This window comes from Cupriavidus sp. 2TAF22 (assembly GCF_052115045.1).
GTDB lineage: Bacteria > Pseudomonadota > Gammaproteobacteria > Burkholderiales > Burkholderiaceae > Cupriavidus.
In genome coordinates this window covers 54,334-169,676 of the sequence record NZ_JBFRFX010000008.1, presented here as the reverse complement: position 1 = coordinate 169,676, position 115,343 = coordinate 54,334, and the positions used below count along the sequence as shown (strand labels likewise).

Annotated in this window: 98 protein-coding genes and 2 pseudogenes (1 of these 100 running past the window's edge); 46 read left to right on the top strand and 54 right to left on the bottom strand. The window is 63.1% G+C overall.

Annotated elements, in window-relative coordinates:
- Positions 1-372: 372 nt before the first annotated feature.
- Entirely contained in the window at positions 373-621 is a 249-nt protein-coding gene (locus AB4Z48_RS12340; protein WP_441614220.1) for a GlsB/YeaQ/YmgE family stress response membrane protein, read from the bottom strand.
- A gap of 58 nt (positions 622-679) precedes the next feature.
- On the bottom strand, positions 680-868 hold the full coding sequence (locus AB4Z48_RS12335; RefSeq protein ID WP_441614219.1) for a hypothetical protein: 189 nt from the start codon (positions 866-868) through the stop codon (positions 680-682).
- Positions 869-1,157: 289 nt separating this feature from the next.
- Here AB4Z48_RS12335 and AB4Z48_RS12330 point away from each other — a divergent pair, with 289 nt between their 5' ends.
- Entirely contained in the window at positions 1,158-2,066 is a 909-nt protein-coding gene (locus AB4Z48_RS12330; RefSeq protein ID WP_441614218.1) for a DMT family transporter, read from the top strand.
- Between the two features lie 45 nt (positions 2,067-2,111).
- Here AB4Z48_RS12330 and AB4Z48_RS12325 read toward each other — a convergent pair whose 3' ends face one another.
- Complete coding sequence (locus tag AB4Z48_RS12325) at positions 2,112-4,094, bottom strand: methyl-accepting chemotaxis protein (protein ID WP_441614217.1); 1,983 nt, start codon at positions 4,092-4,094, stop codon at positions 2,112-2,114.
- A 408-nt stretch (positions 4,095-4,502) separates the two neighbouring features.
- On the opposite strand from AB4Z48_RS12325, the gene AB4Z48_RS12320 reads away from it, so the two are divergent.
- Positions 4,503-4,736 carry a hypothetical protein gene (locus AB4Z48_RS12320; protein ID WP_441614216.1) on the top strand — a complete coding sequence of 78 codons (234 nt, stop codon included), beginning with the start codon at positions 4,503-4,505 and terminating at the stop codon, positions 4,734-4,736.
- Between the two features lie 62 nt (positions 4,737-4,798).
- Here AB4Z48_RS12320 and AB4Z48_RS12315 read toward each other — a convergent pair whose 3' ends face one another.
- The 6 genes from AB4Z48_RS12315 to purB form a co-directional block, all read right to left on the bottom strand.
- A complete protein-coding gene (locus AB4Z48_RS12315) occupies positions 4,799-8,272 on the bottom strand; it encodes an error-prone DNA polymerase (protein ID WP_441614215.1) in 3,474 nt (1,157 codons plus the stop codon).
- A 105-nt stretch (positions 8,273-8,377) separates the two neighbouring features.
- Positions 8,378-9,931: a Y-family DNA polymerase gene (locus AB4Z48_RS12310; RefSeq protein ID WP_441614214.1), complete on the bottom strand. Its 1,554-nt coding sequence runs from the start codon at positions 9,929-9,931 to the stop codon at positions 8,378-8,380.
- Positions 9,864-10,760 carry a translesion DNA synthesis-associated protein ImuA gene (gene imuA, locus AB4Z48_RS12305; protein WP_441614213.1) on the bottom strand — a complete coding sequence of 299 codons (897 nt, stop codon included), beginning with the start codon at positions 10,758-10,760 and terminating at the stop codon, positions 9,864-9,866. Before imuA ends, AB4Z48_RS12310 begins: the two co-directional genes overlap by 68 nt.
- 268 nt (positions 10,761-11,028) lie before the next feature.
- On the bottom strand, positions 11,029-12,138 hold the full coding sequence (locus AB4Z48_RS12300; RefSeq protein ID WP_441614212.1) for a mandelate racemase/muconate lactonizing enzyme family protein: 1,110 nt from the start codon (positions 12,136-12,138) through the stop codon (positions 11,029-11,031).
- A gap of 49 nt (positions 12,139-12,187) precedes the next feature.
- On the bottom strand, positions 12,188-13,165 hold the full coding sequence (locus AB4Z48_RS12295; protein ID WP_441614211.1) for a tripartite tricarboxylate transporter substrate binding protein: 978 nt from the start codon (positions 13,163-13,165) through the stop codon (positions 12,188-12,190).
- 70 nt (positions 13,166-13,235) lie between these two features.
- Entirely contained in the window at positions 13,236-14,600 is a 1,365-nt protein-coding gene (gene purB, locus AB4Z48_RS12290) for an adenylosuccinate lyase (protein ID WP_441614210.1), read from the bottom strand.
- 103 nt (positions 14,601-14,703) lie between these two features.
- On the opposite strand from purB, the gene AB4Z48_RS12285 reads away from it, so the two are divergent.
- Positions 14,704-15,591: a LysR substrate-binding domain-containing protein gene (locus tag AB4Z48_RS12285; RefSeq protein WP_441614209.1), complete on the top strand. Its 888-nt coding sequence runs from the start codon at positions 14,704-14,706 to the stop codon at positions 15,589-15,591.
- Positions 15,592-15,656: 65 nt separating this feature from the next.
- On the opposite strand, the gene AB4Z48_RS12280 is transcribed toward AB4Z48_RS12285, so the two are convergent.
- Positions 15,657-17,228: a class I adenylate-forming enzyme family protein gene (locus AB4Z48_RS12280; protein WP_441614208.1), complete on the bottom strand. Its 1,572-nt coding sequence runs from the start codon at positions 17,226-17,228 to the stop codon at positions 15,657-15,659.
- Between the two features lie 326 nt (positions 17,229-17,554).
- Positions 17,555-17,998, bottom strand: coding sequence for a PRC-barrel domain-containing protein (locus AB4Z48_RS12275; protein ID WP_441614207.1), 444 nt, complete (start codon positions 17,996-17,998; stop codon positions 17,555-17,557).
- An 835-nt stretch (positions 17,999-18,833) separates the two neighbouring features.
- Between AB4Z48_RS12275 and AB4Z48_RS12270 the strand changes: the two genes are divergently transcribed.
- Together AB4Z48_RS12270 and AB4Z48_RS12265 are read left to right on the top strand one after the other, a co-directional pair.
- On the top strand, positions 18,834-19,574 hold the full coding sequence (locus AB4Z48_RS12270) for a class I SAM-dependent methyltransferase (protein WP_441614206.1): 741 nt from the start codon (positions 18,834-18,836) through the stop codon (positions 19,572-19,574).
- Between the two features lie 362 nt (positions 19,575-19,936).
- Positions 19,937-20,161 carry a hypothetical protein gene (locus tag AB4Z48_RS12265; RefSeq protein ID WP_441614205.1) on the top strand — a complete coding sequence of 75 codons (225 nt, stop codon included), beginning with the start codon at positions 19,937-19,939 and terminating at the stop codon, positions 20,159-20,161.
- Positions 20,162-20,233: 72 nt separating this feature from the next.
- On the opposite strand, the gene AB4Z48_RS12260 is transcribed toward AB4Z48_RS12265, so the two are convergent.
- The 9 genes from AB4Z48_RS12260 to AB4Z48_RS12220 all read right to left on the bottom strand — a co-directional run bounded on the left by AB4Z48_RS12260 (position 20,234) and on the right by AB4Z48_RS12220 (position 29,246).
- Positions 20,234-20,545, bottom strand: coding sequence for a Dabb family protein (locus AB4Z48_RS12260; protein ID WP_441614204.1), 312 nt, complete (start codon positions 20,543-20,545; stop codon positions 20,234-20,236).
- Between the two features lie 54 nt (positions 20,546-20,599).
- Positions 20,600-20,902, bottom strand: a complete 303-nt coding sequence (locus tag AB4Z48_RS12255) for a YciI family protein (RefSeq protein WP_441614203.1) — start codon at positions 20,900-20,902, stop codon at positions 20,600-20,602.
- A 5-nt stretch (positions 20,903-20,907) separates the two neighbouring features.
- A complete protein-coding gene (locus AB4Z48_RS12250) occupies positions 20,908-21,807 on the bottom strand; it encodes an intradiol ring-cleavage dioxygenase (RefSeq protein ID WP_441614202.1) in 900 nt (299 codons plus the stop codon).
- A 61-nt stretch (positions 21,808-21,868) separates the two neighbouring features.
- The gene (locus tag AB4Z48_RS12245; RefSeq protein ID WP_441614201.1) at positions 21,869-22,825 is read right to left on the bottom strand and encodes a sugar ABC transporter substrate-binding protein; all 957 of its coding nucleotides are present in this window, start codon (positions 22,823-22,825) and stop codon (positions 21,869-21,871) included.
- Positions 22,826-22,989: 164 nt separating this feature from the next.
- Positions 22,990-23,958 carry an ABC transporter permease gene (locus AB4Z48_RS12240; protein WP_441614200.1) on the bottom strand — a complete coding sequence of 323 codons (969 nt, stop codon included), beginning with the start codon at positions 23,956-23,958 and terminating at the stop codon, positions 22,990-22,992.
- On the bottom strand, positions 23,955-24,929 hold the full coding sequence (locus AB4Z48_RS12235; RefSeq protein ID WP_441614199.1) for an ABC transporter permease: 975 nt from the start codon (positions 24,927-24,929) through the stop codon (positions 23,955-23,957). Before AB4Z48_RS12235 ends, AB4Z48_RS12240 begins: the two co-directional genes overlap by 4 nt.
- A complete protein-coding gene (locus AB4Z48_RS12230) occupies positions 24,922-26,430 on the bottom strand; it encodes a sugar ABC transporter ATP-binding protein (RefSeq protein ID WP_441614198.1) in 1,509 nt (502 codons plus the stop codon). The genes AB4Z48_RS12235 and AB4Z48_RS12230 overlap by 8 nt, the downstream gene beginning before the upstream one ends.
- On the bottom strand, positions 26,427-27,818 hold the full coding sequence (locus AB4Z48_RS12225; RefSeq protein WP_441614197.1) for an FAD-linked oxidase C-terminal domain-containing protein: 1,392 nt from the start codon (positions 27,816-27,818) through the stop codon (positions 26,427-26,429). Before AB4Z48_RS12225 ends, AB4Z48_RS12230 begins: the two co-directional genes overlap by 4 nt.
- 81 nt (positions 27,819-27,899) lie before the next feature.
- Positions 27,900-29,246 (bottom strand): amidohydrolase family protein, encoded by a 1,347-nt coding sequence (locus AB4Z48_RS12220; protein WP_441614196.1) that lies wholly within the window; start codon positions 29,244-29,246, stop codon positions 27,900-27,902.
- Positions 29,247-29,582: 336 nt separating this feature from the next.
- On the opposite strand from AB4Z48_RS12220, the gene AB4Z48_RS12215 reads away from it, so the two are divergent.
- Positions 29,583-30,497: a LysR substrate-binding domain-containing protein gene (locus tag AB4Z48_RS12215; RefSeq protein WP_441614195.1), complete on the top strand. Its 915-nt coding sequence runs from the start codon at positions 29,583-29,585 to the stop codon at positions 30,495-30,497.
- A 1,037-nt stretch (positions 30,498-31,534) separates the two neighbouring features.
- Here AB4Z48_RS12215 and AB4Z48_RS12210 read toward each other — a convergent pair.
- The 5 genes from AB4Z48_RS12210 to AB4Z48_RS12190 form a co-directional block, all read right to left on the bottom strand.
- A complete protein-coding gene (locus tag AB4Z48_RS12210; RefSeq protein WP_441614194.1) occupies positions 31,535-32,410 on the bottom strand; it encodes an NAD(P)-dependent oxidoreductase in 876 nt (291 codons plus the stop codon).
- A gap of 71 nt (positions 32,411-32,481) precedes the next feature.
- A complete protein-coding gene (locus AB4Z48_RS12205) occupies positions 32,482-33,549 on the bottom strand; it encodes a maleylacetate reductase (RefSeq protein ID WP_441614193.1) in 1,068 nt (355 codons plus the stop codon).
- 311 nt (positions 33,550-33,860) lie between these two features.
- Positions 33,861-34,739 carry an alpha/beta fold hydrolase gene (locus AB4Z48_RS12200; protein ID WP_441614192.1) on the bottom strand — a complete coding sequence of 293 codons (879 nt, stop codon included), beginning with the start codon at positions 34,737-34,739 and terminating at the stop codon, positions 33,861-33,863.
- Positions 34,740-34,846: 107 nt separating this feature from the next.
- Entirely contained in the window at positions 34,847-35,965 is a 1,119-nt protein-coding gene (locus tag AB4Z48_RS12195) for a succinylglutamate desuccinylase/aspartoacylase family protein (protein ID WP_441614191.1), read from the bottom strand.
- A 44-nt stretch (positions 35,966-36,009) separates the two neighbouring features.
- Complete coding sequence (locus AB4Z48_RS12190; RefSeq protein WP_441614190.1) at positions 36,010-37,080, bottom strand: ornithine cyclodeaminase; 1,071 nt, start codon at positions 37,078-37,080, stop codon at positions 36,010-36,012.
- 201 nt (positions 37,081-37,281) lie between these two features.
- Here AB4Z48_RS12190 and AB4Z48_RS12185 point away from each other — a divergent pair, with 201 nt between their 5' ends.
- Entirely contained in the window at positions 37,282-37,707 is a 426-nt protein-coding gene (locus AB4Z48_RS12185) for an Lrp/AsnC family transcriptional regulator (RefSeq protein ID WP_441614189.1), read from the top strand.
- 5 nt (positions 37,708-37,712) lie between these two features.
- On the opposite strand, the gene AB4Z48_RS12180 is transcribed toward AB4Z48_RS12185, so the two are convergent.
- Positions 37,713-38,621, bottom strand: a complete 909-nt coding sequence (locus tag AB4Z48_RS12180) for a GntR family transcriptional regulator (RefSeq protein WP_441614188.1) — start codon at positions 38,619-38,621, stop codon at positions 37,713-37,715.
- Between the two features lie 178 nt (positions 38,622-38,799).
- Here AB4Z48_RS12180 and AB4Z48_RS12175 point away from each other — a divergent pair, with 178 nt between their 5' ends.
- The 5 genes from AB4Z48_RS12175 to AB4Z48_RS12155 all read left to right on the top strand — a co-directional run bounded on the left by AB4Z48_RS12175 (position 38,800) and on the right by AB4Z48_RS12155 (position 45,197).
- Positions 38,800-40,005, top strand: coding sequence for a C45 family autoproteolytic acyltransferase/hydolase (locus tag AB4Z48_RS12175; RefSeq protein WP_441614187.1), 1,206 nt, complete (start codon positions 38,800-38,802; stop codon positions 40,003-40,005).
- 17 nt (positions 40,006-40,022) lie between these two features.
- A complete protein-coding gene (locus AB4Z48_RS12170) occupies positions 40,023-41,624 on the top strand; it encodes an ABC transporter substrate-binding protein (protein ID WP_441614186.1) in 1,602 nt (533 codons plus the stop codon).
- Positions 41,625-41,686: 62 nt separating this feature from the next.
- Positions 41,687-42,643, top strand: a complete 957-nt coding sequence (locus AB4Z48_RS12165; RefSeq protein ID WP_441614185.1) for an ABC transporter permease — start codon at positions 41,687-41,689, stop codon at positions 42,641-42,643.
- Positions 42,640-43,452 carry an ABC transporter permease gene (locus AB4Z48_RS12160; protein ID WP_441614184.1) on the top strand — a complete coding sequence of 271 codons (813 nt, stop codon included), beginning with the start codon at positions 42,640-42,642 and terminating at the stop codon, positions 43,450-43,452. Before AB4Z48_RS12165 ends, AB4Z48_RS12160 begins: the two co-directional genes overlap by 4 nt.
- On the top strand, positions 43,449-45,197 hold the full coding sequence (locus AB4Z48_RS12155; protein ID WP_441614183.1) for a dipeptide ABC transporter ATP-binding protein: 1,749 nt from the start codon (positions 43,449-43,451) through the stop codon (positions 45,195-45,197). Before AB4Z48_RS12160 ends, AB4Z48_RS12155 begins: the two co-directional genes overlap by 4 nt.
- A 72-nt stretch (positions 45,198-45,269) precedes the next feature.
- Here the strand turns inward: AB4Z48_RS12155 and AB4Z48_RS12150 are convergent, their stop codons facing one another.
- From AB4Z48_RS12150 to AB4Z48_RS12130, 5 genes are all read right to left on the bottom strand, one after another.
- Positions 45,270-45,845 carry a nitrogen fixation protein NifQ gene (locus AB4Z48_RS12150; protein WP_441614182.1) on the bottom strand — a complete coding sequence of 192 codons (576 nt, stop codon included), beginning with the start codon at positions 45,843-45,845 and terminating at the stop codon, positions 45,270-45,272.
- Between the two features lie 291 nt (positions 45,846-46,136).
- Positions 46,137-47,096 carry an EAL domain-containing protein gene (locus tag AB4Z48_RS12145; protein WP_441614181.1) on the bottom strand — a complete coding sequence of 320 codons (960 nt, stop codon included), beginning with the start codon at positions 47,094-47,096 and terminating at the stop codon, positions 46,137-46,139.
- Positions 47,097-47,496: 400 nt separating this feature from the next.
- A complete protein-coding gene (locus tag AB4Z48_RS12140) occupies positions 47,497-48,615 on the bottom strand; it encodes a hypothetical protein (protein WP_441614180.1) in 1,119 nt (372 codons plus the stop codon).
- A 171-nt stretch (positions 48,616-48,786) separates the two neighbouring features.
- Positions 48,787-50,493, bottom strand: coding sequence for a hypothetical protein (locus tag AB4Z48_RS12135; protein WP_441614179.1), 1,707 nt, complete (start codon positions 50,491-50,493; stop codon positions 48,787-48,789).
- 446 nt (positions 50,494-50,939) lie between these two features.
- A complete protein-coding gene (locus AB4Z48_RS12130; protein WP_441614362.1) occupies positions 50,940-51,731 on the bottom strand; it encodes an XpsR family transcriptional regulator in 792 nt (263 codons plus the stop codon).
- A 136-nt stretch (positions 51,732-51,867) separates the two neighbouring features.
- Here AB4Z48_RS12130 and AB4Z48_RS12125 point away from each other — a divergent pair, with 136 nt between their 5' ends.
- Positions 51,868-52,086 (top strand): hypothetical protein, encoded by a 219-nt coding sequence (locus tag AB4Z48_RS12125; RefSeq protein WP_441614178.1) that lies wholly within the window; start codon positions 51,868-51,870, stop codon positions 52,084-52,086.
- A gap of 238 nt (positions 52,087-52,324) precedes the next feature.
- Positions 52,325-53,431 carry a helix-turn-helix domain-containing protein gene (locus AB4Z48_RS12120; RefSeq protein ID WP_441614177.1) on the top strand — a complete coding sequence of 369 codons (1,107 nt, stop codon included), beginning with the start codon at positions 52,325-52,327 and terminating at the stop codon, positions 53,429-53,431.
- 27 nt (positions 53,432-53,458) lie between these two features.
- Here AB4Z48_RS12120 and AB4Z48_RS12115 read toward each other — a convergent pair whose 3' ends face one another.
- Positions 53,459-54,277 carry a transcriptional regulator gene (locus AB4Z48_RS12115; protein WP_441614176.1) on the bottom strand — a complete coding sequence of 273 codons (819 nt, stop codon included), beginning with the start codon at positions 54,275-54,277 and terminating at the stop codon, positions 53,459-53,461.
- Between the two features lie 771 nt (positions 54,278-55,048).
- Between AB4Z48_RS12115 and AB4Z48_RS12110 the strand changes: the two genes are divergently transcribed.
- From AB4Z48_RS12110 to AB4Z48_RS12080, 7 genes are all read left to right on the top strand, one after another.
- Positions 55,049-56,455, top strand: a complete 1,407-nt coding sequence (locus AB4Z48_RS12110) for an undecaprenyl-phosphate glucose phosphotransferase (protein WP_441614175.1) — start codon at positions 55,049-55,051, stop codon at positions 56,453-56,455.
- A 45-nt stretch (positions 56,456-56,500) separates the two neighbouring features.
- Complete coding sequence (locus AB4Z48_RS12105) at positions 56,501-57,742, top strand: lipopolysaccharide biosynthesis protein (RefSeq protein ID WP_441614174.1); 1,242 nt, start codon at positions 56,501-56,503, stop codon at positions 57,740-57,742.
- Positions 57,743-57,872: 130 nt separating this feature from the next.
- Positions 57,873-58,973 carry a glycosyltransferase gene (locus tag AB4Z48_RS12100; RefSeq protein WP_441614173.1) on the top strand — a complete coding sequence of 367 codons (1,101 nt, stop codon included), beginning with the start codon at positions 57,873-57,875 and terminating at the stop codon, positions 58,971-58,973.
- Positions 58,974-58,985: 12 nt separating this feature from the next.
- Positions 58,986-60,020 (top strand): NAD-dependent epimerase/dehydratase family protein, encoded by a 1,035-nt coding sequence (locus AB4Z48_RS12095; RefSeq protein ID WP_441614172.1) that lies wholly within the window; start codon positions 58,986-58,988, stop codon positions 60,018-60,020.
- 9 nt (positions 60,021-60,029) lie between these two features.
- On the top strand, positions 60,030-60,875 hold the full coding sequence (gene kdsA, locus AB4Z48_RS12090; protein WP_441614171.1) for a 3-deoxy-8-phosphooctulonate synthase: 846 nt from the start codon (positions 60,030-60,032) through the stop codon (positions 60,873-60,875).
- Positions 60,876-60,921: 46 nt separating this feature from the next.
- Entirely contained in the window at positions 60,922-61,854 is a 933-nt protein-coding gene (locus tag AB4Z48_RS12085; protein WP_441614360.1) for a KpsF/GutQ family sugar-phosphate isomerase, read from the top strand.
- A gap of 20 nt (positions 61,855-61,874) precedes the next feature.
- Complete coding sequence (locus AB4Z48_RS12080) at positions 61,875-63,035, top strand: exo-alpha-sialidase (RefSeq protein WP_441614170.1); 1,161 nt, start codon at positions 61,875-61,877, stop codon at positions 63,033-63,035.
- 69 nt (positions 63,036-63,104) lie between these two features.
- Here AB4Z48_RS12080 and AB4Z48_RS12075 read toward each other — a convergent pair whose 3' ends face one another.
- The 7 genes from AB4Z48_RS12075 to AB4Z48_RS12045 form a co-directional block, all read right to left on the bottom strand.
- Positions 63,105-64,295 (bottom strand): capsular polysaccharide export protein, LipB/KpsS family, encoded by a 1,191-nt coding sequence (locus AB4Z48_RS12075; RefSeq protein WP_441614169.1) that lies wholly within the window; start codon positions 64,293-64,295, stop codon positions 63,105-63,107.
- 98 nt (positions 64,296-64,393) lie between these two features.
- The gene (locus AB4Z48_RS12070; protein WP_441614358.1) at positions 64,394-65,203 is read right to left on the bottom strand and encodes a glycosyltransferase; all 810 of its coding nucleotides are present in this window, start codon (positions 65,201-65,203) and stop codon (positions 64,394-64,396) included.
- Positions 65,204-65,328: 125 nt separating this feature from the next.
- On the bottom strand, positions 65,329-66,513 hold the full coding sequence (locus AB4Z48_RS12065) for a hypothetical protein (protein ID WP_441614168.1): 1,185 nt from the start codon (positions 66,511-66,513) through the stop codon (positions 65,329-65,331).
- 90 nt (positions 66,514-66,603) lie between these two features.
- Entirely contained in the window at positions 66,604-68,826 is a 2,223-nt protein-coding gene (locus AB4Z48_RS12060; protein WP_441614167.1) for a polysaccharide biosynthesis tyrosine autokinase, read from the bottom strand.
- 20 nt (positions 68,827-68,846) lie between these two features.
- Complete coding sequence (locus AB4Z48_RS12055; RefSeq protein ID WP_441614166.1) at positions 68,847-69,284, bottom strand: low molecular weight protein-tyrosine-phosphatase; 438 nt, start codon at positions 69,282-69,284, stop codon at positions 68,847-68,849.
- Positions 69,281-70,327, bottom strand: coding sequence for a polysaccharide biosynthesis/export family protein (locus AB4Z48_RS12050; RefSeq protein WP_441614356.1), 1,047 nt, complete (start codon positions 70,325-70,327; stop codon positions 69,281-69,283). Before AB4Z48_RS12050 ends, AB4Z48_RS12055 begins: the two co-directional genes overlap by 4 nt.
- Positions 70,328-71,019: 692 nt before the next feature.
- Complete coding sequence (locus tag AB4Z48_RS12045; RefSeq protein WP_441614165.1) at positions 71,020-71,304, bottom strand: hypothetical protein; 285 nt, start codon at positions 71,302-71,304, stop codon at positions 71,020-71,022.
- Between the two features lie 672 nt (positions 71,305-71,976).
- Here AB4Z48_RS12045 and AB4Z48_RS12040 point away from each other — a divergent pair.
- A complete protein-coding gene (locus AB4Z48_RS12040) occupies positions 71,977-72,180 on the top strand; it encodes a hypothetical protein (protein ID WP_441614164.1) in 204 nt (67 codons plus the stop codon).
- A 216-nt stretch (positions 72,181-72,396) separates the two neighbouring features.
- Here AB4Z48_RS12040 and AB4Z48_RS12035 read toward each other — a convergent pair whose 3' ends face one another.
- On the bottom strand, positions 72,397-73,146 hold the full coding sequence (locus tag AB4Z48_RS12035) for a carbonic anhydrase (protein ID WP_441614163.1): 750 nt from the start codon (positions 73,144-73,146) through the stop codon (positions 72,397-72,399).
- Positions 73,147-73,919: 773 nt separating this feature from the next.
- Positions 73,920-74,849: a viperin family antiviral radical SAM protein gene (locus AB4Z48_RS12030; RefSeq protein ID WP_441614162.1), complete on the bottom strand. Its 930-nt coding sequence runs from the start codon at positions 74,847-74,849 to the stop codon at positions 73,920-73,922.
- 178 nt (positions 74,850-75,027) lie between these two features.
- Between AB4Z48_RS12030 and AB4Z48_RS12025 the strand changes: the two genes are divergently transcribed.
- From AB4Z48_RS12025 to AB4Z48_RS12015, 3 genes are all read left to right on the top strand, one after another.
- Positions 75,028-77,748, top strand: a complete 2,721-nt coding sequence (locus AB4Z48_RS12025) for an ankyrin repeat domain-containing protein (RefSeq protein ID WP_441614161.1) — start codon at positions 75,028-75,030, stop codon at positions 77,746-77,748.
- Positions 77,749-78,200: 452 nt separating this feature from the next.
- The gene (locus AB4Z48_RS12020; RefSeq protein WP_441614160.1) at positions 78,201-78,470 is read left to right on the top strand and encodes a hypothetical protein; all 270 of its coding nucleotides are present in this window, start codon (positions 78,201-78,203) and stop codon (positions 78,468-78,470) included.
- 5 nt (positions 78,471-78,475) lie between these two features.
- Positions 78,476-79,117: a GIY-YIG nuclease family protein gene (locus tag AB4Z48_RS12015; protein WP_441614159.1), complete on the top strand. Its 642-nt coding sequence runs from the start codon at positions 78,476-78,478 to the stop codon at positions 79,115-79,117.
- Between the two features lie 115 nt (positions 79,118-79,232).
- Here AB4Z48_RS12015 and AB4Z48_RS12010 read toward each other — a convergent pair whose 3' ends face one another.
- Positions 79,233-79,913: a PIN domain-containing protein gene (locus tag AB4Z48_RS12010; RefSeq protein WP_441614158.1), complete on the bottom strand. Its 681-nt coding sequence runs from the start codon at positions 79,911-79,913 to the stop codon at positions 79,233-79,235.
- A 206-nt stretch (positions 79,914-80,119) separates the two neighbouring features.
- On the opposite strand from AB4Z48_RS12010, the gene AB4Z48_RS12005 reads away from it, so the two are divergent.
- From AB4Z48_RS12005 to AB4Z48_RS11990, 4 genes are all read left to right on the top strand, one after another.
- Entirely contained in the window at positions 80,120-80,803 is a 684-nt protein-coding gene (locus AB4Z48_RS12005; protein WP_441614157.1) for a hypothetical protein, read from the top strand.
- Positions 80,804-81,311: 508 nt separating this feature from the next.
- Complete coding sequence (locus AB4Z48_RS12000) at positions 81,312-82,415, top strand: BamA/TamA family outer membrane protein (RefSeq protein ID WP_441614354.1); 1,104 nt, start codon at positions 81,312-81,314, stop codon at positions 82,413-82,415.
- A 1,254-nt stretch (positions 82,416-83,669) separates the two neighbouring features.
- Positions 83,670-83,960 carry a hypothetical protein gene (locus AB4Z48_RS11995; protein WP_441614156.1) on the top strand — a complete coding sequence of 97 codons (291 nt, stop codon included), beginning with the start codon at positions 83,670-83,672 and terminating at the stop codon, positions 83,958-83,960.
- Between the two features lie 1,037 nt (positions 83,961-84,997).
- Positions 84,998-85,600, top strand: a complete 603-nt coding sequence (locus AB4Z48_RS11990; RefSeq protein ID WP_441614155.1) for an isochorismatase family cysteine hydrolase — start codon at positions 84,998-85,000, stop codon at positions 85,598-85,600.
- Between the two features lie 274 nt (positions 85,601-85,874).
- On the opposite strand, the gene AB4Z48_RS11985 is transcribed toward AB4Z48_RS11990, so the two are convergent.
- The 5 genes from AB4Z48_RS11985 to mdlC form a co-directional block, all read right to left on the bottom strand.
- Positions 85,875-86,819, bottom strand: a complete 945-nt coding sequence (locus AB4Z48_RS11985; RefSeq protein WP_441614154.1) for a ketopantoate reductase family protein — start codon at positions 86,817-86,819, stop codon at positions 85,875-85,877.
- Positions 86,820-86,835: 16 nt separating this feature from the next.
- A complete protein-coding gene (locus AB4Z48_RS11980) occupies positions 86,836-88,218 on the bottom strand; it encodes an MFS transporter (protein ID WP_441614153.1) in 1,383 nt (460 codons plus the stop codon).
- A gap of 271 nt (positions 88,219-88,489) precedes the next feature.
- Entirely contained in the window at positions 88,490-89,680 is a 1,191-nt protein-coding gene (pobA, locus tag AB4Z48_RS11975; protein ID WP_441614152.1) for a 4-hydroxybenzoate 3-monooxygenase, read from the bottom strand.
- 13 nt (positions 89,681-89,693) lie between these two features.
- A complete protein-coding gene (locus AB4Z48_RS11970; RefSeq protein WP_441614151.1) occupies positions 89,694-91,142 on the bottom strand; it encodes an aldehyde dehydrogenase in 1,449 nt (482 codons plus the stop codon).
- A 49-nt stretch (positions 91,143-91,191) separates the two neighbouring features.
- The gene (gene mdlC, locus AB4Z48_RS11965) at positions 91,192-92,811 is read right to left on the bottom strand and encodes a benzoylformate decarboxylase (RefSeq protein WP_441614150.1); all 1,620 of its coding nucleotides are present in this window, start codon (positions 92,809-92,811) and stop codon (positions 91,192-91,194) included.
- Positions 92,812-92,932: 121 nt separating this feature from the next.
- On the opposite strand from mdlC, the gene AB4Z48_RS11960 reads away from it, so the two are divergent.
- Positions 92,933-93,841, top strand: a complete 909-nt coding sequence (locus AB4Z48_RS11960) for a LysR family transcriptional regulator (protein WP_441614149.1) — start codon at positions 92,933-92,935, stop codon at positions 93,839-93,841.
- Between the two features lie 370 nt (positions 93,842-94,211).
- Positions 94,212-94,586, top strand: a complete 375-nt coding sequence (locus AB4Z48_RS11955; RefSeq protein WP_441614148.1) for a hypothetical protein — start codon at positions 94,212-94,214, stop codon at positions 94,584-94,586.
- Between the two features lie 117 nt (positions 94,587-94,703).
- Here the strand turns inward: AB4Z48_RS11955 and AB4Z48_RS11950 are convergent, their stop codons facing one another.
- The 3 genes and pseudogenes from AB4Z48_RS11950 to AB4Z48_RS11940 all read right to left on the bottom strand — a co-directional run.
- The gene (locus AB4Z48_RS11950) at positions 94,704-95,243 is read right to left on the bottom strand and encodes a carboxymuconolactone decarboxylase family protein (protein WP_441614147.1); all 540 of its coding nucleotides are present in this window, start codon (positions 95,241-95,243) and stop codon (positions 94,704-94,706) included.
- A 19-nt stretch (positions 95,244-95,262) separates the two neighbouring features.
- On the bottom strand, positions 95,263-95,466 hold the full coding sequence (locus AB4Z48_RS11945) for a hypothetical protein (protein ID WP_441614146.1): 204 nt from the start codon (positions 95,464-95,466) through the stop codon (positions 95,263-95,265).
- Between the two features lie 280 nt (positions 95,467-95,746).
- Positions 95,747-95,968: pseudogene (locus AB4Z48_RS11940) on the bottom strand (transposase); the annotation flags it as partial.
- A gap of 234 nt (positions 95,969-96,202) precedes the next feature.
- Here AB4Z48_RS11940 and AB4Z48_RS11935 point away from each other — a divergent pair.
- The gene (locus AB4Z48_RS11935) at positions 96,203-97,441 is read left to right on the top strand and encodes an IS110 family transposase (RefSeq protein ID WP_441614145.1); all 1,239 of its coding nucleotides are present in this window, start codon (positions 96,203-96,205) and stop codon (positions 97,439-97,441) included.
- 25 nt (positions 97,442-97,466) lie between these two features.
- Here the strand turns inward: AB4Z48_RS11935 and AB4Z48_RS11930 are convergent.
- Both AB4Z48_RS11930 and AB4Z48_RS11925 read right to left on the bottom strand, forming a co-directional pair.
- Positions 97,467-98,530 (bottom strand): annotated as a pseudogene (locus AB4Z48_RS11930) (IS256 family transposase); the annotation flags it as partial.
- A 137-nt stretch (positions 98,531-98,667) separates the two neighbouring features.
- On the bottom strand, positions 98,668-99,474 hold the full coding sequence (locus AB4Z48_RS11925) for an alpha/beta fold hydrolase (protein WP_441614144.1): 807 nt from the start codon (positions 99,472-99,474) through the stop codon (positions 98,668-98,670).
- Between the two features lie 274 nt (positions 99,475-99,748).
- Between AB4Z48_RS11925 and AB4Z48_RS11920 the strand changes: the two genes are divergently transcribed.
- Genes AB4Z48_RS11920 through AB4Z48_RS11905 form a run of 4 tightly spaced genes read left to right on the top strand, consistent with a single transcriptional unit; the run spans position 99,749 to position 103,632 of the window.
- Positions 99,749-100,558 (top strand): SDR family NAD(P)-dependent oxidoreductase, encoded by an 810-nt coding sequence (locus tag AB4Z48_RS11920; RefSeq protein WP_441614143.1) that lies wholly within the window; start codon positions 99,749-99,751, stop codon positions 100,556-100,558.
- A gap of 20 nt (positions 100,559-100,578) precedes the next feature.
- Positions 100,579-100,896: a c-type cytochrome gene (locus AB4Z48_RS11915; protein WP_441614142.1), complete on the top strand. Its 318-nt coding sequence runs from the start codon at positions 100,579-100,581 to the stop codon at positions 100,894-100,896.
- 11 nt (positions 100,897-100,907) lie between these two features.
- On the top strand, positions 100,908-101,366 hold the full coding sequence (locus tag AB4Z48_RS11910; protein ID WP_441614141.1) for a (2Fe-2S)-binding protein: 459 nt from the start codon (positions 100,908-100,910) through the stop codon (positions 101,364-101,366).
- Between the two features lie 10 nt (positions 101,367-101,376).
- Positions 101,377-103,632 (top strand): molybdopterin cofactor-binding domain-containing protein, encoded by a 2,256-nt coding sequence (locus AB4Z48_RS11905; protein WP_441614140.1) that lies wholly within the window; start codon positions 101,377-101,379, stop codon positions 103,630-103,632.
- Positions 103,633-104,124: 492 nt separating this feature from the next.
- On the opposite strand, the gene AB4Z48_RS11900 is transcribed toward AB4Z48_RS11905, so the two are convergent.
- Entirely contained in the window at positions 104,125-105,075 is a 951-nt protein-coding gene (locus AB4Z48_RS11900) for a GlxA family transcriptional regulator (RefSeq protein ID WP_441614139.1), read from the bottom strand.
- Between the two features lie 251 nt (positions 105,076-105,326).
- Here AB4Z48_RS11900 and AB4Z48_RS11895 point away from each other — a divergent pair, with 251 nt between their 5' ends.
- The 5 genes from AB4Z48_RS11895 (at position 105,327) to AB4Z48_RS11875 (ending at position 109,941) form a co-directional block, all read left to right on the top strand.
- Positions 105,327-105,857: a response regulator transcription factor gene (locus tag AB4Z48_RS11895; RefSeq protein WP_441614352.1), complete on the top strand. Its 531-nt coding sequence runs from the start codon at positions 105,327-105,329 to the stop codon at positions 105,855-105,857.
- A 94-nt stretch (positions 105,858-105,951) separates the two neighbouring features.
- Positions 105,952-106,710, top strand: a complete 759-nt coding sequence (locus AB4Z48_RS11890) for an SDR family oxidoreductase (RefSeq protein WP_441614138.1) — start codon at positions 105,952-105,954, stop codon at positions 106,708-106,710.
- 140 nt (positions 106,711-106,850) lie between these two features.
- Positions 106,851-107,999, top strand: coding sequence for an MFS transporter (locus tag AB4Z48_RS11885; RefSeq protein ID WP_441614137.1), 1,149 nt, complete (start codon positions 106,851-106,853; stop codon positions 107,997-107,999).
- Positions 108,000-108,016: 17 nt separating this feature from the next.
- A complete protein-coding gene (locus tag AB4Z48_RS11880; protein WP_441614136.1) occupies positions 108,017-108,736 on the top strand; it encodes a hypothetical protein in 720 nt (239 codons plus the stop codon).
- Positions 108,737-109,524: 788 nt separating this feature from the next.
- Complete coding sequence (locus AB4Z48_RS11875) at positions 109,525-109,941, top strand: HNH endonuclease (RefSeq protein ID WP_441614135.1); 417 nt, start codon at positions 109,525-109,527, stop codon at positions 109,939-109,941.
- 218 nt (positions 109,942-110,159) lie between these two features.
- On the opposite strand, the gene AB4Z48_RS11870 is transcribed toward AB4Z48_RS11875, so the two are convergent.
- A complete protein-coding gene (locus tag AB4Z48_RS11870) occupies positions 110,160-111,065 on the bottom strand; it encodes a LysR family transcriptional regulator (RefSeq protein WP_441614134.1) in 906 nt (301 codons plus the stop codon).
- A gap of 126 nt (positions 111,066-111,191) precedes the next feature.
- On the opposite strand from AB4Z48_RS11870, the gene AB4Z48_RS11865 reads away from it, so the two are divergent.
- The 5 genes in view from AB4Z48_RS11865 to AB4Z48_RS11845 are tightly spaced (at most 3 nt apart) and all read left to right on the top strand, a layout consistent with a single transcriptional unit that may run on beyond the window.
- Positions 111,192-112,229 carry a tripartite tricarboxylate transporter substrate binding protein gene (locus AB4Z48_RS11865; RefSeq protein ID WP_441614133.1) on the top strand — a complete coding sequence of 346 codons (1,038 nt, stop codon included), beginning with the start codon at positions 111,192-111,194 and terminating at the stop codon, positions 112,227-112,229.
- 3 nt (positions 112,230-112,232) lie between these two features.
- Entirely contained in the window at positions 112,233-113,363 is a 1,131-nt protein-coding gene (locus AB4Z48_RS11860) for an NAD(P)/FAD-dependent oxidoreductase (RefSeq protein ID WP_441614132.1), read from the top strand.
- Positions 113,332-113,643, top strand: a complete 312-nt coding sequence (locus tag AB4Z48_RS11855) for a (2Fe-2S)-binding protein (protein WP_441614131.1) — start codon at positions 113,332-113,334, stop codon at positions 113,641-113,643. The genes AB4Z48_RS11860 and AB4Z48_RS11855 overlap by 32 nt, the downstream gene beginning before the upstream one ends.
- Positions 113,640-115,115, top strand: coding sequence for an FAD-dependent oxidoreductase (locus AB4Z48_RS11850; RefSeq protein WP_441614130.1), 1,476 nt, complete (start codon positions 113,640-113,642; stop codon positions 115,113-115,115). Before AB4Z48_RS11855 ends, AB4Z48_RS11850 begins: the two co-directional genes overlap by 4 nt.
- Positions 115,115-115,343 carry the 5' portion of a RidA family protein gene (locus AB4Z48_RS11845; protein WP_441614350.1) on the top strand. Its footprint extends 149 nt past the window's final position, so the window shows 229 of its 378 coding nt (coding positions 1-229); its start codon is at positions 115,115-115,117; its stop codon lies off the right edge, out of view. Before AB4Z48_RS11850 ends, AB4Z48_RS11845 begins: the two co-directional genes overlap by 1 nt.

Genomic DNA, 115,343 nt, shown 5'->3' with positions numbered 1-115,343 from the left:
GTTCGATACCGCGCGGGCGGCGGCCGGAAGGCCACGGGCGTTCGAGACTGCTGCATCTGCGCCTCCCCAACGACCCGCCGGTTTTTAGTTTTTCCCCATACTAGGCGGCGCCTTGGCGCCAGGCAAATTGAATTTACTTAATCCTGTCATCGCGCTTCTGGCAATTCTTGCCACGGTGATGTGACCGCGAGGCGCCATTCGCCATTGGCCGTTGATGGCACGCGATCGCAGGCCCCGCGCGACGCATCGGCGCCGCGTGCCGGCATAGGCCGGCGCAAATGCCGGGGCGCGCCGCGGCGCGCATCACGCACCATGTCGAGGCGCTTCGCGCGCCCGGCGCCGCGGCGGAATGCAGGCGCCCGCGCCACGGCCTCAGCGCTTGCCGGCGACCAGGTGATAGCCAAGCAACAGGATCACCGCGCCGACCACGGCGCCGATGAAACCGGCCGACTGGCCCGGTCGATACCAGTGCAGGAACTGGCCGAGAAGGGTCGCGGCCAGCGCGCCGGCGATGCCGAGCGCAGCGGTGAGGATGAAGCCGCTGGGGCCACTGCCAGGCGTGATGGCGCGCGCCACGAGGCCGGCAATGAAGCCGATGAGAATGGTCCAGATCAGGTGCATGGGTCAGCAGGCAGGGAAAGGAATGCGCCCCGGGCGGAGCGCATTCCGGAACACCGCATTATTGCGCGGCGGGCTTGGCCGGCGAAGCGGTCTTGCTATGTTTGGTGGCGTGAGTCTTGTTGCTCTTGTGCGCGCTCTTTTCGACCTTGGCCGGCTCCTTGCTTGGTTCGGCGGCCGGAGCGGGGGTCTGGGCGTAAGCGCCCGCTGCGAAGAGTCCAAGGGTCAGGATGGCGAGGACTTTTTTCATTGCGATCTCCAGGTGAGGCGCGCAGCTTGCGCGTTGCCTGTAAAAACGGCCCGCCGCTTTGCCGTGTTGACAGCCTGCCCGCATCCACGTGTAACAGTTCGTATCCGGACCTCGCCGGGCATGCCGGACATCGCTCGCAAGCCGCGCGAGGCGCTCGCGCACCGGCATGGTCCCGATTGCACGTTTCCGACCGCGGGTTCCGGGACGATTGCATTCGACGCTGCGGCATAATGCCCGCCAGACGCGGAACCAAGAAAAACAGCAACACCGACAGGACCATAACCCTCTGATGCGCGCTACCGCCGCCGGCAAGGCCGGCCTCGACTGGACCACGCTTGGCCTGCTGACATTTCCGCCGTTGAGCTGGGCCGGCAACGCCATCGTCGGCCACTACGCCGCCGGCGCCATCCCGCCCATCACGCTGAACTTTGCCCGCTGGGCGCTGGCCGGGCTGCTGCTGGCGCCCGCCGTGTGGCGGGGCTTGCGCGAGCACGCCGCGACCCTGAGGCAGCACGCCGGGGTGATCGCCGCCATGGGCATGCTGTCGGTGTCGGTCTACAACGCCTTGCAGTACCTGGCGCTGACCACGTCGTCGCCGATCAACGTCACCCTGATCGGGGCTTCCGCGCCGATCTTCCTGCTGATCATCGGCGCGCTGTTCTTCCACGAGCGCGTGCGCGGCTGGCATGTGGCGGGCGCCCTGCTCTGCCTGGCCGGCGTGGGCGTGGTGCTGCTGCGCGGAGATCCCGCGCGGCTGGCGCAGCTCGATTTCGTGCCGGGGGACCTGTTCATGCTGGCGGCCACCATCATGTGGAGCGCCTATACCTGGCTGCTGCGCAAGCGGCGCCCCGACCTGCCGCTGGCCGTGCTGCTGTTCGCGCAGATCGTGGCGGGCGTGCTGGCCAGCGCGCCGTTCGCAGCGTGGGAGATGATGGCCGCGCACGCGCCGCTGCAGCTGGACGGCAAGGTGGTCGCCATCCTGCTGTACGTGGCCACGGTGCCGTCGCTGCTCGGCTACTTTGCCTGGGACCGCGCCATCGCGCGCGCCGGCGCGCAATTGCCGGTGTTCTTCTTCACGCTCACACCGGTGTTTGCCGCGCTGATGTCGAGCGCGCTGCTGGGCGACTGGCCGCGCTGGTTCCATGCGGCCGGCCTGGCGGCCATCGTCGGCGGCATCTGGCTCGCCAACCGGCGCTGAGTCGACGGCCGGGCGCCTGCGCCTGGCTTGCCATGCCCGGGCGCGCTACGCGGCCAGCGCCTGCTCCAGCCGGAACACCCCGACCGCCTGCTCCATGCGGTGTGCCTGCTCCTTGAGCGCATCGGCCGCCGCCGCGGCCTGCTCCACCAGCGCGGCGTTCTGCTGCGTGACCTGGTCCATCTGCGTGACGGCCTGGTTGACCTGGGCAATGCCGTTGCTCTGCTCGCGCGAGGCGCTGCTGATCTCGTCCATCATGGTGGTGACGCGCCTGACCGCGTCCACGATGCTGGCCATGGTCGCGGTGGCATCGCCGGCCAGCGCGGAACCCGATTGCACGCGCTGCACGGATTGCGAGATCAGCGCGCGGATCTCCTTTGCCGAGCTGCCCGCGCGCTGGGCCAGGCCGCGCACTTCGGTGGCCACCACGGCGAAGCCGCGGCCGTATTCGCCCGCGCGCGCCGCCTCCACCGCGGCATTGAGCGCGAGGATATTGGTCTGGAAGGCAATCGCGTCGATCACCGCGATGATCTCGACGATGCGCCTCGAATCGGCCTCGATCTCGCCCATGGTCTGCAGCACCCGCCCCACCGAGGCGCCGCCCGTCACGGCGATATCGCGGGCCTCGCCGGCCAGCGCGCTGGCCTGGTCCGCGCTGCTGGCGTTCTGCTGCACGGCGGCCGTGAGCTGCTCCATGCTGGCGGCGGTCTGCTCCAGCGAGGACGCCTGCGCCTCGGTGCGCCGGGACAGGTCCAGGTTGCCCTGGGCGATTTCACCGGCGGCGGCCAGCACGTTCTGCGCACCGGCCTTGGTATCGCCGATCAGCGCGCGCCAGTTTTGCACCAGCGAGAGCAGGTGCCGCTTCACCTCGCTCAGCTCATCGCGGCCATGCACAGCCATGCGCAGCGCCAGGTCGCCCGCGTTGATGCGCTCCACCATCGCGCCCACCTCGCGCACATCCGCGCGCATGCCGCTGCTGAAGCCCGCGAACAGGTAGAACGCCGCGCCCACCGCCAGCAGCGCCACCCCGCCCAGCGCTGCTAGCTCCCGCGTATCGGCGGCGATGCGCTCCTCCAGCATGGCGTGCCCGATCACCGAGAATTCCTTGTTGACCGCCGACACGGCGTTGATGGCGGCGCTGGCCTCGTCGAAGTAGGCCTTGGCATCGATCGCGATGCCGCTGGCACCCAGCATCTTGTCCTTGAGCGTGCGGTAGAACGCGTCCACGGCGGCCAGTTGCGCCTGCGACGCTTCCACGCGCTGGCGATATGCCGGGGCGCCGCGCATGACGCGGCCCATGTCGCGCCGCACGGATTCCAGGCCGTCCTGGATCTGCTCGCCCAGCGCGGCCAGTTCTGCTTGCTGCGCCGCATCGGAGTAACCGCCCTGGCTGATGATGGCAGCCCCCCGGCCGCGCGCCAGCGCGCTCAGCTCCGCCAGCTTGGGCATGGGCCCGACCATCAGGTTGACCAGGTAGTACGAGCCGCTGTCGGGATCGAGCGCGAGCGACGAGCGGTCGGCCACGTCGCCGATAAACAGGCGGATCTGCTTGACCAGCGCGCTGTGCTGCGCGAACAAGGGGCCCGCGGTCCCGTTCAGGCCCGATTCATGCATGGCCTGCCACGCCTGAACGAGCTTTTCCGCATCGGGCGTCACATCGAACCTGCCGCCCGCGCCGGCCTGCTGCCTGAGCGCCGCCAGGTGTGCCGCAGCCTTGGCATCGGCATCGTCGAAGGTGGCGCGAAATGCGGCGTTGCCGGCCAGCACGGCGTTGGCCGCGCCGCGCCTGACCTGCGTCTCGCGCATGAAATCGAGCGCGCGGTCGACGATGGCGAGGCCGCGCAGTTCGTCCTGCGCGGCGCGAATGGACTGTACGGACATGCCCAGCACCGCATAGAGCGTGCCGCACAGCGGGATCAGAAACAGGATGGCAAGCAAGGCAAGCTTGCGGGTGATGTTCAGGCGCGCCATCAGGCGCACTGCGGGAGAGAGAAAAGACGCCACGGAGGTCCCCAGGAATGACACATGCATGCGCCTTGTATCGGCCGCTCCGCAATGTACTGAAGGGCCCTTTTATGGCTTATTTTCGCGCGCACAAGGGTGGGGCCGAAACAGCACGATGACGGTGCAGGATGCCCGCAAAACGGGCGCGAAACAGACATGCGAAGGACGAGACAGGCGGCGCGGACGCGCTGGCCGGCGGCAGGCACGATGCGCTGCGACGGAATCGGAAAACAGGAGAACGAAATAATGCGGACACAAAACGGACGCACGCAGGACGCAATCCGCTCGTAGAAAGGGAGGGGACACGAAATCCGGCGCGCCGCGCCGGCCACGCGGCGCGAAACGCATGAACCAATCCGCGGCAGCGCTGTCTTTCCGTCAGTCACCGCGCACCGCGGTCCTGCGAAAGCAGGCATCCCTAACCTGGAGTCACCGATGTTGAGCCCCCACGAATTTGCCACCTTGCTATTGGTCCGCGATGCGCAGGACTGCCTGCAACTTGACCCCGTGGACCTTGAGACGCTGGTCGAGCACGGACTGGTATCGCTCGAGGAATGTACTTCCGGCCATCGCTGTCCGCGCGTGACGGTGCATGGTTTTGCGGTGCTGAAGGCGGTGGGGTGGCGCGACAGGGTGGGGGGCGCTTCGGAGCGGGTAGGGGCGGCCTGAGGCCCGCCTGCACCGGGCTTGCCGCCCGGCCCGCGGATGCCCGGGCAGCCGCACCCTCCCCCTCAATGAAAGTCCCGGCTGCTCACCATCAGCCGCCCCAGCATCGGACTCAGATCCACCAGCTCCGTCGCCACCAGGTGCCTGACCTCGCCCTGGCGCTGCCAGACCCCGATCACGCCCAGCATGGTCGCGCCCAGCACCTCCTTGCGCTGACGCTCGACCAGGTCTGGCCACAGGATCACATTGACCGAGCCGGTCTCGTCCTCGATCGACGCAAAGATGGTGCCGCTGGCGGTGGATGGCCGCTGGCGCACGGTGACGATGCCGCAGGCGCGCACGCGCCGGCCGTTGCCGTACTGCGCGAGCTGCTGCGCGGTGGCGTATTTCATGGCGTCCAGGCGCGGCCGCAGCAGCGCGAGCGGATGCGACTTCAGTGACAAACCCAGGCTGGCGTAATCGGCGGCCACGTCTTCGCCCAGCCGCGGCGCGGGCAGGACCAGTTCGCTCTCGGGCGGCGGTGCTTCGTAGAGCAGGTCGCGGTGGGCTGCCTGCAGCGCGGCGGCGCGGGCCTGCCAGCGGGCCTGGCGGCGATGCCCGGCCAGGCCGCGGAGCGCATCGGCGGCGGCCAGCACGTCGATGTCGTGGCGGTCCAGGCGGGCGCGCAGCACCAGGTCTTCCACGCTGGCGAAGGGCCGCGCGGCGCGCGCGGTTTCGATGCGCCGCGCGGCCGCCTCGCGCATGCCGCTCACGCGGCCGAGGCCGAGCCGCACCGCCGGCTGCGCGTGGGTTGCCGCCTCATGCTCGAGCGTGCTCTCCCAGCCGCTCACCGTCACGTCCACCGGGTGCGTGCGCACATCGTGGCGGCGCGCGTCCTGCACCAGTTGCGAGGGCGAGTAGAAGCCCATCGGCTGGCTGTTGAGCAGCGCGCACAGGAAGGCGGCCGGATGATGGCACTTGATCCACGCGCTGATATACACCAGCTTGGCAAAGCTGGCGGCATGGCTTTCCGGGAAGCCGTACTCGCCGAAGCCTTCGATCTGCTTGCAGATGGCCAGCGCGAAGGCTTCGGGATACCCGTTGGCGGTCAGCGCCCTGACCAGCTTGTCCTGGTGCTTGCGCAGGTCGCCCTTGCGCCGCCACGCCGCCATCGAGCGGCGCAGCTGGTCGGCCTCGCCGGGCGAGAAGCCGGCCGCGTCGATGGCCAGCTGCATCACCTGCTCCTGGAAGATCGGCACGCCCAGGGTGCGGCCCAGCACGTTCTCGATGACTTTGTCGTGGTACACCGGCGGCTGGCCGGTGCGCCGCACCAGCTCGCGCCGCTTCAGGTAGGGATGCACCATGCCGCCCTGGATCGGGCCGGGCCGCACGATGGCCACTTCCACCACCAGGTCATAGAAGGTGCGCGGCTGCAGGCGCGGCAGCATCGACTGCTGCGCGCGCGACTCCACCTGGAACACGCCGATGGTGTCGGCCGCGCAGATCATGTCGTAGGTCTTCCCATCATCGCGAGGAATGTCCGCCATGCTGCGAGGCGCGCCGGGGAAACCGCCGATCATCTCCAGCGCGCGCCGGATCGCCGACAGCATGCCCAGCGCCAGCACGTCCATCTTGAGCAGGCCGAGCGACTCGAGATCGTCCTTGTCCCACTGGATCACGCTGCGGTCCGCCATGGCCGCGTTCTCGATCGGCACCAGCCGCGACAGCTTGTGCCGCGCGATCACGAAGCCGCCCACGTGCTGCGACAGGTGGCGCGGAAAACCGCGCAGCTGCGTGGTCAGGCTGGCCCACTGCCGCACCGCCAGGGACTCGGGATCCAGCCCGTACTGGGCGATGCGCTCGAGAAATCCCCTGCCGCCGTCCCACCACGCCTGGCCCTTGACCACCTGCTCGACCACGCTGGCATCGATGCCCAGCGCGCGGCCCACGTCGCGCAGCGCGCTGCGCGAGCGGTAGGTGATCAGCGATGCCGCCAGCGCGGCGCGGTCCCGGCTGTATTTCTCGTAGATGTACTGGATGACTTCTTCGCGCCGCTGGTGCTCGAAGTCGACATCGATATCGGGCGGCTCGTCACGCTCGCGCGAGAGGAAGCGGCCGAACAGCATATTGGCGTCGGCCGGATGGACCTCGGTGATGAACAGGCAATAGCAGACCAGCGAATTGGCCGCCGAGCCGCGCCCCTGGCACAGGATGCCTTCGCCGCGCGCGAAACGCACGATGTCGTGCACGGTGAGGAAGAACGACTCGTACTGCTTCTCGCGGATCAGGGCGAACTCTTGCGTCAACTGCGTTTCCCACCTGGGTTCGAGTCCGCCGGGAAAGCGCAGCTTCACGCCTTTCATGGTCTCGCTGTACAGGTAGCCAAACGGCGTCAGGGCAGCGGGCACCAGTTCTTCCGGATATTCGTAGCGCAGCGTATCCAGCGAGAAATCGCACAGGCCGGCGATGCGCAGCGTCTGCGCCAGCGCATCGCGCGGGTACAGCCGCGACAGCCGCTGGCGCATGCGCAGGTGCTGCTCGGCATTGGGCGCCAGCGCCATGCCGCATCCGGCCAGCGTCTGCCCGGTGCGGATCGCGCTCAGCACGTCCGACAGCGGCTTGCGCGAGCGCACATGCATGGTCACCGCGCCCGCCGCCGCCAGCGGCACGCCGGCCTGCGCGGCGGCATCCTCCAGCCGCAGCCGGTGCAGGGCATCGGCATGGCCCTGCAATTGCTCGAGCGCGATCCAGGCGCGCGCGCCGAAGACCTGCCGCATCCACTGCGCCTGCCGCAGCAGCGCCTGCGGCTCGGGGCAATACGCGGGCAGCAGCAGCGCCACGCAATCGGGCATGCCGCGCAGGTGGGCCTGCTCCGCCTGCGGCGCGGCGATGTCTTCCGGGTGCAGGCAATAGGCGCCCTTCCCCGCGCGCCGGCGGCCCAGCGTGATGAACTCGCAGAGATTGCCGAAGCCTTCGCGGTCCTGCGCCAGCAGCACCAGCCGCAGCGCCGGCTCGCCATCGTGGCCGGTGAGCGTGAAGCGGCTGCCGATCAGCAGGCGGAACTCCTGCGCGGCGGCGGCCACGGCGGATAGCTTTTCATGGCGGAGCAGGCGCGCTTCGGCGGCCTCGCCGGGGCCCGCGGCGACCGCGGCATCCAGCCAGGCGCCCTGCGCGCCTGGCTCGCTGCTTTCGCCCTCCTGCGCTTCTTCCGCGGCCAGGGCCTCCAGGTCATCTTCGCCTTCCTCGTCCTCGCCCGCATCCAGGCCGGCGGCCAGCCGCGCCGCGCTGCGCGCGAGCGCGTCGCTGGTGCGCTCGCGCAGATCCTTGAGCGCCTGGTGCGCGCGCGCCGTGCCGGCCACCGAGCATTCGTCGGTCAGCGCCAGGCCGCCATAGCCCAGCGCGAACGCGCGCTCGATCAGCTCCACCGGGTGCGAGGCCCCTTCGAGGAAGGTGAAGTTCGAGATGCAGTGCAGCTCCACATAGTCGGGCAAGGCCGGCAGCAGCGCCGAGAGCGCGGCCGGCAAGGCGGAAAACGAAGGAGCGGCAGGCTGGCTGGACATGATGGAGGCGGACGGGAAGCAACGATGCGAAACTGGAATGCGAACAGGGAATGCAAATAGGGAACGCGAAATAGGAAATGCGGGGGCCTGGGGGCCGTTCCGGTTTCAGAACAACCCGTGGAGGAACCAGCGGTACTCGCCGCCCTCCTCCCGCCCCGGGCGCTGGCGATAGACCCAGCAGCGCAGGCCGTCGGCGCGCTCGGCGACGAAGTAATCGCGCGTGGCCAGCGCGTCGTCCCACCAGCCGGACTCGATGCGCTCGGGCCGCGACAGCAGCGCCAGCGGCCCGCCGTGGCAAGGCCGGTGGCGCTGCACGGTCAGTGGCAGCGGCTGCGCCAGCAGCCAGGGCGGGCGCTCGGGCCAGGCCTGCGTGCCCGCCCCCTGCGCGCGCGCGGGCATCTCGTCCACGGGGCACCAGCGGCTGGCGCGCTCGGGCCGGTGGTCCGCCAGCGGCTGCGGCTGCAGTACGTTCTCGCGGCCCAGGCGCGCCATCAGCGTATCGAGCAGGCGGCCCAGCTCGGCCGGCGTGCCGCCCGGCTCGGGAAACAGCGACTCGCTCTGCGGCAGGTACGCCTGCATGGCCTCCACCACCAGCATCAGTCCCACCGCCGGCACGGTGAACTGCACCCTGTCCAGCCGCTCCTGCAGCAGCCGGGACAAATGCGCCGGATCGCGGCTGGGCTCGGCCAGGCTCACCGTCACCGGCGTGGCCGGGGTCTCGCAGCCCAGGCGGTAACGCTCATGCTCGAGCCGCAGCACCACGCGCGTCACGCCGGCCTGTTGCACCGCCAGCCAGCCGCCCAGCGCCAGCAGCAGGCGCTGCGCGCCCGCCATCACGCCCTGGACGGATTCGGTGCGGCCCGGCAGCTCCATGCGCTGCGCGAAGGCGGGCGGCGCGCCGAACCAGGCAAAGCGCACCGGCACCTCGCCGTAGGCCTGGTCCAGCCGTACCAGCAAGTCCGCGCCGAGGCGGCGCCGCAGGCCGGCGCGCGGCAGGCGGCGCACCTCGCCCACGGTGCGGCAGCCGATGCCGTCCAGCCAGCCCTCGTCGGCCACGCCATGCAGCATCCCCACCGGCAGCCGGTCCAGCAGCCGTGCCATGCGCGCCGGCTGCAGCGCGCGCCGCGCCGGGCGCACCATGGCGCCGCGCCGGTCGCGCCTGAACGGCTGCGCCGCCAGCCACGCCGCGCCGAAGGCGCTCGGCGCGCAGCCAAGCTGCAGGAACGCCCCCAGCCGGCGCACCCGCGCATACACGGCGCGGCACAGCGTGCGATGCCCGCCGAACAGCCGCACGCTGGCGCCGGCATCGATCATCACCGTGGCCGCGTCGGGGTCCGGGTGCAAGGCCACATGCGGCGAGAAATGCAACAGCGCCAGCGCCAGCGCCGTCATCAGCTGCGCCTCCGCCGCCGGCTCGCGCTCGAGCTGCACCACCTGCGCCGACAAGGCCTGCACCCCGCCGCGCCGCATGCCGGCCTGCACGCCCAGCGCCGCCGCCGGCCCGTTGGCCAGCACCACGCGCTCGCGCTCCACCACCGCCACCGGCACGCTGTGATGCAGCAGGCCGGGAACGGCAGCGGCCGCGGCAGGCTCAGGCCAGTTCGGCTGCAGCGCGTCCAGCGACAGGCGCGGCAGATGCACCGCGATCCAGTACGACATGGGCTTGCTCTCCCGCAATAGCCTGGGAAACCGGCGATGGCGCAACCTCCGCAGGCAAGGTCCGCGGCGCGCACGGACGGCCCGGCACCGCCATCATCTCGTCGAGCGGCAGCACCAGCGGCTGCTCGCGCACCGGCCCGCGCCGCTTGTGAAAGGTGATCGACATCGCATTGCCCGGCGCCGGCGCCAGCAGCAGCCGCAGCACCGCCGGCGACGACTCGTGCAGCACGCCGGCCGGCCGGCACGCCCATACCGCCGCGTCGCCGGCCTGCGCCAGCACCTGCAGGCGGCGCAGCGCCTCGGGACGCGCCGCGGGCAGCCATACCACCACCGCGCCGAAGGCCTGGCTGCGCAGCACCTGCTCCGCCGCCCACAACACATCGGCCTGCGCCGCGGCCTTGCCCGCGCCGGCCGGCGCGCGCATCCAGAACACCTGCCGGGCCGGCAAACCCCAGCTGGCCAGGCACGTTGCATTGGGCAGGTGCGGCGGCCCCACCAGCGCCAGGCGGCGCTGCCCCGCCGCCAGCGCCACCAGGGCCGGCCGCAGCAGGCGCAGCTCGCCCACGCCGGGCTCGGCCAGCAGCAGCTCCGTCAGCGCCCCCAGCGGCCAGCCGCCGCCCGGCAACTCAGCCGACAGCGCGGCATGTCCAGTCTCCACCGCCGGCACGCTACCCGCCTGCCCCGCCCGGCCGAGCTGCCCCGCGCGCCACAGGCCGGGATAGCGCCGCTCGAGCGCATCCAGCGCCTCCTGGCGGCCCCCCGCGGGTGCCGGCGCCAAGGAAGAAACGCCCGGCAAGCCGGGCGAGTCGGTCTGAAGATGGGGTGTCATGTGACGCTTGCGGCCTTACCCCGAGGGACAAGGCGAGATTTCCGATTACTGTATATTTATACAGTATCACGGTTGGGCGCAAGGGTGAAGCGGGAGGGTCGGGGACGGTGCGCGGGAACGACGCCGGAAGGGGCAGAGAAGGCGCAAGGAAAGAGCACGGAAAGCCTGCCCCGAGGCGCGCGCGGGCCGGCCGGCAAGACATATCGGGACGCCCCGGCACGCCGTGCCCTGCAGTTGCAGTTGCAGTTGCAGTTGCAACTGCAGTCGCTCAGTTCACCCGGTATCGCTTCACCATGTCCCAGTCCAGCTCGATGCCGAAGCCCGGGCCTTGCGGGATCGCCATGATGCCGTCCTTGATGCGCGGCGGGTTGGCCCACATGCCGGGGAAGATCGGATCGCGGTCCGGGTCGGGGAAGCACTCGACGCAGATCCCGTGCGGCATGGCGCCCAGCATGTGCGAGGCGATCTGCGGCTCTTCGTGGTGCGCCATGCGCACGCCGGCCAGCGCGCAGGCCGCGGCGGCGCGGCGCCATTCGGTGATGCCGCCGCCTTCCGAGGCGTCGAAATTGACGATGTCCACCGCGCCGGCGTCCAGCAGGCGGCGCACGCCGGCCGCGCTGACTTCGCTCTGGCCTGCGTTGATGGGGATCGAGGTGGCCTGGCGCACCGCCGCCATGCCGCGCACATCGTCATGCCAGTGGCAGGGTTCCTCGAACCATGCGATGTCGTACGGCTCGACCAGGCGGGCGAAGCGCGTTGCCTCCGCCACGCTCCAGCCGCGGTTGGCATCCACCGCGAGCAGGAAGTCCGGGCCGCCGCCTTCGCGTGCGTACTTCACCCGCTCGGCGTCTTCCTCGGGCGTTGCCCCGCCCACTTTCACCTTGCAGCCGGCCATGCCGACCGACCTCAGCCACGCCATCTCGCCGGCCAGGTCGGCAGGCGTCTTGCCCGGCAGGTAGTAGCCGGCGATGGCGATGATGGGGATTTCCTGGCGGTAGCCGCCCATCAGGCGGCACACATTGACGCCGAGCGCCTTGCCGGCCAGATCCCAGACGGCCGAATCCACGCAGGCGATCGCGTTCATGACCAGCGGCCGGTCCGGCGCCTTGATGGTCAGGCGGAACAGCTTCTCCCAGATGCGTTCGCAGGCATGCACGGACTCGCCGACCAGCAGCGGCGCCATGTCCTGCTCGATCATGCGGGCGATCTCGGGGCCGTGTTCGCGGGGGTCGCCGTTGTACACCTCGCTGACCAGCCCCGAGCTGGTATGGATGCGGGTGATCACGGTGGCGCGGCTGTCGACCTTGTACGAGCTGCCGGAGAACACCTTGTTGAGCGGGATGCGGACGGCAATGGCCTCTACGCGTTCGATCTTCATGGTTGCGGATTCCTGTGGTCTTGCGGTTGGATGGGCGTGCGGGCCAGGCTCAGTCGATGGTGGCGCCCGAGCGCTTGACGATGGCAGACCACTTGACGCTCTCTGACTGGATGTAGGCGCCCAGGGCCTCGGGGGTGGAGCCCACCGGCACGATGCCGTCGAACATGAAGCGCTTGCGCAGGTCGGAGTTCTTGATCAGGGCCGCGATCTCGCCGCTGAGCTTGTCGACGATGGGGCGCGGCGCCAGCAGCGCGTACCAGACGTTGGATTCGTAGCCGGGCACGCCCGCCTCGGCGATGGTGGGCACGTTGGGCATCGAAGCCGCGCGCTGCGCCGTCGACACCGCGAGCACGCGCAGCTTGCCGGCCTTGATCTGCTGCGACGCGACGCCGTAGCTGGCGAACATCGCGCTGACCTGCCCGGCCAGCAGCGCCGGCATGGCGGGCCCCGTGCCCTTGAACGGCACATGGACCATGTCGAGCCCGGCCATGGATTTCAGGAGCTCCATCGACAGGTGCGGGCCGCTGCCGTTGCCGGACGAGCCGTAGGTGTACTTGCCGGGATTCGCCTTGACCAGCTTGATGAATTCCGCCAGGTTCTTCGCCGGCACGGAGGGATGCACGACCAGGAAGTACGGCGCGGAGGCCAGCAGCGAGACCGGCTCGAAATCCTTGATCGGGTCGTAGGGCAGTTTGCGGTACAGGCTCTGGTTGACGGCGAGCTGCGAGGTCAGCGCAAGCGCCAGCGTATAGCCGTCGGCAGGCGCCTTGGCGACCATGTCCATGCCGATATTGCCGTTGGCGCCGCCATGGTTGTCCACGATGATGCGCTGGCCCATGCGCTCGGACATGTACAAGGTCAGCGGCCGCGCGACGGTATCGCCGCCCCCGCCCACCGGATAGGGCACCACCACGCGCACGGGGCGGTTCGGATAGGTGTCGGCCTGCGCTGGCGCCGCCGCGGCGGCGCCCATGCAGAGCAGCGCCAGCGCGCCTGCGCGCCCCAGTAACCTGGCAATTCGGTTCATGACTGTGTCTCCTGTCTGTTTTCTGTTATCTGTTATCTGTTGACTGCTGTCTTTGCAGGCATGGTCGCCTTCAGTCCAGCCAGCCGCTTGCCCGGGTCTCGCCAAGGAAGCGCTCCACGATCTGCGGGGCAAGCCCGACATAGGTGGCGGGATCGAGCAGCGCATTGAGCGCCGCCGGTTCGAGCGCCGCCCGGATGGCCGGATCGCGCGACAGTGCCTGCTCGAAGGTGATGCCGCTTTCCATGCCCAGCATGGCGGCGGCGTAGACCAGTTCGTGCGCGCTCTGCTTGCCGACCTTGTCGGCCAGCGCGAACATCACGCGCTCGGACATCAGGAAGCCGCCGAGCAGGTCGAGGTTGGCGCGCATACGCGCGGCGTTCACGGTGAGGCCGGACAGCGCGTAGTGCATCATCTGCAGCATGGCCGCCGCCATCATGCAGCCCTCGGGCACGGCCTTCCATTCCATGCGCACGGCCGCCACGTCGCGCTCATGCTCGGCCATCTGGGCGTCGTGCATCATCGCCACGCTGTAGCGGATAGCGCGGCTGAGCGTCACCACGGTCTCCACCACGGCGGGATTGCGCTTGTGCGGCATGGTGGACGAGCCGACCTTGCCTTCGCTGAACGGCTCGGCCAGCTCGCCGATCTCGTCGCCCTCGAGGTTCATGATCTCGTTGGCGATCTTGCCCAGCGTGGCGCCGATCAGGCCGAGCACGCTCACGTACTCGCCCAGGCGGTCGCGCGCGGGCTGCCAACTGATCGGCGCCACGCCCAGTCCGAGGCGCGCCATCAGCCGCGTCTCCAGCTCGCCGGCCTGCTCGCCGAACGAGGCCTGCGTGCCGACCGCGCCCACCATCTGGCCCACGAAGGTGCGCTGCTCCAGGCCGCGCATGCGCTCGTGGTGGCGGCCGAGTTCCGACAGCCAGATCGCGCATTTGTGGCCGAAGGTGATCGGCAAGGCCTGCACGGCATGCGTGCGCCCGGCCATCGGCGTGTGCTTGTGCTCGTCGGCAAGGCGGTACAGCTCGCGCGACACGGCGCCCAGGTCGCGCATCAGGATGCCGTGGGCCTGCCGCACCTGAAGCATCATGCCGGTGTCGTAGACGTCCTGGGAAGTCGGCCCGAAATGCACGAACTCGCCCAGCCCGCCGGCGCATTGCCGCTGCAGGGCGCGCACCGCCGGCACCAGCGGGTGCTTTACGCGGCGGGTTTCGGCAGCGAGCGCGGGCAGGTCGATGTCCGCCACCCGCGCCCGGGCGCCGATCTCGGCGGCCGCCGCGGCGGGGATGATGCCGAGTTCCGCCTGCGCGGCCGCCAGCGCGGCTTCGAAATCGAACCACTTCTGCACGCGGTTCTCCTCCGAGAACACGGCCCGCATCTCATCGGTGCTCCACATGTGCTGCTGGAGGGACTGGTCGAACACACTGCTGGTCATCGCGGAAGCCTTTTTCGCCTGAGGGGTTACAGCCATTCTCGGCCGCCGGCTTCTTTCTGTAAAATGACATGTTCGTAGACAATCATTGCCAAAATGGCATGATATGACCCTCCAACAACTACGTTGCCTGCAGGCAGTCATTGCCAGCCAGCTCAGCGTCTCCCGCGCCGCGGACGCCCTGCACACCACCCAGCCGGCAGTCAGCAAGCTGATCCGCTCACTGGAGAGCGAGATTGGCGTGGAGCTGTTCGTGCGCCGTGGCAACCGGCTGGTGAGCCTGACCGATGCGGGACAGGAAGCGGCGGCGCTGTCGCGGCGCGTGCTCAACGACACCCGCGCGCTGAACGGGCTGGCCGGCGCCGGGCAGGCGGGCGGCGGCAGCGGCACGCTGCGCGTGGGCACCACGCACATCCATGCGCGCTATGGCCTGCTCGACGCCATCCGCCGCTTCAGCACCGCGTACCCGGCGGTCAACCTGGAACTGCTGCAGGGCCACCCCGCGCAGATCCTGCAGTGGGTCAGCGAGAACGCGGTGGACCTGGGCATCTCCACGCTGCCGGACGTCACGCCGGAGGGCATCATCTCGGTCGAGGCCTACCCCATCCCGCGCTGCCTGATCGTGCCGCGCCGCCATGCGCTGCTGAAGCTGGCGCGCGTGACCATCGAAGACATCGCGCGCTACCCGCTGGTGACCTACGACGAGCACTTCAATTCGGGATGGGTGGTGATGCGCGAGTTCCAGCGCCGGGGGCTGTCGCCGCGCGTGGTGGTGCGCGCGACCGACGCCAATGTGATCAAGGCCTATGTCGCCGCCGGCCTGGGCGTGGCCGTGGTCCAGCAGATGGCGGTGGAGCCGCGGCGCGACACCGATCTCGCGGTAATCGATACCGCGGACCTGTTCCCGCCGTCGATGGCGGCAGTCAGCCTGCGGGCCGACCAGTACGTGCGCGGCTATATGCAGGATTTCATCGACATGATCGCGCCGCGATAGCGGTTGGCGGCAGACGGCAGACGGCAGGGGGCGAGCGGTGCGCCCGCCGCCTGCCCCGGGCCGCCTCAGTCCAGCGCCTGCCCCGGCCGGAACCCGTCGCGCAGTTCACGCTTGAGCACCTTGCCGATCGCGCTGCGCGGCAGCACGTCCACCAGTTCCACCACGGCCAGGCGCTGGGTCTTGCCGACCTGATCGTTGGTCCAGTCCATCAGCGCCCCGGCCGATGCCGCGGGGGCTGCCGCGCCGTCGCGCAGCACCACGAAGGCCACCGGTGTCTCGCCCCAGCGTTGCGAGGGCACGCCCACGACCGCGCAGTCGGCCACGGCGGGGTGCTTCTGCAGGATGCCTTCGAGATCGCTGGGATAGATGTTGAAGCCGCCGCTGATGATCATGTCCTTCTTGCGGTCCATCAGCGTGAGGAAGCCGTCCTGGTCGAAACGGCCGACGTCCCCCGTGCGGATGAACAGCTTGCCCGCGGCGTCGTGCCAGTGGGCGGCGGCGGTCTTCTCGGGCTGCTTGTGGTAACCGGCCATGATGGCGTTGGAACTGCCGACCACTTCGCCGATCTCGCCCACCGCGACTTCCTTGCCGTCGTCGTCGATCAGGCGGATATCGTGGCCTTCCATGGGGCGGCCCACGGTATGGAGCTTGTCCGGGAATTCGTGCGCGGCCAGCACGCAGCTGCCGCCGCCCTCGGTCATGCCGTAGTACTCGACCAGGCCGCCCGGCCAGCGCTTGAGCACATCGGCCTTGAGCGCCGCGCTCAGCGGCGCGCTGGTGGAGAACTTCATGCGGTACGAGGACAGGTCGTAGCTGTCGAAGTCGGGGCGCGCCATCAAGCGCTGGTATTGCACCGGCACCAGCATGCTGTGCGTGACGCGGTGCCGCGCGGCCAGCTCCAGGTAGCGCTGCGCATCGAACTTCGGCATCAGCACCGCGGTGCCGCCCAGCGCCAGCGTGGGAATGAAGCTCACCAGGGTGGTGTTGGAATAGAGCGGCGTGGAGATCAGCGTGACGGCGTCGGGGCCGTAGCCACCGCTTTCCTGCACGCGGCGAATCTGGTTCCAGCGCAGCGCGTGGGCATGCACGATGCCCTTGGGCGTGCCGGTGGTGCCGGACGAGTAGATGATGTTGAACACCTGCTCCGGGTCCAGCGGGTGCTCCTGCGGCCGGCTGCCCTCGGGCGCGAGCCAGGCCTCGAACGACTGGCCGGCCGGCGCACCGGCCAGGCCCACCAGCGGCACCCCGATGCCGTCCTTCACCGGCGCGAGCTCGCGCAGGACATCCGCGTCCACGAACAGCACCCGGGCATCGGAGTCAGCCACCATGCCGGCCAGGCTGGCCGGCGTGGACGACGGCGCCAGCGGCACCAGCGCCACGCCCGCGCGCAGGCCGCCGATCAGCAGCGCCGCGTACTCCGCCGACGCCGCCGCGCAGATGGCCAGCGCCGCGCCGGGCCGCAAGCCGTCACGCTGCAGGGCGGCGGCGACCCGGTCGGCCAGCGCATCGAATTCCGCGTAGGTGAGCGAGCGGCGGTTGTCGATCACCGCCGTGTGGCCGGGCCGCTCGGCGGCGTGCAGCCGCACGCAGTCCGCCAGGTTGCCAATCGGCTGCGCAAGAAGTTCTGTGATGCCCATGGGAAATTCCTGTCTCCATCTGGTGCCGCGATCGGTTCCGCCGGATGCGGCGGCCGTCGCGAACGGATTGTGATCGGGAACGGCAATACGCCGCACCGTCCGGCAAATCCCGCCGCCGAGCTGCGGCCGGACCGGAGGATTCTCGCACGGACGCGACGTTCGGGTGCGGTGGGCCCGACGGGGCCGTCCGCGGGATACACAAGCGAAGGCCCCGGGGGCACCCCCGGGGCCTTCTCTCCCCTGCAACGCGGCAGGCGGAAACGCGAAGGACCGGCTACCGGCTTGCGCCAGAGGCTTGCCTTAAAGCCATGCCTTAACGGCTTGCCTCAGAGCGGCCCACTGCCGCCGATCCAGTAAGGCGAGCGCCCGTAGTATTCATGCAGCGTGGTGCCCCACTGCGGATCCGCCATCGCAGGCCAGCTGTCCTTGTCGAAGCCGGGCGCATCCTTGATGCGTTCCGCGGTGACGCCGATACGGAAACACTTCTCGTCGGTGTCGAGCGTAAGGGCGCCCCACGGGATGGCGTGCAGCGTGTCGCCCATGCCGAGGAAGCCGCCGCTGGTCAGCACGGCGTAGGCAATGCGCCCGCCGCGCACGTCGAGCATGATGTCCGAGATCTTGCCGACATGCTCGCCATCGGACGAATAGACCTTGTTGCCGTCCAGCGTCGCGGCCGCCATGACCTCGGGCCCGGGTCCATCACCGATACCGTTGCCGACAATGGCCGCGCCGGCGCCACCGGCGAGGCCGCCGGGATTGAGTTGGTTCATCTTGGTCTCCTGGATGGGATTCGTTCCGAAACCGGGCGCAACGAACATGCCAGCACGCATCCGCGCACTGCCCGCGGCGTGCCGCGCTCCAGGGGACGTGCCAAGGGGCGCGCCGCGGGAAGAATTACAAAGGCGGGTAATTTTCGGTGGCGGGTGGGGTCCGCCATGCCGGCCAGTCTGTGCGCCGGCGCACATGGCTTCGTGAAGCGGCCGCTCCGGCATCTGGGCAAAAGCTGCTAGATTTCCATGGCGGAATGAAAGGCGCACTTCCGCACCGTCGTGCCGGTGATGCCGTTGCTGCATTCATCCGCACCATCACCTGCCCGCCGCCGGACCATTGGAGCATTCGGCCACTGGACCCCTGGACGTGGCAGGACTTCAGCCTTGATTCCGGTTGCCAGAAGCGGGCGCGGCATGCGCGCCGGCTTCGCGCGGCAACGTTCCCGAATTTCCAAGTGGGCAAGGGGTTATCCGGCGCCCGCGAGCGGTTGAATCCGCGGCCCTGCCGTTGCCCGCAGCGGGCAGCGCTGCCGCACAGCTTGCCACCTTCACCCGGAGCCCCGATGCGCGTCCTGCCCTCTCTGTCCTCAGCACCTTTCTCCAGCCTGTTGCGGCGTGCGCCGCCGGAGCCGTCCCGCCAGCGGGAGCCGCACGGCATGCAGCCCGGCCCTCGCCGCGGCGGCCCCACCACCGAAGAAACCGCGGCCTATCACGCGCGCCTGCAGCCCTATCTCCAGGCCGGCACGGTCTTGCGCGGCGCGCGCTTGCCGAAGGCAGCCATCGCGCGCTATACCACCGGCATGCGCGCCAACGCGCACTATTTCAGCCACCCGCTGTGGATGAGTGGCTGCAGAACGTACACCGCTACCCTGAACTGCGCGAACGCTGGCATGCGGCCATCGGCACGCTCGACGACAAGATCCTGGTCGACATCGGCTGCGGCCCCGGCAACCTGCTTGCCACGCTGGGCGGCCAGCCGCGCGAGGCCATCGGCGTGGATATCGCGCCGGGCAGCCTGGCAATGGCCGCGCGCGTGGGTTATGCGCCGCTGCTGGCCGATGCGCACGGCCTGCCGCTCAGGACAGCGATCGCGGACATCGTGGCCATCAACGGCTCGCTGCACCACTGCGACGACATGGAAGGCGTGCTGGCGGAATCCGCGCGCCTGGTCCGTCCCGGCGGGGTACTGGTGCTGGACCACGACCCGCAGCAATCGGCCTGGGATTTCAACGGCGCCGCCTTGCTGATGTGGCGCCTGCGCTTGCCGCTGTACCGCTGGCTCGGGCGCGGTGGCCACCGCGCAGCCGATGACGAGCAGCGCCGGGCGCTGGCCACGGAGCTGCACCACCGGCCCGGCGACGGCGTCAGCGAGCGCCTGCTGCGTGGCACGCTCGAGCCACGTGGCTTCAAGGTGGAGATCTACCCGCACAGTTACCGGGTGGGCAAGGACGTGCTCGACGGCAACATCGGCCGGCCGCCGCTCAAGCTACGCGTGGCACAGCGCTTGTCCGGCATCGACCCGGCCTCGCGCGAGGCGGCGCTGAGCCTGTTCTGCGTGGCCACGCGAGCGGCCTGAGCGCCGGCGCGCCCGTGGGCCCTGCCCCATGCGCATGACGCGAGACATGCGCCTTGCCTGTCCGGATCCGCCCCGGCGGGCCGGCGCATGCCGGAAGACGAACCAACGCTCGCCGGGACCACGCGCCCGGGCCGCGATCCCGCGGCCCAGTCGCCTTTGTAAGCCGTTTCCCTACGCCAGATTCATCCACCGCCGATACGTGTTTTCCACCGCGCCGACGCCGTCGCGCCGCCCCCGCGCCTAGCATGGAATCAAGGAATTACCGCGATGCCCCCGGCAGCAAGCCCGGGCTCCCGGCAGCCGGCAAGCACGCCGCCAAGCGAAGAAGCGAAACGGCGAAGAGCAACGAAGCGGAGAACAAAATGCGCCCGGACATCACTACCCTGCATTCGATCGTGGCCAAGTGGATCGCCCCCGCCGAGGGCCTTCCCCTGCGCGTGGCACGCTTCGGCAGGACGCACGCCGGGCACGTGCCTTATGTCTGCGTGCAGCGCGCCGCCGACATGCTGTTCTTCTTCCGCCACGGTGATGGTTCGTGGTGCGTGTTTCCGCCGGTGGCCGCGCGCGCCTGGGGGGCGCAGGGCTGAAACCCGACCCCGGGGCGCAGACTCGCGCGCCCGGGGCGGGAGCCGTCTTGTTGCTCAGGTTGCTCAGGCAGCTCAGGCGGCTGCCTCGTAATCCACCTGGTGCCGCGCGATGCGCAGGTCGCCGAGTTCTTCCTTCACCCGCAGGTGCTCCGGGTGCGTGGCATAGCCTTCCAGCGCGCTCTGCGACTCGAACTCCGAGTAGAGCACTACGTCGCAGGCATAGTTGACCCCGCTCGAATCCACTCCCACTTCCAGATGCCGCAGGCCCGGAATGCGGCCGCGCAGCCCTTCAAAGGCGAGCTTGAGCCGGGCCACGGCGTCGCGCTTGTCCCGCTCGGTCTCGCCGCGCAGGTTCCACATCACGATGTGTTTGACGATGGACACGTTTCCCCCTTGTCTTGGTTCAGCTTTGGCTCAGCTTGCTTCCCGACGCGCCGCTCAGGCCGGCGGGAAGCCGGCCTTCTGCGGCCACAGGTTGGCGAACGCGTGCACCGCCGACTGCCCGTACACGCCGGCGCGCGTGAACGGCTCCGCCGCCAGCCAGGCCTTTGCATCGGCGTGCGAGGGGAAATCGATCACCAGCAGGCTGCCGACCATGGTTTCGCCATCGTCGCCGAGCAGCGGGCCGGCAAAGGCAATGCTGTCGGCCTTGGCGCCCAGGTAGACCTTGTGATCGGGACGGACCTTGGCGCGCAGCTCGCCGGTGCCCGGCTTGTCGAGAAGATGGAATACAAACAGCATGTGGCTTACCTCCGGTTGGATGCGGATTGCGCCGGCGCGGCAGGCGCGGACGGGTTGAGGATGAAATCGAAATCAAGCGTATAGAACGGCGCGGCCGACACCTTGCCATCCGGCGTGGTGCCGGACTCGTGCCGCACCCAGTCGGCGATCAGCGAACTGCGCACGCCGAATACGGCATCGGAATCCAGGTACGCGTCGCCGTCGCGGAACACATGCGTGATCAGCGTCTCGTAGCCCGGCGCCGAGATCATGAAGTGCAGGTGCGCGGGACGCCAGGGATGGCGCCCCATGGCGTCGAGCATGTGGCCCACGGGACCGTCGTGCGGGATCGGGTAGCACTCCGCCAGGATCGACTTGAAGCGGTAGCCGCCTTCGGCGTCGGCCATCAGTGCGCCGCGGCCCTGGTGCTGCTCGAGCCCCGGCTGTTGCACATCGTAGAAGCCCTCGGAATCCGCCTGCCACACCTCCATGCGGGCGCCCGGCACGGCTTCGCCGCCAATGCCCTTGACGTGCCCGCTGACGTAGCAGGGGTCGCCGGCCATGCCGTTGCCGACATCGCCGCCGAGTTCGTATTCGGGCGCGCCGTCCACGTAGAACGGGCCGAACACGGTGGCCTCGGTGCACCCGCGCGGCTTCTTGTGGTTCTGCGCGGTCACCAGGGTGGACAGGCCCAGCGTATCGGACAGCAGGATGAATTCCTGGCGGGTGCCGGTGCAGGTCTGCCCCACCTCGGTCAGGAACTGGATGCCCTGCGCCCACTCCTCTTCGGTGAGCTGCACTTCGCGGGCAAAGGCATGCAGATGCTGGACCAGGCTGGTCATGATCTGCTTGAGGCGGCCGTTGGGCATGTCGGCGTGCCGCGCCAGTACCGCCTGGGTGATGGTCTCTTCGTCGAGATTACGCATGATGTCGGTTCAGTGATTGAAGATGATCGGGTCGCCGCGCTCAGGTCTTGGCGGCGTCTTCTCAGCGCGGGCAGGTCCGTTTTTCCACGGGCACGTCGAGCGCCTGGTAGTTGGTCTTGTCGATCACGGTGGCCGGCAGCACGATGCTCGGCGTCACCGGCATGCCGCGCAGCTTGCGGATGGCGGCCATGGTGCCCAGGCAGCCCTGGGCAAAACCATTGTAGTCACCGGTGGCCAGCAGGGTGCCGGCCTTGATCGCGTCCACGGCCTCCTTGGTGCCGTTGATGCCGGACACCAGCGCCTTGCGGTTGGCGCCCTGCAGCGCCTCGATGGCGCCGATGGCCATGGCGTCGTTGGCGGCAAAGATGCCGTCGATCTGCGGGTAGGACTGCATCAGGTTCTCCATCACCTGCAGGGCCTGCAGGCGCTGGTAGTTGGCCGGCTGCGACGCCACCAGCTTCACGCCGGGGAACGCCTTGAGCGCGTCGTGCAGGCCGCGCACGCGGTCGATATTGGTGAGCGAGCCCTTGATGCCTTCGAGCAGCACCACGTTGCCCTTGCCGCCCATGGCCTTGAACAGGTGGGTGGCGGTCTTCAGGCCGAGGTCATAGTCGCTGGCGCCGACGAAGGACACGAAGTTGCCCACGTCGCTCTTGTCGGTGACGTTGACCACCGGGATATTGGCTGCGTTCATCTTCTTCACGCCCGGGCCCATCGCCTTGTAGTCCACCGGCACGAAGACGATGGCGTCGGTCTTCTTGACGATCACGTCCTCGATCTGGCTCATCTGCTCCGGAATGCTGTCCGGCTTGGTGGGGATGTAGTGGGTCAGGCGCGCGTTCATGCTCTTGGCCGCGGCGTCGGCCCCCTGGCGCAGCACCTGGAAGAAGGGGTTGGTCTGGTTCTTGGTGAATACCGCGATGCGCTCGCCGTCGGCGTGGGCCGGCAGGGCCAGCGTGGCGGTGGCGGCCAGGGCCAGCATGCCGGCGAGTTGCTTGAGCTTGGGTGCGTTCATCATGTCTCCTGTCGTCTGTTATCTAGCTGTTGTCTGGCTGTTGTCTGTTGCGAATCGTCTTGTGTGAACCGTCTTGTGTGAACCGTCTTGCCTGCGTCTTGCCTGCGTCGTCCTGCCTGGCGTACCGCGCCTGCACCGCCGTGAACCGGAAGACCCGCGGGCCGGCCTTATGACCTGACGCCGATGCGCTTGCGCGACAGCGTGTCCAGGAACACCGCCAGCACCACGATCACGCCCGTCACCAGCGGCTGCCAGTTGGCGCTGACGGTGAGCAGGTTCATGCCGTTGAGCACCAGCGTGAGGATGATGGCGCCGACCAGCGTGCCCGATACCCGCCCCACCCCGCCGAACAGCGAGGTGCCGCCGATCAGCACCGCGGCGATGGCCGGCAGCGTGAGCGATTCGCCGATGTCGCCTTCGGCCGAGTTCAGCCGCGCCAGGAACACCAGGCTGGCAATGCCGGCCATGGCGCCGCTGACCAGGTAGACCAGCACCAGGCGCTTGATCACCGGCACGCCCGACAGGCGCGCGGCCACGGGGTTGGCGCCGATGGCATAGATCTCCTGCCCGTAGGTGGTCTTTTGCGACATGGCGGTGCCCGCCAGCAGGAACAGCAGCATCAGGTAGACCGGCACCGGCACGCCGAGCAGGTAGCCGCTGCCGATGGCGCGGAACTCCGGCGGGAAGCCGTGGATGGTCTCGCCGGCCATGAACCAGTAGGTCACGCCGTGCAGCACCCACAACATGCCGTAGGTGGCGATGAAGGGCGGAATGCGCAGCAGCGCCACCAGCAGGCCGTTGGCCAGGCCGATCAGCGCGCCGGTGCCCAGGCCCGCGCCCACGCCCAGCATGGTGGAGCCGGTCGCCTTCATCACCGTGGCCGCCACGCAGGCCGACATGGCCACGTTGGCCCCCACCGACAAGTCCAGCCCGCCGGTCAGGATCACCAGCGTCAGGCCCGAGGCCAGCAGGAACAGCAGGCTGGCCTGGCGCAGCACGTTGAGGATATTGCCCAGCGTCAGGAACGCATCGGACGCCAGCGCCAGCGCCAGGCACAGCAGCCCGAGCGCGAACAGCCGGTAGGCGAACGAGCGGGCGTCCGCCGACAGCGGCGGAATCAGAGTGGCCGTGTTCATGCTTTCCCCCTTCCCTTGAACGATTCGATCAGCAGCACCACCAGCACCAGCAGGCCGATGGCCGCCACCTGCACCGACGACTGCACGCCGACCAGGTTCAGGCCGTTGCGCAGCACGCCCACCGCCAGCACGCCCAGCACCGTGCCCGGCAGCCAGCCGTTGCCGCGGTCGAAGGTGGTGCCGCCCACCGCCACCGCGGCGATGGCGTCGAACTCCATGCCGATGGCCGCGGTGGGATGCCCTGCGTTCATGCGCGCGGTCAGCAGCAGCGCCGCCACGCCGGCCATCAGGCCACCCAGCACGTAGACGGCGATCAGGTACACGTTGATGCGCACGCCGGAGAACTTGAGCGCCTCGCGGTTGCCGCCGAGGGCGAACACATAGGCGCCGAAGCGCGTGCGGTACAGCAGCCAGTGGAACAGGCCGTAGAACGCCACGCCGATCCACAGCGGGAACGGAATGCCCAGCCACTCGCCGGAGTAGATCAGCGGGATGGTGTCGCCGATGCCGACCACGCTCTGGCCGTCGGTGGCCACCAGCGCCAGCCCCTGCGCGGCGCCCAGCGTGCCGAGCGTGGCCACGAAGGGCGGGATCTCCAGCCAGGACACCAGCGCGCCGTTGAGCAGCCCGAACGCCAGCCCGGTCAGCAGCGCGGCGCCCAGCGCCAGCGGCAGGGATTGCGTTGCCACCATCACCATCGCCAGCACCACGCCGCACAGCGTGAGCACGGCGCCCATCGACAGGTCCAGCCCCTCGGTCATGATGATCAGCGTCATCGGCAGCGCGATCAGCAGCAAGATGGTGGACTGCGTGCCGATATTGAGCAGGTTCTCCACGCTCAGGAAGCCCGAGCCCGTCAGGCTGAAGGCCAGCGCGAGCAGCCCCAGCACCCATACCGAGCCGGGCATCCTGCCCAGCGGATTGCTGCGCGGCTGGCCCAGCGGCCTTGTCAGTGCATGTGTATCAGGCATCGTTCATCCCCAATTGCAGAATCCGTTCTTCGGTCATCTCGCCATGGGCGACTTCGCCGGCGATGCGGCCGCCGCGCATCACATAGGCGCGGTCGCAGACATTGATGATTTCCGGCAGCTCCGAGCTGATCAGCAGGACGCCGGCGCCCTGCTTGACCAGGCTGTCGATCAGGGCAAAGATCTCCGCCTTCGCCCCCACGTCGATCCCGCGCGTGGGTTCGTCGAAGATAAACAGCTTCGCCTCGGCCACCAGCCATTTGCCGATCACGATCTTCTGCTGGTTGCCGCCGGAGAGAAACTGCGCGAGCTGGTCGCCGTTGGGCGTGGCGATGCGCAGCCGCGCGATCTCGCGCTCGGCCAGTTCGCGCGCGCGCTCGGCGCGGTACCAGCGCGAGGGAAACGCCCGGCGCAGCCCGGCCAGCAGCATGTTGTCGCGCACCGTGCGGATCAGCGCCAGTCCTTCGGTCTTGCGGCTCTCGGGGATCAGCGCGGCGCCCAGTTCGCGCGCGCGGTCCGGCCCGCCATTCATGCGCCGGCCGAAGATGCTGACCTCGCCAGCCTGGATGGGATCGGCGCCGAACACGGCGCGCGCGACCTCGCTGCGGCCCGAGCCAACCAGCCCCGCCAGCCCCACGATTTCTCCGGCCCGCACCTGCAGGTTGATATCGGCAATGCCGGTCGCGGCGCTGACGTTGCGTACGTCGAGCGCCACCTCGCCCAGCTGCGCGCTGCGCTCGCGGCTGTAGCTCATGTCCACCTTGCGGCCCACCATGCGTGCCACCAGTTCGTCCGGGGTGGCGTCGCCCGGCAGGCAGGCACCGACCTTGCGGCCGTCGCGCAGGATGGTGATGCGGTCGCCCAGCGCAAAGACTTCAGCCATGCGATGCGAGATATAGATCATCGACACGCCGTCCGCCTTGAGCCGTTCGATCACCGCGAACAGCTTCTCGGTCTCGCGGTCCGACAGCGCGGCGGTGGGTTCGTCCAGCACCAGGATGCGCGCGTTCTGCGACAGCGCCTTGGCGATCTCCACCATCTGCTGCTGCGCCACGCCCAGCTTGTGCACCGGCGTATGCGTGCTGACCTCCATGCCCAGGATGTCGAGGATGCGGCGCGCTTCGGCGTGCATCTTCGCGTGGTCGACCGAGCCCGGGAAGCGCCCGCGCGGCTCGCGCCCCAGGAAGATGTTCTGCGCGATGTCCAGGTAAGGCACCAGCGAGAACTCCTGGAAGATCACCGCGATGCCCATGCGCATGGTGTCGGCCGGGCCGCCGACGGCGACCGGCTTGCCTTCATGGTGGAACTCGCCGGCGTCGGCCAGGTAAACGCCGCACAGGACCTTCATCAGCGACGACTTGCCGGCGCCGTTCTCGCCCAGCAGCATGTGCACCTCGCCGGGGTAGATGGCGAAGGACACGTCATCGAGCGCCTTGACAYCGGGGAAGCTCTTGCAGATGCCGCGCATCTCCAGCAGCGGCGTGACTTCTGTGATGGCGTTCATGATTCGGTCCTGAAGATCTTGCCGGGGTTCATGATGTTGTGCGGGTCGATGGCCTGCTTCACGCTTCGCATGACATCCACCGCGCCGCCCAGTTCGGCTTCCAGGAAATGCATCTTGCCGGTGCCGATGCCGTGCTCGCCGGTGCAGGTGCCGTCCAGGCGCAGCGCGCGCTCCACCATGGCGTCCTGCAGCCGCATCGCGCGCGCGATCTCGGCGGGGTCGTCGGGGTTGACCAGGATCAGCAGGTGGAAGTTGCCGTCGCCCACGTGGCCGACGATGGGCACCGTCAGGCCGGAGGCGTCGATATCCTGCCGGGTCTCCAGCAGGCAGCGCGCCAGCTCCGAGATCGGCACGCACACATCGGTGATCATGGCGCGCGCGCCGGGGCGCAGCGCCATGCCCGCGTAGAGCGTGTTCTCGCGTGCGTGCCACAGGCGGCTGCGGTCCTCGGGCCGCGTGGCCCACTGGAAGGCATCCGCGCCGTGGCCCGCGGCGATGGCCTGCACCTGCTCCGCCTGCTCGCGCACCGCGGACTCGCTGCCGTGGAACTCGAAGAACAGCGTGGGCTTTTCCGGGTAGTCGAGGTGGGAGTGCAGGTTGACGCCATGCATCATCACGCTGTCGAGCAGCTCGATGCGCGCCACCGGCACGCCCGCCTGCATGGTCTCGATCACGCAATCGACGGCGTCTTCCAGCGTGCCGAACGGGCACACCGCGGCGGACACGGCCTCCGGCAGCGGATGCAGCCGCAGCGTGATCTCGGTGAGCACGGCCAGCGTGCCCTCGCTGCCCACCAGCAGGTGCGTGAGGTCATAGCCGGCGGCGGACTTGCGCGCGCGGCGGCGCGTGCGCACCACGCTGGCGTCCGGCATCACGGCCTCGAGCGACAGCACGCTCTCGCGCATGGTGCCGTAGCGCACCGCCATGGTCCCCGAGGCCCGCGTCGACGACATGCCGCCGATGGATGCATCCGCGCCAGGATCGATGGGAAAGAACAGGCCGCTGCCGTGCAGCTCCGCGTTGAGCTGCTTGCGCGTGACGCCGGGCTGCACGCGGCAGTCCATGTCGCCCTGGTTGACGGCCAGCACACGGTTCATGCGCATCATGTCGATGCAGATGCCGCCCTGCGGCGCCGAGGCATTGCCTTCGAGCGACGTGCCCGCGCCAAACGGCACCAGCGGCACGCGCGCGCGGCCGGCCACGGCAACGATGCGCCGGACTTCCTCGGTGGTTTCCGGAAACACCACGGCGTCCGGCAGCTTCACCGCGTGGTACGCCTCGCTGCGGCCGTGATGCTCGCGCGCGGCCAGCGCGGTCGAGCAGCGCTCGCCCAGCATCTGCCGCAGTTCGGCGAGCGCGCGGTCGCGCTCGTCTGGTGTTGCATGCATGGTCTCCTCCTTTTGATTATTTCGAATCCCTGCGGGGAGAAGGCCTGCGCCGGTTGATGCGCCGCCTCTCCTCCGGCCCCTCTACCCGGCCATCGTCGCCACCAGCCGCTCGCCCGACTCGCGCAGCGCGTCGAGCTTGCCGGGCAGCCCGTCCACCAGCAGGCGCCCGTGGCGCTTGCGCGCGCGGCCGGCCACGAACACGCTGTCGATATTGGCCAGGCTGGCCTGCATGACGATGGCGCTGACGGGATCGTGCAGCGGCATCATGTTGAGCCGGCGCGCATCGATCAGCACCAGGTCGGCCTGCTTGCCGACGGCCAGCGAGCCGATCCGGTCCTCCATGCCCAGCATGCGTGCCCCGGCCACGGTGACCCATGCCAGCGCGTCGCGGCAACTCACCGCGTGCGCAGGGGCGATCTCGCCGTGCGCCTGCCGGTAGGCGGCATGGTCCAGCGCGCGCTGCACGCCCAGCGCGATGCGCGCGGCGACGAACATCTCGCCCGACAGTCCCGACTCCAGGTCCACGCCCAGCGACGGCATCACGCCCAGCCGGGTGAGCCTGCCGGTGATCGGGAAGCCGTGGCCCTGCGTCAGCTCGTTCTCCGGTGTGAGCGAGAAGCTCATGCCCAGGCCCGCGAAGCGCGCAAGCTGGTCGTCGGTCAGGTTGTTGCCGTGCACGATATTGATATGGGAGCCCAGCAGGCCGGCCTGCTCCAGCCGCTCCCAGCCATCCGGCGTGCGCGCGCTGCCGCCGCCCTGGTGCATGCTGGCCAGCAGGCCGAACTCGCGCGCCAGCGCGAAATCGTGCAGCGCCACTTCCAGCGTCGAGTAATGCGGGCCCAGGATCGCCAGCCCGAGGCTGAGCAGGTGCGAGCCCTGCAGGCGCTTCGCCAGGCGCTCCACCTCGCCGCGCGGATGCGGCATCTCCCAGAACGGCAGCGCGCCGGGCTTGGGATCGGGCTTGGGCGAGCCGTGCAGGAAGGCCGCGCGGATGCCCGACTGTTCCAGCGCATCCACGGCGGCATCGCTGTGCGCCGGCGTGGGATTGTTGTGGCACCAGTCCACCAGCGTGGTGGTACCGCAGTCGAGCTGGTTCCAGGCGCCCACCAGCGTGGCGATGCCGATGTCGGCCGGCGTGAAGCGCGTGGCCAGCCCCGCATGCATCTGGCGGAAGTATCCGGTGAGCGTCCAGCCCGCGGCCACGCCGCGCAGGGCGGTCTGCCACGTATGCATGTGTGCGTTGACAAAGCCGGGCGCGACGATAAAGCCGCGGGCGTCGATGATCTCGGCGTTGTCCGCGCTCACGGCGTCGATGCGCGGCGCGATGGCGGCGATGCGATCGCCTTCGACCAGCAGGTCGCCGGCAAGCTCGCCGAGCGCGGGTTCCATGGTGACCAGGGTGGCGCCGCGGAACAGGATGCGTGACATGGCTGCGTCCTCCTCAGCGCGAACGGCGGGCAATGCTGGCGGTGCCGGACAGGCAGGCAGGAAGAGGCTGGATGGCGGGCATGGGTCGGTCTCCGTAAGCGGCGGCACTGCCGGCAACCAGGGTCGCCAGCGTGCCGCTCTGTGTATGGCGGGCTACGTGTCAGCGGGTGGCCTTTGCAGGGACCGCGCGGGCTGACATGCGCTGGAACAAACTCTATACTCCCGGCAAACGGAAAAAAACGACGGATAAGGAAATCTTCTTTCCGCCAGGCGAGAGAATCATGCGGCGCCTGGCCGCAGCGTCCGCACCGGGTCAAAGACAAAGGGGAGACGAAGATGGACCGCTGGACCGAACTCGAACTGTTCGTGCAGACCGCCGAACTGGGCAGCATCACCAAGGCTGCCGACAGCCTGGATATCTCCAATGCGGCGGCCAGCCGCTACCTGGCCTCGCTGGAGCAGCGCCTGTCGGCGCGCCTGATCGAGCGCAATACGCGGCGCCTCTACCTGACCGACGTGGGGCACGAATTCTTCCGCCGCTGCAAGGGCGTGCTGGCGGAAATCAAGGAAGCGGAGGCGGCCGTCAACGCCAATGTGCTGGAGCCGGGCGGCACGCTGACGATCACGGCCTCGATGTCGTTCTCGATGAAGCACCTGGCGCCGCTGCTGCCGGAATTCACCCGGCTCTACCCGAAGGTGGACGTCAATATCCTCACCGCCAACCGCTACTACGACATCATGGACAGCGGCATCGACCTCGCCATCCGCACGCGCGAGTTCGAGCCCGATTCCGGCCTGACGGTGCGCCGGCTGGCCGAGACCAGGCGCGTGCTGGCGGCCTCACCGCGTTACCTGGACCGCATGGGCGCGCCGCGCGAGGTAGAAGACCTGCTGCGCCACCAGATGCTGATCTATTCGTACGCCAACCGTCCGCACGAGCTGAACTTCACGCGCGGCGGCGAGGAAAGGGGCGTGACGGTGCGCAGCAAGCTCGAATCCAACGACGGGCAGGTGATTCGCGCCGCGGCGATGGAAGGCCTGGGCATCCTGGTGCAGCCCAAGTACATCATCTACGACGATATCGTGGCGGGGAGGCTGATTCCGGTGCTGGATGACTGGGATTTGCCTCGTCTTACCATTAATATTGCGTTTCAGAGCCGGCGCTATCTGGCTGCGAAGGTGCGGTTGTTTATTGATTTTTTGGTGGCGCACTTCGAGCGGATGGATTATGAGAGGAAGTGGACTTCTTGAGGATTTTTTGTTTTTCCGGCGGTCTGTAGAACCTCCCTATAAAACGTACACATCAAGATCTTAAAGTCAACTTCAACTTCAACTTCAATTTCAACTTCAAAGTCAAATTCAACGTCAAAGGCTTTCGCTCCCCCGGAGCGACCTACTTTCTTTTCCCCGAAAAGAAAGTAGGCAAAGAAAGCGGGCTGCCTGGCCGGCAGGGGCAGAAACGTTGGGATTTCTCGTGTTGCTGGTTTCGTCGTGGGGTTTTTGGTTCTGCTTGCATCCTGCCGTTACCGGGGCGGGCGGCCGCGATCTTGCTGGCTGCAGTGGTTTCGGGGTCAGACCTATGATGGCGAGCACACTGCCAGTTCTGCCATCTGCCGTTACCGGCTTGAGCGGCCACGACATAGCACTCTCGTGGTTTCGTGGTGGGCGCGGTGGACCGGGGCGCGGGTGTGCCGGGTTACTTCAAGCCGGCCACCGCTTATTTCTGAAGCTGACGCTATTAGGCACGGAGCTATGAGGCACCGAACTCAAACAGGGGCCACCGCGCCCACCGCTTATTTCTGAAGCTGGCGCTATTAGGCACGGGAGCTATGAGGCACCGAGCTCAAACAGGGGCCACCGCGCCCACCACGAAACCAGTGCCGCTCCTATGACGTCCCCATCCGCCCCGGTCGCGGCAGCAGATTGAACCACCTGGGCTGCCGCCATCATGTAGCGCCACCACGAATCGAACGCCACCCGCAGGATAGCGACCGCCAAAACCGGTAACGGCAGGATGCAAGCAGAACCAAGAACCCCACGACGAAACCAGAAACACCAGAAATCCCAATGTTTCTGCCCCTGCCGGCCAGGCAGTCCGCTTTCTTTGCCTACTTTCTTTTCGGAAAAAAGAAAGTAGGTCGCTCCGGGGGAGCGAAAGCCGTTGACTTTGAAGTTGACTTTTAATTTGAAGCTTTGAAGATTTTAATCCTTGAAGTTGACTTTGAATCCAAATCCCTTGAATCAAATCACATCATATCAAACACCTAAAGACCAAAATCCACCCCCCCTTATCCCTCCACCGTCAACCCCGCCCCCAACCGCGCAGCCTTGATCACCGCCGCGTAGTCATCACCAGCCATGCCCTGCGCCGCAGCGCCCTGCAGCATCTGGCCGAGCAGCGCGGTCAGCGACAAGGGCACGCGCAGATCCGCACCGGCATCCAGGATCAGCCCTACGTCCTTGAGCATCTGGTCCACCGTGAAGGTGGGCGTGTAGTCATGCTCCACCAACTGCGCTGACTTGGCCTTGACGATGGGCGCGGCCACCGCACTGGCGGTGATCACCGACCACATGTCCTGCCACTTCAGGCCGCCCTTGGCGCCCAGCGTCAGCGCTTCGGCCAGCATGCCGGAGGTCAGGCCGATCATCAGGTTCACCACCAGCTTCATCAGGCGCGCCTGTTCCGCCTCGCCCAGGTAGAACTGGGCCGGCCCGAGCGCCGCCAGCAGGGGCCTGGCCTGTTCATAGGCGGCCTCTGGACCGGACACCAGCGCGGTGAGCTGGGCGGCTTCGGCCATCTTGTTGTTGCCGGACACTGTCACGCGCAGGTACCGGACATCGCGTTGCGCAAGCAGCGCCGCCACGCGCGCGGACGCCTGCGGCGACACCGTGCTGGTATCGATGTACAGCGTGCCCGGCGCCGCCAGTTCCGCCACCTGCGCGCCGACCGCCTCGAACGCCGCGTCGTGCGGCAGCGAGCTGAACAGGATGTCCTTGCCGCCGCATGCCTGCGCCAGCGACGCGGCCGTCTTCAGGCCGGCCTGGCGCGCTGCGTCCAGCACGGCGGGCGCCAGGTCGAAGCCGGTGACCTCATGTCCGGCCGCGGCCAGGTGGCGCGCCATGGGCAAACCCATCTTGCCGGTTCCGATAAAGCCGATTTGCATTGCTGTCTCCAGTGTGTGTCGTGCTGTGTTGTATGGCGCTGTGTTGCGCCGTGCTGGTTCGCCTGCGCGCCTCAGTCGGGGCGTGCGCCCTCGAAGGCCGCCTGCAGCAATTCGCGGATCGGCGCGCGCTCGATCGGGCGCGGATTCCAGTAAGGGTTGGCCAGCGCGATATCGGCGGCGCGGTCCAGGTCTTCGGCGCGCATGCCGATGTCGCGCAGCGCGGTCGGCGCACCGTGCCGCGCTGCGAGGTCGTACAGGGCGCGTGCCGCCGAAGTGTTGCCGCTGCCCAAGGCGCGGCGGATGCGCGCCATGGCTTCGGGCGCCGCACTGGCGTTATAGGCAATGGCGTGTGGCAGCACCACGGTATGGGTCTCGGCATGCGGCAGGTTGAAGCTGCCGCCGAGCGTGTGGCACAGCTTGTGATGCAGCGCCATGCCCACGCTGCCCAGCACCGTGCCGCACAGCCAGGCGCCGTAGAGGCAGTCGGCGCGCGCATCGAGATCGGCCGGGGCTTCGAAGATACGCGCAATGCCGCTGGCCAGCGCGCGGATGCCCTCCTCGGCCATCAGGGACGTGACCGGATTGGCATCCTCCGCATAAAGGCCTTCGGCGGCATGGGCGATCGCGTTCAGGCCGCTGGTCACGCTCAGCGCCACCGGCAGGCCGGTCGTCAGCACGGGATCGTAGATCACGGTGCGCGGCAGCACGCGCGCATCGCGTCCGGTCTTCTTCAGGCCGGCGTCGGTGATGCCGTAGATCGACGTCATCTCCGAGCCGGCATAGGTGGTGGGGATCGCCACGATGGGCAGGCCGGAGGTCAGCGCCACCGCCTTGCCCAGGCCGGTGGTGGACCCACCGCCCAGCGCGACCATGCAATCGGCGCCGACCGCCTGCGCGTGCGCAATGGCGGCGCGGGCCGATTCCAGCGGCACATGCATGACCGCGCCGTCGTAGACGCCGGCCGACAAGGGCCCGAGCTGTTCCGACACGCGCGTGGCCTCCGCCACCTGGTTCGGCGTGCACAGGACCAGCGCGCGGGTGGCGCCTAGCCGCCCGAGTTCGGCGGCGAGCTGGTCCAGCTTGCCGGCTCCGAACAGCACGCGCGTGGGCTGGCTTGCATAGACAAACGATATGGACATGATCTTGTCTTCCTCCGCATGGGTCGGGACCGCGCCCGCACCAATGTGTTTTATTTCGCACTTTGCGCTGCGCCTGCAGACAGGCCTGCGTCCGCGCAACATCTTTGTGCACGTTAGCCTTCCGCCTGCCGGAAAGAAATGCCCGAACGGGAAAACACTCTTGATGCCAGCGGAAGAATCGCCGGTCCGGCCGGATTGCCGGCCGCTCAGCCTCGATGCCGGGCGCTACGGGCGCCCGTCGTGTGCGTCCAGCCAGGCAGGCCGCGCCGGCGGGCACCGAGGCGTGTCGGACGATATGAGGATAGGCCGGCTTATGCCAGCCAGCCGTCCAGCAGCGCATTGACTTGCTCGTGCGCTTCGTACTGGACCCAGTGGCCGGCGCCGGGCACGATGCGCACCTGCCGCCGCGCGTCGCCCTGCGCCATGGCCTGCGCCGCCGCCATCGGTTCGGCGGTCACGTCGTGCTCGCCCCAGGCGAGCAGCACGTCGCCGCCAAAGCGGTCGAGCGCCTCGCGCAAGCCGCCCGCGCGCGAGATCGGCTTGCTGCGAAAGCGCGTATGCCTGCAAGACTCGGTATGCGCATGCAGCGCCATGGCGTCGATACGCGCGGGGTCGGCAATCATGAAGGCGGCGAGATTGTGGCACATGGCTTGCGCCAGCGCGCGCTCGTCCGGCGCCTTGCGCCAGTCCACCAGCGCCTGCTGCTGGCGCCGCACGCCAGCGTGCCCGGCCGAACCCAGCAAGGCCAGCCGGCCCACCGCGCCGGCCGAGGCCGTGACGTTGGCAGCGACGTTGGCGGCGACCAGCCCGCCAAAGGAAAAGCCGGCAAGGTCGAAGCCGTCCGCGCAGCCGGGCAATTGCGCGGCGGCGGCGGCCAGCGTGCCGGCAATGAGGGGCAGCTCGCTGGCAATGTCCCCCGATTCGCCGAAGCCCGGCATGTCGGGGGCCCATACGGTGCGCCGCGCGGCCAGTGCCTCGATATTGCGCACCCAGTGCAGCCAGCTGCCGTGCCCGCCATGCAGCAGGATCAGCGGACGCCCCTGGCCGAAGCGGCGCCACACCACGCGGCAGCCGCCGGCATCGGTGACCGTGCGGCCGGCCTGGCGTTCTAGAGCCGCGACCGCGGCCAGCGCGGCCGCGGTATCGGGTTGTGCCAAATGATCGAAATGATCGGGAACAGTGCCTTGCATCCGGATACCTGCGCGTGCGCGCGAGAAGTCGGCCGGCACCAGCTGCCGGCGAGCCAGGCAGCAGTGTAGCGCCACCCCCGCCGGTAGCCCGGCAGACAGGCACGCCCTCACGGCCCCAGCAGGTTCCCCACGCGGAATGCCCGCGCGCCGGAGACCCGGCCGATCTGGTCGCCCGGCTTCACGTAGCGCACCTCGCGGCCCATGTAGAAGACACCGTCGGTATGGCTGACGATGGTCTCGCGCGTGCCCTCCACCGGATCGACGATATCGAACAGGGGCTGCCCCGCCTTCACCTGCGCGCCCATCGGCGCGCGATAGACCAGCAGGCCCGCCGCGGGCGCCACGAACTGCTCGCTGCCGGCCAGCGGCGTTGCCGGCTGGAGCAGCGGCGGCAAGGGCGGCGCGTCGCCGTCGATCGCGCCGATATGGGTCAGGTAGTCGAGCAGCGCCTGCGTGTCCTGCTGCGCCAGGGCATCGGTCACGTCGCGCTGGCCGCGGTGCTCCACGGTCACGGCGATGCTGCCGTGGGGAATGGGAAAGCGCTTGCCGAATTCCTGCTGCAACTGCCACCAGGTGTAGCTGTGCGCTTCGTCGAAGGAGTGCGCGCCGGAATCGAGCGCCAGCAGGCTGGCGGTGGCGCCGAGATAGCGCGCCAGCGGCTCGACCTCCGGCCAGATCGCATCGCCGGTGTAGACATGCATGGCGGCCTCGCGCGAGCAGTGCAGGTCGAGCACGACGTCCGCATCGTGCGCCAGCAGCATCAGCGCGTGTTGCAAAGACTTGAAGGCATTGACGGCGGGGCGCGCCAGCAGCGCTTCGCGCCAGGCCGCGCGGATGGTACGCAGATTGTGCGCGCTGTCCTGCGTGAGCTTGCCCTCCACCGCCGCCGCAATGTCCTTGAACAGCATCGGGAAGCCGCGGTTGAAGTTATTGCCACTGGCCAGGTCGAAGCGGCCGATGAAACTGCCCAGCACCGCCTGGCCAAGCCCGAGCGGATTGGCGGCGCTGACCAGCACCACCTGCGCGCGCAGCCGGCCCTGCGCCTCCAGCTCGCGCAGGCGCGCCTTGAGCGTGACGGCCACCAGCATGGCGGGGATCTCGTCGGCGTGCAGGCCGGCCTGCAGGTAGATCTTGCGCCCGGCGGCAGCGTCGCCGAAATGGTGGCTGGTGAGCTGCAGGGCAAGCCCGGGCGCAGGGGAGATCAGGGGATGGATCTGGCTTTGCATGGTGTGTGTCTTCGCTAGTGGGTCTTGCCCTCGGGGGGCCTGGCTTAGTTGACGGGCTGCGCGAGCGGCGCGGCCCGCGGCGGTGCGGGCGGCACGCACGGGCTGGCGAGCTGCGCGAACAGGTCCTTGGGATCGGGCAGGCGCGGGATCAGCGCCGCGTCCTCGCCCAGCCCCAGCGCGATGGCCTGGTCGCGCAGGTAGCGCAGCGCCGAGTAATCTTCCAGCGCGAAACCGACCGAATCGAACACGGTGACCTCGCCCGCATCGCGCCGGCCCGGCACGCGGCCGGCCAGCACCGACCACAGCTCGGTGACGGGGAAATCGGCCGGCATCTGCTGCACGTCGCCCTCGATGCGGCTCTGCGGCTCGAACTCGACGAACACGCTGGCGCCACGCAGGATGTCCGGATGCAGCTCGGTCTTGCCGGGGCAATCGCCGCCCACGGCGTTCAGGTGCATGCCCGGCTCGATCATGCCGGGCGTGAGGATGGTGGCGAGCGCCTTGTCGGCGGTGACCGTGGTGACGATGTCGGCGCCGCGCACGGCTTCGGCCGTGCTGGCGCAGGCGCGCACTTCCAGCCCGGGCACATCGGCCAGGTTGCGGCGCAGCTTGGCGGTGGCGGCGGGATCGACGTCAAAGGCCTGGATGCGCCGGATGCCCAGCAGGTGATAGAAGGCCAGCGCCTGGAACTCGCTCTGCGCACCGTTGCCGACCAGCGCCATGGTGGTGGCGCCGGCCCGCGCGAGCTGGCTGGCGGCCACCGCGGACGTGGCCGCAGTGCGCAGCGCGGTGGTCAGGGTCAGCTCGCTGAGCAGGACCGGCTCACCGGTGTCCACGTCGGCCAGCACGCCGAAGGCCATCACGGTGGGCAGGCCGGCGCGGGTGTTGGCCGGGTGGCCGTTGACGTACTTGAAGCTGTAGAGGCGGGCATCGGCGATCGGCATCAGTTCGATCACGCCGAGCGCCGAATGCGTGGCCACACGGGCGGATTTGTCGAAGTCCTGCCAGCGCAGGAAATCCTCGCGGATATAGGCGGCCATGCCGCGCAGGGCGTGGCCGAGGCCGCGCTCGGCGACGATGCGCGATACGTGGCTGGGTGAAAGGAACAAGGTCATGTGGGTCTCCGGTGGAATTGGTGGGTGCATGTCGGCGCGCATGGGTGCGCCTTGGTGCGTATTGGCGCCTATGCGGAACACACCCATTCTTCCAGCCGGCAAAGCCAAAATGAAGTGGTTATTGTGTCAACAAAATACTATCATCGCATCAGAATGACCACAACGACTTTCGTTTCGACACATCGACCCATATGGACCCACATGGACGCCTTCGACCACCAACTGCTGGCGCTGCTGCGCGCCGACGCCCGCGCCAGCGTGGCCCTGCTCGCGCACCGGCTCGGCGTGGCGCGCACGACCATCACCAACCGCATGGCGCGGCTGGAAAAATCCGGGGTGATCGTGGGCTATACGGTGCAGCTGCGCCCCGAGGCGCGGCCGGATGCGATTGCCGCATGGATGAGCGTTGCCGTGGACGGCAACCAGACGCGCGAGGTGATCGCCACGCTGCTGGGGGAGCCCGGCATCGCGGCGCTGCATGACACCAATGGCAGGTGGGACCTGCTGGCCGAGGTGCGCGCCTCGACCCTGGAAGGACTGGCCAACGTGCTGGAACGCGTGCGGCTGATCAAGGGCATCAGCGCCACGGAAACCAGCATCCACCTGCAGAGCTACAAGCTCTCCTGACGCGCTCAGTCTTCGCCGGAGCGCACGCCCGACGTCAGCCTGCTGGCGACGTCCAGGTGCTTGCGCATCAGTTCGGCCGCGCCTTCGCGGTTGCCCGATTCGAGCGCGGCAAGAATGCCCAGGTGCTCGTGGCAGCTCACTTCCACGCGGCCGTGGCCGTGCTTCCAGTCGTAGTTGGACAGGCGCCGCAGCCGGTTCATGCGCCGGACTGCATCGGCGTAGAAACGGTTGCCGGAGGCCAGCGCCAGCCCTTCGTGGAAGGCCGCGTTGGTCTCGAAGAAGGCCACGCTGGAGGCCTCGGTCCACGGCTGCGTGAGAAAGGCGGAATGCTCGATGCGCATGCGCGCGGCCCATTCGGGCGACAGCGCAAACCCGGGCTCCAGGATGGCCGCCGGCTCGATCGCCATGCGGAAGCGGTAGCTCTCCAGCCGCGCCTCGTTGTACCAGGCCGAGTCCTGGAATTTCCAGCGGTAGCCCAGGCGGCGCTCGGCCAGGCCCAGGTCGGCCAGGCGCACCAGCGCCTGCTTGATGGTGGCGCGCGTCTCGCCGTAGCGCTCCATCAGGTCGCGCTCGGAAACCTCGTCGGGCAGGATCTCCCGCCGGCGGTCGTGCGCGATGCGCACCAGCAATTCATCCCCGCCTTCGCCGGCCGCCTCTGTCGGCGCCTCCAGCGGCGGATGCGCCAGCAGTTCCACCCCCTTGTTGCGGCGCCGCTGCACGAAACCCTGCGCCTCCAGGTGATCCAGCGCGGCGCGGATCGGTGTGCGCGACACGCCCAGGTGCTCGGCCAGGCGCTGCTCGTTGAGGCGGTCGCCGGCCTGCAGCGACTCGTCGCGAATCCACTGCGCAATGCGGTAGCCCAGCGCCAGGCGCACGCGTCCAGTCGACTCGGGGATCTCCGGTGAAGTATCCATTGATTTTTTTGTACTCACAAAATACACTATTTATAGCACACCTGACGGCACACTGCCGTGACGCCATCAAGACAGCGCGCCGTTACCGCCTTTATGCAGGCCTTTACGCAGACTTTCCGCAGACCCTTACGCAGACTTTCCGCAAGTTACGCAATTATTTGACGCCGAAAACGCTCCCATGACCAGCCATCCCGCTTCCCCGGACCAAACCGCCATCCATGACACCGTTCCCCACTGCCCGCTGATCGAAGTCAGCGGCGCGCCGCGCGAGCGTGGCCGGCAATACGGCGAACAGGCCGTCGTGCGCATCAAGCGCGGCATCGAGCACTATGCGCGACAACTCGAGAGCAACCAGCTGGGCTGGCCGGAGCTGCGCAAGATCGTGGCCACCTTCGAGCCCACCATTGCCGCGTTCGACCCGAACTATATCGAGGAAATGAAAGGCATCGCCGAAGGCGCGCAGGTGGAGTACGCCGCCGTGGTGATGCTCAACGCGCGCACCGAAGTGCTCAAGCTGGCCGACCGCATGCGCAACCAGCAGCCGGTGCCGCTGGACCCGGACGGCTGCACCGGCGTGCTGGCGCTGCCCGGCGCCACCGCCAGCGGCCGCGTGATCCACGCGCAGAACTGGGACTGGAAGGCGGAGTGCGCGGAATCGTCCGTGGTGCTGAAGGTCAGGCGCGACGACGGCCCCGATTTCCTGACCTTCACCGAAGCCGGCGCGCTGGCGCGCTCGGGCATGAACGCGGCCGGCATCTCGATCACGGCCAACTACCTGGAGTGCGAGCGGGATTACCGCACGCTGGGCGTGCCGCTGGCGCTGATCCGCCGCAAGGTGCTGGAGCAGCGGCGCCTGGCCTTTGCCATGCAGTCGGTGTACGTGACCGCCAAGTCCGCCGCCAACAATATGATGGTGGCGCACGCCGACGGCGTGGCCATCAACTTCGAATGCGCGCCCGATGAAACCTTCCAGGTGCTGCCCGAGCGCGGCGTGCTCGTGCATGCCAACCACTGGCTGAGCCCGGTGGCGCTGACCAAGCTGCGCGACCTGGGCATCCAGAAGATGCCGGATTCGCTGTACCGCGACGAGCGCRTGCGCCAGCTGGTGCAGCCGCATATCGGCAACATCACCGTGGACACCATCAAGCGCGCGCTGTTCGACGACTTCGAGACGCCGTATTCGGTTTGCCGCCCGCCGCGCCCGAACTCGAGCAACAACCTGTCGGCCACCGTGGCGATGATCGTGATGGAGCCGGAACTGGGCGTGATGGAAGTCTCGATGCTGCCGGCGCTGCACCCCACCTTCGCCACCTTCCGCCTGGATATGGAGATCCAGCGGAGCGGCGCCGCCGCCCCGGCCCACGCACGGGCAGTGGCGGCCTGACGCGGCGCGGAGGAGCCATGGAGACGAGACGAACCACCGCCGCGCGGCCGCTGACCCGGCTGCTGACGGCCATATCCACCCTGGCGGCATGCCTGGCGCTGGCCGCGCCGGGCCTGCACGCCCAGCCCGCGCAGGACACCCTGCGCATCCGCCTGAACGCCGACGTGCGCTCGACCGACCCGGGCGTGAACCGCGACGCCAACAGCGATGCGGTGGTCGCGCACATGCTCGAAGGCCTGGTCGCGTTCCGCGAAGACACCACCGTGGGGCCGCTGCTGGCGCAGAGCGTGACACCCTCGGCCGACGGCACCACCTACACCTTCGTGCTGCGCCCCGGGCTGAAATTCCACAACGGCGCGCCGGTCACGGCCGACGACGTGGTGTATTCGTGGAACCGCTACATGACGCCGGGCAACAACTGGCGCTGCCTGTCGGAGTTCGACGGGCGCGGCCAGGCCAAGGTGCTGAAGGTCGAAGCGAAGGACGCGTCTACCGTGGTCTACACGCTGGACCGCCCTTCCGCGCTGTTCCTCCAGACGCTCGCGCGTCCCGACTGCGGCGGCACCGGCATCTACCACCGCAGCTCCGTCGGCCCCGACGGCAAGTGGCGCGAGCCGGTCGGCACCGGGCCGTTCAGGTTCTCGGAGTGGAAGCGCGGCCAGTACATGGAACTGGTGCGCAACCCGTCCTACGCGGCGCTGCCCGGCAAGCGCGACGGCGCCACCGGCAACAAGACCGCCGAGGTGGGCAAGGTACGCTTCATCGTCATCCCCGACGTGGCGGCGGCCAAGGCCGCGCTTCTGTCGGGCGGCGTCGACATGATCTTCGACGTGGAAGACAACGACCTGCCCGAATACCGCAAGCGCCGCGACCTGGTGCTGGAGAGCGTGCCCACCATGGGCCTCAACGGCCTGCTGTTCCAGACCCGCGACCCGCTGCTCAAGGACGTGCGCATCCGCCGCGCGCTGGCGCTGTCGATGGATGTGCCCGAGATGGTCGGTGCCATCACCGAAGGCGGCTCGCAGCCCAGCCGCTCCGCCATCCCGCGCCCCAGCCCTTACTACGGCCGCGCGCAGGCCGGCATGCCGGGGCGCGACATCGAAGCCGCGCGCAAGCTGCTGGCCGAAGCGGGCTACCGTGGCCAGCCCATCAAGATCCTGACCACCAAGCGCTACAACTCGCTGTTCGACATGGCGGTGCTGACCCAGGCCATGGCCAGCGAGGCCGGCCTGCGCGTGGACGTGGAAGTGCTGGACTGGGCCACCCTGCTCGACCGCTATAACCGCGGCGACTACCAGGCCATGGCCTTCAGCTATTCCGCGCGGCTGGACGCGTCGCTGTCCTACGACATGATCATCGGCCCGAAGGACAAGCAGCCGCGCAAGGTGTGGGACACCGCCGACGCCATCCGCCTGCTCAACAACAGCATGAGCCTGTCGGACCGCACGCAGCGCCAGGCCATGTTCGACGGCCTCGACGCCCGCCTGCGCGAAGACGTGCCGGCAGTGTTCTTCTACTCGGAAATGCGCACCAGCGCCGCGCGCGATTACGTGAAGGGCTACAAGGGCTGGCCTCTGGGCCAGCCGCGTGCCTGGGGCGTGTCGATGGCGGGCCGCTGAGCGCCTGGCGGCGCGCTTGATGGCCCGCCTCACTGCACACTGTCAATAACCGGAGCCACCCCTTGTCTTCGTCCTTCCTGCTCTACCTGCTCAGGCGCGTGCTGTGGACGCTGCCCACGCTGCTGCTGGTGGCGGCGCTGGTATTCGTCCTGATGCGGCTGATCCCGGGCGACCCGGCCCAGCTCATCCTGGGCGATGCCGGCACGCCCGAGCAACTTGCCGACCTGCGCACCCAGTTCGGCCTCGACAAACCCATCCTGCTGCAGTTCGGCCTGTGGCTCTCGCATATGGCCAGCGGCGACCTGGGCCACTCGCTGAGCAGCGGCGAGGCCGTGCTGCCGCTGTTGCTCGAACGCTTCCAGGTCAGCGCCGCCATCGTGCTGGTGGCGGTGGGCGCGGCCACCGCGCTGGCCGTGCCGGCCGGGCTGATCGCCGCGTGGAAGCAGAACTCGCTGACCGATACGGTGATCGTGGCCGGCGCCACCTTCTTCCTGTCGATCCCCAGCTTCTGGCTGGGCCTGCTGTTGCTGCTGTTCGTCGGCCTCAAGCTGGGCTGGGTGCCGGTGGTGGGCTACGTCACCTTCAGCCAGGACTGGCGAGCCGCCGCAAGCTTCCTGGTGCTGCCCGTGGTGACCCTGACCCTGATCGAGATGGGCGTGCTCACCCGCATGGCGCGCTCCAGCGCGATCGAGACGCTGCGCCTGGAGTACGTGACCCACGCCCGCGCCAAGGGCCTGTCGGAGCTGCGCGTGCTGCTGCGCCACGTGCTGCCCAACGCCTTCGCCCCCACCTGGACCTTGATCGGGCTGGTGCTGGGCAACCTGCTGGGCGGCATCGCGGTGCTCGAAACCGTGTTCACGCTGCCCGGCCTGGGGCGGTTGCTGGTGGACGCGATCTTCGCGCGCGACTACCCCGTGGTGCAGGGCTGCCTGCTGTTTACCGCGGCTATCTACGTGCTGGTCAACCTGGTGGTGGACCTCTTCTATCCTCTGTTCGATCCGCGGGTCGCGACATCATGAAACTACGCACCAATGCACTGGTGGGCGGCCTGCTGGTGGCCTCGGTGACGGCGATGGCGCTGCTCTCCGTGGTCTGGACGCCCTACAACCCCCTGCGCCTGAACCTGCGCATGCGGCTCAAGCCGCCTTCCGGCCTGCACTGGCTGGGCACCGACGAGTTCGGGCGCGACATCCTCTCGCGCCTGCTGGCTGGCGCCGGCGCCAGCCTGATGGTGGCCGCGCTGACCGTGCTGGTGGCGCTGCTGCTGGGCACGCTGCTGGGGCTGGTGGCCGGCTATTTCCGCGGCAAGACCGACCGCCTGATGATGGTGATGAACGATGCGCTGCTCGCCTTCCCGGGCATCCTGCTGGCGCTCGGCATCATGGTCATCACCGGCGCCAACAAATACGGCATCGTGCTGGCGCTGGGGCTGGCCTACACGCCCACGGCGGTGCGGCTGGTGCGCGGCACCGTGCTGTCGCTGCGCGAGAAGGAATACGTGGAGGCCTCGCGCGTGATCGGCAACAGCGAGCTGACCACCATGCTGCGCCACATCCTGCCCAACTGCGCCGCGCCGCTGATGGTGCTGGGCACGTCGATGTTCGGCTGGGTCGTGCTGGCCGAAAGCGCGCTCAGCTTCCTCGGCCTGGGCGTGCCGCCGCCGGCGCCCACCTGGGGCAACATGCTGTCCTCCGGGCGCCCCTATATCGAATCCGCCGCATGGCTGGGCATTGCCCCGGGCGTGTGCATCGCGCTGACSCTGCTCGGCATCAACCTGCTSGGCGACGCMSTGCGCGACWRGCTCGACCCCCGCATGGAGCAAGGATGAACTCCAGGATGAATCCCCCCACGCCTGACGAACGTCCGGCGCCCGGCCCCACGGCCGCCGCCGGCGACCAGGGCGCCCCGCTGCTGAGCGTGCGCGGCCTGACGCTGCGCAGCGCCGCCGGCGCGCGCATCCTCAACGGCATCTCCTTCGATATCGCCCAGGGCGAGGTGCTTGCGCTGGTGGGCGAATCCGGCAGCGGCAAGACCATGGCCGGGCGCGCCGTGATGCGGCTGCTGCCTTCGCAGGTGCGCCACACCGGCGGCACCATCACGCTTGCCGGCAACGATATCGCCGCCGTGCCGGACCGGACCATGCGCTCGCTGCGCGGGCAGGTGGCGGGCATGGTGTTCCAGGAGCCGATGGTCTCGCTCAACCCCGCCATGACGGTCGGCGCGCAATTGTGCGAAGGCCTGATGCTGCATGAGAAGATCCCGGCGCAGGCCGCGCGCGAGCGCGCCGTGGACATGCTGGCGCGCGTGCAGATCGCCGACCCGGAAGGCTGCATGGCGGCCTATCCGCATGTGTTCTCGGGCGGCATGCGCCAGCGCATCATGCTGGCCTCGGTGATGCTGCTCAAGCCGCGCCTGCTGATCGCCGACGAGCCCACCACCGCGCTGGACGCGCTCAGCCAGCGCGAAGTCATGCAGATCATGGCGGACCTCACCCGCACCAGCGGCACCGCCGTGCTTCTGGTCACGCACGACCTGCAACTGGTGGCGCACTACGCGGATTCGGTGCTGGTGCTCAAGCGCGGCGACCAGGTCGAGTCCGGCGCCGCCTGCGACGTGCTGCGCAATCCGCGCGAGGCCTATACGCGCAGCCTGATCGCCGCGCTGCCGCAGCGCGACGACAACCGCCCCGCCGTGGCCGACGCCCCGCCCGTGATCGAGGCGCGCAACGTCTCGATCGGCTATCCCGGCACCCAGCGCCTGTTCTCGCGCACCGCCGCCAAGCTGGCGGTGGACCAGGTCTCGCTGGCGATCCGGCCGGGCGAGGTGGTGGCGGTGGTGGGCGGCTCGGGCTCGGGCAAGACCACGCTGGGGCGCGCCATGATCGGCCTGCTGCCGCTCGAGGGCGGCGAGATCCGGTTCCGCGGGCAGCCGGTCGGCGCGGGCGACAGGCACGCCCGGCGCGAATTCCGCCTGGCCTGCCAGATGGTGTTCCAGGATCCGTACTCCTCGCTCGATCCGCGCCAGCGCATCGGCGAGATCGTGGCCGAGCCGCTCAACCACGGCGAGCCGCTGACCCGCGCGCAGCGCCGCGAGCGGGTCGACGCCATGCTGGCCGAAGTGGGCCTGGATGGATTGGGCGAGCGCTTTCCGCATGCGCTCTCGGGCGGCCAGCGCCAGCGCGTGGCGATTGCCCGCGCGTTGATCCGGCGGCCCGCGCTTGTGGTGGCGGACGAACCGGTCTCGGCGCTGGACATGACGATCCAGAAGCAAGTGCTGACGCTGTTCCGGCAACTGCAGGCGCAGCACGGCTTTGCCTGCTTCTTCGTCTCGCACAACCTGGCCGCGGTGTCCGAGGTGGCGGACCGCATCGTCGTCATGCACCAGGGGCGTATCGTCGAGCAGGGCAGCGTGGCCGATATCTTCGACCGGCCGCAGCACGCCTATACGCGGGCGCTGCTGGAGGCGGCTTATGTGGCGCCGGGGCAGCAGGCGCCGCTGTCGATGCAGGCCGGTGCGGCGGGCGCTGGCGCCGCTGGCCTGGCTGAGCGCCCGGCGAGCGTCAGCGCTTCGTAGCGGCGCCGGTCCTCTCCGCGCGCCTTCGCTCCCGCATACGGGAGCGGGGCCGGGGAGCGGAAAACCGCCGGACTAACGCCAGACCACCGCCACCGTCTGCGCCCCATGACACGCCGCATAGTTCTCGCAGCCGGCGCAAGCCGGTTCGGGACAGGGATGCAGGTCAAGCCGCAGGCATAGCGCATGGTAGAAGAACTTCTTCCACTTCATGTCCATGGTGTTGGCAGCGTATAGAGAGGGAAAGTACTCCTGCAGCAGGCGCGACACGTCGTGCCTGCCGGACAGCCCCATGTCATGCCACAGATGCGAGCCGCCGAAGCAGCCGCTGGCCAGCGCGTGCGCAGCCCAGCGCATCTCGGGGCGGGCGGCCTCGCCGCAGGAAATGAGCATCTCCACCAGGTCGGGAAACTCGCAGGGCAGCGCCGCGGCATCCACGGGCGCGGACTCGGGTGCCCATCCCGCCTCCCGGGCGCCGGGAAAGCAGTGCCCGAGCATCTCCCAGAATTCGGCTTCCGCCAGGCCAAGCCATTGCGCGAAGCGGGGCAGCTTGCCGGCGTTGGCGCTTTCCAGCACCCCGGCCAGCGCGCGCGCCGCCGGCTCACCCGGGGAGAGTGAAAACGCATCGAGGATCAGTAAGGACTGGTTCACGGCACGGCCTTGTGAAGACGGACCCCGCACGCCAGGCAATCTGCGCGATCAGAGCGATCAGCAACCTGCGGCCACAGGCTGCCGGATGCGGTAGATGCAGTCGATGCGGAAGATGCGGTAGTCCAGTGACCGAAATATAGCGGCGTATATAACGACAGTCAAACCTGCCGCCACGGGTCTGGCGCTGCGCACTCCGCACGCGTTTCGCGGCTCAGTCCTGCCTTATCACCGCCGATCCACACCCATCACCGCCCATCCGCACGTATTACCGGAGCCAGCCGGAATCCAGGATCAGAGCGTCAGCTGGTCCAGGCCCTCGAACGGCACCGGCGCCGAGATGGCATAGCCCTGCAACAGGTCCGCGCCAAGCGACCTGGCCAGCGCCATATCCTCGTCGTTCTCCACCCCTTCGGCCACGGTCTGCAGTTCCAGCGCGCGTGCCAGCTCCATCGACAGCGACAGCAGCCGCCGCGCGCGTTCGGCATGGCGCGCCCGGTGCAGCATGGTCTTGTCGATCTTGACCTGCTTGAAGGGCAGCAGGCCCAGTGCCTGCAGCGAAGCGTAGCCGGCACCGAAATCGTCCTGCGAGATCACCATGCCGCGCGCCGACAATGCGCTGAGGTTTTCCAGCAGGCGCATCTCGCCCTCGCGGGACAACCGCGTCTGCTCCGTGAGCTCGAGCACCACGCGCGCGATATCCAGGCCGTGCGACATGCTCATGCGTAACATGGCCGGGATAAAGCCGGCGGCGGCCGCCGTGCACGGGTTGACGTTGAGCGAGAAGCGGCCGCAGTAGCATGGGAAGCGCGCCTGCACGCGCGCGCAGGCACGCAGGAAATGATCCAGCAGCAGGTTCTCCACGCCATGTCCGGCGAGGTTTTCCACGAACTTGTCCGGCGCGTGCACGCGGCCCTTGTCCGACCAGCGCGCCAGCACCTCGAGCCCGACGATGCCACCGTGCAGCGCACTGATCTGCGGCTGGAACACCGGATAGATATGCCCCAGCTCGATCGCGCCGACCAGATCGGCCCTGGAGAGCGCGAGCAGCTCGTCGCTCTGCAGGCTGCGCCCTTGCGCGTCCGTGTCCGCGTCCGGCTGCGCAAGCGTGGGCTGGGCCATCCTTTGCCGCAGCCGCGCCATGCGCTGGACCATGGCATCGTAGCGGCTGCCCTCCGTTGCCGCTGCGGGTGCGGATTGCGGCGGTGCTGCCGGCCAGGCGCCCGCCTCGCTACTGATTAACGCGATATGCAATTCAAGCTCCCGGAAGCCAATCCTTACTGCCATTCCCTGACCACGCCAATCTCGCCTTGGTTTTTGGTTTTTATTGTTCTTGTGGTTTTTTCTTGTTTTTATCGTTTTTATCGTTTTTCTTGTTCTTCGCGTTCACCTTCCGAACTGCAATACCACCGACCCCATTCTTTCAGTCCGCGGCCGGCTACGGGCGATTTCAGTTCCCCTCGTTAGCAGGACCACCCTCTAACGCAGGGTACTGCTGCAATGCAGCGAGGACCACAATGTATCTCAGCAAGACTGACCCCTTGCTAAACACTCAAGGGGTGCAGGGGCGCCCTGCACCTGCACCCCTCTTTTTCGCCGGCGGCAACGCCCGCGCGATACCACGCCGGCCTCACGGCGCGCTCCCCCCTCGGCATCAGAATCCCACACGCAAGCCAATCGAGCCGTAGCCGTAGTAACGGTCGAGCTTTCCTGCCGTTGCGGCGTTATAGAGGAACGGGATGGTGCCCACAAAGTTGTGCAGCGACGCCTGCCCGCGCAGGAACACTTCCACGTTCTTCACCACCGCGTACGACAGCTCCAGCCCCAGCGTGTGGTTCGAGCGGATCGGCGAATAGCCATAAGTGCTCGCGCGGTTGTCGACGTTGCTGCGCAGCAAATACTGGAACTGGTAGCCCAGCCGCGCGCTGAAGTTCTGGTACTTCCAGCGCCATGCGCCACCCAGGTTCAGGTAGCCCGCCACGTAGTTGAAATCGTCATTGAAATTCAGACCGTACTGCCCGGCGTCCGTGGAGAAGGAGGCCGACTGCAGGTTGGTATTGCCCACGCGGCATGGCGCGGCCAGCGCGCCGTTGGCAATATTGTCCGAGCCGATGGAGACATTGAACGTGCAGCCGCCCTGCTGCAGGCGCGTATTGATGCCGCCGATGGTGACGCGGCTGGCGCCCAGGCCAAAGAAGCCGGTCAGCTGGTTGCGCTCGGTGAGTTCGCCGGAAAAGATCACGTCTGCCTGGGCCTGGATATYGTTGGCGTCCTGGACCGTGATGCTGCTGAAGGTGGCGTTCCTGACCTTGAGCGCGGAAGAGCGGTCCAGGCTGCCGGCGCGGTCGCCCCACAGCGAGAAGCGCATCATGATGCGGTCACGCGCGCCGGGTTCGGCCAGCGGATCGTAATGCAAGGCCAGCATCCAGCTATCGATCTGGTTGTTGTCCGGACCGTAATCGATACCGCGCCGCCAGTAGGTCGCCGAGGCCGACCACTTCGGCGAGAACTTGTAGCCCAGCATGAGCCGCCCGCCGCGATAATCGCCGGCGTTGTCCGGCACGCTGCCCTGGCTCTCGCGCAGGTTGAAGACATCGACCGTGTGGTTGACCATGTCATAGCTGGCCTCCACACGCACGGTATTGAATTCGCCGGTGGCAGGCTCTGCCAGCATGAACACATCGTCTGGCGCCGCGCTGGCCGCGCCCGCGCATGACAAGCCCAGCAACAGGGCGCCGGCCTTGCCGAGCCGGCGCGTGGGATACAACACCATAGAGAGACTCCGAGGCCCGGGGAGCGTGCCTCATGCACGGCGCGCACCGGGTCGTGGCCCGGCGCGCTGCACGCAAAAAAAAGCCAGTCATCCGCCGCGGCGCCTGCCGGCGCGCGACGGATGACCGGGCATGCCCTCCCCGTGCGGGCGGAGGGCCTGGCTACGCACCGGTCAGGGGTTCAGCGTGACCGAGGTCTTGATGCCGTTGCCGCTGACGACTGCCGAGCCGGTCTGCACCGACTGGACCGAGGTCTTCTGCGGGCTGCCGCCGACCAGCGCACCCACGCTCACCGACTTGCCGCCCTGGCCCGCCACGGCAAACGTCACCGGGAAGGTGGTGGTTGCCTTCGGCGTGAGCGCATCGATCTGCGTCTGGCTCAGCGCCCCGGCGTTCTTGAGCTTGCCGAGGAAGGTGGTGAACGGCAGGTTCAGCGAGCCGCCGCTGGCGCTGTCGAACAGGTTGTCGGCCACGGCATTGGTCAGGCTGACATTGGCCGAGGTGGCACCCGAGATGCTGAACGAGTACGTCGTGTTGGCAGGCACCTGCACATTGGTCAGCGCCGAACCGCTGAAGGTCAGCGACACCTTCTCGATGATCACGTTCACGGTGCTGCCGTTGTAGGTGTAGCTCAGGCCGGCACGCACGTCAGCCGCACCACCGGCGAAGGCATCGCCGCTCTGCGACACCGCCACCTTGATCGAGCTGAGCGCGCCACCGCCGGTGACCGTGACCGCATCGCCGACCGGGAACGTCTGGCCGTTGATGGTCATGGTCGCCAGCTGGATGAAGTTGGTCGGCTTGACGGCATCGGTCACGGTGGTGATGACGGTGGAGACCACCGAGCCACCGAGGGCGGTCGCGGCGCTCTGGATCGCGCCGGCATTGCCCGTGGCCACGGCGTTGCCGAGCGTCTTCAGGTTGGCCGTGATGGATGCATCGACCAGCGCCGCGGGCGTGACCGCCGACATCAGGGTGCTCGTCGTGGTGGACTTGGCGCTATCGATCACCGCGTTGAGCGAGCCGCCCGACTGCAGTGCCGCCACCGTCGCGGCCGGATCGGTGCCCAGCACGATGGTGCCCAGTGCGGCGCTCACGTTGGCGACCTGGTTTGCGACGACGGGGCCGGCCAGCGCGCCCACGTTTGCCGCCACCGTATCGATGTTCGCCTGCAGGTTTGCCGGCAGGCCTGCCTTGGCGTTCTGCACTGCGGACGTCACCACCGACGTCACCAGCGTGGCGCTGCCCAGGTCAGCCGTGCCCGAGGCGGCGTTCACCGCGGTGGCCACCGCCTTGGCAGCTGCCGCAGCGGCATCGGCCGCGCTCAGCGTGCCGCCGCCCTTGGCCAGGCCCGTCAGCGTCTTGGCAACCTGGTCAATCAGTTGCTGCACCACCACGGCTGCCTTGAGCACCGCTGCGTCCTGCATCGGGTCCAGCGTGGCCAGGTCCTTGCCGGACAGGCCAAGCTTGGTAGCCAGCGCGGCGGCCTGGGTAGGCCCGAGCTGCGCCACCAGCGTGGTCAGCGGCGTGACCACCGGCGTCACGCCAGCCTTGTAGGTGACAGCGGGCGCCTGCAGCACGCCGGTGAACGGCTGCTTGGTACCGATGTCGGTACCGCCGGAGACTTTCAGCGCGCTCGTGCTGCAGCCAGCCGGGAAGGTGAAGTCGCCGGTTGCGCTGGTCGTTGCCGTCTGGTTTGCGCAATCGACAAAGGTCACGGTGGCGCCCGACAGGTAGAAGTCGACCGCCTTGCCGCTCACGGTAACCGCTGCCGGCGTGGATGGCGACGAAGAATCCGACCCGCCCCCGCACGCTACCAGCGCAACCGCGGCAGACGCCATGATGCCGAGGGTAAAGATATTCCTGAAATTGGTTTGCACGCTTCTCGCTCCTGAAATCAACACTTCAATACTTCGATGATGGTCTGTGGCCCAGCGCGCCGGACGACAGCAGCACGCCGTTGCCGGCGCCCTTCGCTGCCCTCTCCTGCTGCGCATCACGGATACCCTTGCTGGCTCTCGCAAGCGGATTCAGCAGCAACGGTCCGATGCTGCGTCTTGCCAGCACACTAGATAAACAATCCCAACTACCGTGTCACCCCTACTAGGCGGGGGAAAGCATTGGCTTGCACGCAAGGCGTTATCCGGGAGCCCGCGTGGCGTGATGGCGCGACCCTGCCGCAGCGGCCGCGCCACCTGCATCCATGCACCCGGGCCGGGCCATTGCGCTCGCTTCTGGCGCAACACGCAGGCGCGCGCAGGCAAGCACCAGCACATGCCGGTGCCCATGCACACGCCCGAGCCCCGCTACAGTGCAGATGCGGCAGCTACACCGGCTGCAGTACCTGCAGCGCCGGGAAATCATCCGGGTTGAGCCATCCCGCCACGTAGCGCCCCATGGCCTCGAGCAACACATCCGAGGTCAGTCCCGACGCGCCGGCCAGTGCCGGGCAGATGATCCAGGTGGTACCGTCGCGCTCCAGCACGCGCAGTGTCTTGGCCAGGTCGGCGGGCTGCAGGATGTAGTCGGCAGCGCGCGCATCCTCCAGCGCAAACGCCTGCACGTAGTCCGCGAGATGACGCTCACCAAGGCAGACCACCACCTTCGGCTTCCAGTGCCGGCGGATGCCATCGATGAAGCCGAAGCGCTGGCCGCTGCGGCACAGGTCAAGGTAGCGCTGCTTGGGCACCAGCGCAGGCTGCCCGCGGAACGCCTTCGACCACGGCGTCTGCCCGATCAGATGGGCCGGCAGCGGGAACAGGCTGAGCTTGAACTCCGCGCCACGCGGCGCGTAGAGAAGATGGTCGAAGTAATGCTTCCAGTCGCACTCGCTCGGCGCGCTCCCAAACGTGTGTGCGCGCGCGGCCGCCATGATCCTTGCGATCTTCTGGTGGGATTGCCAGCGTTCCATGCTGGCGCGGTGCTTGTCGCGGTATCCGGCATCCCAGGCGCCCGGCTGCTCGCGCGGCACCAGCGGCGCTACCAGCGACTCGACCCACGGGTGCGGCGTGCTGTCGCAAAACCACACCGCTGCCCCCGGATTTCCCCCTTCCATACCAACGTACGACGCGAAATACGCGTCCAACTGCTCACGCGAAAATACTGTCTTCTGCTCTATTTCCATGCCTCTACCGCTTGGTGGAGTTAAAGATGCCACACGCAGAGGCAATACACACCTGTACGAAAGGCAACGAGACGCCCCGAATGCATCGGCAAATCTCTAATAGAACCTGGAGACAACCCGCTGAATGGGGATGGACAACGCGCTGGAAATCCCGCGCCTCTCATCCCGCTTCGTATCGGAGACCTGCCAGCCCGACGCCACACCGGCCCCGACGGATTTGACCTTCCTGCAACCAATCTGGATCAGTCTTTCCCTTTGGAAGATGCTGTCCGGCGTCTTTGTCATGATGACCCGCGTGCCGCCGAACCCCGCCTTAAGGAAACCTGATCGCGTTTGCGCGAAACACTAACTAGGCGGACCGAGATTTTGCGCGAGAATCGAGCGATGCGCGCCCCCCTTTCGAGGGATTCGTTGCACTCTTGTTTCCCTTCTTGAGCGGGGTAACGCCCGATGCCGGCACAGGGCAAATTCGCGCGCGAAAAGCAATCCCATAAAAGCGGTAGGGTACGGCCACGGCGCGCACGGCCATTCTTCTATACAGTAGGGCAGGCGCACCGCTCCTCTTCTCTCAGGACGGCGCGGCAACCGTGTCCCCCCTGCCCCTCGCCCTTTCCTCCGCTAACGCATCGCCGCAGGCCAGCCGCCTGCAGCACAGCCGTTTCGAAGTCGGCGGGCCGGCGCACGCCAGCGCGAACCCCAATGTAAGCGGCCAGATACTCACTTGGCGGCAGCGCGTGGGTCATGTCATGGACCTGCATGTGAGCCGCGACAGCCTGATCGCCCCCTTTCACGGCGCCATCGACCGCTATCTGGTCGGCGACATGCTCTTCACCGACAGCCGTTGCGACGGCGTGACGCTGCAGCGCAGCCTCGCACGTATCTCAACCGATACGATGCGACACCATGTGCTACAGGTATTTGTGGAAGGCAGCGCCGGCGAGGTGGAGGGAATGCAACGCAACCCGGTGCCGCGCCACGGCGGGATCCTGCTCACCGATCTCGGCCAGCCTATCCAGATGCAGCGTGGCACCACGCGCGCGCTCTCGATCTTCGTGCCCCGCGCCATGATGGACACCGTCTTTGCTGAAGCCGAAGCCGCGCACGGGCGCATTGTCGAGACCGATACCCCGCTGACCCGCCTGGCGGTGGACCATGCCAGGATGCTCGAACGCGAGCTTCCCCGCATGGCGCCCGAAGCCGCCGCGGATGCCATGCAAATCGGTGTGGAACTGCTGGTCGCGGCGTTTCGCCGTGGCGCGAAGCTCGAAGGCAGCGCCAGGTCCGCGGCCCGCAGCGCCATGCTGGCGCGCGCACGCCGCCTGATCGACGCCGATCCCGGCGAGGCCGGCCTGTCCCCGGCAAACCTGCTGGCAAAGATGGAAATCTCGCGCCCGACCCTGTACCGGCTGTTCGAGGACGAGGGTGGTGTGCAGGCGTATATCCGCAAGAGCCGGCTGCGCGCCGCCGCCCTGGAGCTGGTGCGGTATCCGCGGCTTGCCGTCAACGACATCGCCTACGGCCTGGGCTTCAACAGCGCGTCTGATTTCACCCGCGCCTTTCGCCGCACGCTAGGCATGTCGCCCAGCGACCTGCGTGCCTACGCCACCGACGCCGGCAACACCGGGCTCAGGCAGGCCGCCCTGGCCCTCCAGGGCGAAGAATTCCGCCGGTGGCTGCACCGGCAGCAAGCCTGAGCCACACAGCGCACCCGCAGGGCCGCATCACGCCGCGAGGCGCAGAGCCGCCGGATCCGGCTGGCCAGGCGCGTCTGGCCGCGTCTGGAAGTCGGCCAGCGTCAGCCACTGGCTGATGAACCCGCCCATCGCATTCAGAAGGACATCCGAAGCCAGCCCGGCGGCACCCGCCACGGCCGGGCAGATCACCAGGTGCGTGCCCTGGTCTGCGTAGATCCGCAGGACCCTTGCCTGGTCGGCCGGCTGCAGCGTGTGCTCCGTATAGGGCAGGCCGCGCATGCCGAAGGCGTGGAGATAGTCACTTTCGTGGCGCTCGCCAAGGCATACCACCACCTTGGGCCGCGCGCGCCGGCGCATTGCCGCGATAAAGCGGAAGCGCGTGCCGGTGCGGCAAAGCGCCAGGTACTTGCCCTTGGGGTTCAGTTCCGCCTGTGCGCCGTGCAGCCGCTTCCAGGGCAGCCCGTTCTCGGCCCGCACCGACAAGGGAAACAAGCTCAGCTTGAAATCCCAACCGCGCGGCCGGTAAAGGTACTCCGCCAGGTAACGCTGCCAGTCGCCGCTATCGTCCCGCCCGAACAACACCATCTCCCGGGCCGCGGCCATGATGCGGGCAATGCGCTGGTGCGTCTGCCACTTAGCTATCTGCCGCGCGTGGCGCAGACGGAAATCCGCGTCCCAGGCCGGCACCGTGCGGCGCGGTGACAACGTCACCGGCAATGATTCCGCATCTGTCATCGGCATGTAATCGCAGAACCAGACTGCGCCCGCCAGATTGCCCCCCTCCATGCCCACATAAGACGCAAAGTAACTATCGAGCTGCTCACGCGTGAAGCCATTCCCATCCATTTCCATCTTTCCAACGGTTGGTCGCCTTGCAACGGGTACGAGGCGTGGATCAGTTCAGACCCACAGCATAGGCCGGCGCACGCGCATCGCTTGACCGTCTGTCTCACTTTTCCCCTCGTCGGATGGGAAAATTTTCAGCCTCGCAAGAGCCGCCGGCCGGCAATGACCGCGCCCGCGCAATCCCGCAGAGCCGGTGTAAGCAGCCGAATCACGCGCCACGCCACCTCTCCCCGGCTCCATCAATCCAAGCACCCCCTACCAAAGCAGGGATAAAAGATAAGGCGCAACGGATGACGCAGGTTATTTAAAAAAATCATATGACCCACTGTCAATGCAGACCGTGGCGAACCTTGCCGCGCGATACGGCAGCCCGCAAGCGCCGCGCGCAATAAGCGCCGACGATCCCCACTCTATCCCTTCTCACGCAGGGTACCCGGGATTCTCGCTGCACCGCATTATCCGCACCATCGTAAAGACGAAGTACACCGCGCGGCTTATGCCGGCGGGCAGAAACCAAGCGTTGCAATTCCAATGGGCAGTCCGCAAAGGACGCCGCAGGTGGCAAGGTCAGCCACCATCGCGCAGCCATGCCATGGGACCCGACTGCCGCGGAAGCAGTCCGCACGACTTTGCTTTGTCTTGCCGTGGCCAGCGCCGCGGCACTGTGCATGGCGCCGGCAACACCGGCCGCCCGCATAGCCAATTAACCGGCGGGGAGGAACAGTACGGTGCACAAGGTGCACCTGCTACGCGAACGCTTCGGGAGAAGTCATGGGAGTCTATCGCGACATGTTCGCCAGGCATCACGATCAGCTAGCGCTGATGGTGCGCCTGTTCGACATCGGGGCCATCTTGATCGCCGGCTACCTGGCGGCCGCACTACGCTTCGCGCCTGACCTCGGGCCAGCCGCGCCCGTTCACCAGTTCATCCAGTACTTTGCCTGCGCGGTGGCCTTCATCGTCATGCCGGCGTTCGACCTCTACGCCTCCTGGCGCGGCCGCAGCCTTGCCGCGATGGCCACGCGCGTGATCTCCGCCTGGACGCTGGTCTGGCTGATCAGCCTGCTGATGTGCTACTTCATTCATCAGGCAGACGCACTCTCGCGCCTGTGGATGGCCTACTGGTACGGCCTCTCCCTGGCTGGCCTGTTCATCGTCCACCTGGCCAGCCGCTCCGTGCTGGGCATCGTGCGCAGTGCCGGCGCCAACCACAAGCGCGTGCTGATCGTGGGCTACGGCCGCACCGGCCAGGAGATGTACCGCCGCGCCACCGTCAGCCACCGCACCGGCTACAAGGTCAGCGGCATCTACGCCCCCGAAGGCGAAGCCACGCCCGAAGGCCGCCCGCGCATCACCGACACCGCCGACATTGCCGAATTCTCACGCTCGCACGGCATTGACGAAGTCTGGCTCACCCTGCCCCTGAGCGAATCCCTGCAGATGCAGGAAATCGCCTTCTCCCTGCGCAACGACTTCATCGACATCAAGTGGATGCCCAGCGTGCTGGACTTCGACCTGCTCAACCACAAGCTCGGCAACTTCCTGGGCATGCCCGCGGTGGAAATGAACCGCCCGCCATCGCTAGGCGTGCGCGGCACCGTCAAGGCCATCTTCGACCGCGCCTTTGCCGCGCTGGTCCTCATCGCCCTTTCGCCGCTGTTCCTGCTGATCGGCATCCTGATCAAGCGCAGCTCGCCCGGCCCGGTCTTTTTCAAGCAAGAACGCCTGGGCCTGGACGGCCGCGAGATCCACGTCTACAAGTTCCGCAGCATGCAGGTACACGCCGAGCACGGCGTGGTCACCCAGGCCACCAAGGGCGACAACCGCATCACACCCATCGGCGCCTTCCTGCGCCGCACCAGCCTGGACGAGCTGCCCCAGTTCATCAACGTGCTGCGCGGCGAAATGAGCGTGGTAGGCCCCCGCCCGCACGCCATGGCGCACAACAACCTCTACAAAGAGCAGCTGGACTTCTACATGCTGCGTCACCGGGTCAAGCCCGGCATTACCGGCTGGGCCCAGATCAACGGCTACCGCGGCGAGACCGACACGCTGGACAAGATGGCCAAGCGCGTGGAGCACGACATCTTCTATATCCGAAACTGGTCATTCTGGATGGACCTGCGGATAATCTTCTTCACTGCTTTCAAAGGCTGGACGGGAAAAAATGCGTATTAGTCGATTCCGGTTCGCAGCCCTTCCTGGCACGTTGTGAGCAGTAGGATGTTCCGCATCAAGGACTCAGCCGTCGCACTGGGCTCGACGGTCACCGCGCAGCTACTCTTCTTCGCATGCGTTGCGGTGATCGCGCGCTCCTACGGCCCAGAGGCGCTTGGCGTCTTCAACGGCGACGTGGCGCTCGGAATGTTTCTCGGCACCATATTGGCATTCCGATACGAGTTGGCCTGCGTCAGCGACTCCCGTGCAATCTCGCTCACCTCGCTTCGACATGCTCTGACACTCGCCAGCGCGAGCACAATCGCATTAGGGATATTACTGTACTTTCTTTTCAGCAAGTACACGGTGGTCGTATTCGCAATGTCTTTCTTTGCGCAACAAGCCGTCGCCCACTATCTAAATTCCCTACGTCATTACGTAGCCATCGCTTTTCTCCGCGTCCTTGTTAACGCGCTCCTTCTAGCTTCGCTGATCACCGCGCCGAAAATATTTGGCTCTGTCGAGATCAACCCTTTTTATGAATTTGCGTTTGTCACGTTGACTCTTTCGACGGCCTCAGTATTTCTCATCCTATTTTTCAATAGGAAGTGTCGAAACACGATTTCTTTCTACCGTTTCATCCACGAAAATCTTCGTTTCGCCAGCTACACACTCCCCGCCACCCTGTTGGCTTCAGTCTCTCTCTATGCACTCTCGATCCTGGTGCCACGCTGGTTTGACGCCATAGCTGCTGGTTATTTCGCCGCCGCCTATCGCTTCGGCGCCTTCCCAGTATCACTCATCGCACAAAGCATTGGCGGCGTACTCCGCCGCGACGCGGTTTCTGCCGTGGCAAAGGGGGCGCCGCTGCTCACTGTCCTACGCCCATATGCGGCTATGCTCTCGATTCTGGCAGCCGCCTACGTCATTGCCGGAATTACACTCTATACGACGTTAGTCTCCCTCTTTCTCGGCGAGAAATGGCAGCACTCGGCAATCTACTTTCACGCCTTGATGCCGTTCTTCGCCCTTCAATTGATATACATACCGCTGTCGCAGGTCTTCCTGGCAACAAAATCTCAGCGCATCGACCTACTAATCCAGCTGGTTAGTGCAATAAGCCTCGCCAGCGCATTGATAATTTCAAAGATAAGTAAGTTCACGTTGCTGGGTACGTCGCTTGCATTCTCCATCGGTGGCTCGCTGGTTCTTCTTTTTGGACTTTTCGTTATCTTTAGAGTCTCAGCTGACTCACATCAAAAGAATCATTCAGAAATCACCGATGAATTGCAAGCAACGCTACGATAGTGAATTCTATTAATAATCTGACAAAACACACTGTGATTGCAAGTTACATTACATCCATAAGAATCCTGAACAATTAACCTCGAATTATCTAGCGATAGCCGAAGCTTACAGTCGAGTTAAAAGCAAGTCTATGAAGATCACGCACCTCATCGAGTCCACTGCGACAGGTACTTTGTCGATGGTTTGCCTWGCCGCCAACTACTTCGCCGCGAACGGACACCAAGTAAGCGTCGTCTACTCCCCCCGACCGGAAACGCCAACTGATCTCGAATCACTGTTTCACCGCGATGTCGTCCTGCATGCCCTTCCGATGGGCCCACGGGATCTTCCTGGCGGCATCCTCGAAGCTCGCAGGAAACTGAAGGAACTCAATCCAGATGTGCTGCACATGCATTCGTCCTTCGCAGGGTTCGTGGGTCGCCTAGCGACAATTGGGTGGAAATCAGATCTAAAATCATTTTACAGCCCGCACTGTATCTCCTTTATGAGAACCGATATTTCGGATCTCAAGAAGCGAATCTTTACGCTGCTAGAAGCCATTGCTGCTAAACGCCATGGAACCTATATCGCCTGCTCGCGCAGCGAAGCGCTAGCCATTGAAGATTCGTTGGGACTTCCCGCGCTCATACTTGAAAATGCTGTTGACGTCGGCTTCTTTACCAGGCCAAACACCGACACCCCGCTTCGAGCGCACCGACCAGACAAGCGCCTCACAGTTGTCACCGTAGGTGGGATTCGCCGTCAGAAGGGTTTCGACCTCTTCTCAGACATTTCGAGACTTCTTTCTCACCGAGGCTTCGAATTTGTTTGGATCGGAGACGGCGACCTCACCAGCAAAGCAGCCCTCACAGATGCAGGTGTTCGCGTAACTGGATGGCGTACTCGCCAAGAAGTACGCGACATGCTTCATTCCGCAGACGTGTACCTCTCAACCGCGGCTTGGGAAGGCATGCCTGTCTCAGTCATCGAGGCAATGGCATCCGGGTTGCCCGTTCTTGCAAATCGATGCCCGGGGAACGTGGACGTCGTTGACGATGAAGTCAATGGGGTTCTGTTCTCTGGCGCAAGTGAGGCCGTTGGCCAACTCGAACGTCTATATCTGAATACTGACCTGCGTACCCAGATCGCGCACCAAGGGGAGCAGGCCGCTCGCGGGCGCTTTGCCCAAAGCAGGTTCCTTCACCAACTCGAACAAATTTACATCCAGCCTTCCCGGGTTGGTGCTCACTAGGAGAAACTCATTATGGAGGAAATCGGGGACGGCAACTGCGCGGTTATCTTCGGCGGAAATGGTTTTATTGGTGCATTTCTGGCATACAGCCTCGCATCCAGCAAAAAATATCGCAAGGTATACCTTTTTGACCGAGAAAGTATCGAGGAAAAGCAAAATCAGTTTCGACTTGAAATGGTGCGATCCAGCGGTGCCATTGAGCTACTTGGGGACGTGCGGCATCCAATCACATGGGCACCGGATGAGAGAGTCGACTTCGTCGCGAATCTAGCTGCAGTGCATCGCGAACCCGGCCACCTCCCGCATGAGTACTACGAGACCAATATCCTCGGTGCGGAGAACGTGTGCGATTGGGCTAGACGAGTCAATGCGACGAATATTATTTTCACAAGTTCGATTGCACCTTACGGCGTAAGCGATGAACGACGTGACGAGAATTCATTGCCGGTCCCGGCTTCTGCCTACGGCGGATCTAAGCTAGTCGCCGAAAAAATTCATCTTTCGTGGCTCAACGAAGATCGCTCACAAAGAGTACTAACAATCGTTCGCCCCGGTGTAGTTTTCGGGCCTGGCGAAAGCGGGAACGTATCTCGGCTCATCCATGCCGTCATGCGGCGTTATTTCTTTTATATGGGGAATAAGGAAACGCGGAAGGCCGGCGTCTATGTAAAAGAATTGGTTGACGCAATGCAGTGGGTACATCAGCAACAGATCGACAGCAAAGACGCATATGCGCTATTTAATATGTCGATGGAACCCGCGCCTGCAATTCGTGACTATGTGAATGCTGTGTGCCTGACTGCCGGAATTAAACGTCATGTACCGGAGGTGCCATTTTCTCTTCTACTTTTGGCATCTCACAGCATCAGCTTGCTCGCCGGCTTGATCGGCCTGAAACAGCCATTTAGTCCTGTTCGGGTACGCAAACTCGTCCGCCCTAACTATATAACGCCTGGATACTTGCTTGCCTCGGGCTACTCATTCAAGTATGACCTGGCCGGTGCGTTTCAAGATTGGCAAACGCTATGCCCGGACGACTGGAAATAGGAACTTAACATGCAGATTGATATTTCGCCCGATATTCGCCTATCAAACCAACTTCCCCTTGTCCTTATTGGTGGCTTGAACGTTCTGGAGGATCTCGACAGCACGCTTTTTGCGTGCGAGCGATTCATGAAGGTCACGACTGCCATCGGAATCCCATTTGTCTTCAAGGCGTCATTCGACAAGGCCAACCGCTCCTCCATACACTCTTATCGCGGACCGGGATTGTTGGAGGGCATGCGCATATTTGACAGGGTAAAAGATGAATTCGCCGTTCCCATAATTACGGATATCCATGAACCTGCGCAAGCCGAGGTCGTCGCAAAGCACGTCGATATCCTACAGATTCCGGCATTCCTGGCACGACAAACCGATCTTATAGTGGCGGCCTCACATACCGGAAAACCGCTAAATATCAAAAAGCCACAATTCATGAGCCCTACGCAAGTCAGGAATATCGTGATGAAGTGCAAAGAGAGCGGGAATCCGAATGTTCTCCTCTGCGAACGAGGCGCGTCCTTCGGCTACGACAATCTTGTCGTCGACATGCTCGGCTTCCGCGAAATGATCAACGCCACCGGTGGTCACCCGCTGATTTTCGATGTCACTCACAGTCTACAGCGACGAGATGCAGGAGCGGAGGCGTCCGGTGGCCGTCGCGGTCAGGTCCTCGAACTGGCGAAAGCCGCTGTCTCGCTTGGTATCGCTGGCCTCTTCCTCGAGGCTCACCCAGACCCCGACAACGCGCTTTGCGATGGCCCGAGTGCACTTCCGCTTGATCTGCTCGAGCCAGTTTTGAAGCAAATCAAGGCGCTTGACGACCTTATAAAGTCTTTTGACACGATAACCGTAAATTGATTTATCGAATAGCAATTTTCGCACGCAACAAATGAATAATAGTCACATCAGCAGCAACGAATTAATTAAGTGGGGAAAGGCGACTCTCCAATCCGAGGCAGACGCAATCTCCGCCCTCCTCCAAGGGATCGACGAATCATTTGCACAAGCTGTGCAACACATCCTTCGCTCGCGCGGGCGGGTCGTTGTCTGTGGCATGGGAAAATCTGGCATAGTCGGAAAGAAAATTGCGGCCACTTTAGCCAGTACTGGAACTCCGAGTTTCTTCATGCACCCCGGCGAGGCTTACCACGGCGATCTCGGCATGGTGACAGCAGAAGATACGTTTCTCGCAATCTCGAACTCCGGCGAAACCGACGAGGTCGTAAAGATAATTCCGTACCTTCGCGATAACGGAAATCATCTGATCTCGATCACTGGGAATCCTGCGTCTACGCTAGCAATGGCAGCACATTGCCATCTGAGTATCGGCGCCGTCGTTGAAGCCTGTCCGTTCCAGTTGGCACCCACATCATCCACCACCGCAACCCTCGCTCTCGGGGATGCACTGGCTGTTGCCGCGATGCGCGCGAAGGATTTTTCCCCCGAGGCCTTCGCTAGGTTTCACCCTGGTGGATCGCTGGGGAGAAGGCTGCTACGGAAGGTGGAGGATGAAATGGTGAGAGACCTACCATTTGTAGAACTCGACACCGGGATTCTGCAAGTGTTGAGCACAATGACAGATGCGAGGTTAGGAATCGCCTTAGTCAGATCCGGCGACGCAGTTGGCGTCATAACCGACGGCGACATTCGTCGGGCGATTGAGCGCCATCGCAGTGCGGTTTTCGAACGAACAGCACGTGACATGATGTCGACCGATCCATTCGCCGTGCCGGTCGGAACGCGCGTGGAGGACGCGTTGGCTCTTATGGACCGTAAAGGTGTCTCGTCGTTGCTCGTAACTCAGAATGACCGCATCGTCGGTGTTTTTAAAAAGTAGCATCCGCACTGCAGAGAAGAATGAACTCTCTTCGCACTCTCGGCATAACATTTATTCTCGGCGCACACATTTTCCTATTGAGTTGCACTGCTCAAGTAGTCAACGGAGGACCACCTGGCACAGTCGTCTCACATCGATTCGCGTCCGACTCGCTATATTTGGGATCACCTTCAATCGCGAAACTGCGTGACGGTACGATAGTGATCTCTCACGACGAGTTCGGACCAGCTGCTAGTGGCGAAAGAACTTTCGTTTACAAGTCGGTCGACCAAGGGGAACACTGGTCTCAAGCGGCCGTCATCGATGGCCAGTACTGGTCATCTATCTTCACTTTCCGGAATAACCTCTATCTACTCGGCACCACAAGTGATCGTGGAGCGCCAATTATCCGCAAGTCCGAAAATGGAGGTATTACCTGGACATCTCCAGACTCGGCCCGCAACGGCTTGTTTCCACTTAGCGGGCGTTATCTTTCCGCCCCTGTCCCAGTTCTCGTTCACGAGGGCAGGCTCTGGCGCTCAATGGAGCGAGTGCAGAAAGCAGGCCTCGAAAGTATCGTATTGTCCATTCCGGAAGATACGCTTGACCTGTTGAACACATCAAATTGGACAATCAGCGCGGGGGCGACTCCCAGTCGACGTTGGCTTGACGGCAGATTTCTCGGATGGATGGAAGGGAATCTCGTCGCAAGCGCAAGTGGCCACGTGACAAATATTCTTCGAGTCAACTACAACGACCGTGAGGAGAAAGCAGCCCTAGTCACTGTCGATTCATCTGGTTCCCGCGCTGAATTCAACCCAGAAACTGGATTCATCAACCTCCCAGGCGGCGGAAAGAAATTCACTATACGCTTCGATGCGAGCAGTGGCTACTACCTCGCTCTATCGAACGCGGTGAAAAATGACTACGCGGGGGGCAACTACGAGCGAGCAAGAAATCGATTATCTCTCATCTACTCTCTCGATTTGCATGATTGGAAGGTCGCCGACGATATAATATTCAATCCAGATTGGAATAGACATGGCTATCAATATGCCGACTGGATCTTCGACGGTGACGATATTTTAACTGCGGTTCGAGTCGCGGCGGACGACTCTCGAGGTGGCGCAAAAAATCAGCACGATTCAAATTACATCACATTCTTGAAAATTAAAAATTTCCGAAAATTACTGCCAAAATGATTCATACCGACTGGCCGCGGGTCCGTCCAAGCGATTGCGCGGCCAGTTCGGAAGCATAGCACCCCACCTTCAATCGGCAGAAATCTGCAACGCCCGTGCTGCGGCCGTTCGGGAGATCGGCATACGCGAAAAGTAGTCGATACCGTCAACCAGGTACCGGTGCACAAATTTCCGCACCTGCACCTCATCGAAATCTCTGTAATAGCTTCGACCAAGACATATTACGGACTTTCCGTACAGATGTGCCTCGAGGCCAATTGTCGAGTTAATCGTCATAACGCAACGCGCGTACTTAATCAAAATCGTCGTGTTGCCCCCAACAATACGAAATCCAAGTTGGTGAGCCATCACCTTAATAGTCTCTATTTCGTTTAAATTGAATTCGGCCGGGTGCGGCTTGACAAGCAGGATGCACCCCAACTCCCGTGCTTTCTCGACAGCAATCCGTATCGCTTCCACATTACCCACTTCGGAATGGAGCTTTAGCTGAGTATCCCCACTCACTTGCAACGGAAGAAAAATGTACTCCGTTTCTTTTAACCTTTCCACATCCATATTCTCGTTGGCTGCCGTGACGGATGCGGCGCTACGAAGCCTTAACCCTTTTACCTTCCTTTGAAGAACGCCATTTGTCCCCAATTTAGCCAGATAATTCAAGCCAGAAGCTATTTTTGCCGCGACCCTCACATTAGATTGAGGTGGGGGGAGGCGCTTATATTCCTCGTATTTTTTGAACCATCGACGATGATCCTCAAGGTCAGCATCGGGCAAAACGTCGAGTAGTGACGGGTCTCGGCTGATGCTTGAAAGCGCATTTACACCCTCTGAGTCTGAAAACAGCTTGTCTGGTAGATTTGATATCTCCAGAAATACTGTATCGATATCCATCTCCTGACAGACCCGCGTCGCCGCTCTGCCAAGCATCTGCTGCCCATTCCACATCGCACACTTCACCACACCGAGTTTCTCGAATAGCTCTCGCGTCTTGCCGTATATGATGCTGTAGTCCTGCATCAGTTGCTGGAACGGCAAATCATCGTTTAAATGCTCGATCGACGTCAGTACGTCGTCCTCCCGCAGGTAGCGAGCCTCGCCACAACTTCTGCGAAAGTAGAATGACCTCTGCTTCGCGGCACGGATCCGAAGATGAGCGATTGGCTCAGAAGTCAGAAAAATGAAGCCGTACCGGTCCGACAGAGGGAGAACCAATCTCTTGAAGAATTGGACGCGCTCCAGAGAGTCAACGATAATTGCGATCATGGCATCGTTCCAGTTGCAACTTCACCGCTCAATATATGTCAAGGCTCGAAAATTCGAGCCGGAGCGAATCGTTGAAATAATATTCCTTCGCTGCCTAGTCACTGTAACTTCCGCATCGCGCGGCGCAGGGTTACTGTGAATCCTCTCGGCGTGCAGAAAAGCAAAATTGACCTAATCAGGCCATAAAATGCGTACGGATTAACTTCGAAATTTTCCAATATAATTTTTATTCTGCTCTTGATCTGAATTCTCCGCCGCATATTGGATATCCCCGCCGGACTAATTAGGCAGTCTACCAAGCTTTCGTTCAGATTTGACGCTTTATGGTTTTGGATAATCTTGAAGAAAAATGCGTAATCTTCCGCTGCTGGCTTATCAACCGGATACAAGCCAGACGTGGCAAGTAAAGAACTCCTAAACATTACTGCCGGATGCGTAAAGGTCGGATTTAGAAACATCATCTTTTTGATCGACGCAAAATCCGATGGGTGCTTGAGGGTGTATAACAGTTTCCCTTCCAAATCGACGAAATCAACCCAACTTCCGACAAGATGGTAATCCATATGTGAGTCCAAGAACTCAACTTGCTTTCTGAGTCGATCGTTCTTGCAACGGTCACCACAGTCCAGCCTGGCAACATACTTGTAAGATGTACCGAGATCAATGAGACCGCGATTCAAGGCATGTTCGATCCCCTGATTCTCATCCAACTCAATCAATCTTATTTTCAGCGCGCCTGAATATTTCTCCAAGATATTGACCGCTTTCCGTTCGACTCTACTGCCGTCATCCACGACGATGACGTCCGGCGCCAGCGAACCGGCCTCGACAGAGTGGATGGTCTCCAACAACGAATCGCCCGCGTTATAGTAAGGTATTAGGACGCAGCACTTACCGGCATTCCCCATCATAACCACCCTCAGGTCACCATTTATTAAGCTAATTACTCGCCTAGATCAGAACTGGATCTGATCACGAACTACACGTGTTCATTTGCCAACCTACGGATTGCAACGCGCTCGCAAGCAAGTTTCTATTTCTTATGCCTTCCTGCAACCCGCATCATTTCCGGTGCATGCTCCCTTTCGGCAACTCTTCGCCATAGGCAAATTTGGTAAAAGGAGGCTAGGGTAAACCAAAGCAGACCAAAAAGAATATGAAACTTAAAAAGAAGCAAAGGAAGAAAGAAGAGCAACTCGACAAAACAACCGCGAAATATTCGCGCAAGGATAGTTGCAAATAATCCGCACCCCAATACTCCCGAAGCAAAATACAAGTAGACCAGGAAAGATGAGTCGCGAACATGGTAACCCCAAAGTCCGGTTACACCGACCCGGGATGTCTCATCCCAAAAAAATCCCGCTCCAAATACATCAGCATTCCACTCGCGCTGCTTGAATTCCTCGAATACAGATTGCCTGCTGGAAATTGCATCGTAATCTACAGACTCTGTGACCCGTAGATTATAAAACTCAAACAAAAATGGAGAGGCAGCGAGAGCTGCCGCAAGGATGGCCACTTTTACCCAGCGAGATCCCTTGCACGCAACAAGAAAGACTGTTCCCAGCAAAGCAACCACAAAAATCGCGGCGATTGAGAGGCTTAGTGTTGCGGTCCCAAGTGCGATAATAATCGGGACCGTAATGCGCCGGTCAATGGCCAAAAGAACGGCGGCAGCAGGAAGTACGGCCATGGCGTAGAATGACGGCTCAGAAAACAAACCTACTCCCCTAATCCCGATGGCTCTTCCTTCCAGCGCCTTAGTCATATAGAGGGATTCCGATTCAACCTCTCTAACATAGTTATTCAAATCGATGAAATCACCGGTCGCCAAGAAATATCCAACCTGGAATAGAAAGAATGCTGCATGAATAAATATAAGAACCTGACAAGCCTTACGCAGCTCACTACACCCAACCACAGCAGACTTAAAGCATATATAAACGGCAGCAATATAAATCTGGACGAAAAAAAACTTAATAAAAAAATTTAAATAAAAATCGTGAAGTATTGAGATCGACCAAACAATCGCCGTGGATGCGAGCACCCCAAGCACTGCGACGCCTAATCCATTTTTTATACTCAACAACTTGCTTCCGTTCACAAGCAAGAGAAGGCACATTAAGATGTACCCGATCGCCGTAGCTCTGACACTAAATGCGTTCAAGGAGAAGAAAAACAAGCTTCCCGAGAAAAGCAAAAATGAAAAACGATTCATCGATGTTGTTCCCTCCGTCGGATTCCCCTTCGCAGGAATCGGTGATTCTGCAAAAGGCGGTGAGCAACCGGCCAGCCGGAGGGTAATACCCTATGCCCCATAGTTGTAGTAGGCGTAACGATACCGACCATATTTCGAGCCATAGCTATATCGAAACGCTTTTGGATCTAGGCCATTAAATATCACACCCTTCACATCGGCGTTGGCATGTCCCAATTGCTTGGCGCTCTCTCGCACCTCTCCGATGGTGCTTCTTTCGAACCTCGTCACCAAGAAAACAGCACCGCAATGTGCGGCGAGAATCGCTGTGTCCGATACAGCCAAAACCGGAGGGGTATCAATTATCACCAAGTCATAACGCCCACTAAACTCATCTAGCAAGTGGACCATTTTCTCATTCAACAGTAACTCAGCTGGATTTGGAGGAATTGTTCCTGTCGAGATAAAATCCAACCCCTCCGCCACGTCACCGTGAGTAACATCTTCAATACTCGCTTTTCCAGCAAGTACATCCGACAAACCAAGGTTTCGATCTTTTCCGAAATATTGATTCAGATAACCTCTTCTCATGTCCGCATCGACTAGAAGCACTCGCTTTCCACCGGAAGCCATAACTGCAGCCAGATTCGCTGAGACAAATGACTTTCCCACTCCCGGCGTGGGTCCCGTTAAAAGGACGCGATTATTGTCAGCGTCAAGCATCGCGAACTGGAGAGCGGTCCGCAAGCTGCGTAAGCTTTCAATGGACGTCTCGTTTGGATAGCGATTCGCGAGTAAGTATTGACCTTTTTTTCGCGAGTGAAGTTCGTTGCTTAAGCTGACCTGTCCCTGCGAGAGCGGAACTGTTGCATAAACGCTAAGCCCGGTGTGTTGCTCGATATCTTGAGGATCGGTAATTCCTCCGAATAACCAATTCCTGATAAATGCGACAATAACACCGAACATAAGTCCGAGAACAGCCGAAAGCGCGATGACCAAGGGCTTCTTGGGTCTAATGGCTTCCTCTGGAACGGGAGAATTATCCAGCAGACGAACATTCCCGACCTTGCCTGCCTTCACCAATTTGAGTTGCTGCATGTTGTTCAGCAACCCTACGTATAGGTCGTTGTTCACTTGAACATCGCGCATCAGACGCAAAGCGTCTTGCTCGATGTTGGGTAGGGATTTCACTCGAATTGCTACGCTTCCAACTTTCTCGTTTAGGCCAGCGATTTGCTGGTCGAGCGCTATCACGGAGGGATGACCAGGTGCGAAGCGAGTTATCAACTCAGCGCGCTTTTGCTTCAGTTCGAGAAGAGTAGTGTCGGCGGTAACGCTTTCTTGGAGAAATGCTTTACCTTCCTCACTCAAATTGAATGTGCCGCGTTTGTTACGCATGTCATTGTATTTGACTTCTGCACGCTCCAATTCGACTTTCAGTTGTGGAAGAAGATCGCCAAGGAATACCAGAGATTTTTCTGCTTCTGCAGCCTTCCTTTTGATATTTTGGGCAACGTATTCCTCACCAATCTCATTCAGGATAGCGGCCGTCAGAATCGGATCTTTTCCATCTAGCGACGCACCGATTATGCCGCTTTGTTTTCCTTTTTCCGCAATCTTTAGATCGTCCTGCAGATCCTCAAGCGTTTTCAATCTTGAATTTCGCACCAGGTTGAATTTTACGCCTGCCTTCGCTTTCAACGAGGTCACCAACACGCTGACAGTCCCGACACTCTGTTCGGATCGAATATCCTCGCCGATAACGCCCGCTATAGGATGATCGAGGCTAGGCTGCTCCAGGGAATAGCGACCGTCTCCCAAGCTTACAATCTGGAAGTTTTCGCCCTCGAGCTCTTCTGGAATATCAAAATGATCGACCTTGATTGCTTCCGCTGCCCAAGCGTAGCCGCCCAACCCGAAGAACCCGGGCTCTGAAAGGCCTTTCGCCTTGCGCGCGATCCCTGCTCCAACCAGCGGGAAGTACTTTGGCTTGGCATCGATATAGAGCTTCAGATTGTCTACTGCTTTTCCGACCACCATTCTTGATCGAAGAATCTCGATTTCCGCGGCAGCCTCTGCCTTCACATCGAAGAGGCTCGATACATCCCCAAGAAGGCTCTTCGCACTGTTGGGGCTGTCCTCAACCTGGACAAGGATATCCGCCTGGTATACGGGTCGCGCAAGGAAGGCGTATGCAATTCCAAGCATCAGAACGACGCACGCAATTGCCGCAATCAGCCAACGGCTTGCAAGCAGCACGTCCAAATACCGGACTAGGTCAATTTCTTCTTCCGGCGGCGCGGCTACAACGACTGGGGGAGGGGTCTGGTTCATTGCCTTTGCTACCAATACTGTTAACGGAGCGCCTGGATGCGCGGCACCCAGGCTTCCACGCCTCGTTGGATCAACTGCAGAGCGTTTTCGAACGCAGTGCGGCTTTCGCGGTACGGATCTGGCACGTCGAACTTGGCGAACTCTCCCATGCGAAATACCCGCCCGGTGGTGGCGGGATAGTGCCGCTGGATATCTTGGCGCTGCTCGTTGTCCATTACAAGGATTAGGTCTGCCCGCGTCGCTAAGACCCGGCTGAGTTGCTGAGCGCGGTGGGCGGTGATATCGATACCGCGTTCCTTCATCAGTGCGACTGCGATAGGGTCGGCAGGATCGCCAATAAGCGCCCCGAGGCCGGCGGACGCGACATTTGTCTCAGGCAAAGCCTGTTTCAGAATCCCCTCTGCCATCGGACTCCGGCAAATATTGCCGATACATACCACCAGAACAGTCTTGATCATTTGGCTACGTTCGCGGCGCCCGTTACGAAGTTGCCGCTGGGCAGCAGCTGGTTGATCACGCGGCTCCAGCGGACCACACCGGCGGCATCGACGTAGACGACGTCCCTGGGCTTGAGCTCGAAGGCTTCGGCCAGCGCGTAGGAGACGGGTGATTTGCCGTCGAGGTGGAACACCTCGGCGTCGCCGTCACCACTCTTGCGAATGACATAGAGTTCTTTGGCATTGGCGGATATGGGATTAAGTCCGCCGGCTTCGCCGATGGCCTCACTGAGCGTGAGGCGACCGTTGCGCGGCAGCACGGTGATGGGCCGCACCACTTCCCCAGCAACAAACACCTTGCTGTCTTCACGCTGCTCCACGCGCACAATGTCGCCGCTGCGCAGCAGGATGCGCGCGGGGTCCACGCCTTGTTGCAGGAGCGCCGGCATATTGACGATGTAGTTCTTGCCATCGCGCGAGATGCGGATGCGACTGTTGTCGCCGGTCAGAACGTTGATGCCGCCTGCGCGGTTGAGTGCCTCGACCAGCGTCATTGGCACATCGTCGATGTTCTGCGGGCCCGGGGTTTTGACTTCGCCGTCCAGGTACACGCGCTTGCTGCGGAATGCCAGCACGCGCACGGTCACCTGCGGCATGGTGACGTACGGCACCAGTGATTTGCTGAGCTGGCCGCGAATATCATCCGGTGTCTTACCCAGGACCTGGATCACCCCTGCATACGGGAACTGAATGGTGCCCGCCGGGCTGACCACATAGCCCGGTACGTTAGCGGCACCACTGTAATTGGGAATGTCGTAGGCCTGACCGATCGAGTACGTCTGCGTGGGGAACACCAACTCAGGGTGATCCCAGACGACGATGGAAAGAATATCGCCCACACCAATGGTGTACGGCTTCGGCTCAGCGTACAGTGCCTCGATGCCGGCGTTGGCCGGTACAGTGGACGCCTTCAGCGCCCGAACCAGTGCGGGGGTGATCAGCGTGACCTTGGGCACGGATTCCGGGTCTTCCGGATCGAGCGGTCGTYGGGGATCGAAACGCATCCCGGGCGCGAGTGCGCAAGAGGCCAGCAACGGGACAATGCCCAGGCTGATTAACGCTCTGATAAACGACTGCTTGCTTGCATACTTGAACACGACTAGTAATTCCCTTGATACCCGAATGCCCGCGCTGCTGTCATTCTCTGACACGCATTGCTGAGACGAATCCGCTGGTCCGACATTGGCACACGCTGGTGCCTTCCCGCTCTACTGTGTGCAGCGCGCGGAGATGAACCTGGCGGTGATGGCCTCGTGTTGTCTGCCCGGCATGCTCTCTTGCACTGCATCACCGCGCGAAGGACCGGCGAAGTGTATGGCTCCAGGGGGGCAATCTTCAAGGCAATACAGGCGTTTTTCCTGTCTTTTCGATCCCCCCTTAAGTGTGGACCCGACAAAGGTAGGGATGCGCCGACAAGGGGTTACGAGCAACAATCGCCCCCTTGATGACGGTGGGAAATTGCGCCGGTACCCTGCATGCTTCACCCGAAAGGGTTAGTAATTCGTTCGAAATTTCCAGCGATATTTCTGGCAGATTTATTTGATGTTTTATTGTGCTCTGCCAAGGGAAATGACTTTTGATTCTCTGCCCACCCTACGATGGGAGGGAAAACTCGATCGCACAAGGGCACCGTACGCACGAACGCGACAACCCGGCAGTCCTGCTCGCCGGGTTACCGCGTAATGTTGACGCTGCATTATGCCCCGCCCTGTCCCTCTTGTTCATGCTGGGCAGCGAGTTCGCTCAGCACCAGAGTCTCGTGCGCCAGCCCGGCGGCAAGCGAGAGCAGATGCCCCTGAGGATCGTCCGCAAGGTCCTGGCCAACGGTGGCGCCGTCTTGCGTGACAGTGAGCAGCGCGTGGAGCTGCGCGGCCTTCTCACCCGCCAGGCTCAGCGGGTCTTCACATGGGAAATGGGCCGTAATGAACATGTCGGCGCCGGTGTGTTCAGCAGTGATGCCGTAGCGGGTGTGCTTAACCATGGAACACGCTCCTTTGCATCGCGTTGATGCATCCAGAGGCGGGGGCGAACTGCGGATGTGTCGATTGCAAGCAATGGGTGACGGGAATGAAGGACATGGAGTGACCTCCTGTGCGAACAGGTTTGACAAGGAGCCGCGCGGAGCGGCTCGACGTCCTTTGTGAACGGGCTGTCAAACCCAATCGCCGTGGATGCGACACGCGAAGTCTAGATGCCAGCAAAAATCCAAGCCAGCTAAAGTGCTTCGAGCGTCGCCCACAGTGGACAGGGAGATGAGTAAGCATGGGTGCCTCGTACGTTAGCGGTAAGAATGCCGCCTTGCGGCGGTCGTCCGTCTACGTATTGCGGGCTGCTATCCCCGGCCACCGCGGTTGCGGCGACTGCAGAATCTTAGCGAATCAAGTCTTGAAGGGAACGTCCCGTTGTCTCATGCGGGCCCGCGAAGTGCCCGGCACTCAACCCCCACCGCCGAACTCGTGCCTCCGCTGTTGTCGCGGACTGAGCCATGGCTGCTGACTACGTTTCCCTGATGTTCGCAATTCGAAGTTGAGTGGAGTGAAGCGGTCGCCCGGACGGCGGCGCATCCACCCCCTGCTATCCCCCTCGCCTTAGGGGAAAAGAAATACACCGGCGAGCCGTACACTTCCCGGATGAATTTTTGCGGCGCTGCACCATGAGCATCTACCTGCTTGGCTTTCTCGCCTTTGAGGCGCTGTGGTTCTTTCCGTTCCGGAAGGTCTTCCGCACCGCCCGTTTCGAATCGGGCTACGAATACCTGGCGCTGATTCCGCTGGTTGGGCCCTTGGTCTGCCTTTGGATTCTCGCCTTTAGACCCTGGCCGCTGAAAACGCGACTGGTGCGCTCCTTGTCGTCCTGAATAAAGAAAGGTTCATCGCCGATCTGCAGGCGACTGAAGGCCGGAGAACGACCCCTGTCAGCCGTTCAATCCAGCGTCGCCCCGACGGCAGCTTCCAGGGTGCTGCAGCCGGCCGGTGGCTAACCTTGGCTAGCGGATGTACCGCGCTTGCGGCACCGACGCGTTATGTAGTCTGCGGCAACATCCCTCCAGATATTGAGGGACCTTGGGCTCGCTCTAGCTCCCGGCCTGTATCTCGCGCCCGTTCAGCGGTTGCGTCGGCCGCGCATTCATCTTGTACAACTTGCGGAACGCCGCGAGCTGCGCCGATGACAGGCTCACTGGCGTCTTCATCACCACCCACCGCACATCTTCGCTGCACGGCGGCGTCGTCAGCGATCCCATGAAGGTGTAGTTGCTGCGATCCGCCGGCAGCAGGTCGCCAGCATTGATGTTGCCATCCAGCCGCCGTTTCTCGCCTTCCTTCGCCGGCAGGTTTGCAAAGACTGGCCGCAGCGTGGCATTTGACTTCCCGGTGCGGAACAGCACGGCGATCGCCGCCAGCTTGCCGTCCGCGCTCTTGTGTACCAGATGGGCGACCAGTGGATAGGCCTTTGCGTTGATTTTCTCTTCGCTCGGGGTGTGGAAGTGGAACTGCACGAGCTTGTAGGCCACCCCGTCGAGGGTAAGGGTGCCCCCGTTCTCGGGCTCGATCTGGATGGTATGGCCGTTGTTGATGACCTCTGCGCTGGCAGGCATATGGGAGAGGCCAACGGGTTGGGCCGTCTTGCCGGTCACCTTGCGTGTCTCGATATTGATCGGTGACTGCCGGTGGCCGATTCCACACACCGCGTAATCCGCTTCCAGACCCGCCCAGTGCCTTGGGTCGGTCTTGCCCTGGTAGGACCAGTGCACCTGCTCCGAGGCATGGGCCAAGGGGGTGAGAAACAAGGTTCCCAATGCTGCGATCACGATCCGTGCTTTCATCTGATTACCTCACGTTCTGAAAATCGCTTAACTCAGGCGCGGAGGCCGGCTCCGGCGCGGCCAGCGCACCATGGCACCAGAGGTGCCGGAATCGTGCAGACGCCGGCTTGCGGGCCCGGTCGGGCTACCTCCATGTGCGCAGGAAAGTGTATAGGAAATGAAGATGACATCGGGCACCGTGAATTCCCATGTTGCCCAACGGCAAGGTACTGGTTGGGGTGGTGGTGTGGGAGTCCTGTCCTCGTCAGAACTGTTCCACCGAGATCGATGCGCACATGTCCGCGGCGCGCGCTGGCAGGTCTGCCAGAGCATCGTCTCCACGAAGCTGACGTTTGAATGTCTCGGGGGCGCCGTGCGCGAACGGCCGTAGGGCGCTAAGACAGCTCTCGGCAAGCCTTCGTCTGCGGCAAGGGCGCCGTGTGCCCCCGACGAGGTGCGGAAAACACTCCCCCAACTCCCTGCGTAACGCACTTTTGAGCACCTTCCCCGCCGCCGACAGCGGTAGGCTGTTGCGGAACGCGAAGCTCTTGGGGCATTTGTACCCTCTATCCTGCGTTTGCGGACGGCACACTCTCGTTAACGACTCGACGCGCGTTTTTCACGTCTCGCTTGAAGTTCAACCAGGCCCTTCGATCGCCGGGGGCACAGGGGACGATCAACGCTCTTGCCCAGAAGGAGGCAGCAGGCCGCCGTGTCTGCCTCCCCGCGTAAATCTCCAACCCTCCCTAACGAGCCGGCGAACAAGGACGTCATCTCCTTTCCGGGGGAATACTTCATCGCACGGTGCCCGTCGAGGAGTATCGAGCCAGATATCTCGTCGACGACAAAGCGATCTTCGCAAATGCGGCGATTGCACCGATGCGAGGGATTGGCGGACTGTAGTGATACCCGCTGCGAGATCCCGCGTTCTGGAAGAAGCGTCCAAGCGGATCGATCATGATGTATGACTCGACCATGTCGACATTGTTCTCGGCGCGCAGTGGCAAGCCGTATCCGGAATGACGTTTCACGAAGGCGGCGAACTGAGCGTCGGAGACGCCGAGCTCGGATGAAATGATCGGGAGCATCTTGAGCACCTTCCACTTTTCCGGTGCCAGTTTGCGTATCAGCGGTGTCATGTCTTCATCGCAGTTTAGTGCGTTGACAACCGTATTGATTTTCAGGCGGAGTTCTGGATTGATGCGTCGCGCGGCCGCAATGCTTCCTTCCAGCGTGTCGGGCGTAATCTGCCGTCCTTGTCTGTCACGACGACCGATTTCTCGGTTGCTCGCACTACACGCCGAATCCAGACTGACGCCAAGCAACGACAGGTATTCGGCCAGCGCTTCCGCCAGTGCAGGAGTCAGCAAGCTGGCATTGGTGATGATCGAAACGCCAAATCCCAGTTCGCGCGCAAGCGCTGCAATGTTCAGGATCTGCCTGCTATACAGGAGCGGCTCGCCGCCGGCCAGGTTCAGCCGGACGGACGTCCATTTGAATGCAGGCGTAAGCGGATTGGTCGCGTTCCCGGGAACAAAGAACGTCTGCAGTTCTTGGAGCAGGCGCGTCGTGCCAGCCCAGTCATGAATCAGTTCTCGACGGGACTCGGCGTTGTCCCATTTGGCATAGCAATAACGGCAACTGTAGTTGCACGCTTCGGTCACATGCCAGTTGATGACCAACTCGCGCGAGATGGGCTGATGCTCTTTCTTGGCTTGCAGCAAGGACACTCTCCGGTGGATGCGGGTTCCCCCAGATTGCCCGTAGTGCGGCCACCGCGAAATGAATCTACCCGTCCCCTCGATCGCGCCGGATCGAAAGGCGGGGGACGCCAAAGTTCATTGGATTCTTTCCCTCCATCGCAGAGAATGAGGATCACTATCCACTTCTTAGGATGCTTCCATGGCCGTCCTGCCGACCTTCGAATCCGTTCTGCTCGAAATCAGCCAGTGCATCGGCCTTGAGCGTCTGTCGTCAAAAGATCAAGGGAAGTTCGTCAAACTCGAAAAGAAGCTCAAGAGTCACCTAGCCATACTGAAAAGCGAGCTCGAAGGGATTTTCGATGCGCTCGAATTGAGCGAAGCCGCACGCCGCGATGCCTCTATCAATCTGGACGATTGGACGGGCTTCCATCGTTCCCTCTCTCAGAATGTCTGGACATTTGATGCAAGCGCTCAGCAGGTTGTCTGGCATATGTGCGCCTTCACCTACGCTCCAGCGGCAGGACGCCTGATCGCAAATTGGAATCTCGTCGAGCCCTTTGACCACGGCATGCCCGGCGGTGAATTCTGGTTCCTTCCCAACGTCGACCAGACGACGAAACAGATATCCCTTCCCGTGCAGCACGTCGTCGATTGGCTTATGGATCTTCTCGGCCTGCCGATGGATCAGGTCGTACTCAGTCTGGGCGGCGCCAAGGCTAGAGACGACGCCGATGCGCCCGATTCGATGGAGCGGACACTCTACAAATGGCGGAATGGGACGATCCCCAGGATCCAGTCGATCAAGGACTATTTTCCGAATGACGCCACCATGGAATTCAAAGGCACCCTCGACTTGTCCGGTGAGCTGCCGCACGAGGAACGGATCGCCGCCGCGCTGACCTTTGTTCATCGCAAGAAGCTGGACCCGGAAGCGCTGCGTTCGCAGATCCCGATGACGCAGCCCGGCCGCATTGAAGCTGTCATGAACGACGAGGCATCGACCGAAGAGCAAGCGGAATTCGTGCGGCTGCTCGAGGTTCGCTATGCCAGGCCGTCGATGCGCACCATTCGCCAGCGCCTCCGCATCGCGCGTGCGGTGCAGGACGGCTACAAACGTCTCGTGGAATTTCTGTGTCCGGGCGTTGCCTTCACCTGTCCTAACGCCAATGAGAACAAAGTGCTGCAGCTCTTCGCCCTCTTTCGGATCAGCTACAACATAACCGTCGAAGCCTATAAGTGCGCCGAAAGCGAAGTGGAACAGGACGCCTGGTTCGAGCATCGTCTTCCGCCTCTGGAGCGAGCGACGGTTTTTCTGTCGATCGCGCCTTCGCAAAGGTTGTCCGCCAAAACCGAAGTCGCCGATCTGCTGACCCACCGCTTCACGACCCTAGACTCGCAGGCCCCACTTGACGACTTTTTCGCGATGGATAGCGCGGATGCGCTACGCGTGGCCCAGACGAAGGGCTTGTTGCTGAGCGACTTTATCGAGAGCAGGAAACTGGAGATCGATCTGAAGGACCGGGCCCGCAGGTCCTCGCCCTGGCGAGCATTGCAGGCGGAAACTGACTACATGGCGGTTAGCCAGTTGGCGTTGTCCTCCGACGCCTCGCCAAGGGCGCGCCAGGCGGCTATTGAGCGCATGAGACAACTCGCGCAGTCCCCCCAACAGGTGGTCGGCGCACTCGTGTGCGCACTTGGGAACCTTCTCAACTGCGGCTCCTCGGACCGGCCCCACGACGTCGAACAGCGCGTCGAGGCGCTGCTGCAAGAAGCGGAGCGCAGTCCTGCGCGCGCTACCTGGGCGTTGCCGCTTCTGCAATATCGGGCGAAGCACTGCCTCGCACGCAATCAATTCGAGGAGGCGACAGAGCTTTTCAAGCAGGCTATCGACTCCGGCTATCAGCGCAACTTCGGATCGATGTTCGGCGAGGCGGCGCGCGACCTCTTAGCGACACTCGTCGCGGACCGGCGACTCGATCCCGATAAGCACGAGCGACCGTATCGCATCATGCTGGCGAATAACATGATAGAAGGCGATCCTATAAACATCGACATAAAGGACGTAGCGAAGGTCGTCGCCGAATACTTCTGGGACACGCTCTACAAGCCCTATCCGGGCTACCCGAGGGAACGGCCAATCGCCGAGGCGCAAGTGAAGCAAATCATGGGCGAAACATTCCGGATGATCGAAGAAGGAGATTGGGACAGTCTGCAGCGCTGGTTCGACGATAACGCCAAATCGTTCGGCAACAAGAAGTTGGACAGCGTGCGAGGCGATTCCGTCCTGCTGTGTTGGTTGAAATTTCTCAACGGGCTCGAAGCGAGTATGCCGCGCTTGCACACCATGATTCCGAAGGGGCTGTCCGACGATGTCAGTAGGCTTGCCACGCACCTCGAAAGGCGCCGCCACGCGATCTGCCTTCTACTGAGAGCGTGGCCTGAACAGGCGAACCTGACGGATTTCAAGCGGCAGAGCCCGCTTATGCTCTCGGCTGATCGCGGCGACGTCCCGATTGTTCGCGCCGTGCTCGATGCCGGCGCTGTTGTTGACCAGCAGGACCATCTAGGCAGAACGTCAATTCACGCCGCAGTGAAAGGCGGGGGGGCCGAGTGTCTCGCCGTCATTCTCGCGTACCACCCAAATCTGCAAATAGTCGAGGATGGCGAGAAAAGCAGCGCGTTGCATACTGCCGTCAAGCTCGGACGTGCCAAGATCGTGCACATGCTGGTAGATTATGATCCCGGCTTACTCCACCTTGACAACGCGAGTGGGTTTACGCCGCTTGAACTTGGTGAGCAGATACTGCGTGATTGGTCAGTCTTCGAGCGCGCAATGAACTACAACCACGTGAAGATCGCAGACCGGAGCGACTATGTCTCTTGCGTGGAGTACCTACGTTGCATGACTAGCGGTAAATAGGAGGAGTCACACCCAGTCGCCCTGCTCCACCGGATCGATATTCGGCCTTCGGCGAGCCGTTTTCGCGACTTTTGTATCCGTGAGTGATGGTGATCGGCCGATTACCAACGGGAAGCAGTCGGCTGAAAGTTTTCCGAATGGCAATGGCGGACGGCAGTGACCGGTCGAACGCGGACTCGCCTGCACCGGCGGAAACGCTCAGGAACGCCGGTGTTTGGGGGCGGACTTGGTCGGCTAGTCAGGTCGCGGGCGGATAGCTGGCCCTTGCCAACCCGCTTCTGTCATTCGTCATTAAAATGGGGTAACGTCAGGTTTGTGAGGACTCTGGTCAACTCAAACCATAAGCAAGTGCGCGCATAGAAGAATGGACAATCAATCAGGGGCGGCGACAGTGCAAATTTTTATGCTGACGGCTAGAATGACCTTCCATCTGTTTCGCCATGAATTCCGCTATGACGCGTCATTGGTCTGAAGACCCCTACTGGACGGAGGCTGCCCACCGCTTCTATGAGCTTCGCGAAGAAGGAACGAAGCAACTCGTCATTGACCTCGATGCCATCGACGAGACCCTATACGACGGGGATGGTCCTGCATACCGGGCCCTTGAGGCCATGCTCTCGGTGCACGAGCATGAAAGCATGGATGGATTCCGCGGGGCTCCTCGAATTGTCCTGGCGCTGCTGCAGATACTCAGCGAACAAGACCGCAACTCCAAGAAATAACGCCCATGCCCAGAGTTATCTACGTGCTGAAAAACGAGGCCATGCCCGGTCTTGTGAAAATCGGGCTCACCACCGATAGCGTCGAATCCCGCATTTCCAATCTAAGCTGCGGCACCGGAGTGCCGCTGCCGTTCGAGTGCCACTTTGCCGCCGAGATACCGGAGGAGATCAATCTGAACAAGCTGGAGAAAACTCTCCACCAGCTATTCTCCGAACACCGCATTAACCCAAAGCGAGAGTTCTTCAAAGTCGAGCCAGAGAAGGTCGTGCTGGCACTGAGCATCGGCAACTTCAAGGAAATTACCCCAGGCAAAGCCGACATCGACCCCGTCGAAGTGCAAGCCATGGAAAAGGCGAAGGAACAGCGCCGATCGCGTATCAATCTTGCTGCGCTCGGTATCAAGGCTTGCGACATCCTGGTGCTGGCTCGGGATGAGAGCATCACGGCAACAGTCCTCGATGGCGGTAAGGTCAGCTTCAAGGGCGAAACCATGAGCCTGTCCGGCGCCGCCCTGAAAGCCCTCCAGGACATGGGATACAAATCGAGTTCGGTCAGCGGTTCCGACTATTGGATGTTCGATGGCGAGCTGCTGGACGAGCGCAGAGTCCGGCTCGAAGCGAAGCAATTCGAAGAACAACCGGCCTAACCAAAAGGGACCCCCCCACCCATTGGTGGGGCGAGGGCGCGCACGCGACGGCGCTACCGACGCATCTCTGCCATTCGGAACAGCTCGCGTCGAGCGACTGTTGGACTGCCGCTCGTCACCGGGCGTATCGGCCTACGCAACCGGCACACATCCATTCCCCATCGTCGTAGATACCCCCGGTCATGTCGCCGCGGCAGTTGCACCACCCGCAGACTGCGAGAATGCCTTGCTGGCGGTCTGTGAGGTGCCTGCCGCCACGCTGACCTTCACGCTCTGCGAAGCCGGCTTGAGAGGAAGGCAGTTGCTTGCGGTCCGGGGGGCTCGCGAAGCAGCCGCAATTCGTACACCAGCGGCCGCCGTAGTGCGCGATTGTACTCACCTTGTGACATCTCCTGCAGGCGGTCGTTTCGTCATTCTCGCCCTGACACACGGGCTCGCACACGAGTTCGTCCATGCTCTCCAGACGTCGACATTTCAACCCGATCTTGTTGAGGTAGGCCAGCAAGGGGTCGAAGCCCTTGTCTCTCGACAAGACAAAGCACTCTGTCTGTGGTGCGGTCTCGATCATTCGGCCGAGTTGGAATGCGATGTGGAAGTCCAGTGCATTCTTGCCACTGCCTTCGATTTTCAGGAAGTCAACGCGCTGGAACCTGTGCGCGGTGGCGGGCTTGGTGACTGCCTTTGGTGGATTCTGATTCGCGCCGACGAAGATCATCGCGCTATAGCTTTTGTCCAACGGCGAAAGGTCAATCTTGTGGACGTTCTCGTAGTCCACCAGCAGGAGCTTCCTAGTCATGTCTTTGCAGCCAAAATGTACGTAAGCTGGAATTGTGGCTCGTTCAGGGCGGCTATGTACTCCCGCCGCCCCATACTTTAGTGGGGGGGTTGCCATCAGGTCGTCGCCGCTAAGATGTTAGGTCGTGCATACACGGGGGAAACGGCACAGTGGGCGTCCAGGATCGAGACTACACGCGGGACCGCGAGAGATTTCGCGACGGACACATGAAATTGCCACCGCGCCGACGCGGGTCAGGACTGACGGTGGGCCATGTGGTCATCGCGGTTATCTTCGGGTGCATCGGCTTACTTGCTGTTCCGATGTGGAAGCTATTTGGGCCTCGCGACTACAGCCTACCCACGCCGCCGTGGGCCGAGGTGCACGGCAGCGACGGCATAGGGCAAACCACAACGGCCGGATCGTCGTCCGACCCCGAGCGGCGCATCCTTGGCCAGATTCCGAACTCAATGCCTGCCCAGCCTGCAACGCCGCCGACTCCGTCTGCCCCCGCCCAGCCGTTTCCCGACAATGGCACCGTGCTGACATTCCAGCAACTGCCGGAAGGTCAGGCCGCAGGATTTACCGTCGACGCAATGGCCAGCAGCAGCCTGAACATCGTTAAGCTTGAGGAATGGAACACCCAGCGGCCGGTTCTGGTGACATTTGTACGCGGAGGGACGGTGTCCAGTATCAAGGTTCCCTTCGGTGTATATCGGGTCAAGATGGCGGGGGGTGAAGCCTGGTACGGGCTTGACGATCTCTTCGGCCCTTCCACGCAGGTGCAGGTCGGAGACAAGCCGCTTCAGTTCTACTCAACCGGGGACACCATTACTGGCCATACCCTGTATCTCCAGCGCACGCCGGCGGGCAACTTCCCTACCAGCAGGGAAGGCAGGCGCGCCTTCTGACCATCTGGAATCCCGTTGCGTTCCGATCAATTTCCTTGGTGCTCTGGGGGCTAGGCTGGATCGTCGAAGGGTTCGCAGCTACGCTGTTGGTGACCCGGTGCTGCGCTCCGGCGCAGGCTACTGTGAATGCTGAGTGCCTGCTTTCGCAAGCGAACACCGCCCGCTTCTGGCAGGCAAGCGATCTCCACCAGTCGTGAGCCGGTCGGCTCTTACCGATCCCATACCTGTCGGTCGTCACGGGGGCACATCAATGGCCGTTTCCAAGGTACAACGTCCCTTGATGTCGGCATGGAAAGCGTCGCCAATTCGGCCGACGCAGACCTGGACGGTCGAATGATCGACCAAGATGCCACGCTCGGCCATCCTCTGTTCGAGATGACGCAGACCCAGTGCTGGCGCTGGCGGGCCGCTTGGGCTACTCTGCCGCATAGGCTTAAAGATCAACTACGGGCCGATCGCTCATGGCCCCGGCACACATCCGCCCGTGTATCGTCGAACTGCCTTTCGCCTGCGCGGCCTGTGCACCGTGGCCGCATTGTGCGCCGCCACCGGCGCGGCATCCGCGCCGCTGTCGTTCATCGATCCGGAGGATGGCCAGTTCGACGCCAGCGACTACCTGCTCAACCACAAGGGCGCGCTGCCCGTGCCGATCGTCATTACGGAGCCGGCCGTCGGCTACGGGGCCGGATTCGGGCTGCTGTTTTTCTCGGAGTCGGTTGCGCAGGCGCGATCCGGCGAGAGCGGGCCGGCGCCGCCCAACATCACCTTTGCCGGGGGCCTCTATACCGAGAATGGCACGTGGGGCGCCTTCCTCGGGCATTTCCATACCTGGGATGGCGACCGCTACCGCTACCTCGGCGGCCTCGCCAAGGTCGACGCGCGACTGGACTATTTCGGCGTGCTCAATCAGCCGCGCGCCTACGAACTGAGCGGCGCGGGAACCGTCCAGCAGTTCCTGGCCCGTCTCGGCAACAGCCGCTGGTATGTCGGCCCGCGCTACGCCTACTTCGATGCCACCACCACGTTCAGGCACGGCAGCAGCGCGCCCGAACTGGGCGACATTTCGCGGGGCCAGCGCATCGGCATGGGCGCGCTGGTGGTGGATTACGACTCGCGCGACAACATCTTCTACCCGCGTCGCGGCACCTACGCCGAACTTGAGCTCCAGTTCGCCCGGCCCGGCCTGGGCAGCTCGAACAGCTTCGACCTGTACAACCTGCGCGGCTACCACTGGATGCCCATTGGCAACACGTTCGTGCTTGGCCTGAGGGGTGACGGCCGTATGTCGAGCGGCCAGACGCCGTTCTACGCACAGCCCTATGTCGATCTGCGCGGCGTGCAGAAGGGCCGCTACCAGGACCGCAACGCGCTGGTGGCGGAGGCCGAACTGCGCTGGAACGTCACCCCGCGCTGGAGCGTGCTGGGCTTCAGCGGGGTGGGCAAGGCATACGGCCACTGGCACAGCTTCGACGAGGCGCAGAACGTGGTCAGCGTCGGCGCCGGCTTCCGGTACCTGGTCGCCCGCAAGCTGGGCGTGGCGGTCGGGATCGACGTGGCCCACAGCAGGGACCAGAACGCCTTCTACATTCAGGTTGGCAGCGCCTGGCGTTAGCCAGGCTCAGGCCGTCCCGGCGAGCGCGCCATCGCGGGCTCAACCGACCCACCCGCGCGCAGACTTCGAACATTCCCTGGCGGAAGTAAGTAAGCCCTGACGAGATGGCTCTGGCCGGTCGAAGTTCTGCTATCTCCCATCTCCGGCCACATGACTGGTGTGAACTTGCTGCATGACGGCGGGTTCACAAGAGCCTATTGAGAGCTACACCAGCGAAGCAACGATTGCCGGCTCCGCATTGGAAGACCGCGTTGGCCGATCAAGTGACGTCGGCAGCCGGCGATTGAATGACTGTTTGCTTGAGTGGAACTGCCGCATAAATGTCCATGCGGAGCGTCAGACGAAAGTCTCTTCCTGGCCGATCTCGGAACTCGAAGGTCGCTCACCTGGGGCCCGCCGGCCGCCCGCGCAGTGAGCTTCCATACCCGACTGCGGACTCAACCGTTCATTCGACACCGCGCTGTCGTAAGGCCGGAAGCTTCGTGACGAAGCCACCTTCGACACCATCACCCAATGGTCGAGAATTGATTGGTCCCCGTTTGTTGTACGGCTCTGACATCCCACTTCGGCGTAAGCGGACTGAGGATGGTTCGTTGGTAGATTGCACGTTTCAGCGCTTTCGGACCGATGACACATGGCGATCTTCGGATGGGCTAGACAGGCATGCGCGAGTCTGGTGATCCTCCTGGAATGTAGCAATGCCGTCGGTGCGAGCGATACCTGTGCCCATTTCCTTGGAGAAGCGGTTCGGATCGACGCCCATGACACTGTTCCCACGCGTGGTAGGGAGGGCGCTGTGTTTCCCCGACCTCGGGCCATGCTCGCCAGGTAGTATCGCTGCGGGACGATTCTGGAGAGCGAATCCCCCACACACGGATACGACGGCGCTGAAAGAGGAGGTGCTGGCCTACTCAGCAGGCTCCCCGGCATTCGTTTCCCGGATCGCCGGCTATCGATGTGCGGATGGCCGGCTGCTCTATGCCACGATCCTTACCGATGCGCCAAGCAGACGAGGCTCTAGCTGCCCGTATCACCTAGACGGAGCCGAAGTGCGTTCACCAAGGCGTTGCAGATGCGCAGCAGCCCCCCCTTTGGTGAATTCTCGGGTCGAGGCAGACATAACGGCGATGGGTTCTGCAGAAACATCGCTTACGGTTTGTCACAACCTCATCGTCAACGCCAAATCAACGTGGATCGTTTTCACGGGTAAGCACGGCAACTTGCTGTGCCTCTAACCTCAAAGAAGGATTCATCATGAAGAAGCTGTTCGCCGCTGTCGCCTCCCTCGCCATCACCGGCGCCGCTTTCGCCCAAGGCGTTGCCCCGGCTCCCGCTGCTGCCCCGGCACCGGCCGCTGCGGTTGCGCAAGCCACTCCGGCTCCCGCTGCGAAGGCTTCCGCCAAGACCGCTACCCATAAGCACGCCACCGCGCACGCCAAGGCCACCAAGGTGAGCACGGCGAAGGCTGCTGCTCCGGCCGAAGCGAAGGCCACCCCCGTCGCGGCTGAGAAGGTCGTGACGACCCCCACCGCCACGAAGCAGTAAGGCGGCGTCAGCGAGGCGGGCGGAAGGGTAGTCGTTCGAGCCAAACCTTCCGCAAGCCTTCAGCGGCTTCTCAAGAAAGCAGCCGACCGATAGGTCGGCTGCTTTGTTCTTGGCTATCGCGATCGGTGACTTCTGTCCTGAACGTGATCGTGACGCCGGCTGCCAGGCGCGGCCGTTTGGGCTCTTACCCGGCGAGCGCCATCAAATCGCTCGCGTGGCAGACCAATTCATCCCAGTTCAGTGCGCCGTGTAATTGGGCCGCAAGATCGAGGCCACTCGCGAGGTGGGATGCGTAACTCTATGGCCAGGTTCTGGCCATGCAGATGGCCACAGCGACCGGCCCTGCCCGACCCCTAAGCGGTCCTTCAGTCTCGCCCAAGGTAAAGCCCATTAATAAACCTATTAGACACTTTTAGCCGCTCAAATCTTGCATCGCGTGTGGTTTTTGTGCAGACACGCAGGGGTGACCAGGATTTTTTAGTTATCGCCCGGTTTCTTCCGTTGAGATCGGGCCGCTGGCCGCCAATCCTGCCGGCGCCGAGCGCGGACCCAGCGCGCCGAGAACGCGAGACGAAAAATCCCCCGCTAGCATGCCTGGGGGGATTCGGACGTTGCTGTCTCAAGACACCGAGGGGCGTAGGTCACGCGTCCTCGGGCGTTGCTGTGACAAGTCCGGCGTCGCATCGCCGCCCGGGAGTGATTCCCGCACGCCTGAGGCTATGCGTAGGTTTGCGTAGTTTCAGGGAAGCGGAGCGTGCCCTGGGCAGGGCCGAGATAGACGAACCGCAGGTGGCCTTGAGTCGTGCAGCCTTGTTGGACGCGGCAGCAATCTTCAAGTCCCTGGCTTGATGGCTGCTTATGGCCGAACTCCGCCGTCGGCTCACCGTTCGAGGACCGACGGCGGTCATCGGTGGCTGCCGACCCAGAACGGACAACCCATTGGTCGTGGTAGAGTCGATCATCATTTTTTATCGCGTAGCCTTATGTCGTCACCCGTTGAACGTGGTCCGGTCGATTCAGCAGACCATCAACAGGGCATGGAAAGCGCCGCTGATGCGCGCAGTGTGACCATGCAGATTCCGGCAATTGTTCCAGCGCAAACCGCTCTGGTGGTCATGCATTATCAGACCGACATCCTGGCGTTATTTCCATCGGTCGCGCCCACTTTGCTTTCCAATACACGCAAGCTGTGTGACGCTGCGAGGGCCAAGGGCGTCAGCGTCTATTTCGCCAAGATCCACTTTCGTCCAGGCTATCCGGAAGTCAGTCCGTTGAACAGGAACGGGCAGGGAATCAAGCAACTTGGTCTTTTCGTCGACGACCAGATCTCGCCGGAACTCGGCCAACAGGCCACCGAACCGCTCATCATCGCGCATCGTGCCAGCGTGTTCTTTGGTACCGACCTGCAGGTGCGGCTTTCCGCGCAGGGTATCGATACCCTGCTCATGGTGGGCATTGCGTCGACCGGTGTGGTGCTGTCGTCGGTCGCGTACGCGAGCGATGCAGACTTCCGTTTGTTCACGGTCAAGGATTGCTGCTACGACCCAGATCAGGTCGTGCACGATCATCTTTTTTCAACGGCGTTCGATTCGCGCACAACGGTGCTCTCGCTCGTTGATGCCTTGCTGTTGCTTGCCTAGCATTTGCTGGCATTTCGTGTCGCCGGCGTACTGGCAGCTCACGATGGCCGTGAAGTCGACTGCTGACAAGGGCTATAAAGTCTCGGTCAAATATCCGTTCGACACGAGCTGGAGGGACCGGGAAATGCGGCTGCCCGCTTATCGGGCGATCTGTATCTGACCGCTGATGTCCGCCATCGACGGCGACAGGCCTCGTTCTATCAAGACGCAGGCTATTGTGTCTTTATACGGGGCCTCCCATTCAAACGCTTGATGGGGTTACATCCTGATGTGTTTATGAGAGAGACGGCTGATGACAGGCAATTGCCCGCGCCTCGACGAGGCGCACGAGCGACAGCAGCGTTTCGGTTGTGGGCAGCTTCATGTTTAAGCTATCGGCCGTGGCGACCGCTGCTCCATTAATCGCTTCGATCTCGGTGCGGCGCCCGGCCTGAACGTCCTGCAACATCGATGGCTTGTGCCCCTTGTGCTGAGCAATGGCGCCTGCGACATTGGCTTTGCACTTGGCTGGATTCACTTCGATACCGAGCCTCTGTGCGACCGACAGCACTTCAACGACGACTAGCTCTGCGAGGCGGCTACCTTCAGGCGTAGTACCGAGCTGATCGACTGTGCACCCAGTTACGGCGCAGATGCTGTTGAGCGCGGCGTTGAACGCGACCTTCTCCCAAATCGCAGCCCATACGGTGGCTTCCGAACTGCACTGGAGACCGGCGGCCGAGAGCGTCTCGGAGACCACGGAGACGATCGATCGGACGTTGCCGTCAGCGGCCATGAGTCTAACGATACCCTTGCCATGTGAGTGCACGTGGCCAGGCGCAACCATGTCGGCCGGCCAGGTGGTCACGCCGATGAGGATGCGCTCTGGCGAGACGAACTCGCTGATCTTCTCAACGTTGCCTAACCCGTTCTGCAGGGACAGCACATGGACATCCGGACCAATCAGGTGCTTGACGCCTTGGAGCGCGGCGCCAGTGTGCAGGGTCTTGGTAAAGATCACCAGCAACTCGGGTAGTTCCTGAGCTTCCCCAGGTCGGCAAATCTTGAGCGTCTTCACACGCCGATCGCTGTTGTCCGTGACCAATCGCAAGCCATCCGATTGGATTGCGCTGATGTGTGCATCGTTGATATCGATCAGAGTGACGTCATTGCCGCACTCAGCGAGCAAGCCGCCAAACATTGAGCCCATGGCGCCAGCGCCGACTATGGTAATTTTCATGATTTCCCTCAGAATTTCAGCTAGTGATTGCCACCGCGGAACTCGGCTTTAACAGCCCCTCACGCTTCGGGATGTGACGCGTGACGACAAGGAGCGCGAGCATCGCGAAGACCATCGCGGAGCCAAGTAGTGCGAGATAAGCCATGGCACCACCGGCCGTAATGACCGCTGCCCCTGCGAATGCACTGAGGATCGCACCCAGTCGTCCGAAGGCCAGCGCGGACGCGGTGCCGGTCGCTCTGACGCTGGTGGGGTACATGAACGCGCACAGCGCATACATGGTGGACTGCACTGCATTGACGAACATGCCATGCACACCGAAACCGAAGATCAACAGGTGCGTGTCGCGCCCGACATTCAGGGTCTGCATCGCGAATGCACTTGCGGCTGCACCGGCGCAGCACAGCACCAAGGGCCAACGTGACCCGAATCGCGTTATCGCAACAGCACAGACCAACGCGCCAATAACGCCTCCGAGATTGTAGGCGGTCAACCCCGAGCCAGCGACGGCCATCGACAATCCTTCTGATGCCAACATCGTCGGCAGCCAGCTAAAGGCGCCGTAGACGGCGGTAAGACACAGGAAGAACGCAGCCCAGGTTGCCAGAGTGTCGCGCGCCAGACCATCTGAGAACAGCGCGCCAAACCCGGCCCGCTCTTCTACGCCCTGTTCCGCGGCGTCGGTGTACGTTGCATTGGCGGCCATCGGATGGCCCATACGCCCTAGCAGCTTGCCCAACTCATCCCAGCGTGCCGGATGGCGTGCCAGGAATCGAGGCGTCTCTGGCAAGGTGAACAGAAGAATGATAGCCAGCGCAATTGGAAAAGTTCCACCGATAAAGAACAGTCCGCGCCAGCCGAATGCCGGCAGGATTTCACCGGCAAAGAGGCCCGCCAGCATGCCGCCGAGCGGCACGCACACAATCGTGGCCGTGACTGCGAGCGTCCTGCGGCGCGCCGGCGTGAACTCGGCCGTGACCGTGGTCGAACTCGGCAGTGCGCCACCAATGCCCAGGCCGGCGACAAACCTAAGTGCGGCCACGGTCAGGACATCGGGCGCGAGGCCAATGGCGCAGGTCGCTGCGCCGAAGACAAAGACGCTGGAGATGACCGCCATCCGACGTCCGAATCGGTCCGCGAACAGGCCTGCGCAGGCGCTGCCGATCCCCATGCCAATGAGGCCAGCGGCAACCGCTGGGGCGAAGGCGCTTCGCGTGATGTTCCACTCCTTGATCATCAACGGAATCGCGAAGCCGATGAGTTGACCATCAAAGCCGTCCATCACAATGGACATGGCTGCCAGGAAGACCACAATCTTTTGCATGGTCGTATAGGCGCCATCGTCGAGCAGACGACCGATATCGGCATTGCCCTTGAAGGGAACCGCTTGGGGGCTCATGCGCGTACTCCCAAGTTGCAGGTCGTGGGCAGCATGCGCTGGCATTGGCCGCGCGATGGAAAAGCTTGCGAGCCAACGGCTGACGGGGTTCGATCGATCATGTCTTGTCTCCTGATTGAGCGCTCTGGCGTCCGCGCGCCCTGGTAGTAGCAGTAGAGGTGTCCAACCTGTACGCCTGCCGGAAAACTGCTTTATCGAGAAAACGGCATTCCTCACCACATAGCTTTCGAACAGCCTCCGCCTCTTCCCGGGCGGTCTGACGGACTGAATCTCAGTCGTCGAGCGCGTCGAATGGCAAGCCGACATAGTTCTCGGCCAGCGCTGTCAAAGCAGCACGCGAGCCGGTTACGTAGTCGAGTTCGGCGACCTGCACCTTGTGCTGGAACTCGTCCGCGTTGGGGAAGCGATGCAGCATCGAGGTCATCCACCACGAGAAGCGTTGCGCTTTCCAGATGCGCCGCAGTGCGGTTTCGCTGTAGCGCTCGAGCAGATCCTGACGGCCGTTCTTGTAGAACTTGCCGATGGCCCTTGCGAGCACTCGTACGTCGGCCGCCGCGAGGTTCAGACCCTTGGCACCCGTGGGCGGCACTACGTGCGCCGCGTCTCCCGCCAGGAACAGGCGGCCGTACTGCATCGGCTCAGTCACGGAACTGCGCATGCCGACCACGGTCTTGCTGAATATCTGGCCCTCTTTGGGGGCCCAGCCGTCACGCGTTGCCAGGCGTTCGCGAAATTCACTCCAGATACGGTCGTCGGACCAGTTTTCAATTTTGTCGGTCGGCTCGCACTGCAAGTACATGCGTTGCACATCCGGCGAACGCGTACTGACGAGAGCAAAGCCCCTATCGCTTAAGGCGTAGATCAGTTCGTCTGATGACGGCGGTGCCTTGCACAGGATCCCGAGCCATCCGAAAGGATAGAGCCGCTCAAACCCGCTAAGCATGCCTTTCGGAATCGATGGGCGACTAACCCCTTGCGTGCCATCGCAGCCGGCGATGAAGTCGGCTTCAATTGTCTGCAGATTGCCGCCCCATTGACGAAATCGCACGCTCGGTGCCGTCGAGTCGAGGTCGTGGATGCTGACATCGGTCACTTCGAACCGAATGTCGCCACCCGTCGCCAGGCGCGCTTCCACCAAGTCCTTGATCACCTCGTGCTGTGCATAGACCATCACAGCCTTGCCACCAGTGAGTTCTGGAAAATCGATGCGGCGGTCAATGCCGTTGAAGCGCAGGATGGTTCCTTCGTGCCGAAAGCCCTCGCGCTCCATACGCGCGCCAACGCCAATCTCTTTCATGAGATCAATCGTGCCCTGCTCAAGCACGCCGGCGCGGATCGTGGCCTCGATGGCTTCGCGGCTGCGGGTTTCGAGGACAATCGACTCGATGCCTTGCAGGTGCAGGATGTGGGACAGCAGAAGCCCGGCCGGGCCGGCACCGATGATGGCAACTTGTGTTTTCATTCCGGTGTTTCGCTCAGAAGGGGTAGTGACGCGGGGTCGTTTGAACGGTCACCCATCGCAGATCGGTGAAGGCCTCGACACCGGCTTTCCCGCCGAAATGTCCAATGCCACTGCCCTTGACGCCGCCAAATGGCATCTGCGCTTCGTCGTGCACCGTGGGCCCGTTCACGTGGCAAATGCCGGACTCGATGCGTCCCGCTACCTGGATGGCGCGCGCCACATCACGGCCGAAGACCGCGGCTGCGAGGCCGTATTCGTTATCGTTGGCGCAAGCGACCGCCTCTTCCACGCCACTGACACGCACGATGCCTTTCACGGGGCCGAAAGCCTCCTCGCGGAAGATGCGCATGTCCGGCGTTACGTGGTCGAGCAGGGTCGCGGGCATCAGCGTGTCGTTCGCCTTGCCACCCGCCACGAGCTTCGCGCCTTTCATAAGCGCATCATCGATCAGTTCGTTGCAGCGTTTTGCCGTGCTCATGTCCACGACTGAGCCGAGAACCGCCGGGCCAAGACGCGGATCACCGAGCGGAAGACTCGATGCACGTGCGCTCAACCTGGCAACGAAATCATCGGCGATGGCCGAATCGACGACGATCCGCTCGGTCGACATGCAGATCTGTCCCGAATTGGCGAACGCACCGAACACGGCCGCGTTGACGGCAGCATCGACGTCGGCGTCGTCGAGGACGACCAGCGGCGCCTTGCCACCGAGTTCGAGAACCACGGGCTTCAGGTACTTCGCGCAGGTTGCGGCAATGAGCTTGCCCACGTGGGTTGATCCCGTGAAGTTCACTCGTCGCACAGCCGGGTGCGAAATCATGGCCTCCACTACAGCAGCCGCGTCGGCCGGCGCATTGGTGACAAAGTTCACCACGCCCTTGGGTAGCCCGGCCTCTTGCAGCGCCTCGATGATGAGGCCGTGTGTCGCCGGACAGATCTCGCTGCCTTTGAGCACCACCGTATTGCCACAAGCCAGTGGCGTCGCGATGGCCCGTACAGCCAGGATCACGGGCGCGTTCCAGGGAGCGATGCCCAAAACGACTCCCGCAGGCTGTCGTACACCCATGGCGAGGTTGCCCGGCACGTCGGAAGGAATGATCTCGCCGCCGATCTGCGTGGTCAGCGATGCGGCCTCGAGAAGCATACCGGCCGCAAGGTGAACGTTGAAGCCTGCCCAGATCGCCGACGCGCCGGTCTCGGACGCTATTGCAGCCGCGAATGCCTCGGCTTTCGCTTCGAGCGCTTGTGCGGCCCTCGTCAGCATCGTTCTACGCTCGGTTGGGCCCGTGTGCGACCAGGTCTTGAAGGCCGCGGCGGCAGCGTCGACGGCCGCGACCGCGTCTTCCTCGGTGGCCGCGGGCGCGACCGTCGCAACGCTGCCGTCAAGCGGATTGCGCCGCTCGAAGGTGGCGCCATTGCGGGCCTGGACTTGCTCACCGTTGATCAGCATCGAAATCTTCATTGGTTTGTCTCCGGAAGGTCTTGTATGGAAGCGGGAGTGGGCGGTGTGTTCAGGCGACCTGAACCTCCACGACGTTTGGCGCCTTGCCGGCCAGGGCAAGGTCGAGCACCGTCCGCAAATCGCCGGAATCGCTGACGAGTGTGGCGGCGCATCCCATGCCCTTTGCCAGCGACAGGAAATCGATGTCGGGCAGTTCCGTTCCCTGAACGACATCGGTTGCGGAGAACCCGAACACGGGCGCGAAATCTTGTAGCGCAGCGTACCGACGGTTGTTCAGGATCACGAAAGTGATCGGCAGCTTGAGTTGCGCTGCGGTCCACAGCGCCTGTATCGAGTACATGCTGGAACCGTCGCCCATCAGGCAGATGACGCGGCTGCCCGGTTTGCCGAGCGCTACGCCCACTGCTGCCGGCATGCCGTAGCCGAGACCGCCGCTGTCCATCGTGAAGAAAGTTTCGCTGCGGGTGATTGGCAGATAGGCTTGCATCACCGGGCGGGCGCTCGGTGCTTCCTCGACCACGATGTCCTCGGGCGCTTTTACTTCCGCCAACGTCTGAAGGACATAGGCAACCGACATCAACGGCGAAGGCTCTGCCTTTGGCGCGCTGATCTTGGCCGGCGGCGAGGCTCGAATCTGGGGCGCCGGGCGGGCGAGCAGATCAAGAACTCCAAGGCGGATGCTGCCGACAGCCGACATTCCAACCGGCGTCCAAGCCGCGGTATCCGGGTCCTCAGTTAGCTGGCACAACGTAGCTCCGCTTGGGATGTGTGGTCCCGCGCCTTCGACGTGATACGCGAACGCGGGCGCACCAATGGCCAGGATCAGGTCATGGTCACCGAGCAGTTCGACGATCCGCTCGCGCATTGCGGGCAGGAAGCCAGCGAACAACCGATGATCTTCGGGGAAACTACACCGGCCCGACATCGGCGCTGCCCACACGCGGGCGTTGTGCGCCTCAGCAAGAGCAACGACCTCGTTCCACGCGTTGTCCCGATCGATTGCGGCACCTACGACGATCGCCGGTCGATGACTTGCATCTAGCGCGTCGCCGATTTGTGCCAGAACGGCAGGCTGCGGGCGAAGTTCCGTACTCACAACCCTTGCCGGCACGAACTCTGCTGGTTGGTCCCAGTCGTCTACCGGCACCGACACGAGCACGGGGCCACGCGGCGGCATCATCGCGATGTAGTACGCCCGCGCGATGGCCTTTGGCACGTCTTGAGCGCGCGCAGGCTCGATGCTCCATTTCACATAGGGCTTGGGGAGTTCAGTGGCTTGGGCGGAAGACAGGAATGGGTCGAAAGGGAGGATCGAACGCGCTTGCTGGCCTGCCGTGATGACCATCGGCGTGCGATTTCTATGAGCCGTAAAGATGTTGCCCATCGCATTGCCCACGCCTGCTGCCGAATGCAAGTTCACGAAGGAAGCATTTCGCGTTGCCTGGGCGTAGCCATCCGCGATGCCGACCACGGTAGCCTCCTGCAAACCCAGCACGTAGCGGAAGTCGCTTGGGAAATCGCGAAACATCGGGAGCTCAGTCGAACCGGGGTTCGCGAACACGGATGTCATGCCGAAACGACGCATGAGGTCGATGACGGCGTCGCGAACGGTGACGGTGCTGGGTTGCTTGGCTGCTTCGACGACGGCGAGTGGTACGGGTCCGGTCATTTCGCGCTTTCCTTCTGTTGTGCGCTGGACGGGTCGCAGCGCTTGTCTCGATGGCGCAAGTGTGAAAGCTCATCACTCTCATGAAAATTGCTTTTTTGAGAGAAAGTCATTACCGTTAGGCATGACTTTCGATCTCCAATATCTTGTCGCCTTCAACGCCATCGTTTCGTCCGGAAGCCTTGGTCGCGCGGCTGACGCCTTGAATGTGACGCAGCCGGCTCTTAGTCGCACGATTCGCCGGCTCGAGGAGCAGGTTGGCGCACCTCTGTTCGAGCGTCACTCAAAGGGGATGCAGTTGACGGATGTGGGCAGGGCGTTGCAGCCCCACGCGCTCCTTTTGCAGCGCGAGTCTGAGCATGCGAGTGAGGACATCAAGGCGATGCTGGGCTTGGCAAAAGGAACGATTCGCGTCGGCGCAGTCGGCAGCATCGCCTGCCTGGTGCTTCCATTGGCAATCGGCAGCACATGCAAGAAGTGGCCAAATCTTCAAGTCCAGATCATCGAAGGAGTCTGGGATCGCCTTGCTGATGCGCTTGTCTCGCACGAAATCGATCTGGCGCTGGGGGCCGACATTGAGGACACTGACGAAATCGTCGCTGTCAAGGATTGCCGTTGGGAGGACACCAGCTACGTGGTTGCTGGTCGGCGCCATCCTTTGCGAAAAAAACCAAATCTCAAGCTCGTTGATACGCTGCAAGAGCGTTGGGTCATGCTTCCGAAGGGAACCGCGCCTTTCGAGCATATGAAGAAGGTGTTTTCGCGACAGAACCTGGCCTTGCCCAACGTCGTCGTCGAGACACGCTCCGTCACTGCGCTCAAGAGCTTGATTGGCCGTTCAGGTTTCCTCGGCTGGATGCCCGAGCCCATGTACGACGCCGAGCGCAAGGCGGGACTCATCGACGCTCTGGAGATACCGGGCGCCAGCGACAAGAGAGTTCTGACTGCATTCCGTCGAAGGGCCGGCATGCTGCCCGGTCCTTCGATCAAGCTTCTCGAGGAACTGCGCGCTCTAACGGCGCAACTATCATGATTGTCGTGGCGCTGGGTCAGGCCGGTCTCTGTCGGATGCCCTGCGCGAAGCCGCGGCCGTCTCTGACCGACCCTTTACCGACATACTGGATCCGATTTCGATGTGTCTGTTCACTGGCAGAGAGCGGGCGTTCATCACCTTCAGCAGATCGTCATCGAAAGTATGGTTATCTCGCAGCCTGGAACAAGGCGAGGATGCTCCTGCATCGCTTCTCGGCATCCTGAGAAGCTGCTCATTATTTCCATGACGCTGAAGAAGGACACGTAGGTGTGCGGGTCGTCTAGCCGAGCGGTTCCTTGCACGGCAATGCCCCTTCTGGCAAGGTTACGATTGCCAGCCGATTGCCGATCGCCCACCGATTGACCAATCGGTGTCTCACATCAAAAGGAAACCTGACCTGTCGCTGCTGCAACCATCCGCCCGACGCGATCTGCTGATCTTGTGGCTATCTATCACTGTGGCCGCTTTTGTGCTGGGGTGGCTGCTGCTGCTATTGAGTCGCCAAGGCGCCGGCCCCCAGATTGCGCGTGCGCGCCAACTTACCTCGATCAGTTGCCAGACCCTGCAGGCCGGCGCAGCACGCGTTCGCCAGCAACTTCCATCAGAGGACGATCGACGCGAATCCATGGACCTGGCTGCGGCGCAGGCGGTGCTCGATCTGGCGCTGCACGACCAGCCGGGCATGGAAGGCGGTTACTGGCGCGCGAATGCAGGGGTGGTGGCCTACGCCTTCCCGACCTACTAGCTGCTGCAATTCAGGGTTTTCAGTGCGATCCGCATATATGAAGCTAGCCTAGATCTTGACCTCCCGAAAAAAATGAAGGGAAGTCAAGATATGCGTGATTACACGGCTGTCGAATGGTTACTTGACCGCCGGAAAGTCCAGAGTCGTATCGTTGACGCGATTGAAGATGTTGGTCGTCAGAATCGCAGTGACTGCGAGAATCGATTCAGTGACTTGCGAATCGGTATAGCCAGCCCGGCGTACGTTATCCAGGCTGCTCTGCGGAACGGTACCGGTTGTGCGAACGAGGGTCAGTACGAACTTTACGAGCGCGTCGAGTTTTGCATCAGAGCTCAATCCGCCGGCGCGCAGTTCAAGCATCTGTTCAGCAGTAAAACCCGCCATTTTGCCGGTCAAAGTATGTGCTGCGAGGCAATAGTCGCAACCGCTGTTTTCGCTAATAGCAAGGTTGATTGCTTCCAGCTCTTTCGCAGAAAGCTCGCCGCTGGATTTCAAGGCTGCGTTTGTCGCCAACAACGATTGGAGCACGACGGGAGATTGCGAACCAATGCTCGCGTACGCGTTCGGAACCTTCCCTAGGCCGCGTTTGATGTTGGCGAACAGTTCCGCAGTCAGGCCGGTGGCGGACGTGATATCGATCGTGGACATACGAGTCATTTGGATTCCTTTAGTAAGGTTAAGCTACGGGGATGGGGTTCTCGGCGAGGGACTGGTTGAACTGGTCGACCAACGCGTGTTCCTGGGAACCAGGGTTGTTGCGCAGCGGCATCGCGACATCCACCACCACCTCGGTGGTGGCGGTCTCGAGCTTCCACATCGTTTCACCGATAAATGCAGGCAGCGGCATGGCGCGTGGGACGGGAGGCAGTCGATTTTTCACAACTAGCTCTACCCTAACGACGACAAGGCCGTGTTCGAAGATAATTCGCCAAACATTGCTTTCGCCTCAGCGTAACAATCGTTCGCTAGCGCAATAGTGTTTCGTTGGTAGACTTTTTCGGACGTGAGGCCGAGGGTTGGCGAAAGCGAGGAAACGGAAAGTAGGGGTAGAAGCGTGAACCGATGGATGAGATTCTTTGTCGCTGCGGGACCTGTCAGTTTTTTTGTGTGCAGGGCAGTTAAAGGCTCACTATCATTTCGACCGGTGAGCCGGCATTATCTCAACGATGTGGATGGGTGAACCGTTCCTCATAGTGGATCGCAAACTGGTTCATGGCAGCCTTCCAGTCATGCGTTGAACTGCCCCACTTCCCCGTGATGTTGCGCAGGGCCAGCCACAGTAGCTTGGTCGCCGCCTCGTCGCTGGGGAAGTGGCCCCGCGTCTTGATGATCTTGCGCAACTGCGCATTGATGCTCTCAATGGCGTTGGTAACCGGCATGATAGGAGCCGGTGCCCCTCCTCCTCACCGAGTAACTTGGTGTATGGTTAGACCATCCGGGACAGGGGCACCGGGGAGCACTTCGGGTGGGCAGGCCGTTCATATACGTTGAGCCGCGAGCTCGTGTTAGTAGTTGGCCGCCCCTGCGACCCGCCCGGTTGCGCTGCGAGCGCGAATCCGTAGTTGTCGTGCTGTCCCACCGGCTCCCATTTGCGATGTTTCCCATGGGAGACGCCAATGCGAGTGATAGGACTGGATGTATCGCGATCGGTAGCTGAGATCGCCTATCTGGAGAATGGCCTGCTGCGCGCCGGTGGGCGCGTCGGACTGCGACGCGATGAGCTGGAGCGCTTTGCCGCCAAGCTAAAGCCCGACGACCACGTGGTACTCGAGGCGACCGGCAATACGATCGCTATTGCGAATGTGTTGAGAGGCCATGTCGGCAGGGTGATCGTCGCCAACCCGCTGCAAGTCCGTCTGATTGCGGAAGCCCGCGTGAAGACGGATAAGATCGATGCGACGATCCTCGCGCAACTCTATGCGAGTGGCTTCCTGCCCGAGGTTTGGATTCCAGACGAGACCACGCAAGCGATGCGGCGGCAGGTGTCGCGTCGAGCCCAGATCGTGCGGCAGCGGACGCGGCTCAAGAATGAGATTCACGCCGTCCTTGCCGCACATCTCATCGAGCGGTGTCCGGCGACAGACCTGTTTGGCAAGAAAGGGCGGGCCTGGCTGAGCTGGCAGCAGCTACCCACGGATGAGCGCATCGGGATCGACCAGCGGTTGCATGAGCTGGACCGGCTGGCAGAGAATCTGCAGGAGGTCGAGCGCATCCTGGCCCAATCCGCTATTCAGGACGACAGGCTGCGCAAGCTCCTGACCATCACCGGCGTCAACACCACCGTTGCGATCGGCTTGCTCTCCGCCATCGGCGATATTGCTCGCTTTCGCTCGCCGGAGAAATTGGTCAGCTACTTTGGCCTCAATCCTTCGGTCTACCAATCCGGCTCGCACCCAGCAAAGCACGGACACATCAGCAAGCGCGGACGCTCCTACGCGCGTGCCATGCTAGTTGAGGCTGCCTGGGCCGCAGCGCAAACGGCCGGCCCCATTCGTGCCTTCTTCTTGCGCATCCGGGATCATCGCGGTCAGCAGATCGCGGCTGTTGCCACCGCGCGCAAGCTGGCAATAATCGTCTGGCACGTCCTCACGCGTAACGAATCCTTCGCGTGGGATCGCCCAGCGCTGACAGCGCGAAAGACCCGTGAGTTGGAATTGCAGGCAGGCCTGCCTCCTGCGCGCCGCGGTAGCCGCAAGGGGTCTGCCGCCGCCTACAATCTGAAGTCCGTCCGGGATCTGGAGCGTGCAGTTGGAGAGCAAGCCGAGCAGGCTTACCAACGCCTGTTCTCGCGCTGGAAGCAAGCGCGACCGCAGGGTGCGGTTCGCGCTCCCTGGCCACCGATACGGACGCCATGAACGGCGGAGATTGCCGCGGGGGCTTGTCAACTTCATCCGTCGTGTAGATGATCTTGCGGATCGCCGGCGGGAACATAAAGAATGGGATCACCTGGTCCCAGGCGCGACGCCAGGACGCGGCGATCGGGCGTACCGCTTGCCCCATTCCCCTTGCTCGAAGGCCGCCAATTCGGCCAGCGCAACCTCCACGGTGGGCGCGGTGTACACGGGCTTGAGAGCCGCTGCGACGGCCCGGCGCTCCTTCCAACTGGCGTACTCCAGGCTGTTTCGGATCAGATGCACGATGCAGGTCTGCAGCGTCGTGTCCGGGAACACCGCATTCAGGGCCTGCTCCATGCCCTTGAGCCCGTCAGTCACCGCAATCAGGATGTCCTGCGTGCCACGGGTCTTCAGGTCATTAAACACCTTCATCCAGAACTTGGCGCCTTCGGTGGTTTCGATCCACAGGCCCAGGATGTCGCGCGTGCCGTCTGGCAGTACGCCCAAGGCCAGGTAGACGGCCTTGTTGCGCACCACGCCGTCCTCGCGCATCTTGACCCGCAGCGCATCGAAGAACACCACCGGGTACATCACCTCCAGCGGGCGGCCCTGCCAGGCGGTGACCTCGTCCATGACCGCGTCGGTTACCGAGCTGATGAACTCCGGTGAGACCTCGGTCCCGTATTGTTCGGCCAGAAACGCCTGGATCTCGCGCACGGTCATGCCACGGGCATACATGGCGATGATCTTGTCATCGAACCCGGTGAAGCGCCGCTCGTGCTTGGGAATCAGGATCGGATCGAAGCTGCCGTCGCGATCGCGTGGGATGTCTACGCGCAACGGGCCGTCTTCGGTCAGCACGGTCTTGGCACTCCTGCCGTTGCGCTGGTTGGCCGTGCCGGCCGGACGCTCGGCGCCCGGCGAGTAGCCCAGATGATGGCCTAGCTCGGCGCCCAAAGCTCGTTCGATCAAGGCCTTCTTGAACGCCATCGAAGCGTCCTGGACCGCCTCGGCAGTCATCGGGCCCTTCACGAAATGGGCGATCAAGTCCTCGGGGATGGTGGGCAGCTCACGGTCAGCGGCCCGGCTCGTCTTGGTTTTGCGTGGCATGACATGCTCCTTGGCGACATGTTATGCCCCAAACACAAAATTTCTGACAGGTCCTCGCTGCGGGGTGGATACTAATGACCCTCATGCTCGCTGCTATGGCTGCGGCCGCATCGCCATGGGTTCGCGACGGCCATCACTTATGCTAGGAAGCGGTCTACCTGCATCACGAAATCTTCAACCTCCTGGAACAGGAACGCGTGGCCAGCATCGGGATAAAGGATTAGCTTTGCATCGGGTGCCTGCTGTGACAATACGAAAGAGCGATAGGCCGGTAGCATGACATCACACGCGCCGTTGGCAACGAGCATCGGCAGACGTAGTTCGCTGGCCCGGTGCAGCACGCCCTGCCACGTCGAAATGGCCTTGATTTGTGCCATGAATGCCTCGGCCGTGACGGCGGGGCCGCGGTCCAGTTGGTCAGCGATTCTCTTCAACGAGGCGCGGCCCGCATCGACTCCGAATTCGCTTTTCGAGAAGAATAGAAACAGGAAATCTTCGATGTCATTGACGGGACGTGTCATGACCTGCGGAACTCTCGGATGAGGTTGCGGCCCATCTGTGATTCCACCGGGACTGGATCCAGCGACGATCAGGCGTCGCACCAGATGCGGGGCCTCAAGTGCCAACTGCTGCGCGACCACCCCGCCTAGCGACCAACCCAACACGTCCACCTGCTTTTGACCCAGTGCTGCGATGACCGCGCATGCTACCGCCGCCATGCCCGCAATCGTGTCCGGCACGATGCCGCCCGACCGCCCGATTCCCGTACTGTCGAACCAGATGATGCGCCGATCCGCCGACAGTTCTTTGATAAACGCCGGATCCCAATCATCCATCGTGCCGCGGAACCGCTGCAGCAGCAGTAGCGGGAGACCTCCCTCGGGGCCCGTTTCGCGCGCGCAGATTCGGCCATATGGAGTGTCGATGTCGAAAGAACGTGTCATGGTGGGTAGATATATTGTGGATCGTTCTCGATGAGTACCCCGCCAAGCGTATTGCCGAATCCGTCCCGATGCAGGACATAAACGCGGCGCTTTCGGTCATGCCTTTGGTTCGCGCCCACGCACCGCCGAGTATGACGACACGTGCATGCAAGATTGTTGTCCGAAAATTGTGCGTATATGTCAGTCCGTGGAACATCACTATCCCTATGCTTGGGCGTATCTGCTTGCCACTCCATGCGCACCAGGCAACTCGCTCTCACCCAAAGGGATACACATGCCATCACAACTCGGAACCGCTCTCGTCACTGGATCGTCCTCCGGCATCGGCGCCGTCTACGCCGATCGCCTCGCGGCACGCGGCTATGACCTTATTCTCGTTGCACGCAATGAAGAACGGCTGCGCGCGCATGCGGCGAGGCTCGCGAGCACGCATGGTGCCCACGTAGACGTGCTCGTGGCGGATCTTACCGACGCTGCCGACCTTCGGCGTGTCGAGACCACCCTCGCTAGCAACGATCGCATCTCCATGCTGGTCAACAACGCTGGCTTCGGCGGTGCGGGTACCCTCTCGCAATCGCGAGTGGACGACATGGAACGCATGATTGGTGTCAACGTCACCGCCGTCATGCGCTTGTCCTATGCGGCCGCGCCAGCGTTTGCCGCGCGCGGCGCCGGTGTGATCATCAACATCGCATCTATCGTCGCGATCGCTCCCGAGATCCTCAATGGGGTCTACGGCGGCGCAAAGGCATTCGTACTCGCATTCAGCCGCTCGTTGAAGAAAGAGTTGAGCGAAAGCGGCGTGACCGTTCAGGTCGTACTGCCGGGGGCTACCGGCACTGACTTCTGGGAAGTCGCGGGTCTCCCTACGTCGAATCTCCCGGAAAGCTGGGTCATGACACCCGAAACGCTGGTGGACGCAGCACTGAGCGACCTCGACGCCGACGTGTTTGCCTCGATTCCGTCGTTACAGGACGACTCGCAATGGCATGCATGGGAGACCGCGCGCGAAGCCATGGCGTCAAATTTGTCCTCCCGCGTCGCCGCGCCGCGCTACGCGGCGCGTGCCGGGAAGCAAGACTAAAACCCTGAACCTCACTCCCCATGAACAAAACAATCGCCCCTCTGGCCTTGGTTGCTATGGCCACCCTCTTCTCTCACCAACCGGCCCGAGCCAGTGAAGCCCTCGCACAGAAGTACGCGTGCGTGGGCTGCCATCAGGCAAATGCCCGCCTGGTAGGTCCGTCGTGGAAAGAAATCGCCACCAAATATAAGGGCGGCAGCAAGGCAACGGAGCAACTCGCAACCAGCATCAAGGCCGGTGGCAGCGGTAAGTGGGGCGCTGTACCGATGCCGCCGCAGCCGCAAGTGCCCGATGCCGATCTCACCGCCCTGGCGCAGTGGGTCCTTTCGCAGAAGTAGAGGAGGCCAGAATGACCACCCTGAACATCAATGGCAAGACGGTCGATGTCGACGCCGATCCGTCCACGCCGCTGCTGTGGGCGCTCCGCGATAATCTCGGCATGACTGGCACGAAGTTCGGCTGTGGCATGGCCGCGTGCGGCGCGTGCACGATCCATATCAACGGCACAGCGACGCGGAGCTGCGTTATGCCGATCTCGTCGGTGACCGGCACTAAGGTCAATACCATCGAGAGCATGGGCGACGACAGAATCGGCCGCGCGGTTCTGGACGCCTGGATCCGGCACGATGTGGCGCAATGCGGCTACTGCCAGAACGGTCAGGTGATGAGCGCCGTGAGCTTGCTGCGCACCAAGCCGCGGCCGAACGATGCCGATATCGATCAAGCGATGGCGGGCAACATTTGCCGCTGTGGCACTTATCAACGTATCCGCGCGGCTATCAAGGATGCCGCGCGCGCGATCGCCTGAGGAGCGCCACATGCGTATTCGTGGACTGGAAGCGCTGGCGGGCGGTGGTAGCACGGCCGCGCCCGAAAACAGCGTCGCGCCGCTCTCGCGCCGCACCTTTCTCAAACTGACCGGCGTTGCCGGCGGCGGACTCGCGCTGGGCCTGGTCGGCGGTGTCGAACTCGCCCAGGCAGCGGAAGACGGCGCGAAGCAAAAATCGCCGTCGCCTCCGCAGGCATTCGTGATCATCGCCCCCGACAACACGGTGACGATTGCGGTCAATCGGCTCGAGTTCGGACAGGGTGTGCATACCGCGCTGCCAATGGTGCTGGCCGACGAGCTCGACGTGGACTGGAAGAACGTGCGGTCAATGCTGGCCCCGGCCGGCGATGCTTACCGCGATCCGGGCTTCGGTATTCAGATGACGGGCGGCTCCACCGCGCTGATGCATTCGTTTACGCAGTATCGCGAGCTCGGCGCACGCGCCCGGGCGATGCTCGTGACTGCGGCGGCCAAACAATGGAATGTGGACCCCGCCAGCTGCGCCGCCGTGCAGGGGGTGGTCACATCGGGCACGCGTCGCGCCACCTATGGTGAGCTCGCCAATGCGGCCATGAGTCTGCCGGTGCCGACGACCGTGGTATTGAAGGACCCATCGCAGTTCCGCCTCATCGGCAAGCCAATGCCGCGCCTGGATGCCGCCTCGAAGCTGCGAGGCGACCCCGTGTTCGGCATCGATACCCGGCTCAAGGACATGGTTGTCGCCGTAGTCGCGCACCCGCCCCGCTTTGGAGGCAAGGTGAAGTCGTTCAACGCGGACAAGGCGCGCGCGATCAAGGGCGTCGTCGACGTCATGCAGGTGCCCGCGGATCGCGGCGGCTCCGGCCTGGCGGTGGTCGCCAACGGATACTGGGCGGCCAAGCAGGGGCGCGACGCGCTGCAGATCGAATGGGAGGACACGGGCTCGAAGGTCAGCACGCAGGCGCTTTACGAGGAATACAGCAAGCTTGCGATGCAGCCGGGCAAGATGGCGCTCCCGCTGGAGAGTGGCGACGTGCAGGCGGTCCTCGCGGGCGCTGCGCGCGTGATCGACGCCGAATATCGGCTGCCGTATCTCGCGCACGCGCCGATGGAACCGCTCAACTGTACCATGCAGGCCGAGATTAGCGGCAATAAGGCGACCAGCGTCAAGGTCTGGGTCGGCTCGCAATTTCAGACCGTCGATCAGGCGGCGATCGCCCAAACGTTGTCGCTGCCGGTCGAGAAGGTGACGCTGAACACGATGATGGCCGGGGGTGGCTTCGGCCGGCGTGCCGTGCCGACGTCGGACTACCTGGTCGAATCGGCAGGCGTACTTCGCGAGTGGATTGCCAGAGGGCATGCCGAACCGCTCAAGGTCATGTGGAGTCGCGAAGACGATATCAAGGGCGGCTACTACCGCCCGCTGCACGTCCACCGCGCGCGCATCGGCTTCGACGAAAAGGGGCAGGTCGTAGGTTGGCAGCACGCGATCGTCGGCCAGTCGATCGTCATGGGAACCCCATTTGAGCCTGTTCTCGTGAAGAACGGCGTGGACTCGACCATGACCGAAGGCATCGTCGAGAACGAATACGCTCTGCCGATGCAGGTGACGGCCCATCACCCGAAGGTCGATGTCGCGGTGCTCTGGTGGCGCTCGGTGGGCAACACCCACACGAGTTTCGTCAAGGAGACGCTGATCGACGAGATCGCCACGGCCGCGAAGCAGGATCCCGTCGCTTGGCGCATGGCACGACTCGACACCACCAAGCATGCCCGACACCGCGCCGCCTTGCAGCTGGCCACGGATAAGGCCGGCTACGGCAAGCGCAAATTGCCGAAGGGGCATGCGTGGGGCGTGGCCGTGCACGAATCGTTCGGGACCGTAATTGCGTATGTCGTCGAAGTGTCCGTCGCCAAGGGCGAGGCGCGCGTGCACAACGTCACGGCCGGTGTCCACTGCAATCGCGTCGTCAATCCGCTGACTGCAGAAGCCCAGGTCCAGGGCGCATGCATCTTCGGCTTGTCGATGATTCGGCCCGGCTTCGCCATCGAGATGGAGAACGGAGTGGTTCGGAACAGCAATTTTCCGGACTATCCGCCACCGCGGATGCCCGATGCACCGCGCATCGACGTGTTCTTTGTGCCGTCCGAAGACGCACCGTCGGGACTGGGCGAGCCTGGCGTGCCGCCGATCGCACCGGCGGTCGCCAATGCACTGTTCCGGCTGACGGGCAAGCGCCAGCGGCAGATGCCCTTCGTCGTTTGATCGTTTGATCGTTTGATCGTTTGATCGTTTGATCGTTTGATCGTTTAGAGGCAGAGAGGCAGAGAGGCATCACGTCCTCTCTGCCTCACAATCTACTGTTAGCAGCAACCGTTTGGTTACTGTGCACCCTGTATGCCGCGCCCGCACTTGGTAGTGTTCCCTCAAAGGGCTTTGTCGTCCTCGATGACGATGGATTTGTAAGGTCGAGAACTTAGTTCATTCGATGTAACCGGGAATTAGCACCAGGATCAGTGTCGAGCTACAGAAAGAAACCTATAATGCACTTTTAATGTGAGACACCGACCGCTCATGGGTACTGACCACCCACGCGCCAGGATGCCCTATGCGCCTTGTCTGGTGTCGGCATCCGTCTGGGTGAGGTCGTATTCGAGCCGCGAGGCACGTCGTTTCGCAAGCCGGTGGTGCGACGCTGCGCATCCTAGCGTCGAAGACATGCTCGTAACGCGACCACATCGGTCGCTGGCCGTCAGTTCATTCCGTCACTTCTTGCTCGACTAGTGCATCATTTCGCCGGATGCTGCTTGGCGACACGCCGTAGGCGCGTACAAAGGCCCGGCGCATACGATCGCGGTCCGCGAACCCTGTGTCTCGAGCCACGGTTTCCATCGGGTGACGACCTGACTCGAGCATGGTTCTGGCCATTTCCAGCCGGAGCATCTCGACGGCCTTAGCCGGCGACTGCCCAGTCTCCTCGCGGAAGACACGGCTGAACTGCCGCGGCGACAGGCGCGCGGCATCCGCTAGCTCCTCCACCGTCAGCGCATTGCGCAGATTTTCCTTCGCGTAGATCAGTGCGCGTTTGACGCGATCGCTGCGCGGCTCGAGTTCCAGCAATGCAGAAAACTGGGATTGCCCACCGGGGCGGCGGTAATAGACGACCAGACGTCGGGCCACGTTACGAGCCAGCGCCGCGCCGTGGTCGTGCTCGATGAGCGCCAGGGCGAGGTCCATTGCCGCAGACATGCCGGCCGAGGTCCAAATGTTTCCGTCCTGAACAAAAATGCGATCCTCGTCGACACGAACCTGAGGAAAGGTTTCCTGCAATCGTCTGGCATGCAACCAGTGGGTGGTAGCAGTCTTTCCGTCCAGCACGCCGGCTTCTGCAAGTGCGAACGCGCCCGTGCAGATGCCCGCGACACGTCGTGCCTCGCGGGCCGCACGGCCGATGTAGGACTTCAGCCCGGGATCCAGGGGGCCCGGGACACGAATCCCTGCAACCATCAACGTATCGGGCATCGTGTCGAATTTGGTGGTCACGATCCCCAAGCCAATTGTCGAATGAACGATACCTCCGTATTGGGAGAGGATCGTCATGCGGTAGCCCTCTTCGCCGAGCTCCGCATTGGCCAGTTCAAACGCGGATAGCGCCGAGAGACCGATGACCTGGAATCCATTTTCCAGAATCAAGCCGATTTGCCGCATTGCTTCTTTCTCGTTACGTCAGCGTCCCAATGACAGTTTCATGAGACTCTCCCGCAATCTATTCCTGGCGCCTGACGCCGTCAAGTGAGCGGTCAGTGTCGAGCGCCGCGCAGCCTGAAGATGTCCGGAATCTCCGCGATTTCGTCTGTCCGCAGAGACACGACCAGGCCTATCCTTGCCATGCCTTCGCCCCTCCCTCGCAGGCGTAGGGCTCCGCCCCGGAACCGGCAACCGAACAAGGATGCCCAGCAATTCCGCATGCGACGAGCAGCCACCTCGTCCACATCGTCGATGACGAAGACGCAATCCGCACATCTTTGTCCAGCCTCCTCCGCTCCGCCGGCTTTGACGCGCGTACCTTCGAGCGCACATCGACCTTAAACGCGTCCGAGAAGCCGGACCGACCGAGCTGCTTGCTGCTTGACGTCCGCCTGCGCGGTGAAAGCGGTCTCTATTTTCAGCAGAAGGCCACCCAGGTCCATCGCATGCCCTTCATCTTCATGACGGGCTTCGCCGACATCAGCAGTTGCGTACGCGCCATGAAAGCTGGTGCTTGGGACTTTCTGCTCAAGCCGCTTGTTGATCTGAACAAGCAGATTGCAGCCGAACCTGGCATCAGCGATATCACCGTCAAGGTACACCGCGCTGCGGCTATGCGAAAGATGAGGGCAACCTCCCTAGCCGACATTGTGCGCAAAGCCGACCTAATCGGCCTCACACCGGACAGTGATGATCGTCTCCCCAATCACTTTGTCCTGAATCGACGGATTAATGACATGTGAAACCGCATGGGTTTCCGCCACATTAGAGGGCAAGTGGCGCTGTGGTCTGAAGCACCGAGGCAAGCGCTTTCTCTTCTAACGAAAGGATGTGGTAATGCAACTCACCGGGAATACCATCTTTATTACGGGCGGGACGTCGGGCATTGGCCTGGGATTGGCGAAGGCCTTTCATGCCTTGGGAAACAAGGTCATCATTGCTGGACGCCGCAAAGTACTTCTGCAGCAGATTTCGGTGGAGCATCCCGGCATTGATGGCGTTGAACTCGATATTTCCGACGCTGCCGACATCGCGCGCGTGGCGAAGGACTTGATCTCGGACTATCCCACGCTGAACGTTCTAATCAACAACGCGGGCATCATGCCGTTTGACGACGCGTCGACTCCCGTCGAGGATGCCGCGTCTCGCAGCATCCTCGACACCAACCTCTTGGGCCCGATCCGCATGACGTCGGAGCTCGTCGAGCATCTGAAGGGTCAACCGCGCTCGACGATTATCTACAACACGTCGGTGCTGGCGTATGTCCCGATCGCCACTAATGCGGTCTATTCCGCATCTAAAGCGGCGCTGCACTCTTATGCCCTGTCGCAGCGCTTCATGCTCCGCGCGACCAACGTGACAATCCAGGAGATCGCACCGCCTTGGGTCGACACCGACCTCGTCAAGAAGAGCGGCGATCCGCGTGCCATGCCCCTGGAGGCGTTTATCGAAGAAACCATGCGCGGCCTCGCGACCGAAGCGCCTGAGGTGTTTGTCGAGTCCATTCGCGCCATGCGCGATAACCCGGGACTCGGCGAGCATCAGTTGGTTCACGACTTCAACCAGCACATCGCCGATAACCCCATCCCGGTTTAACGAGAAGCCTGGCGCCCCGGCCCGGAGTGCCAGTGACCACGCGCAGGAGAAGATCTTTGTCACACAATAGCCGTGCGGTAACGGCACCCGCGGCCTCTGCGGTACCCGCCCCCGAACGCAACGACTCGCTAGTACCCGCCTTGTTTCTGGCGCTCGGCACGTTTGCGATTGGCACCGAGGGATTCATGATTGCGCCTCTGCTATCTACGATGGCAGCCGATTTCGGAATGACCGTGCCACATACCGCACTGCTCGTCGTGGTATTCACACTGACCATGGCCGTGAGTTCACCTGTCGCGACGGTCATGACGGCGCGATTACGGCGTCGCAGCGTACTTCTGTTCGCCATGACCATCTTTGGCGGAGGAAACCTGCTGGCCGCCTGGTCGCCCAGCTTTGGGCTCCTGATGGCCGCACGCGTGATGATGGCCGTTGCTTCGGGTCTGTATGTGCCCAACGCCAACGCCCTTGCCGGTGCGATCGTATCTGCTAGCAAGCGAGGCCGGGCGTTGGCCATTGTGAGCGGGGGTATGACACTGGCGATCGCGCTGGGCTTGCCTCTTGGCGGCGTAGTGGGACATGCCTTCGGCTGGCGTGCCACCTTTCTGGCGGTCGGCGCGATGAGCCTGACGGCGATTGCAGGGATTCTCGTCGGCGTCGCCCGGGATGCCGGTGCTGGCATTCCTGTGGCAACGCTATCGCAACGGCTCTCAATCGCCCGTCAGCCTGCCGTCGTCCGATTGCTTTCGGTGAGCCTATTCTGGTCCATCGGTGCCTATGCTGCATATCCCTATATCGCAGCCTACCTGTCTCGCGTGCTTGAATTCGACGCAGTTGGCATCAATGCGACTGTTTCGATGTGGGGCCTGGCGGCGGCAGTGGGTGTTACGGCGGGAGGCACGCTGACGGACAAGTTTGGCTCGAGCCGAGTGGCGCGCTACTCGCTTTTCGCCCTGGCACTTTCATTCTGGGCGCTCGCAGTGTCGGCCTCCACGCATACGGCGGGCCCGGCGCTGTTACCAGTCCTGGCGGCGATCGCGGTCTGGGGCTTCGCCGTCTGGGCGTTCTTCCCGGCACAGATGTCGCGCCTGATGGCAGCCGGCGGCCCGTCCCAGGCACCGCTCTCGCTGGCCTTAAACACGTCGACCATGTACTTCGGCTTTTCCATTGGCAGCGCAATAGGTGCGGCGATTCTGGCGACTGATGCCATCTGGGGCATTGGCCTATTCGCCGGCGCGTGTGAGATGGTCGCCCTTGTTCTCAATCGCCATGTGGCACCGGCTAGGTAATGAAAAAGGTCCATTCTATGAACAGCATCGCGAAAGCCATCATCGACGCCCACGGGGGCCTCGCCCAATGGCGGGAATTTACAAAGGTTCAGGCCGACTTGAGCCAGGGTGGGGCACTATGGGCTATCAAATCCCAACCCGGTGTACTCGACACGACTACGGTCACAGTAAGGACCGACAGTCAATGGGCGTCACACGAACCGTTCGGAACGCTCGCGAACAGGAGTGACTTTACGGGACGCCGAATCGCTCTACTAGATGCGGCTAATCAAGTTCTGGAAGAGCGTATCCAGCCCCGCACCTCGTTTGAAGGACACAAGCTGGAAACCTCTTGGGATCCACTGCAACTGGCCTTCTTCGCTGGCTGTGCTATGTGGACCTATCTGAATACACCATTCTTGCTCTCATGGGACGGTGTAGTGTGCGAGGACGCAGGGACATGGACAGAGCGCGGCGAAACATGGCGCAAGATCGAAGTGCGCTACCCAGATTCGCTAGAGGTATTCAGCAATGCGCAGGCAATCTACGTTGATTCCGACAATCTAGTACGTCGCCTTGACTATGACGTGGAGATCGCTGGCAATACAGCCGGAGCGCATTACGTCAGCGACTACATCACGGTTTCCGGAATCCGATTCCCGACTAGACGTCGCATCTATCCTCGCCTACCAGACGGTCAAGCGTTGTCGGAGCCGCTGGTCGTCTCTATTGATGTCAGCAACATTGCCCTCAGTTGAAGAGCCGCGCGAGGAAGTATCGCGCGGCTAAAGCATCCTTAACGCGGCAGCGCGCGCGGCACTACTTCGAGGACTTCGCCGGAGGCGTCTCCACGGTATCGAGGAAAACGACGTCTCCCCAACCATCCGGAACCGCAACGCAAATTCGAAGCCGTCGCAGCGCGGCATCGTCGATGCTGGCGCCTTCAGCTTTAGCTTTGGCGAGCAGCTTGACCTTGCCGGTGCCGCCGCAGCAGCGGTGATTTTGCGCAGGCCATGGCTGTTCATCGCCACTGGGTGGAGGTCGCTTGGTGGCCAAACACGTAGACCAGACCCGACTCAAATGGCTGCGTCTCTTGTCCGGCCCATAGCGGCCGTTGGGATCGTGATGTGCAGTGACGCCTCTTGGCCGGCAAGCGACCTCCGCTGGTCGGTTCCCCGTCGGCTTATGGCACCATTTAGCGTTCCAACTTTCCAACTAGCGTTCCGAGGCTGCGATCAGGCTTCCCTGCGTCTAGGAATACGCCTTAGACTGGACAGCGGCATTTGTCGACGCGTCAATGTCCTTCGCAGAGCCATTAGAGCTTTGCGGCGGCGCGGCAGTACGAGGTGCAATGTTGCGATTTTGCAAGGCGGGCGCGCCTTTCCCTTGCATCTCGGGAAAATGTGAGGCTAAACTCCTTGCTGTCAGTCTCCGCTAGGGGCTGAAGAGGTGCCAGCACGAGCTACTTGGCTGGTTCCCGTGTATGCCTTGTTAAGGGCGAGCGGGTTTCGAAGTTTCCGAAATCTTCCTGAACACAGGATCGCTCATGCCCTCGACTCTCGCGCGTCTGCGCGCCCGTGCCTTCCATCGTCAATCCGGTCGTTGCTTCTATTGCTGCTGCCCCATGTGGGAGCAATCCATGGGAGCGTTCGCAGCGACCTTCTATCTCTCCAGTCGGCAGGCTCGACACCTGCAATGTACGGCCGAGCATCTGCATGCCCGAGTCGATGGCGGCGGCAACTCCCAAAGCAACATCGTGGCCGCCTGCCGGCTTTGCAACGCCCGCCGACACCAGGGCAAAGCAGCGCGGGACGCTGCCCATCACAAGGAATACGTAGAGCGGCTCATGCGCCGGAGACGGTGGCACCACCCCTGGGTCTTCGAGAAGCTACTGCGTTCAGTCGGGTCCGTGAACCCGCCGACCCCCGCCGCCGTTGGCACCGATTGCGAATTCCACGCCTAGAATCCTTGGGTCGCCCCGTCACGACCGCTTGGCTGCGGCCAGCGGCTGGACCGCTCCCGACCCATTCCTGCCCCCCAGCGCTAGATCGTCAATGGCTTCTTTACGCGTTCAATCAGCCGTCAGATTCTGGGCAGGGAGAAATCCGAGCCTTAGATGAAACGCGGGCGGAAGAAATTTCCGCTTCCGGCAGCAAAAAACCGAGTGTCGCCGAAGGCATTCTAACGCCGCTTCGGGTGTCTAATCTCTTCCCTGAAGTCTTCGGCGAAAGCTTCCGCCAAGAGGAGTCTGGGTCCAGGATTCGGGAAGATGATTGCGTATCGCGAAGCTAGCTCTTCTCTTAATGGTCGCACGACGACGTCATGCGCTGAGAACAGCTCCGCAGCCCAGCGTGACACCAGTGTGATTCCCGCCCCGGCCGCTACGAGTCCGCAGGCTACCAAGGAATGGGGTGTATCCACAATGACGTTTGCCGCAACTCCAGCATTCGAAAACGCGTCGTCAATCTGGTGGCGCAGAAAACTGTGCTGGGACAGCAAAATTAGCCGCTCACTGGCAAGGTCCTTGACGGAAATTGCCCGCTTCGAGGCGAGTCGATGACCGACCGGCAGTACCGCGACTGCCGGACTGGGTTCCAGTGGCTCCATCGCGATAGCGGGCCGCGACAGCGGCAGTTCGATCAAGCCTACGTCGAACTGACGTGTAGCGACGAGATCCGCGACCTGCCGGGACGGCAGGCTCTCGATGTAGACGGATACATTTGGTCGGGTCGACAGAAAGCGAGCAATGGCCCTCGGCAACAGCCACTGAGAAATCGAAGGTAGCGTCGCAATACGCAGTGCTCCCGCGCGCTGGTTACGGATGTCTTCAGCGATCTGGGAAATCCGTTCGAGGCTGCCATAGATTGGCTCGATCTCACGGTATAACGCCTCCGCCTCAGGCGTCGCCACAAGCTTACGACCCCTGCGCTCGAAGAGCTTGTATCCGATGCGCAGTTCGAGGAGGGCGATTGCTTTGCTGACCGCCGGCTGCGTCACGTTCATCAGTTGCGCTGCTCCGACTACGGTACCCGTGCGCATTACGGAGTAAAAGGATTCAACTTGGCGTAGATTGACGGTCTTTTTCATACATAACTTTCTGGAATAAGCAGGCTGTAAAGAATGAATTGTCATGCAGAGGTAGCGCTTCTAAGATTCATTCACCCTGGACCCAAATCTTAGCGGCAAACCAGGGGTATGGAGATACGGACAAACATGCCCCCCGAACTCAAACATGACAAGACCCTTCTGCCACAGACGCCGCGCTGCGGCCTGGGCAGCTTACTGGCATCGGCAGGGGTCACCGCGTTCGCGATGTTCGCGTGCTTCCCGGTGAGCGCACAGGAGCCGACGCAGTCATATCCAACCCGCCCAATCAAACTGGTAGTCGGGTTTCCCCCGGGCGGATCTTCGGACGCGACCGCGCGGTTGCTGGGCGCTGCGTTGAGCGTGAAGCTCGGCCAGCAGATTGTGGTGGAAAACAGGCCGGGCGCGAATTCCATCATCGCGACTCAGTATGTGAAGAGCCAGCCTGCAGACGGCTACACGCTCTTGTCGGTTTCCTCGTCGTTCGCCATCAATCCGGCCCTTCAGAAGCTGAACTACAACATCTATAAGGACTTCGCGCCCGTTGCGCTGCTCGGCGTCATTCCGCTGTGGCTCGTTACGCCGGCTAGCATTCCTGTGAAATCGATTCCCGATCTGGTCTCGATGGCCAAGGCGCAGCCGGGCAAGCTTCCTTATGCGAGCTATGGCCCTGGAAGTGCGGGTCATTTGGCATCGGAGTTGTTGCTGTCCAAGACGGGAATCAACATGATCCACGTGCCCTACAAAGGCAGTGGTCCTGCGCTGATAGACCTCATGAGCGGGCAGGTGACAATGATGATGCCCACAGTGGCGTCGTCAATCAACCTCGTCAAGGAAGGGAAGCTTCGAGCTATTGCCGTGTCGAGCAAGAAGCGTGTCTCAGCGGTCCCCGATGTTCCGACCATTGCGGAGTCGGGCGTACCTGGCTTCGAACTTGTGGCGTGGGAATCCATCCAGGCTCCGGCCAGCACCCCCGCACCTATCGTCAATCGACTAAACACGGCTATTCGCGAAGTGATGGCAACGCCAGATTTCCGCGAGAAGCTCGTCAAGCTCGGCATCGAACCGGATTCGGGCAAGACTCCCGCCGAGGTCGCTGCGTTCATTCGCAGCGAGGCAGACAAGTTCGAAAAGATTGTCCGCGAGCGCAACATCAAGGCGGAATAGGCCATGGGTACTGATCACATCGACACGCTCGTCATAGGCGGGGGCGTAGTGGGCCTATCCGTGGGATATGGGCTTGCCCGCAGCGGAGATACCGTGTGCGTGCTTGACGGAAGCGATGACGCCTTTCGTGCATCGAGAGGAAATTTCGGCCTCGTCTGGGTCCAGAACAAGGGGCTGGGTCGTCCGGCCTATGCACGCTGGACCATGCAGGCGGCGCGCGAGTGGCGAGCACTCGCGACGGAACTGCAAGACCTCACGGGAATTGACGTCCAACTTCAGCAGCCAGGCGGAATTAGTATGAGCTTCGATGAGAAGACGCTCTCTGAGTCCGCCGGGAAACTCGCAGTATTAGGTGCACAACTCGGTATCAACTATCCATACGAAGTCCTAGATCTGCCGAGCCTGCGCCGGCTCATCCCAGAAACCGGCCCGGATGTTGTCGGTGCGATTTACTGCGAGCTCGACGGTCATGTCAGTCCGCTGCGTACGTTGAGAGCGCTGGTCCAAGGCTACAAGGCTCTCGGTGGCCACCTGGTGACCGGCGTAAGCGTTGGGAAAATTGAGCACCGCGCGGGGGAATTCCGAGTCCGGGCTGGAGACCGCACGTTCTCGGCATCGCGCGTGGTACTCGCTGCCGGACTGGCGAACAGAGACCTTGCTCCCCAGGTAGGACTATGCGCCCCCGTACGACCTGTACGAGGCCAACTCCTGGTTAGCGAACGGGTGTCGCCATTTCTGCGATATCCGTGCCATTACGTGCGGCAGACGGGCGAAGGCGTTGTGCAGATCGGTGACTCGAAGGAAGAAGTCGGGATGGACGATGGCACCACGTTGCCTGAACTGGCTCGCATTGCAGCGCGAGCGGTGCGCAGCTTCCCAATGCTGGCCAATGTCAACTTGGTTCGCACATGGGGCGCGCTGCGTGTCATGACTCCGGATGGCTATCCGATTTATGAGCAGTCCGTTGAGTGCCCGGGAGCTTTCGTCGTGACGTGCCACAGCGGCATCACGCTGGCACCAGCACATTCCGGCCCTCTTGTGGAATGGATACGTACCGGCACCGAACCGGTTGAAGTTCGGGATTTCAAGGCAAGGCGTTTCGATGTTCAAGTCAATCAAGTTATCGCCCACTGAGCTGCAGCCGACTGTTGTCATCCACGTGGAAGGACAAGCGGTACATGCGTGCGCGGGCCGGACCCTGGCGACAGCATTGCTTGCCGCGGGAATCGTGCCTTTTCGAAAGACGGCAGTATCGGGAGCTCCACGGGCGCCGCTATGCCTCATGGGTGTATGTTTCGACTGCGTCGTAGAAGTGGATGGCGCTCAGAACGTGCAATCCTGTATGGTCGAGGTGCGCGAAGGAATGCAGGTGCGGTTGCCATCGGGCGCACGGCGCGTGGAGGCAGCAGCATGAGCTCAGGGAACAATGTTCGCTCCATCGACGAAAAGCGGATCAACGAAGGCTTCACCCACGACCTCATCATTATAGGTAGCGGTCCTGCGGGGATGTCGGCAGCGACAGTTGCGGCAGCGTGTGGCCTGCGGACTGTCGTGCTCGATGAACAGCCTCGCGCTGGCGGCCAGATATACCGGAATATCACGGTCGCGCCCCGAACGGTCAAAGAGTTGCTCGGTCCGGACTACTGCCATGGCGCGTCCTTGGCGGAGCGCTTTGCAAAATCAGGGGCCGATGTCCGGTACGGCACTTTGGTGTGGGATGTGGCGCGTGATCTGACTGTTACCGCGCAACAGTCAGGACGCTCGTTCAACGCCCGTGCTCCGCAATTGGTGATTGCCACCGGAGCGATGGAGCGCCCCTCGCCGTTACCCGGTTGGACGCTACCAGGCGTACTAAATGCAGGCGCTGCACAGATCGCTCTTAAGACGGCAGCTCAAGTCCCAGACGGCAGGGTTGTGCTGGTGGGAAGCGGTCCATTGCTACTGTTGGTTGCATGCCAACTGCTAGACGGAGGAGCCAAAATTGCCGGCATCATTGAGACAACCCCCACAGAAAACAAGCGGCGCGCATTGAAGCATCTGACATTGGCTGCAACGTGCCCGAAGATTCTCGGAAAAGGTCTACGGATGCTATGGAGGCTGCGCCGTGCGGGCGTACGCTTTGTCAAGCATGTGGAAGATCTTCGCATTGAGGCTACAGATGACGGTCAACGTGTGCGAGCGGTGTCATTCGTCGAGGGCGGCAGAGCGCAATGTATCGAAGCCGACGTTGCCTTGCTTCATCACGGCGTCGTGCCCAATACTCAGATAACCAGGCTCTTGCGTGTGGACCACTCGTGGAGCGATGAGCAACTGGCGTGGCATCCGACCGTTGATGCGTGGGGTGAGACGTCCTTGTCTGGGCTTCGAATAGCCGGCGATGGTGCGGCGATCGCGGGCGCTTTGGCTGCGGAGGCCAGTGGTGCCATCGCTGCCATAGGGGCTGCGGTGGCAATCGGAAGACTAGACGCTAAAAGGGGCGAGCAACTTGCGAAGTCTTGGCGCTCCGCGCTAAAGCATCAGCAGCGTGTCCGTCCATTCTTGGATGCCCTTTATCGCCCTCCAGAATGGCTCGTTGACTGTGCTGACGACACTGTTGTTTGCCGATGTGAAGAAGTCACCGCGGGGCGCGTCCRTGAGATGGCGAAGTTGGGGTGTGAGGGACCAAACCAGACTAAGTTCTTTAGTCGCTGCGGGATGGGGCCATGTCAGGGGAGGATGTGCGGAATCACCGTGACCCAGATACTTGCGAATACCCACCATCGTACGCCGAGTGAGATTGGCGCCTATCGCATTCGTGCCCCGATCAAACCAATAAGTCTTGGGTCGCTGGCCGCCCTAGCGTGCCCCCCCAATCAAGCACCACAAAAGAAGGAACACAAGTCGTGATGGCAATCCAGAGACACCATACGAATTCGCGTCTGAGCAAGGTTGTCCGCTATGGCGGACTGGTGTATCTGTGCGGACAAACTGCCAAAGGGAGTGCTTCCGCCACCGGCGATATCGCCGCGCAAACAAGTGAGGTCTTGTCACGTATCGAGGCGCTCCTTACTGAAGCGGGAAGCAGCCCTAGCCGGCTTCTCTCTGCGACGGTCCATCTGCGTGACATCAGGGATT

Bases quoted from the DNA above. Each gene is read 5' to 3' on its own strand.
- AB4Z48_RS11890 (WP_441614138.1), top strand. From the start codon at position 105,952: ATGCAACTCACCGGGAATACCATCTTTATTACGGGCGGGACGTCGGGC.
- AB4Z48_RS11960 (WP_441614149.1), top strand. From the start codon at position 92,933: ATGACTTTCGATCTCCAATATCTTGTCGCCTTCAACGCCATCGTTTCG.
- AB4Z48_RS11855 (WP_441614131.1), top strand. From the start codon at position 113,332: ATGTTCAAGTCAATCAAGTTATCGCCCACTGAGCTGCAGCCGACTGTT.
- AB4Z48_RS12035 (WP_441614163.1), bottom strand. From the start codon at position 73,146: ATGAAAGCACGGATCGTGATCGCAGCATTGGGAACCTTGTTTCTCACC.
- AB4Z48_RS11870 (WP_441614134.1), bottom strand. From the start codon at position 111,065: ATGAAAAAGACCGTCAATCTACGCCAAGTTGAATCCTTTTACTCCGTA.
- AB4Z48_RS12275 (WP_441614207.1), bottom strand. From the start codon at position 17,998: ATGAACCAACTCAATCCCGGCGGCCTCGCCGGTGGCGCCGGCGCGGCC.
- AB4Z48_RS12170 (WP_441614186.1), top strand. From the start codon at position 40,023: ATGGAGACGAGACGAACCACCGCCGCGCGGCCGCTGACCCGGCTGCTG.
- AB4Z48_RS12200 (WP_441614192.1), bottom strand. From the start codon at position 34,739: ATGCAAGGCACTGTTCCCGATCATTTCGATCATTTGGCACAACCCGAT.
- AB4Z48_RS12025 (WP_441614161.1), top strand. From the start codon at position 75,028: ATGGCCGTCCTGCCGACCTTCGAATCCGTTCTGCTCGAAATCAGCCAG.
- AB4Z48_RS12055 (WP_441614166.1), bottom strand. From the start codon at position 69,284: ATGATCAAGACTGTTCTGGTGGTATGTATCGGCAATATTTGCCGGAGT.
- AB4Z48_RS11865 (WP_441614133.1), top strand. From the start codon at position 111,192: ATGCCCCCCGAACTCAAACATGACAAGACCCTTCTGCCACAGACGCCG.
- AB4Z48_RS12065 (WP_441614168.1), bottom strand. From the start codon at position 66,513: ATGAATCGTTTTTCATTTTTGCTTTTCTCGGGAAGCTTGTTTTTCTTC.
- AB4Z48_RS12255 (WP_441614203.1), bottom strand. From the start codon at position 20,902: ATGCTGTTTGTATTCCATCTTCTCGACAAGCCGGGCACCGGCGAGCTG.
- AB4Z48_RS12045 (WP_441614165.1), bottom strand. From the start codon at position 71,304: ATGGTTAAGCACACCCGCTACGGCATCACTGCTGAACACACCGGCGCC.
- AB4Z48_RS12155 (WP_441614183.1), top strand. From the start codon at position 43,449: ATGAACTCCAGGATGAATCCCCCCACGCCTGACGAACGTCCGGCGCCC.
- AB4Z48_RS12060 (WP_441614167.1), bottom strand. From the start codon at position 68,826: ATGAACCAGACCCCTCCCCCAGTCGTTGTAGCCGCGCCGCCGGAAGAA.
- AB4Z48_RS12225 (WP_441614197.1), bottom strand. From the start codon at position 27,818: ATGCATGCAACACCAGACGAGCGCGACCGCGCGCTCGCCGAACTGCGG.
- AB4Z48_RS12245 (WP_441614201.1), bottom strand. From the start codon at position 22,825: ATGATGAACGCACCCAAGCTCAAGCAACTCGCCGGCATGCTGGCCCTG.
- AB4Z48_RS12280 (WP_441614208.1), bottom strand. From the start codon at position 17,228: ATGGGCATCACAGAACTTCTTGCGCAGCCGATTGGCAACCTGGCGGAC.
- pobA (WP_441614152.1), bottom strand. From the start codon at position 89,680: ATGAAAACACAAGTTGCCATCATCGGTGCCGGCCCGGCCGGGCTTCTG.
- AB4Z48_RS12020 (WP_441614160.1), top strand. From the start codon at position 78,201: ATGACGCGTCATTGGTCTGAAGACCCCTACTGGACGGAGGCTGCCCAC.
- AB4Z48_RS12185 (WP_441614189.1), top strand. From the start codon at position 37,282: ATGGACGCCTTCGACCACCAACTGCTGGCGCTGCTGCGCGCCGACGCC.
- mdlC (WP_441614150.1), bottom strand. From the start codon at position 92,811: ATGACCGGACCCGTACCACTCGCCGTCGTCGAAGCAGCCAAGCAACCC.
- AB4Z48_RS12010 (WP_441614158.1), bottom strand. From the start codon at position 79,913: ATGACTAGGAAGCTCCTGCTGGTGGACTACGAGAACGTCCACAAGATT.
- AB4Z48_RS11995 (WP_441614156.1), top strand. From the start codon at position 83,670: ATGAAGAAGCTGTTCGCCGCTGTCGCCTCCCTCGCCATCACCGGCGCC.
- AB4Z48_RS12115 (WP_441614176.1), bottom strand. From the start codon at position 54,277: ATGGATGGGAATGGCTTCACGCGTGAGCAGCTCGATAGTTACTTTGCG.
- AB4Z48_RS11925 (WP_441614144.1), bottom strand. From the start codon at position 99,474: ATGACACGTTCTTTCGACATCGACACTCCATATGGCCGAATCTGCGCG.
- AB4Z48_RS11985 (WP_441614154.1), bottom strand. From the start codon at position 86,819: ATGAAAATTACCATAGTCGGCGCTGGCGCCATGGGCTCAATGTTTGGC.
- AB4Z48_RS11900 (WP_441614139.1), bottom strand. From the start codon at position 105,075: ATGCGGCAAATCGGCTTGATTCTGGAAAATGGATTCCAGGTCATCGGT.
- AB4Z48_RS12040 (WP_441614164.1), top strand. From the start codon at position 71,977: ATGAGCATCTACCTGCTTGGCTTTCTCGCCTTTGAGGCGCTGTGGTTC.
- AB4Z48_RS12340 (WP_441614220.1), bottom strand. From the start codon at position 621: ATGCACCTGATCTGGACCATTCTCATCGGCTTCATTGCCGGCCTCGTG.
- AB4Z48_RS11970 (WP_441614151.1), bottom strand. From the start codon at position 91,142: ATGAAGATTTCGATGCTGATCAACGGTGAGCAAGTCCAGGCCCGCAAT.
- AB4Z48_RS12210 (WP_441614194.1), bottom strand. From the start codon at position 32,410: ATGCAAATCGGCTTTATCGGAACCGGCAAGATGGGTTTGCCCATGGCG.
- AB4Z48_RS11880 (WP_441614136.1), top strand. From the start codon at position 108,017: ATGAACAGCATCGCGAAAGCCATCATCGACGCCCACGGGGGCCTCGCC.
- AB4Z48_RS12195 (WP_441614191.1), bottom strand. From the start codon at position 35,965: ATGCAAAGCCAGATCCATCCCCTGATCTCCCCTGCGCCCGGGCTTGCC.
- AB4Z48_RS11905 (WP_441614140.1), top strand. From the start codon at position 101,377: ATGCGTATTCGTGGACTGGAAGCGCTGGCGGGCGGTGGTAGCACGGCC.
- AB4Z48_RS12205 (WP_441614193.1), bottom strand. From the start codon at position 33,549: ATGTCCATATCGTTTGTCTATGCAAGCCAGCCCACGCGCGTGCTGTTC.
- imuA (WP_441614213.1), bottom strand. From the start codon at position 10,760: ATGACACCCCATCTTCAGACCGACTCGCCCGGCTTGCCGGGCGTTTCT.
- AB4Z48_RS11950 (WP_441614147.1), bottom strand. From the start codon at position 95,243: ATGACTCGTATGTCCACGATCGATATCACGTCCGCCACCGGCCTGACT.
- AB4Z48_RS12250 (WP_441614202.1), bottom strand. From the start codon at position 21,807: ATGCGTAATCTCGACGAAGAGACCATCACCCAGGCGGTACTGGCGCGG.
- AB4Z48_RS12015 (WP_441614159.1), top strand. From the start codon at position 78,476: ATGCCCAGAGTTATCTACGTGCTGAAAAACGAGGCCATGCCCGGTCTT.
- AB4Z48_RS12075 (WP_441614169.1), bottom strand. From the start codon at position 64,295: ATGATCGCAATTATCGTTGACTCTCTGGAGCGCGTCCAATTCTTCAAG.
- AB4Z48_RS12110 (WP_441614175.1), top strand. From the start codon at position 55,049: ATGGGAGTCTATCGCGACATGTTCGCCAGGCATCACGATCAGCTAGCG.
- AB4Z48_RS12240 (WP_441614200.1), bottom strand. From the start codon at position 23,958: ATGAACACGGCCACTCTGATTCCGCCGCTGTCGGCGGACGCCCGCTCG.
- AB4Z48_RS11920 (WP_441614143.1), top strand. From the start codon at position 99,749: ATGCCATCACAACTCGGAACCGCTCTCGTCACTGGATCGTCCTCCGGC.
- AB4Z48_RS12320 (WP_441614216.1), top strand. From the start codon at position 4,503: ATGTTGAGCCCCCACGAATTTGCCACCTTGCTATTGGTCCGCGATGCG.
- AB4Z48_RS12220 (WP_441614196.1), bottom strand. From the start codon at position 29,246: ATGTCACGCATCCTGTTCCGCGGCGCCACCCTGGTCACCATGGAACCC.
- AB4Z48_RS12335 (WP_441614219.1), bottom strand. From the start codon at position 868: ATGAAAAAAGTCCTCGCCATCCTGACCCTTGGACTCTTCGCAGCGGGC.
- AB4Z48_RS12235 (WP_441614199.1), bottom strand. From the start codon at position 24,929: ATGCCTGATACACATGCACTGACAAGGCCGCTGGGCCAGCCGCGCAGC.
- AB4Z48_RS12080 (WP_441614170.1), top strand. From the start codon at position 61,875: ATGAACTCTCTTCGCACTCTCGGCATAACATTTATTCTCGGCGCACAC.
- AB4Z48_RS12285 (WP_441614209.1), top strand. From the start codon at position 14,704: ATGACCCTCCAACAACTACGTTGCCTGCAGGCAGTCATTGCCAGCCAG.
- AB4Z48_RS12325 (WP_441614217.1), bottom strand. From the start codon at position 4,094: ATGCATGTGTCATTCCTGGGGACCTCCGTGGCGTCTTTTCTCTCTCCC.
- AB4Z48_RS11875 (WP_441614135.1), top strand. From the start codon at position 109,525: ATGCCCTCGACTCTCGCGCGTCTGCGCGCCCGTGCCTTCCATCGTCAA.
- kdsA (WP_441614171.1), top strand. From the start codon at position 60,030: ATGCAGATTGATATTTCGCCCGATATTCGCCTATCAAACCAACTTCCC.
- AB4Z48_RS12005 (WP_441614157.1), top strand. From the start codon at position 80,120: ATGAAATTGCCACCGCGCCGACGCGGGTCAGGACTGACGGTGGGCCAT.
- purB (WP_441614210.1), bottom strand. From the start codon at position 14,600: ATGACCAGCAGTGTGTTCGACCAGTCCCTCCAGCAGCACATGTGGAGC.
- AB4Z48_RS11910 (WP_441614141.1), top strand. From the start codon at position 100,908: ATGACCACCCTGAACATCAATGGCAAGACGGTCGATGTCGACGCCGAT.
- AB4Z48_RS12095 (WP_441614172.1), top strand. From the start codon at position 58,986: ATGGAGGAAATCGGGGACGGCAACTGCGCGGTTATCTTCGGCGGAAAT.
- AB4Z48_RS12190 (WP_441614190.1), bottom strand. From the start codon at position 37,080: ATGACCTTGTTCCTTTCACCCAGCCACGTATCGCGCATCGTCGCCGAG.
- AB4Z48_RS12215 (WP_441614195.1), top strand. From the start codon at position 29,583: ATGGACCGCTGGACCGAACTCGAACTGTTCGTGCAGACCGCCGAACTG.
- AB4Z48_RS12300 (WP_441614212.1), bottom strand. From the start codon at position 12,138: ATGAAGATCGAACGCGTAGAGGCCATTGCCGTCCGCATCCCGCTCAAC.
- AB4Z48_RS12330 (WP_441614218.1), top strand. From the start codon at position 1,158: ATGCGCGCTACCGCCGCCGGCAAGGCCGGCCTCGACTGGACCACGCTT.
- AB4Z48_RS12315 (WP_441614215.1), bottom strand. From the start codon at position 8,272: ATGTCCAGCCAGCCTGCCGCTCCTTCGTTTTCCGCCTTGCCGGCCGCG.
- AB4Z48_RS11935 (WP_441614145.1), top strand. From the start codon at position 96,203: ATGCGAGTGATAGGACTGGATGTATCGCGATCGGTAGCTGAGATCGCC.
- AB4Z48_RS12180 (WP_441614188.1), bottom strand. From the start codon at position 38,621: ATGGATACTTCACCGGAGATCCCCGAGTCGACTGGACGCGTGCGCCTG.
- AB4Z48_RS11915 (WP_441614142.1), top strand. From the start codon at position 100,579: ATGAACAAAACAATCGCCCCTCTGGCCTTGGTTGCTATGGCCACCCTC.
- AB4Z48_RS11990 (WP_441614155.1), top strand. From the start codon at position 84,998: ATGGAAAGCGCCGCTGATGCGCGCAGTGTGACCATGCAGATTCCGGCA.
- AB4Z48_RS12070 (WP_441614358.1), bottom strand. From the start codon at position 65,203: ATGGGGAATGCCGGTAAGTGCTGCGTCCTAATACCTTACTATAACGCG.
- AB4Z48_RS11860 (WP_441614132.1), top strand. From the start codon at position 112,233: ATGGGTACTGATCACATCGACACGCTCGTCATAGGCGGGGGCGTAGTG.
- AB4Z48_RS12310 (WP_441614214.1), bottom strand. From the start codon at position 9,931: ATGTCGTACTGGATCGCGGTGCATCTGCCGCGCCTGTCGCTGGACGCG.
- AB4Z48_RS12105 (WP_441614174.1), top strand. From the start codon at position 56,501: ATGTTCCGCATCAAGGACTCAGCCGTCGCACTGGGCTCGACGGTCACC.
- AB4Z48_RS12295 (WP_441614211.1), bottom strand. From the start codon at position 13,165: ATGAACCGAATTGCCAGGTTACTGGGGCGCGCAGGCGCGCTGGCGCTG.
- AB4Z48_RS12265 (WP_441614205.1), top strand. From the start codon at position 19,937: ATGCGCCCGGACATCACTACCCTGCATTCGATCGTGGCCAAGTGGATC.
- AB4Z48_RS11980 (WP_441614153.1), bottom strand. From the start codon at position 88,218: ATGAGCCCCCAAGCGGTTCCCTTCAAGGGCAATGCCGATATCGGTCGT.
- AB4Z48_RS12125 (WP_441614178.1), top strand. From the start codon at position 51,868: ATGGACAACGCGCTGGAAATCCCGCGCCTCTCATCCCGCTTCGTATCG.